At 63.5% G+C, this 82,627-nt stretch carries 76 protein-coding genes and 2 tRNA genes; 35 read left to right on the top strand and 43 right to left on the bottom strand.

Annotation, left to right across the window (positions count from 1 at the left end):
* Positions 1-138: 138 nt before the first annotated feature.
* The 10 genes from U5805_RS20435 to U5805_RS20390 all read right to left on the bottom strand — a co-directional run bounded on the left by U5805_RS20435 (position 139) and on the right by U5805_RS20390 (position 12,527).
* On the bottom strand, positions 139-2,376 hold the full coding sequence (locus tag U5805_RS20435; RefSeq protein WP_322105309.1) for an ABC transporter ATP-binding protein: 2,238 nt from the start codon (positions 2,374-2,376) through the stop codon (positions 139-141).
* On the bottom strand, positions 2,373-3,266 hold the full coding sequence (locus U5805_RS20430) for an ABC transporter permease (RefSeq protein WP_322105308.1): 894 nt from the start codon (positions 3,264-3,266) through the stop codon (positions 2,373-2,375). The genes U5805_RS20435 and U5805_RS20430 overlap by 4 nt, the downstream gene beginning before the upstream one ends.
* Positions 3,263-4,273: an ABC transporter permease gene (locus U5805_RS20425; RefSeq protein WP_322105307.1), complete on the bottom strand. Its 1,011-nt coding sequence runs from the start codon at positions 4,271-4,273 to the stop codon at positions 3,263-3,265. The genes U5805_RS20430 and U5805_RS20425 overlap by 4 nt, the downstream gene beginning before the upstream one ends.
* Before the next feature lie 143 nt (positions 4,274-4,416).
* The gene (locus U5805_RS20420) at positions 4,417-6,147 is read right to left on the bottom strand and encodes an ABC transporter substrate-binding protein (protein ID WP_322105306.1); all 1,731 of its coding nucleotides are present in this window, start codon (positions 6,145-6,147) and stop codon (positions 4,417-4,419) included.
* A 287-nt stretch (positions 6,148-6,434) separates the two neighbouring features.
* Positions 6,435-7,454: a HoxN/HupN/NixA family nickel/cobalt transporter gene (locus U5805_RS20415; RefSeq protein ID WP_322105305.1), complete on the bottom strand. Its 1,020-nt coding sequence runs from the start codon at positions 7,452-7,454 to the stop codon at positions 6,435-6,437.
* A 34-nt stretch (positions 7,455-7,488) separates the two neighbouring features.
* On the bottom strand, positions 7,489-8,004 hold the full coding sequence (locus tag U5805_RS20410) for a cupin domain-containing protein (protein WP_322105304.1): 516 nt from the start codon (positions 8,002-8,004) through the stop codon (positions 7,489-7,491).
* 183 nt (positions 8,005-8,187) lie between these two features.
* Positions 8,188-10,296, bottom strand: coding sequence for an elongation factor G (gene fusA, locus U5805_RS20405; protein WP_322105303.1), 2,109 nt, complete (start codon positions 10,294-10,296; stop codon positions 8,188-8,190).
* Between the two features lie 357 nt (positions 10,297-10,653).
* Positions 10,654-11,172 carry a DUF192 domain-containing protein gene (locus tag U5805_RS20400; RefSeq protein ID WP_322105302.1) on the bottom strand — a complete coding sequence of 173 codons (519 nt, stop codon included), beginning with the start codon at positions 11,170-11,172 and terminating at the stop codon, positions 10,654-10,656.
* A 192-nt stretch (positions 11,173-11,364) separates the two neighbouring features.
* Entirely contained in the window at positions 11,365-11,574 is a 210-nt protein-coding gene (locus tag U5805_RS20395) for a hypothetical protein (RefSeq protein WP_322105301.1), read from the bottom strand.
* A gap of 371 nt (positions 11,575-11,945) precedes the next feature.
* On the bottom strand, positions 11,946-12,527 hold the full coding sequence (locus U5805_RS20390) for a pseudouridine synthase (protein ID WP_322105300.1): 582 nt from the start codon (positions 12,525-12,527) through the stop codon (positions 11,946-11,948).
* 497 nt (positions 12,528-13,024) lie between these two features.
* Here U5805_RS20390 and icd point away from each other — a divergent pair, with 497 nt between their 5' ends.
* The 3 genes from icd (at position 13,025) to U5805_RS20375 (ending at position 16,619) form a co-directional block, all read left to right on the top strand.
* Complete coding sequence (gene icd / locus U5805_RS20385; RefSeq protein WP_322105299.1) at positions 13,025-14,278, top strand: NADP-dependent isocitrate dehydrogenase; 1,254 nt, start codon at positions 13,025-13,027, stop codon at positions 14,276-14,278.
* A gap of 124 nt (positions 14,279-14,402) precedes the next feature.
* Positions 14,403-14,810 carry a hypothetical protein gene (locus U5805_RS20380; protein ID WP_322105298.1) on the top strand — a complete coding sequence of 136 codons (408 nt, stop codon included), beginning with the start codon at positions 14,403-14,405 and terminating at the stop codon, positions 14,808-14,810.
* Positions 14,811-14,945: 135 nt separating this feature from the next.
* A complete protein-coding gene (locus tag U5805_RS20375; protein ID WP_322105297.1) occupies positions 14,946-16,619 on the top strand; it encodes a multicopper oxidase family protein in 1,674 nt (557 codons plus the stop codon).
* Positions 16,620-16,779: 160 nt separating this feature from the next.
* On the opposite strand, the gene cspD is transcribed toward U5805_RS20375, so the two are convergent.
* A complete protein-coding gene (gene cspD, locus U5805_RS20370) occupies positions 16,780-16,986 on the bottom strand; it encodes a cold shock domain-containing protein CspD (RefSeq protein WP_017776809.1) in 207 nt (68 codons plus the stop codon).
* 78 nt (positions 16,987-17,064) lie between these two features.
* Positions 17,065-17,310, bottom strand: a complete 246-nt coding sequence (locus U5805_RS20365) for a hypothetical protein (protein ID WP_322105296.1) — start codon at positions 17,308-17,310, stop codon at positions 17,065-17,067.
* Between the two features lie 281 nt (positions 17,311-17,591).
* Between U5805_RS20365 and clpS the strand changes: the two genes are divergently transcribed.
* The 3 genes from clpS to U5805_RS20350 all read left to right on the top strand — a co-directional run bounded on the left by clpS (position 17,592) and on the right by U5805_RS20350 (position 21,867).
* Entirely contained in the window at positions 17,592-17,906 is a 315-nt protein-coding gene (gene clpS, locus U5805_RS20360) for an ATP-dependent Clp protease adapter ClpS (RefSeq protein ID WP_027817520.1), read from the top strand.
* The gene (gene clpA, locus U5805_RS20355; protein WP_322105295.1) at positions 17,903-20,203 is read left to right on the top strand and encodes an ATP-dependent Clp protease ATP-binding subunit ClpA; all 2,301 of its coding nucleotides are present in this window, start codon (positions 17,903-17,905) and stop codon (positions 20,201-20,203) included. The genes clpS and clpA overlap by 4 nt, the downstream gene beginning before the upstream one ends.
* A gap of 239 nt (positions 20,204-20,442) precedes the next feature.
* On the top strand, positions 20,443-21,867 hold the full coding sequence (locus tag U5805_RS20350; protein WP_322105294.1) for an amino acid permease: 1,425 nt from the start codon (positions 20,443-20,445) through the stop codon (positions 21,865-21,867).
* A 95-nt stretch (positions 21,868-21,962) separates the two neighbouring features.
* On the opposite strand, the gene dut is transcribed toward U5805_RS20350, so the two are convergent.
* From dut to U5805_RS20320, 6 genes are all read right to left on the bottom strand, one after another.
* Positions 21,963-22,409 (bottom strand): dUTP diphosphatase, encoded by a 447-nt coding sequence (gene dut, locus U5805_RS20345; RefSeq protein WP_322105293.1) that lies wholly within the window; start codon positions 22,407-22,409, stop codon positions 21,963-21,965.
* A 13-nt stretch (positions 22,410-22,422) separates the two neighbouring features.
* On the bottom strand, positions 22,423-23,430 hold the full coding sequence (locus tag U5805_RS20340; RefSeq protein WP_322105292.1) for an LLM class flavin-dependent oxidoreductase: 1,008 nt from the start codon (positions 23,428-23,430) through the stop codon (positions 22,423-22,425).
* Positions 23,431-23,487: 57 nt separating this feature from the next.
* Positions 23,488-24,711 (bottom strand): bifunctional phosphopantothenoylcysteine decarboxylase/phosphopantothenate--cysteine ligase CoaBC, encoded by a 1,224-nt coding sequence (gene coaBC / locus U5805_RS20335; RefSeq protein ID WP_322105313.1) that lies wholly within the window; start codon positions 24,709-24,711, stop codon positions 23,488-23,490.
* A gap of 242 nt (positions 24,712-24,953) precedes the next feature.
* The gene (gene lspA, locus U5805_RS20330) at positions 24,954-25,478 is read right to left on the bottom strand and encodes a signal peptidase II (RefSeq protein ID WP_322105291.1); all 525 of its coding nucleotides are present in this window, start codon (positions 25,476-25,478) and stop codon (positions 24,954-24,956) included.
* Positions 25,478-28,339 (bottom strand): isoleucine--tRNA ligase, encoded by a 2,862-nt coding sequence (ileS, locus tag U5805_RS20325; RefSeq protein ID WP_322105290.1) that lies wholly within the window; start codon positions 28,337-28,339, stop codon positions 25,478-25,480. Before ileS ends, lspA begins: the two co-directional genes overlap by 1 nt.
* A 136-nt stretch (positions 28,340-28,475) precedes the next feature.
* Positions 28,476-29,471, bottom strand: coding sequence for a bifunctional riboflavin kinase/FAD synthetase (locus tag U5805_RS20320; protein WP_322105289.1), 996 nt, complete (start codon positions 29,469-29,471; stop codon positions 28,476-28,478).
* A gap of 151 nt (positions 29,472-29,622) precedes the next feature.
* Between U5805_RS20320 and purN the strand changes: the two genes are divergently transcribed.
* The 5 genes from purN to nadC all read left to right on the top strand — a co-directional run bounded on the left by purN (position 29,623) and on the right by nadC (position 35,565).
* Complete coding sequence (purN, locus tag U5805_RS20315; RefSeq protein ID WP_322105288.1) at positions 29,623-30,282, top strand: phosphoribosylglycinamide formyltransferase; 660 nt, start codon at positions 29,623-29,625, stop codon at positions 30,280-30,282.
* Positions 30,279-31,718, top strand: coding sequence for an RsmB/NOP family class I SAM-dependent RNA methyltransferase (locus U5805_RS20310; protein WP_322105287.1), 1,440 nt, complete (start codon positions 30,279-30,281; stop codon positions 31,716-31,718). The genes purN and U5805_RS20310 overlap by 4 nt, the downstream gene beginning before the upstream one ends.
* 448 nt (positions 31,719-32,166) lie before the next feature.
* A complete protein-coding gene (locus U5805_RS20305) occupies positions 32,167-33,363 on the top strand; it encodes an acyl-CoA desaturase (protein WP_322105286.1) in 1,197 nt (398 codons plus the stop codon).
* A gap of 172 nt (positions 33,364-33,535) precedes the next feature.
* On the top strand, positions 33,536-34,666 hold the full coding sequence (gene nadA / locus U5805_RS20300) for a quinolinate synthase NadA (protein ID WP_322105285.1): 1,131 nt from the start codon (positions 33,536-33,538) through the stop codon (positions 34,664-34,666).
* On the top strand, positions 34,666-35,565 hold the full coding sequence (gene nadC / locus U5805_RS20295; RefSeq protein WP_322105312.1) for a carboxylating nicotinate-nucleotide diphosphorylase: 900 nt from the start codon (positions 34,666-34,668) through the stop codon (positions 35,563-35,565). Before nadA ends, nadC begins: the two co-directional genes overlap by 1 nt.
* Before the next feature lie 87 nt (positions 35,566-35,652).
* On the opposite strand, the gene nadB is transcribed toward nadC, so the two are convergent.
* The 4 genes from nadB to radC all read right to left on the bottom strand — a co-directional run bounded on the left by nadB (position 35,653) and on the right by radC (position 39,178).
* The gene (gene nadB / locus U5805_RS20290) at positions 35,653-37,254 is read right to left on the bottom strand and encodes an L-aspartate oxidase (RefSeq protein WP_322105284.1); all 1,602 of its coding nucleotides are present in this window, start codon (positions 37,252-37,254) and stop codon (positions 35,653-35,655) included.
* A 285-nt stretch (positions 37,255-37,539) separates the two neighbouring features.
* Entirely contained in the window at positions 37,540-37,707 is a 168-nt protein-coding gene (rpmG, locus tag U5805_RS20285; protein WP_158951172.1) for a 50S ribosomal protein L33, read from the bottom strand.
* Between the two features lie 10 nt (positions 37,708-37,717).
* Complete coding sequence (gene rpmB, locus U5805_RS20280) at positions 37,718-37,951, bottom strand: 50S ribosomal protein L28 (protein ID WP_027794135.1); 234 nt, start codon at positions 37,949-37,951, stop codon at positions 37,718-37,720.
* 336 nt (positions 37,952-38,287) lie between these two features.
* Entirely contained in the window at positions 38,288-39,178 is an 891-nt protein-coding gene (gene radC, locus U5805_RS20275) for a RadC family protein (protein WP_322105283.1), read from the bottom strand.
* A 228-nt stretch (positions 39,179-39,406) separates the two neighbouring features.
* Here radC and U5805_RS20270 point away from each other — a divergent pair, with 228 nt between their 5' ends.
* From U5805_RS20270 to U5805_RS20235, 8 genes are all read left to right on the top strand, one after another.
* Positions 39,407-39,862, top strand: a complete 456-nt coding sequence (locus U5805_RS20270; protein ID WP_322105282.1) for a peptidylprolyl isomerase — start codon at positions 39,407-39,409, stop codon at positions 39,860-39,862.
* 5 nt (positions 39,863-39,867) lie between these two features.
* Positions 39,868-40,839, top strand: coding sequence for a 4-hydroxy-3-methylbut-2-enyl diphosphate reductase (ispH, locus tag U5805_RS20265; RefSeq protein WP_322105281.1), 972 nt, complete (start codon positions 39,868-39,870; stop codon positions 40,837-40,839).
* A gap of 553 nt (positions 40,840-41,392) precedes the next feature.
* Positions 41,393-41,839: a hypothetical protein gene (locus U5805_RS20260; RefSeq protein WP_322105280.1), complete on the top strand. Its 447-nt coding sequence runs from the start codon at positions 41,393-41,395 to the stop codon at positions 41,837-41,839.
* 211 nt (positions 41,840-42,050) lie between these two features.
* Positions 42,051-43,001: a branched-chain amino acid ABC transporter permease gene (locus U5805_RS20255; RefSeq protein WP_322105279.1), complete on the top strand. Its 951-nt coding sequence runs from the start codon at positions 42,051-42,053 to the stop codon at positions 42,999-43,001.
* A gap of 14 nt (positions 43,002-43,015) precedes the next feature.
* Positions 43,016-44,185, top strand: coding sequence for an ABC transporter permease subunit (locus U5805_RS20250; protein ID WP_322105278.1), 1,170 nt, complete (start codon positions 43,016-43,018; stop codon positions 44,183-44,185).
* Between the two features lie 21 nt (positions 44,186-44,206).
* On the top strand, positions 44,207-44,983 hold the full coding sequence (locus tag U5805_RS20245) for an ABC transporter ATP-binding protein (protein ID WP_322105277.1): 777 nt from the start codon (positions 44,207-44,209) through the stop codon (positions 44,981-44,983).
* Entirely contained in the window at positions 44,983-45,699 is a 717-nt protein-coding gene (locus U5805_RS20240) for an ABC transporter ATP-binding protein (protein WP_322105276.1), read from the top strand. Before U5805_RS20245 ends, U5805_RS20240 begins: the two co-directional genes overlap by 1 nt.
* A 224-nt stretch (positions 45,700-45,923) precedes the next feature.
* Complete coding sequence (locus tag U5805_RS20235) at positions 45,924-46,823, top strand: SMP-30/gluconolactonase/LRE family protein (RefSeq protein WP_322105275.1); 900 nt, start codon at positions 45,924-45,926, stop codon at positions 46,821-46,823.
* A gap of 228 nt (positions 46,824-47,051) precedes the next feature.
* Here U5805_RS20235 and U5805_RS20230 read toward each other — a convergent pair whose 3' ends face one another.
* The 3 genes from U5805_RS20230 to U5805_RS20220 all read right to left on the bottom strand — a co-directional run bounded on the left by U5805_RS20230 (position 47,052) and on the right by U5805_RS20220 (position 50,157).
* The gene (locus tag U5805_RS20230) at positions 47,052-47,546 is read right to left on the bottom strand and encodes a GNAT family acetyltransferase (RefSeq protein WP_322105274.1); all 495 of its coding nucleotides are present in this window, start codon (positions 47,544-47,546) and stop codon (positions 47,052-47,054) included.
* Between the two features lie 41 nt (positions 47,547-47,587).
* Positions 47,588-48,772: an acetylornithine transaminase gene (locus tag U5805_RS20225; protein WP_322105273.1), complete on the bottom strand. Its 1,185-nt coding sequence runs from the start codon at positions 48,770-48,772 to the stop codon at positions 47,588-47,590.
* Positions 48,773-49,125: 353 nt separating this feature from the next.
* Positions 49,126-50,157 (bottom strand): CDP-6-deoxy-delta-3,4-glucoseen reductase, encoded by a 1,032-nt coding sequence (locus tag U5805_RS20220; RefSeq protein ID WP_322105272.1) that lies wholly within the window; start codon positions 50,155-50,157, stop codon positions 49,126-49,128.
* Positions 50,158-50,271: 114 nt separating this feature from the next.
* Here U5805_RS20220 and U5805_RS20215 point away from each other — a divergent pair, with 114 nt between their 5' ends.
* Complete coding sequence (locus tag U5805_RS20215; protein ID WP_322105271.1) at positions 50,272-51,327, top strand: NAD-dependent epimerase/dehydratase family protein; 1,056 nt, start codon at positions 50,272-50,274, stop codon at positions 51,325-51,327.
* Between the two features lie 37 nt (positions 51,328-51,364).
* Here the strand turns inward: U5805_RS20215 and U5805_RS20210 are convergent, their stop codons facing one another.
* Both U5805_RS20210 and U5805_RS20205 read right to left on the bottom strand, forming a co-directional pair.
* Positions 51,365-51,553, bottom strand: a complete 189-nt coding sequence (locus tag U5805_RS20210) for a hypothetical protein (protein ID WP_322105270.1) — start codon at positions 51,551-51,553, stop codon at positions 51,365-51,367.
* A gap of 154 nt (positions 51,554-51,707) precedes the next feature.
* The gene (locus U5805_RS20205) at positions 51,708-52,415 is read right to left on the bottom strand and encodes a 16S rRNA pseudouridine(516) synthase (RefSeq protein ID WP_322105269.1); all 708 of its coding nucleotides are present in this window, start codon (positions 52,413-52,415) and stop codon (positions 51,708-51,710) included.
* 370 nt (positions 52,416-52,785) lie between these two features.
* On the opposite strand from U5805_RS20205, the gene poxB reads away from it, so the two are divergent.
* From poxB to U5805_RS20190, 3 genes are all read left to right on the top strand, one after another.
* Positions 52,786-54,504 carry a ubiquinone-dependent pyruvate dehydrogenase gene (gene poxB, locus U5805_RS20200; protein WP_322105268.1) on the top strand — a complete coding sequence of 573 codons (1,719 nt, stop codon included), beginning with the start codon at positions 52,786-52,788 and terminating at the stop codon, positions 54,502-54,504.
* A 400-nt stretch (positions 54,505-54,904) separates the two neighbouring features.
* On the top strand, positions 54,905-55,921 hold the full coding sequence (locus U5805_RS20195) for a hypothetical protein (RefSeq protein ID WP_322105267.1): 1,017 nt from the start codon (positions 54,905-54,907) through the stop codon (positions 55,919-55,921).
* Between the two features lie 10 nt (positions 55,922-55,931).
* Positions 55,932-56,162 carry a hypothetical protein gene (locus U5805_RS20190; protein ID WP_322105266.1) on the top strand — a complete coding sequence of 77 codons (231 nt, stop codon included), beginning with the start codon at positions 55,932-55,934 and terminating at the stop codon, positions 56,160-56,162.
* A 357-nt stretch (positions 56,163-56,519) separates the two neighbouring features.
* Here U5805_RS20190 and U5805_RS20185 read toward each other — a convergent pair.
* Both U5805_RS20185 and hemN read right to left on the bottom strand, forming a co-directional pair.
* Positions 56,520-56,604, bottom strand: a tRNA-Leu gene (locus tag U5805_RS20185).
* Between the two features lie 79 nt (positions 56,605-56,683).
* Positions 56,684-58,069: an oxygen-independent coproporphyrinogen III oxidase gene (hemN, locus tag U5805_RS20180; protein WP_322105265.1), complete on the bottom strand. Its 1,386-nt coding sequence runs from the start codon at positions 58,067-58,069 to the stop codon at positions 56,684-56,686.
* Positions 58,070-58,286: 217 nt separating this feature from the next.
* Here hemN and U5805_RS20175 point away from each other — a divergent pair, with 217 nt between their 5' ends.
* From U5805_RS20175 to U5805_RS20165, 3 genes are all read left to right on the top strand, one after another.
* Positions 58,287-58,580: a YkgJ family cysteine cluster protein gene (locus tag U5805_RS20175; protein ID WP_322105264.1), complete on the top strand. Its 294-nt coding sequence runs from the start codon at positions 58,287-58,289 to the stop codon at positions 58,578-58,580.
* 111 nt (positions 58,581-58,691) lie between these two features.
* Positions 58,692-59,279, top strand: a complete 588-nt coding sequence (locus U5805_RS20170) for a DUF1439 domain-containing protein (protein WP_322105263.1) — start codon at positions 58,692-58,694, stop codon at positions 59,277-59,279.
* Positions 59,280-59,347: 68 nt separating this feature from the next.
* Positions 59,348-60,232 carry an undecaprenyl-diphosphate phosphatase gene (locus U5805_RS20165; RefSeq protein ID WP_322105262.1) on the top strand — a complete coding sequence of 295 codons (885 nt, stop codon included), beginning with the start codon at positions 59,348-59,350 and terminating at the stop codon, positions 60,230-60,232.
* Between the two features lie 125 nt (positions 60,233-60,357).
* Here the strand turns inward: U5805_RS20165 and trmB are convergent, their stop codons facing one another.
* The 3 genes from trmB to U5805_RS20150 all read right to left on the bottom strand — a co-directional run bounded on the left by trmB (position 60,358) and on the right by U5805_RS20150 (position 62,057).
* Positions 60,358-61,143, bottom strand: coding sequence for a tRNA (guanosine(46)-N7)-methyltransferase TrmB (gene trmB / locus U5805_RS20160; RefSeq protein ID WP_322105261.1), 786 nt, complete (start codon positions 61,141-61,143; stop codon positions 60,358-60,360).
* A 318-nt stretch (positions 61,144-61,461) separates the two neighbouring features.
* A complete protein-coding gene (locus tag U5805_RS20155) occupies positions 61,462-61,671 on the bottom strand; it encodes a hypothetical protein (protein WP_322105260.1) in 210 nt (69 codons plus the stop codon).
* Positions 61,672-61,982: 311 nt separating this feature from the next.
* A tRNA-Gly gene (locus tag U5805_RS20150) sits at positions 61,983-62,057 on the bottom strand.
* 490 nt (positions 62,058-62,547) lie between these two features.
* Here U5805_RS20150 and U5805_RS20145 point away from each other — a divergent pair.
* On the top strand, positions 62,548-63,582 hold the full coding sequence (locus U5805_RS20145; RefSeq protein WP_322105259.1) for a methyl-accepting chemotaxis protein: 1,035 nt from the start codon (positions 62,548-62,550) through the stop codon (positions 63,580-63,582).
* Between the two features lie 109 nt (positions 63,583-63,691).
* Here U5805_RS20145 and U5805_RS20140 read toward each other — a convergent pair whose 3' ends face one another.
* A complete protein-coding gene (locus U5805_RS20140) occupies positions 63,692-64,003 on the bottom strand; it encodes a winged helix-turn-helix domain-containing protein (RefSeq protein ID WP_322105258.1) in 312 nt (103 codons plus the stop codon).
* A 95-nt stretch (positions 64,004-64,098) separates the two neighbouring features.
* On the bottom strand, positions 64,099-64,323 hold the full coding sequence (locus tag U5805_RS20135) for a helix-turn-helix transcriptional regulator (RefSeq protein WP_322105311.1): 225 nt from the start codon (positions 64,321-64,323) through the stop codon (positions 64,099-64,101).
* Positions 64,324-64,479: 156 nt separating this feature from the next.
* On the opposite strand from U5805_RS20135, the gene U5805_RS20130 reads away from it, so the two are divergent.
* The 3 genes from U5805_RS20130 to U5805_RS20120 all read left to right on the top strand — a co-directional run bounded on the left by U5805_RS20130 (position 64,480) and on the right by U5805_RS20120 (position 66,437).
* On the top strand, positions 64,480-64,956 hold the full coding sequence (locus U5805_RS20130; RefSeq protein ID WP_322105257.1) for a hypothetical protein: 477 nt from the start codon (positions 64,480-64,482) through the stop codon (positions 64,954-64,956).
* Positions 64,957-64,980: 24 nt separating this feature from the next.
* Positions 64,981-65,505: a hypothetical protein gene (locus U5805_RS20125; RefSeq protein WP_322105256.1), complete on the top strand. Its 525-nt coding sequence runs from the start codon at positions 64,981-64,983 to the stop codon at positions 65,503-65,505.
* A 566-nt stretch (positions 65,506-66,071) separates the two neighbouring features.
* A complete protein-coding gene (locus U5805_RS20120; RefSeq protein WP_322105255.1) occupies positions 66,072-66,437 on the top strand; it encodes a hypothetical protein in 366 nt (121 codons plus the stop codon).
* Positions 66,438-66,551: 114 nt separating this feature from the next.
* Here U5805_RS20120 and U5805_RS20115 read toward each other — a convergent pair whose 3' ends face one another.
* From U5805_RS20115 to U5805_RS20100, 4 genes are all read right to left on the bottom strand, one after another.
* Positions 66,552-67,700 (bottom strand): site-specific integrase, encoded by a 1,149-nt coding sequence (locus tag U5805_RS20115; protein WP_322105254.1) that lies wholly within the window; start codon positions 67,698-67,700, stop codon positions 66,552-66,554.
* Between the two features lie 218 nt (positions 67,701-67,918).
* A complete protein-coding gene (locus U5805_RS20110) occupies positions 67,919-69,436 on the bottom strand; it encodes a plasmid replication protein, CyRepA1 family (protein WP_322105253.1) in 1,518 nt (505 codons plus the stop codon).
* 68 nt (positions 69,437-69,504) lie between these two features.
* A complete protein-coding gene (locus U5805_RS20105) occupies positions 69,505-71,055 on the bottom strand; it encodes a signal recognition particle (RefSeq protein ID WP_322105252.1) in 1,551 nt (516 codons plus the stop codon).
* Positions 71,056-71,172: 117 nt separating this feature from the next.
* Positions 71,173-71,589: a hypothetical protein gene (locus U5805_RS20100; protein ID WP_322105251.1), complete on the bottom strand. Its 417-nt coding sequence runs from the start codon at positions 71,587-71,589 to the stop codon at positions 71,173-71,175.
* 676 nt (positions 71,590-72,265) lie between these two features.
* On the opposite strand from U5805_RS20100, the gene U5805_RS20095 reads away from it, so the two are divergent.
* Positions 72,266-72,580, top strand: a complete 315-nt coding sequence (locus U5805_RS20095; protein ID WP_322105310.1) for a hypothetical protein — start codon at positions 72,266-72,268, stop codon at positions 72,578-72,580.
* A gap of 380 nt (positions 72,581-72,960) precedes the next feature.
* Positions 72,961-73,704, top strand: a complete 744-nt coding sequence (locus tag U5805_RS20090) for a hypothetical protein (protein ID WP_322105250.1) — start codon at positions 72,961-72,963, stop codon at positions 73,702-73,704.
* 905 nt (positions 73,705-74,609) lie between these two features.
* Here the strand turns inward: U5805_RS20090 and U5805_RS20085 are convergent.
* Entirely contained in the window at positions 74,610-76,091 is a 1,482-nt protein-coding gene (locus tag U5805_RS20085; protein ID WP_322105249.1) for an ATP-dependent nuclease, read from the bottom strand.
* A gap of 386 nt (positions 76,092-76,477) precedes the next feature.
* Here U5805_RS20085 and U5805_RS20080 point away from each other — a divergent pair, with 386 nt between their 5' ends.
* Positions 76,478-76,639 carry a hypothetical protein gene (locus tag U5805_RS20080; protein WP_322105248.1) on the top strand — a complete coding sequence of 54 codons (162 nt, stop codon included), beginning with the start codon at positions 76,478-76,480 and terminating at the stop codon, positions 76,637-76,639.
* A gap of 211 nt (positions 76,640-76,850) precedes the next feature.
* Here U5805_RS20080 and U5805_RS20075 read toward each other — a convergent pair whose 3' ends face one another.
* Together U5805_RS20075 and U5805_RS20070 are read right to left on the bottom strand one after the other, a co-directional pair.
* Complete coding sequence (locus U5805_RS20075; RefSeq protein ID WP_322105247.1) at positions 76,851-77,414, bottom strand: YggT family protein; 564 nt, start codon at positions 77,412-77,414, stop codon at positions 76,851-76,853.
* A 127-nt stretch (positions 77,415-77,541) separates the two neighbouring features.
* The gene (locus U5805_RS20070; protein ID WP_322105246.1) at positions 77,542-77,862 is read right to left on the bottom strand and encodes an EthD family reductase; all 321 of its coding nucleotides are present in this window, start codon (positions 77,860-77,862) and stop codon (positions 77,542-77,544) included.
* A gap of 633 nt (positions 77,863-78,495) precedes the next feature.
* Between U5805_RS20070 and U5805_RS20065 the strand changes: the two genes are divergently transcribed.
* Together U5805_RS20065 and U5805_RS20060 are read left to right on the top strand one after the other, a co-directional pair.
* The gene (locus U5805_RS20065; protein ID WP_322105245.1) at positions 78,496-78,657 is read left to right on the top strand and encodes a hypothetical protein; all 162 of its coding nucleotides are present in this window, start codon (positions 78,496-78,498) and stop codon (positions 78,655-78,657) included.
* A 430-nt stretch (positions 78,658-79,087) separates the two neighbouring features.
* Positions 79,088-79,378: a hypothetical protein gene (locus U5805_RS20060; RefSeq protein ID WP_322105244.1), complete on the top strand. Its 291-nt coding sequence runs from the start codon at positions 79,088-79,090 to the stop codon at positions 79,376-79,378.
* A gap of 190 nt (positions 79,379-79,568) precedes the next feature.
* Here the strand turns inward: U5805_RS20060 and U5805_RS20055 are convergent, their stop codons facing one another.
* Together U5805_RS20055 and U5805_RS20050 are read right to left on the bottom strand one after the other, a co-directional pair.
* Positions 79,569-80,243: a LysE family translocator gene (locus U5805_RS20055; RefSeq protein ID WP_322105243.1), complete on the bottom strand. Its 675-nt coding sequence runs from the start codon at positions 80,241-80,243 to the stop codon at positions 79,569-79,571.
* Positions 80,244-80,394: 151 nt separating this feature from the next.
* The gene (locus U5805_RS20050) at positions 80,395-81,975 is read right to left on the bottom strand and encodes a UbiD family decarboxylase (protein ID WP_322105242.1); all 1,581 of its coding nucleotides are present in this window, start codon (positions 81,973-81,975) and stop codon (positions 80,395-80,397) included.
* Positions 81,976-82,627 lie beyond the last annotated feature (652 nt).

Here is an 82,627-nt window from a genome sequence, read left to right as displayed (position 1 = left end):
AACACCGAACTGCAACACCGAACTGCAACACCGAACTGCAACACCGAACCGCAACAACGAACCGCAACAACGAACCGCAACAACGAATTGCGCCGATGCAGCGACAAACACAACAAACACAACACCCCCGCCAACCTCTCAATCGTCCCGTGACGCAGCCTCTCCCGCGCGTTGTTCGGCGCGCAGGGTTTCGACGGGGATATGGCAAAGGATGCGATGGCCGTCGCCCGCGTCGGCGAGCGGCGGTGCTTCGTCGTCGCAGATCGCGCCCAGCTTGCGCGGGCAGCGCGCGCTGAAGATGCAGCCGCGGGTCGTGCGCGGCGCAGGCGTCGCATTGCCGATGTCGATGTCGATGTCGATGTCGATGTCGGCGTCGGCGTTCGCGCCTCCCGCACGCGCCGCGAGCAGCGTTTCCGTGTACGGATGCCACGGACCCTCGAACACGGCGGCCGCCGGCCCGCTTTCGACCACGCGTCCCGCGTAAAGCACCGCGATGCGGTCGGCGAGATAACGCACGACGTCGAGATCGTGCGAGATGAAGAGATAGCTCACGTCGCGCTCGCGTTGCAGGCGCGCGAGCAGGTTGAGAATGGCCGCTTGCACCGAAACGTCGAGCGCCGAAGTCGGTTCGTCGCAGATCACCACGCGCGGCGCGCCCGCGAACGCCTGCGCGATCGCCACGCGCTGCTTGAGGCCGCCCGATAGCTGACGCGCGCGCGCCGCCAGATAGCGCGCGGGCACGCGAACGGCTTCCAGAAGCGCGCCGATACGCGTGTCCTCGCTGGGCGCGTCATGCGCTGCATCGTGCGCCGCCTCATGTGTCGCGTCGCGGGCGTCGTTGGCCGCGGCGCGCGGGCGCGTTGCGGCGTTCGGCGCGAGCGCGCGCGAGACGAGGCGCCTCACGCTGAGCGCGCGGTTCAGCGACGCGTCGGGATGCTGAAACACCACGCGCAGGGCGGCGCGCTGGCTGGCCTCGCGGCGCGCGACGCGCGCATGCAGAAGCTGGCCGTCGAGTTCGATTTCGCCGCCCGCGTCGGGCTGCTGCAAGCCGAGCAGCAGGCGCGCGAGCGTGGTCTTGCCGCTGCCCGATTCGCCGACGAGGCCGAGCGTTTCGCCCGCATGCAATTCGATCGACACGCCGTCGAGCGCGCGCACGGCCTGCGCGCCGCGCCCGAAGGTGCGCGAGACGTCGACGGCGCGCAGCACCACGCGCGCCGCCTTTTCTTGCGGCGCGCCTCGCGCATCGGCGTGCGCATCGGCATCGGCATCGGCATCGGCATCGGCATCGGCGGCCGAAGCGGCCGAAGCGGCCAACGGCAATTCGATCGCGCGCTCGTGATAGTGGCAGCGCGCCATCTGCTCGCCGTGCGCCGACATCATGCGATGCGGCGGCGGCGCTTGCTCGCGGCAGCGCGCGTCGGCGAGACGGCAGCGCGGCGCGTACACGCAGCCGTGCAGATGCGCGCCCGGCGCGGGCAGTTCGCCGGGAATCGTGTCGAGCGCGCCCGCATGCTTGTTGCGCCCGTTGGCGGGCAGGCAGCGCAGCAGGCCGACCGTGTACGGATGCCGCGCGCGCTCGAACACGTCGCGCGTCGCGCCTTCCTCCACGAGCCGCCCGGCGTAAAGCACGCCCACGCGGTCGCACATGCGGCCGATCACGGCGAGATCGTGGCTGATGAGCAGCACCGCCATGCCGAGTTCGGCGCGCAGCTTCGCGATCAGGTCGAGCACTTCGGCTTCCACGGTGACGTCGAGGCCCGTGGTCGGCTCGTCCAGGATCAGCAGCGCGGGATTCGAGGCGAGCGCCATCGCGATCACCACGCGCTGCTGCATGCCGCCCGACAACTGATGCGGATAGCTCCCGAGCACGCGGCCCGGATCGGCGATGCGCACGCGTTCCAGCATCGCGTGCGAGCGCGCGCGCGCCTCGCTTTCGCTCGCGCCGGCCGCTTCGAACGCTTCGTCGAGCTGGCGCGCGATCGTGAGCGTGGGGTTGAGTGCGCCCGCCGGGTCCTGATAGACCATCGAAACGGCATGCGCGCGCAGCGTGCGCAAGCCGTCGGCGTCGAGCGCGAGCACGTCGTCGCCGGCGATCTGGATGCGCCCGGCTTTCACGCGGCCGTTGCGCGCGAGGTAGCGCAGCGCCGCGAGCGCGACCGTCGACTTGCCGCAGCCCGATTCGCCCACCAGCCCGTACGATTCGCCGCGCCGGATGCGCAGCGACACGTCGGTGAGTACGTCGCGGTCGCGGCCGCGCACGCGGTACGCCACGGTGAGCCCGACGAGCGCGAGCGCGTCGTCGTCGCGCGGCGCGGCAAAGGTCGCGAGGGCGGGGCGCGAGGAAGGCGCGGCGTGGGAGTGCGGCGATGCGTTCACGTCTGGAGTACCTCGCGCAAGCTGTCGGCGATCAGATTCACGGCCACCACGAGCGAGGCGATGGCGAGTGCGTCGAACGCCACGGTCCACCACGCGCCGCCCGCGAGCAGCGTGTACGACTCGGCGAGCGCGAGGCCCCAGTCGGCAGAAGGCGGCTGGATGCCGAAGCCGAGAAACGAGAGCGTCGCCACCGCGAAGATCGCGTAGCCGAGCCGCACGGTCGCTTCGACGATGATCGGCGGCCACACGTTCGGCAGGATTTCCGCGAACATCACCGTGAGCGCGTTCGCGCCGCGCAACTGCGCCGCCGCCACGTAGTCGAGGTGGCGCTCGGCGAGCACGGCCGCGCGCACGGTGCGCGCGATCAGCGGCGCGAAGGTGATGCCGATCACGAGGATCACCGCGAGATTCGACGCGCCCACGGCCGCGAGCACGAGCAGCGCGACGATCACGAGCGGCAGCGCGAGCACGGCGTCGAGCGTGCGCGCGACCAGCGTGCCGAAAAAGCCCTCGAAATAGCCGGTGACGAGGCCGAGCGCCGCGCCCGCGACGGTGCCCACGAGCGTGGCGAGCGGCGCGATCGTGAGAATGTCGCGCGCGCCCACGATCACGCGCGAACAGATGTCGCGGCCCAACTGGTCGGTGCCGAACCAGTGCGCGCGGTCGGGCGGCAGGAGCGAGCCGAGCGGGTCGGACGCGTAGGCGTCTTGCGGCGCGAGCCACGTTCCGGCGAGCGCGCAGACGATCCAGCCGAGCACGATGAGCGCGCCCACGACGAACGAGGGCGAGCGCAGCAGCAAATGCAGCGCGTCGCGCACGCGCGTGTCGGCGGGCGCTTCGGCATCGGCGGCGAGGGGCGCGGTTGCGGTGTCGGTTGCGGTGTCGCTCATGCGCCTCCCGGGTTGCGCAGGCGCGGATCGAGCAGCGCATGCAGCGCGTCGGCGGCGAGATTGGCGAGCGTGTACACCGCGCCCACGGTCAGCACGCCCGCTTCGAGCAGCGGAAAATCCTTCGCCTTCGCCGCGTTGTAGATGAGCGAGCCGACGCCCGGATAACGGAACAGCGACTCCACCACCACGAGCCCGCCGATCAGATAGCCGAGCTGCGTGGCCGCGACCGTCACGCTCGGCAGCAACGCATTGCGCAGCACGTGACGCCAGATCACCACGCGGCGCGGCAAGCCCTTGAGAATCGCGGTGCGCGTGTAGTCGGCGTCGAGCGCGACGATGGTGCCCGCGCGCGCGATGCGCGCGAGATAGCCGAAGAACACGAGCACGAGCGGCAGCACGGGCAGTGCGAGATGCCGCAGCGTTTGCAGCGCGCCCGCGCCGGGCGGCGCGACGGCTTCGATCGGCAGCCAGCGCAGCCACACGCCGAAGATCAGGATCAGCACGATCGACGAAACGAATTCGGGCACCGCGCTCGCGCACAATCCGCCCGTGCTGATCGCGCGATCGAGCGCGCGGCCTTCGTGCAGCGCGGCCCACACGCCGCCCGCGATGCCGAGCGGCACCACGATCACGAACGCGAGCACGCCCAGTTTCGCCGATTGCAGGAGCGCGTCGCCCACGAACGCGGCGACGGGCTGCTTGTAGGTCCACGAGATGCCGAAGTCGCCGCGCAGCGCGTGCGCGATCCACGAAACGTATTGGTCGGCGAGCGGTCGGTCGGCGCCCAGTTGATGATTGAGCGCGGCAACCGCGCGCGCGTCGGCGAGCGGCCCGAGCACCGCGCGGCCGATGTCGCCGGGCAGCAACTGGCCGCCCGCGAACACCAGCACGGAAAGCAGCCAGAGCGTGAAGATCGCCCACGCGGCGCGCACGCCGAGAAAGCGCGCGATGCCGGCATAGGCGCCGGCGCGGCCGCCGTCGGGCGCGGCGTCGGGTGCCTTCGGCATATTCGGCACGTTCGGCGCATTTTGCGCATTCGGCGCGGCGCGGGTTCGCGGGATCGGCGTGGCCATCGGACTCGGACCTCCGTTTTGCTTCGCGTCGTCGTGTTTCGTTTCGCTGCGATGTCGTGCTGGCTCGCGCGCCCGGATCAGGCGGCGAGCGTCGCGCGATCGAAATAGAGCTGGGCGAGCGCCGTGAAGCGCACGCCCGAAAGCACGGCGCGCTGCGCGATCAACTGGTCGTAGAAGTACGGGATGATCACGGGCGTTTCGTCGAGCAGCAGCGTCTCTATCTGCGCCGCCACCTGTTTTTGCGCGGCCACGTCGAGCGTGGCCGCGAACTGCGCGACCAGCTTGTCGTACTGCGGGTTGCGAAAGTGCGCAGCATTCCACGTGCCGCCCGAGGTGAGCGGCGCGTTGAGGAACGGATTGGGCACGCCGCGATGCCCGTAGTCGGTGATGCCGAGCGGCGAATCGAGCCAGTCCGACTTGCCGAAGGTGCCCGCGCCGTAGTATTGCGACTGGCTTTCCACCTTGAGCGTGATGCGCACGCCGATCGCCTTCGCCGCGTTTTGCACGACCACGGCGAGATCGGGCAGCTCCATGAACTTTTCGGTGGTGAGCGTGACGTCGAAGCCGTTCGCCACACCGGCCTGCGCGAGCAGTTGGCGCGCCTTCGCGACGTCGATCCTGCGTTGCGGCACGGTGGTCGCCGTCGACGGGAAAATGGGCGCGAACGGGCTGTCGTTGCCCACCACGGCGCGGCCCTTGAACAGACCGCGCACCAGCACGTCGCGGTCGAGCGAGAGCGCCAGCGCCTGGCGCACGCGCTTGTCCCTGAACGCGGGCACGTCGTTGCGCATGTGGATCTGCCGATGCGCGGCCGAGCGCACGCCGATCACCTTGAAGTCGGGATTGTTGAGCACGCCGATGCCGCCCTGCACGGTGAAGGTGCCCATCACGTCGGCCTGATGGCCTTGCAGCGCGAGCAATTGCGCTTGTTCGTCGGCGTAGAACGCGAATTCGAGCCGCGCGGGCAGGGCCTTGTCGCCCCAGTAGTCGGGATTGCGCACGAAGCTCGCGCCGCGCCGCGTTTCGTAGCGCTCCAGCTTGAACGCGCCGGTGCCGATAAAGCTCTTTTCGTAGTTGCCCGCGTAGTTCGCGGGCAGGATCACGGCGTTGTAGTTGTCCGAGGAAACGTAGTACGGGAAGTTGCCGTTGGGCGCGTCCAGATGGAACGCGACGGTGCGATCGTCCACGGCCTTCGCGCCGCCTTTCGAAAGCACGCCCTTGAGCACCGAGAGCGCCGCCGAGCCGCTCGCGGGATCGGCGAGGCGATCGAACGTGGCCACCACGTCCTTCGCGCCGAACGGCTGGCCGTCGTGGAATTTCACGTTGGGGCGCAGCTTGAACGTCCAGACGTCCGCTTTCGCGTTGGGCTGCCACGAGAGCGCGAGCGCGGGCTGAAGCCGGCCGTGCTCGTCGTCGTTGGCGAGGAATTCGCCGGTCTGGTTCAGCAGGCAGAGCGCGCCCGCGTCGGTGACGGTGAGCGGATCGACGGCGGCCGCCGGCATCAGATGCGCGATGCGGATCGTCTGGTTGCCGGGCTTCGCGGCGCTTTGCGCCCGCGCGGCGCGCGGCAATGCGAGGCCCGCGACGGCGGCCATGCCGGGCAGCGCGGCGCCGAGGCCGAGCACGCTCGCGTAGCGCAGCAGCTCGCGGCGCGAGAGGCGTCCGGCGGCGAATTCGTCGATGGCGTGATGGCCGGCTTCATGGGCCGCGCGGTCCTGCGGGCGCGGCGTATCGGCGAAACAAGCGGGAGAAGAGGCGCGCGCGCGTGACGACTGGAAAAGTTGCTGCGTGAACTGCGAACGTTTCATCGGTGCGGATTTCCGTGCGTTTTTCCGTGTTGGGGACGCGCGGTTCCGGCGAGGAAAGCGCGCGACGGCGGCGTGCGGCGCCGCGAACGAACAAGGCGGCGAAGTTGGGACGATCCGCCTAGTTTATGCGCTTTCGCCCGCGCAAGGCTTGCTGCCGGTGAGGCTCAGGGTTTCGCAGGGTTGTGCGCGGGCGCTCATGGTGCGCAGGTGCGTGGGCGCGAGACATATCGGAAGTCGCGCCGCCCGAGAAAAACGGCGATGAATTCGTCCGCGAAAAACGGCGCCGCTCAGCGCGCCAGCGCGGGCCGCTTCCAGCGATGGAACAGCACCGAGCCGATCCAGCACGCGATGAACAGGGCGACCACGCCGTAGCCGATCTCGCCGAAGCGCGCGTTCGCGGCCGCCACGAGCGTCCACGCGCCGCCGCTCGCGCCGAGCCTGTCGGCGACGAGGCCGAGCGCTTCCACGCCGCCGATCACGATCGCCACGAGCGCCGAGACGAACGTGATGCTCGCGTTGTAGTAGAGCTTGCGCTTGGGGTCGTCCATGGCCCAGCCGTAGGCGTGGACCATCAGCACGTTGTCGGTGGAATCGACGAGCGTCATGCCCGCCGTGAACAGCGCGGGAAACACGAGAATCGAATAGATCGGCAAGCCCTTGCCCGCTTCGGCCGCGGCGATGGCGAGCAGGCCGATTTCCGTGGCCGTGTCGAAGCCGAGTCCGAACAGCACGCCCACGGGGTACATGTGCCAGCTTTTCGTGACGAGCGAAAAGAGCGGCCGCAGCGCGCGCGAGAACAGGCCGGCGGGCGCGCTCGCGTGGGCCGCGGCGGCGAGCGCCGCGTCGTCGCCGTGTTGGGCGCGGCGGTAGCGCGCCCACACGTCGCGCAGGATCACGAGATTCACGCCCGCGAGCACGAGCAGAAACGTGGACGACACCAGCGTGCCGAGCGTCGAGCCGATCGCATGAAACTGCTCGAAGCGGCCGTGCAGCGAGAGCGCCGTGAGCGCGATGCCGAGCGTCGCCACGATCACGATGGTGGAATGCCCGAGCGAGAACGCGAGCCCCACGCCGAGCGGCCGCTCGCCTTGCTGCATGAGCTTGCGCGTGACGGCGTCGATGGCGGCGATGTGATCGGCGTCCACGGCGTGGCGCAGGCCGAAGCCGTACGCGAGCAGCGCGGTGCCGAGCAGGAGCGGGTAGTGGCGAAACGCGATCAGCGCCCACGCCCACGCGCCGAGATTGGCGGCAATGAGTGCGGCGTACAGCGGAATCAGGCGGGCGCGCAGCGGGGCGGGTGTCGTCATGGATGAAGCGTGGCGGTAGCGCGGGAAAAGAGACTCAGTGATCGTGAGGATGATGGTGGATCGGATCGACCCAGTACACGGTTTCGGGCGCTTCCACGGCGTCGATGTTGAGATTCACCACGACGGCCTCGTTGTCGCTGCGCACGAGCACGCATTCGAGCGGGTCGTCGGTGCTTGCGTTGATCTCCTGGTGCGGCACGTAGGGCGGCACGAAGATGAAGTCGCCGGGCCCGGCTTCGGCCGTGAACTCCAGATGCTCGCCCCAGCGCATGCGCGCGTGGCCGCGCACGACGTAGATCACGCTTTCGAGCGCGCCGTGATGATGCGCGCCCGTTTTGGCATTCGGATGGATCGTCACGGTGCCGGCCCAGATTTTCTGGGCGCCCACGCGGGCCGCGTTGATGGCGGCCGCGCGATTCATGCCCGGCGTTTGCGCGGTGTTCGCGTCGAGCTGGTCGCCGCGTATGACCTTCACGCCGTTTTCGCGCCAGTCCGGCGTATCACCGTGACCGTGGCCGTGGTCGTGGTCGTGGTCGTGGTCGTCGCTCATCGTCGTGTCTCCTTCGTGTTTCCGGCGCATTGTGACATGGCCAAAAATCGTGCTGCATCGCGGTTGCGGCTGCACCTCGCGGCGTGCGCGCATGAAAAAGCCCGTCCCCGGGGCGCATCGCGCGAGGACGGGCTTCGTGCCGCGCCATGCCGATCGTCATGACTTTCGTCACGACGTCCGGCGTTACTTCGTCTTGGCGTTGATGACCGCTTCGGCCACGTTCTGCGGCGTTTCCGCGTAGTGCTTGAACTCCATCGTGTAGGTCGCGCGCCCTTGCGTGAGCGAGCGCAGCGAAGTGGAGTAGCCGAACATCTCCGAAAGCGGCACTTCGGCGCGCACGAGCTTGCCGCCGCCGCCAGCGATGTCCTCCATGCCCTGCACGATGCCGCGTCGGCTCGACAGGTCGCCCATCACGTTGCCCATGAAGTCCTCGGGCGTTTCCACTTCCACCGCCATCATCGGTTCGAGCAGGATCGGCCTCGCCTTGCGCATCGCTTCCTTGAAGGCCATCGAGCCGGCCATGCGGAAGGCGTTTTCGTTCGAGTCGACGTCGTGGTACGAGCCGAACGTGAGCGTGACCTTCGTGTCGACCACGGGATAGCCCGCGAGCACGCCGGCCTTCAGCGTTTCCTGGATGCCCTTGTCGACGGCGGGAATGAATTCGCGCGGAATCACGCCGCCCTTGATCGCGTCGACGAACTCGTAGCCCTTGCCCGGCGTCTGCGGTTCGAGCGTGATGACCGCGTGACCGTACTGGCCGCGCCCGCCCGACTGCTTGACGAACTTGCCTTCCACGTCCTCGACCTTGTTGCGCACGGTTTCGCGATACGCGACCTGCGGCTTGCCGACGGTCGCTTCCACGCCGAACTCGCGCTTCATGCGGTCCACGAGAATTTCGAGGTGCAGCTCGCCCATGCCCGAGATGATGGTCTGGCCGGATTCCTCGTCCGTCTGCACGCGGAACGACGGATCTTCCTGCGCAAGCCGGTTGAGCGCGATGCCCATCTTTTCCTGGTCGGCCTTGGTCTTGGGCTCGACGGCCTGCGAGATCACCGGTTCCGGGAAGATCATGCGTTCGAGCACGATCGGGTTCGCGGGGTCGCACAGCGTGTCGCCCGTCGTGGCTTCCTTCAGCCCCACGGCGGCGGCGATGTCGCCCGCGCGCACTTCCTTGATTTCCTTGCGCTCGTTCGCGTGCATCTGGAGGATGCGGCCGAGGCGCTCGCGCTTTTCCTTGATCGCGTTGAGCACCGTGTCGCCCGACTCCACCACGCCCGAATAAACGCGGAAGAAGATCAACTGGCCGACGAACGGATCCGTCATGATCTTGAAGGCGAGCGCCGAGAACGGCTCCTCGTCGCTCGGGTGGCGCTCGATTTCCTTGTCGTCGAGGTCGTGGCCAAGAATGGCGGGCACGTCGACCGGCGAGGGCAGATAGTCGATCACGGCGTCGAGCATCGCCTGCACGCCCTTGTTCTTGAACGCGCTGCCGCACAGCATCGGCACGATTTCATTGGCGATGGTGCGCTTGCGCAGCGCGCCCTTGATGTCTTCTTCGGTCAGGCTTTCGTGATCGTCGAGGTATTTTTCGAGCAGCGTTTCGTCGGCTTCGGCGGCGGCTTCGACCATCTTTTCGCGCCACTCCTTCGCGGTTTCGACGAGATTCGCGGGAATCTCGGCGTATTCGAACTTCACGCCCTGGCTCTCGTCGTCCCAGACGATCGCCTTCATCTTCACGAGATCGACCACGCCCTGGAAGTGATCCTCGGCGCCCACGGGAATCTGGATCGGCACCGCCACGCCCTTCAGGCGCTCGCCGATCTGCCGCTGCACGCGGAAGAAGTCCGCGCCGACGCGGTCCATCTTGTTGACGAACGCGATGCGCGGCACCTTGTACTTGTTCGCCTGGCGCCATACGGTTTCCGACTGCGGCTGCACGCCGCCGACCGAGTCGTACACCATGCACGCGCCGTCGAGCACGCGCATCGAGCGTTCGACTTCGATCGTGAAGTCGACGTGCCCCGGCGTGTCGATGATGTTGATGCGATGTTCGGGATAATTGCCGGCCATGCCTTTCCAGAACGCGGTAGTGGCCGCCGACGTGATCGTGATGCCGCGTTCCTGCTCCTGCTCCATCCAGTCCATGGTCGCCGCGCCGTCGTGTACTTCACCGAGCTTGTGGTTCACGCCGGTGTAGAACAGGATGCGTTCGGTCGTGGTGGTTTTGCCGGCATCGATGTGAGCGCTGATCCCGATGTTTCGATAGCGCTCGATGGGGGTTTTGCGAGGCACGGTGATCTCCTTGGAATGACGCGCCATGGAAGCTGACGGGCGGCGCGGCCAGCGCGCGACCCGCGATGCGCCGCACGACGCGAGCCCGTTCGCCCGAACCGGTCCGGTTCGGGCGAGCCGGGTCGGAGTCGAGCGGGCGTACGGGCGCCGCGCCGTGCGAGACTTAATAGGATAGCGCTTGCGCGCGGCTTTTGCTGGCGCGCCGCCGCCGCGGGCCTTGCAGGAAGGCGCGCGCGCTGTGCGTCTGCCCGCGTGCGCGGCGCGCGCATGAAAAAAGCCGGCGCCGCGTGAAAGCGGGGCCGGCCGGGCGTAGGGCTCGATGCGTCGCGCGGCGCGCGCGCCGTCGTGGCGATTGCGCTATTGCAGCGGCGGCAAGCCTTGAATCTTCGTGCCGGGCTTGATGCCCTTCGACGTGAACCAGCCCTTGCTCATTTCGAGCGCGTAGGTGCCGTTGTTGCGCGGGCAGTGGTTGTTGGTCGTTTCGGCGTCCATCTCGTCGATGTCGGTCACGGTGCCGTCGGCGCGCATGAAGGCGATCGACAGCGGGATCAGCGTGTTCTTCATCCAGAAGCAATGCACGGCGTTCTCGCCGAACACGAACAACATGCCTTCGTTCGGCGCGAGTTGCGTGCGGTACATCAGACCTTGTTCGCGGTCGGCGTCGTTGGCGGCCACGGCCGCGTCGATCACGAACATGCCGGCCGTGAGCTTCACGCGCGGAAATTCGCCGGGCTGTTTCGCGCCGGGCGGCATTTGCTGTGCATGGGCGACGCCCGACGTCGCGGCGGTGGCGAACGTGAAGGCCGCGCAAGCGGCAAGCGGCATCGCGACGGCGAGCGCGCAGCGCACGATGAACGGGCGCAGTGAAAATCGCACGAGAGACTCCTTGCTTGAGAGTAATGCGCGCATGTTACGCGACCAGGATGACGCAGGTCAAAATGCGCGAAATCGAATCAACCGCAAAAAGAGCGCATAAACAAAAAGGCAGAACGCCTTGCAGCGTTCTGCCTTTTATCGCGCAACAGAAGCGGCAGTGAATGCCGTTTCCCGAAGCGTCTTACAGCGAGCTTACTCCGAAGCTGCCGAAGCGGCTTCAGCCTTGGCTGCCTTCTTGTGCGACTTCTTATGCGACTTCTTGTGCGACGACTTGTGTGCCGTCGAATGTGCCGTCGATGCAGCAGCAGCCGGAGCAGCCGAAGCCGCTTCCGGTGCCGAAGCTTGTGCGAAAGCAGCCGATGCGAAGAGGCCAGCGACCAGAGCAGCGATCAGTTTGTTCATGTTTTGAATCCTCAGCTTGAGTAAATTAACCAAGTGACCCGGTTATTGGAGTCAGGTCGGTAAACGTGCCATCCACCTTTCGGTTGACAGTCGCGAACGTCAAATTCGGTCAATTCGACAAGAACGGCTCGAAGTGGCGAATCGCATCTGCCAGCGGTCGGGACCGTGCATTACTGCGAGGACCCTGAAGGCTGAATGCCGGATAGCTTCTGCGGCATCTGCGTCGAATAACGCATGGTCCCGTAAGACGGTTGACGCGAATTTCTCATTTGCTTTTCAATGGCGCGCCGCTGAAAGCTTTCGCGCCGCGCACGCCGCCGAAAAGGCGTCGGCAGAAGTCGCGAAGAAAATAAAAAGTGCTTCTGCGACAGTCACTTGTGTCGACGAGGCGCGCGTTGCCACGGTGCTTCGGCGGGCACGTCCAGGCTTTCGCCGGGCGCGAGACCCAACGAAAAAATATCGAGCGCGCCGATCGAAACCCGCACGAGACGCAGCGTGGGATAGCCGATGGCGGCGGTCATGCGCCGCACCTGGCGGTTCTTGCCTTCGCTGATGGCGATCTCGACCCACGCGGTCGGAATCGAAGCGCGATAGCGAATCGGCGGATTGCGCGGCCACAAGTTTTCCGGCGCGGCGATGACCTGCGCGCGACACGGTTGTGTCACGAAATCGCCGAGATCGACGCCGCGTTCGAGCGCCGCGAGTGCGGCGGCATCGGGTTCGCCTTCGACTTGCGCCCAATAGCGTTTCACGAGCTTGCGGCGCGGTTCGGCGATGCGCGCCTGCAAGGCGCCGTCGTCGGTGAGCAGCAGCAGGCCTTCGCTGTCGGAATCGAGCCGCCCCGCCGGATAAACGCCCGGCACGCTCACGAAGTCCGCGAGCGACTGCCGCGTTTCGTGCGGCGAGAACTGGCAGATCGTGCCGAACGGTTTGTTGAGGGCGATCAAGCGCATGGCGGAATCCGGGGCGTGCGTGAAACGGGATGGAGGCGAGGGCGTGATCTTAAAGCATGGAGCCGGCGCGAAATCCCGCGCGAATCGCGCGTTGTTCGTCGTCGGCTCAACGCTTGTCCATGACATATGAGATGTTTTAGCCGGCATCGCGCGGCGGCGGCGATGCCGCAACGCAGCATTTTCGGCCGATGCCACCGAGAGCGGGCGCGCGAGGTTCGGGCAGTGGCGAAACGTGGCGCGGACATAGGACATGAGCAGGACAGAAGCGGGACAAAAGCGGGATAAACGCGGCAGAAGGGTGGCATAAGGGCGACACAAAAGCGGCACAAAAGCGGGGACGGCTCGCGCGGAGGCCCGCCACGCGGCGCGGAAAGCGTGGTTAGAATAGCGGCCAGATCACACGCGGACGGCCCGTCGCGCGCGCCCAAGACCGCCGAGCAGCGCCGACCTGCCTCTTCAGTCCGCCTTCGCAGCCTTTGCCCTTATTGGAGTCGATCATGCCGTATCAGCACATCAAGGTTCCGACCGGCGGTGAAAAGATCACCGTCAACGCGGATTTTTCGCTCAACGTCTCCGATCAGCCAATCATCCCGTTTATCGAAGGCGACGGCACGGGCGTCGACATCACGCCGGTCATGATCAAGGTGGTCGATGCGTCGGTGGCGAAGGCCTACGGCGGCAAGCGCAAGATTCACTGGATGGAAATCTTCGCGGGCGAGAAGGCCACGCGCGTGTACGGACCGAGCGTGTGGATGCCCGAGGAAACGCTCGATGCGGTGAAGGAATACGTGGTCTCGATCAAGGGGCCGCTCACGACGCCGGTGGGCGGCGGCATCCGCTCGCTCAACGTGACGCTGCGCCAGACGCTCGATCTCTACGTGTGCCTGCGCCCGGTGCGTTACTTCAAGGGCGTGCCTTCGCCGCTGCGCGAGCCGGAAAAGACCGACATGGTGATCTTCCGCGAGAACTCCGAGGACATCTACGCGGGTGTCGAATGGCCCGCCGGGTCGGAAGGCGCGAAGAAGCTCATCACGTTTCTGCGCGAGGAAATGGGCGCGAAAATCCGCTTCCCGGGAACCTCGGGCATCGGCGTGAAGCCGGTGTCGCGCGAAGGCTCGGAGCGGCTCGTGCGCAAGGCGATCCAGTACGCGATCGACAACGAGCGCCGCTCGGTCACGCTCGTCCACAAGGGCAACATCATGAAGTTCACGGAAGGCGCGTTCCGCGACTACGGCTACGCGCTGGCGCAGAAGGAATTCGCGGCGGAACTCATCGACGACGGCCCGTGGATGAAGATCAAGAACCCCAGGACGGGCGCCGATATCGTCGTGAAGGACGTGATCGCCGATGCGTTCCTTCAGCAGATCCTGCAACGCCCGGCGGAGTACGACGTGATCGCCACGCTGAACCTCAACGGCGACTACATCTCCGACGCGGCGGCGGCGCAAGTGGGCGGCATGGGTATCGCACCGGGCGCGAATCTTTCGGATTCCGTAGCGATTTTCGAGGCAACGCACGGCACGGCGCCCAAATATGCGGGCAAGGACTATGTGAATCCGGGCTCGGAAATTCTTTCGGCGGAAATGATGCTGCGCCATCTCGGCTGGACGGAAGCGGCGGACCTCATCATCGAGTCGATGGAAAAGTCGATTCAGCAAAAACGCGTGACCTACGACTTCGCGCGCTTGATGGAAGGCGCGACGCAGGTTTCGTGTTCCGGCTTCGGTCAGACCATGATCGACAATATGTAATTTCGTTGCCTGAAAACCCGGCGGCTCGACGGTCGCCGGGTTTTTGTTTTTGGCAGTTATTCAGGATGCCGAATCAGTTAATTTTCTCGCGGCGCAAATTGGCCGTTACGATTCATGTACCGTTGTGCGCTATCATCAGGCACTTTCGCTGCCCGCGCTTTTTCTCCGCCGCATGACGCTCCTGTGCCGCTTCTTCGTCGTTTGCCTGTTCGCGCTCTTTGCGGTGCGCGGCGCGTCGGCGTGCGAGTCGATGCCGCATCGGCAGACTGCGGGCGCGCACGTCATGCCGATGACAAGCGCGCCGTGCGCGATGGCGGGCGATGCCGGTCACGGCTCGCACGGCGGCAACTGCTCGCACAGCGGCAACTGCCATGCAAGTTGCTGCGCCGCCGGTTGCGGCCATTGCGGCGCGTTGCCGGCTACCCTCGGGTTCGACATGCGCATGCCGGGCCGCGCGGCATCGGGCAGCCTGGACGTCGCGCTGCGCGCCGGCATCACGCACGCGCCGCCTCTCCCTCCTCCTATCGTCTGATCGCGGCCGCGTCTTGCGGCGCGGCCCGGTTTATCCCCAGCACTTCGCGCGCGAGAACACGCGGCGAAGCGAGGGATCGCATGCGCATCGTGCGATCTGGCGGATCAGGCAGAAAGAGAATCGAGGAATCCAGCAATGAAACGAAGAGAATTTTTGGCGCGCGCCATGAGTGCCGCGGCGGCGTCGTGGTTCGCGCGCGAGGCGTTCGCGCAATCGCCGCGAGAAACCATGCACGGCATGCAAGCGATGCCGGGCATGTCCCCGGCGCCGGCGGCCGCGATGCCGGCGCAGGCGCCGTTAGCCGCCGTCGACGCGTTGCCCGCCGAAGCGCCGCTCGCCGCGCTGCGCACGCTCGCCAACGAAAGCCGCGAGCCGGGCCGGTTTCGCGCAACGCTGGTCGCGCAACCCGTCGCGCGTGCGCTGCTCGCGGGCGCGGCGCCGACCACGTTCTGGCAATACGACGCGGCAGCGGGGCCGGGCGATACGTCCGGTCCCGTCATCGGTCCGATGATCGACGTGCGCGAAGGCGATACGGTCGAGATCACGTTTGCGAACCGGCTCGCGCAGCCGTCGACGATTCACTGGCACGGCCTGCCCGTGCCGCCCGATCAGGACGGCAATCCGTCGAACATGGTCGCGCCCGGCGAGCAGCGCGTGTACCGGTTCACCTTGCCGGCCGGCAGCGCGGGCACTTACTGGTATCACCCGCATCCGCACATGCTGAGCGCCGAGCAGGTGTTTCGCGGGCTGGCGGGGCCGATCGTCGTGCGCGCCGCGGACGATCCGCTTGCCGCGTGGTCCGAGCGTCATCTGTTCGTGAGCGATCTGAAGCTTGCCGCCGACGGCACGATTCCCGCCAACAGCATGATGGACTGGATGAACGGCCGCGAAGGTCAGTTCGTGCTCCTGAACGGTGCGCGCGAGCCGCTGATCGAAGTCGCGGGTGACGAACGCTGGCGAGTGTGGAACGGCTGCAACGCGCGCTATCTGCAACTCGCGTTCGACGACGGCCGCGCGTTCGCGCAGGTCGGCACGGACGGCGGTCTGCTCGGTGCGCCGCGCGAGAACATCACGTCGCTGCTGCTTGCGCCGGGCGAGCGCGCCGAGCTGATCGTGCGTGCGCAACCGGCCGGCGCGCCGGCGTCGCAGGTGTCGCTCGTGGCCGCGCAATACGATCGCCGCAAGATGGCGATGTCGCACGGCAGCCTGCCCGCCACGCCCACGCAAAAGCTGGCGACCGTGCGATTCGCGCGCACGACGGAAGCAATGAACGATGCCAGCGGTGCGAGCGGCGCGAAAGCGGAACCTCTAGCGTTGCCATTGCGTTTGCGTACGATCGCGCCCCTTGTTTCGACGGCGCAAACGACGGCTGACGCGCCGGCGAAAACCGCGCGCAAAACCGTGGTATTCAGCGAGGCGATGGATATGCATGCGATGCACCAGCCGGGTGCGTCCGCACTGCCGATGCCCCGCGGCATGCAGTTCATGGTGAACGGCGCGACCTTCGATCCGGCGCGCGTGACGTTCGCGAGCCGGCGCGGCGAAGTGGAACGATGGGCGATCGAGAATCGCACGGACATGGATCATCCGTTCCATCTGCACGGCACGCAGTTTCAGGTGCTGGCGCGCGAGGAGGGCGGCAGCGTGAGCGAGGAGCCGCTATTGGCGTGGCGCGACACGGTCAACGTGCGGCCCGGCGAGACGGTTCACATCGCGACCGTTCAGCGCGATGCCGGCGAGCGCATGTTCCATTGCCATATTCTCGAACACGAGGATCTCGGCATGATGGGCATCGTGCGCGTGACGTGAACTCGCGGCATGGTGGCGCAAGCGAGCGCCGGCAACGCACAAGCGAGACGCGCAAACCGCTACCGCGCCGGCAATGAAAAGCCGATGAAAGCGCGGATGCCGCGCACAAAAAAAGAAACCCGGCCGGAGCCGGGTTTCCAAGGTACGGGTACCGAACGGATCAGGCGGCAGCCTGAATGTTCGATGCCTGTTTACCCTTCGGGCCTTGCACGACCTCGAAGCTCACCTTCTGACCTTCTTTGAGGGTCTTGAAACCATTCATCTGAATGGCCGAAAAGTGAGCGAACAGGTCCTCACCGCCTTCGTCCGGCGTAATGAACCCGAAACCCTTCGCGTCGTTGAACCACTTGACCGTACCGGTTGCCATACCTACTTCCCCTGTAACTCATGTCACTACCACGAGCAGTTCGAAAAGCTAAACGATCGCGGCGCGATCGCCCCCTCCTCACAAGCTCACCAACGGCATTTTTTCGAATTTGAGGCGGTTGAAAAAAGTGCCAGCTTGATTGTTGAGGCTCTTTATTCCGCTGTCAAGAATATTTTGAGACGCCTTCCGACGCGTTGTAAAGAGCGCATTTCCAGGGTTTTTCCCGCTTTTCGCAGCGGCTGGCCGCAGGTGCGCGATGGATTTCATTCCGATGCCCGCGCCAATGAGCGAGGTATCTTGAAAAGTCGCATAATCGACGCACATGGGATGCACCGCAGCACGAAATCTGAGATGGAGCGTGCGGACGCCTACAGTCGCTTTCCACGGCGACGCCAAGGTTGTGCGATACTCGATTCAACGGTGGCGTGAAAGCTGCTCAGAGCATGATGCGAACCGGCCCCGCAGCCGGTCGGCAGGACCGGAACGGTTGGGAGGCGCGTGAATTGCTTAGGCAACGACGCAGCGCGAAAAGCGCCGGACTCGCCGGCTGTCCGGTCGGGTTTCGGCAGGATTGCGGGCCTGTCCGAGTTGTTTAGAATGGGTGTATGGCGATTATCCCGGACAAGCAGGATTCAACCGTACTGGAGCGGCAGGAGCACAAGGTCAAACCGCCCTCCATGTACAAGGTCGTGCTGATGAACGACGACTACACGCCGATGGAATTCGTCGTGATGGTCGTGCAGGAGTATTTCAATAAGGACCGCGAAACCGCAACGCAGATCATGTTGAAGGTGCATCGCGAGGGCAGGGGAGTTTGTGGGGTCTATACGCGGGACATCGCGTCGACCAAGGTTGAGCAAGTCGTTACCCACGCACGGCAGGCCGGGCATCCGCTGCAGTGTGTGATGGAGGAAGCATGATTGCCCAGGAACTGGAAGTCAGCCTGCACATGGCGTTCATGGAAGCACGTCAGGCGCGGCACGAGTTCATCACAGTAGAGCATCTGCTCCTGGCGCTGTTGGACAATCCAACGGCGGCGGAAGTGCTGCGCGCGTGTGCCGCCAATATCGAAGACCTGCGTCAGAACTTGCGCAACTTCATTCACGACAACACCCCCACGGTCCCCGGCACGGATGACGTCGATACCCAACCGACGCTCGGGTTCCAGCGTGTGATCCAGCGCGCGATCATGCATGTGCAGTCCACGTCGAATGGCAAGAAGGAAGTCACGGGCGCGAACGTGCTCGTCGCCATCTTCGGCGAGAAGGATTCGCATGCGGTCTACTACCTGCAACAGCAGGGCGTGACGCGTCTGGACGTGGTGAATTTCATTTCGCACGGCATCGCGAAGACGAGCAGCGGCGAAGCCGCCAAGGCCAGCGACGCGAACGCCGAGGCGGAAGACGCGGCAGGCCAGAAGGAAACGCCGCTCGCGCAGTTCACGCAGAACCTGAACCAGATGGCGAAGGACGGCCGCATCGACCCGCTCATCGGCCGGGAGATGGAAGTCGAGCGTGTCGTGCAGGTGCTGTGCCGCCGCCGCAAGAACAATCCGCTGCTCGTGGGCGAAGCCGGCGTGGGCAAGACCGCGATCGCGGAAGGGCTCGCCTGGCGCATCACGCGCGGCGAAGTGCCGGACATTCTGGCCGACGCGCAGGTGTATTCGCTCGACATGGGCGCGCTGCTCGCGGGCACGAAATACCGCGGCGACTTCGAGCAGCGTCTCAAGACGGTGCTGAAGGAGCTGAAGGAGCGTCCGCACGCCATTCTGTTCATCGACGAAATCCATACGCTGATCGGCGCGGGCGCCGCTTCGGGCGGCACGCTCGACGCGTCCAACCTGCTGAAGCCGGCGCTTTCGTCGGGCACGCTCAAGTGCATCGGCGCGACCACGTTCACGGAGTATCGCGGCATCTTCGAGAAAGACGCGGCGCTGTCGCGGCGTTTCCAGAAGGTCGACGTGATCGAGCCGACGGTCGAGCAGACCGTGGCGATCCTGCGCGGTCTCAAGTCGCGCTTCGAGGAGCATCACGGCGTGAAGTATTCGTCGGGCGCGCTCAACGCGGCGGCTGAACTCTCGGCGCGTTTCATCACGGATCGCCACTTGCCGGACAAGGCCATCGACGTGATCGACGAAGCGGGCGCGGCGCAGCGCATTCTGCCGAAGTCGAAGCAGAAGAAAACCATCGGCAAGAGCGAGATCGAAGAGATCATTTCGAAGATCGCGCGCGTGCCGGCGCAAAGCGTCTCGCAGGACGACCGCAGCAAGCTGCAAACGCTGGACCGCGACCTCAAGGCCGTCGTGTTCGGCCAGGACCCCGCCATCGACGCGCTTTCCGCTTCGATCAAGATGGCGCGCGCGGGTCTCGGCAAAACCGACAAGCCGATCGGCGCGTTCCTGTTCTCCGGCCCGACGGGCGTCGGCAAGACCGAAGTGGCGCGGCAACTCGCGTTCACGCTCGGCATCGAGCTGATCCGCTTCGACATGTCCGAGTACATGGAGCGTCACGCGGTGAGCCGTTTGATCGGCGCGCCGCCGGGTTATGTCGGGTTCGATCAGGGCGGCCTCCTCACCGAAGCCGTCACGAAGAAGCCGCACTGCGTGCTGCTGCTCGACGAAATCGAGAAGGCGCATCCGGACATCTTCAACGTGCTGCTGCAAGTGATGGACCATGGCACGCTGACCGACAACAACGGCCGCAAGGCGGATTTTCGCAACGTCATCATCATCATGACGACGAACGCGGGCGCCGAGGCAATGAACAAGTCGACGATCGGTTTCACCACGCGCCGCGAGCAAGGCGACGAAATGGCCGACATCAAGCGCCTGTTCACGCCGGAGTTCCGCAACCGGCTCGATTCGACGATCAGCTTCCGTGCGCTCGATGAGGAAATCATCATGCGCGTGGTCGACAAGTTCCTCATGCAGCTCGAGGATCAACTGCACGAGAAGAAGGTCGACGCGCTTTTCACCGACGCGCTGCGCAAGCATCTCGCGAAGCACGGCTTCGACCCGCTCATGGGCGCGCGACCGATGCAACGCCTGATCCAGGACACGATCCGCCGTGCGCTCGCCGACGAACTGCTGTTCGGCAAGCTCATGAGCGGCGGCCGCGTGACCGTGGACGTCGATGCGGAGGACAAGATCCAGCTCACGTTCGACGAGAACTCGGCGCCGCCGCGCAATCCGAATCCGGAAGCGGTGGAAGTGGATTGAGTCTGCCGGCCTGATCGGCACGCAAACGGCGCAGTCTTTCGGGACTGCGCCGTTTTTCTTTGCGTGCGGGCTTCGCGTGCTAATCGCGCCGCGCGTCACCTGCGGGGGCGAGTCGCCCGGCGTTCGTCTGCGCCTCGCGGGGAAGTTAAAATGCGCGTTTGTCTCGCGAGTCGTGGATGCTTCGCGCGCGAATCCGCGCGCGCCGCGGGACCGTATTCGCATGAAGCAGGGGTGGAATCGTGGTACGACGTGAATCGGGCAACCTTCAGGCGGGAAACTTCGAAGCCGGCGCATTCGAGACGATAGTCGAGCGTGAAAGAGGATTGCGCCGCGGGCTGTCCGCCGGGCAAATGACGATGATCGCCATTGGCGGCGCGGTCGGCACCGGTTTGTTTCTGGGCAGCGGGTTTGCCATCGGTTTCGCGGGGCCGGGCGTGCTGGTCTCGTATGCCATCGGCGCGCTGATCGCCTTGCTGCTGATGGGCGCGCTCGCCGAGATGACGGTGGCGCATCCCACCTCGGGCTCGTTCGGCGCGTACGCGGAGCACTACATCGGGCCGCTCGCGGGGTTTCTCGTGCGCTATGCGTACTGGTCGGCCTATGTGCTGGCCGTGGGCACCGAAGTCGCGGCCATCGCCGTCTACATGAAGTTCTGGTTTCCGCAGGTGCCGGGGCTGTACTGGATCGTCGGTTTTTCGGCGGCGCTCATTGCCGTGAACGCGATGAGCGTGCGCGCGTACGGCACGATCGAATATCTCTTTTCGAGCCTGAAGATCGCGGCCATCGTCGCGTTCATCGTGCTCGGCGCGTGGTTCGTGTGGCGCGCTCCGGCAAGCTCGGGCGTGGGCGTCGCCAACTACAGCGCGCACGGCGGCTTCTTCCCGAAAGGCTGGTGGGGCGTTTGGGTGGGCACGATCGTTTCGCTGTTCAGCTACCTCGGCGTGGAAACCATTGCCGTGGCCGCTGCGGAAGCGCAGGACCCGGCGCGCGCCGTCACGCGCGCGTTTCGCGCGACCGTGCTGCGCCTCGTGCTCTTTTACCTGCTGACGCTCGCGCTCATGCTCGCGATCGTGCCGTGGACCGAAGCGGGCGGCAACGAGAGCCCGTTCGTCAAGGTGATGGCCGAAACCGGCGTGCCGTACGCGGCAGGCGCGATCAATTTCATCGTGCTGGTGGCCGCGCTTTCCGCGATGAACAGCCAGCTCTATATCACCACGCGCATGATGTTCAGCCTCTCGCGCGCGGGTTACGCGCCCGCCGTGTTCGGCCGCCTCACGCGCCAGGGCGTGCCCACGGCGGCGCTCTCGCTTTCGACCATCGGTATTGCCGTGTCGGCGGTGCTCAACGCGCTCTGGCCGCAAGCGGCGTTCACGCTGATGATGTCGATCGCCATGTTCGGCGCGATGTTCACCTGGCTCATGATTTTCGTCACGCAGATTTTCTTCCGCGTGCGCCAGCAGCGCGAAGGCCGCGAGCCGCTGACGTTCCGCATGTGGGGTTTTCCGTTCACGAGCGTGCTGGGCGCCACCCTGATGCTGGGCATTCTGGCGGGGACGGCGTTCACGCGCGAGTTTCGCACGACGCTTGCCTACGGCGTCGCGTTTCTCGTGCTGCTCGTGATTGCGTACGCGCTTTGGTATCGCAAACGCGTGGCGTCGGAGTGAGGTCGGAGTGAGGTCGGCGTGAGAAGCGCGCTACGTCAGAAGCAAAAAAGCCTGCTTTTCAGCAGGCTTTTTCGTTCAGGCAAAGGATCGGCGAATCAATGCTTGCCCGTGCTGCCGAAGCCGCCCGCGCCGCGAACGCTTGCCGGAAATTCGTCGACGATATTGAACTGCGCCTGCACGACCGGCACGATCACCAGTTGCGCGAGCCGTTCGAGCGGATTGAGCGTGAACGTCGTCGCGCCGCGATTCCACGTGGAAATCATCAGTTCTCCCTGGTAATCGGAGTCGATCAGGCCGACCAGATTGCCGAGCACGATGCCGTGCTTGTGGCCGAGTCCCGAACGCGGCAGGATCAGCGCGGCGTAGCCCGGATCGGCAACGTGGATCGCGAGGCCCGTCGGGATCAGCTTCGTTTCGCCCGGTTCGAGGGTGAGCGGCGCTTCGAGGCACGCGCGCAGGTCGAGGCCGGCGCTGCCCGGCGTGGCGTAATGGGGCAACTGGTCGCGCATGCGCTCGTTGAGGATCTTGATGTCGATTTTCATGGGAAGTGTGGGTTTAGATTGAGCGAGGCAACTGGAAGGCCTCGGCGAGAAGTTCGTAGGAGCGCAGCCGCGCCCGGTAGCTGCCCGCGACGCTCAGCACGATCAGCTCGTCGGCCTGAAAGCGTTCCTGCAAGTCGAGCAGGCGTTCGGCCACGCTTTCCGGCGTGCCGATCACGCTGCGCGGTTTTTCGCGGTCGATGACGATTTGCTCGCGTTCGCCGTATTCCTGCGCGCGGCCTTGCTCGAGGCTGGGCACCGGCGCGTTGAGGCCGTAAGCCATTTGCACGCGGCGCAGGTCGACGGCCTTTTCGAGGTCGGCGGCTTCGGCTTCGGTATCGGCGCAAATCGCGAACACGGCGCACGCGAGATACGGCTTCGCTTCGCGCGTGGGCTGAAAGCGCTCGCGATACGCGTTGGCGACGAGATGGCCGAAATGCGCGTTGATGAAATGCGCGAACGCGAAGCGCAGCCCGAGTTGCGCCGCGAGCAGGCCGCCGAAGTCGCTGGAGCCGAGCACCCAAAGCTCGGGCCGCGTGGCGATTTGCGGCTGGAGCACGACGCCGCTGGCGAGATGATCGGCGGGCAGCGTGCCGTCCATCAAGCCGACGAGATCCTGCACCTGCTGCGCGAACTGGTCGCCGCGATTGTATTCGCCTTGCGCGACCGCTTGCGCCGTGCGCATGTCGCCGCCGGGGGCGCGCCCGACGCCCAGATCGACGCGTCCCGGAAACAGCGCTTCGAGCATCATGAATTGCTCGGCCACCTTGAACGGGCTGTAGTAGGGCAGCATGACGCCGCCCGAGCCGATGCGGATGCGTTTGGTCACGCTGCCGAGGCGCGCGAGCATGACTTCGGGGCAGGGATTGCAGACGCCGAGCAGGCCGTGGTGCTCCGCGCACCAGTAGCGCGTGTAGCCGAGGTCGTCGGCGAGCTGGGCGAGCTCGACGGTGGCGGCGACGGCGTCAGCCGCCGTGTGCCCGTCGATCACGGGCGACTGGTCCAGCACGGATAGCAGTGTCATGGCGGCGGCTCCGGGGAGGCGTGCGCGTCGCCCGGCGCGTTCAGGCGCCGGACGACGTCACGAAATGATGCTCGTGTCGGGCAGGCGTCGCGCGATCTCGGCGATGAGCGTTTGCGCGAGCGCCGCCTTGGGCGCGCGCGGCAGCGGCGTGCGGCCGCCGGCTTCGAACAGCACGACTTCGTTGTCGTCGCGGCCGAACGTGAGCGGTCCGAGATTGCCGATCAGAAGCGGCACCTTCTTGCGCGCGCGCTTTTCTTCGCCGTGCACGTCGAGGTCGCCGCTTTCGGCCGCGAACCCCACGCAGTACGGCGGGTTCGGCATGGCCGCGACCGAGGCGAGAATGTCGGGGTTTTCGACGAAGGCGAAGGCGGGCATGCGCTGCTCCGCCGTCTTCTTGATCTTGTGCTCGGCCACGTGATCCACGCGCCAGTCGGCCACGGCCGCCACGCCGATGAACACGTCGGCGTCGGCGGCGCCGCGCATCACCGCGTCGTACATCTGCTGTGCCGTTTGCACGTCCTCGCGGTACACGCCCCAGGGCGTGGCGAGCGCGACCGGCCCGGCGACCAGATGCACTTCGGCGCCGGCCTGCTGCGCGGCGCGCGCGAGCGCGAAACCCATCTTGCCGCTCGAACGGTTGGTGATGCCGCGCACGGGGTCGAGCGGCTCGAAGGTGGGGCCGGCGGTGATGAGCAGGCGGCGGCCCGCGAGCAGCTTGGGCGCGAAGAACGCGACGATGGCTTCGTAGATCGCTTCGGGTTCGAGCATACGTCCGTCGCCGATCTCGCCGCACGCCTGCGGGCCGGAATCGGGGCCGAGCGTTTCGACGCCGTCCGCGCGCAGTTGCGCGACGTTGCGCTGCGTGGCGGGGTTTTGCCACATTTGGCGGTTCATCGCGGGCACGACGAGCAGCGGACAGTCGCGCGCGACGCATAGCGTGGAGAGCAGGTCGTCGGCGAATCCGTGCGCCAGCTTGGCGAGAAAGTCGGTGGAGGCGGGCGCGATGAGGATGGCATCTGCTTCGCGCGAGAGGTCGATGTGCGCCATGTTGTTGGGCACGCGGCCGTCCCACTGGCTTGTGTAGACGGGGCGGCCGGAGAGCGCCTGCATGGTCACGGGTGTGATGAATTGCGCGGCGGCTTCGGTCATGACGACCTGCACGGTGGCGCCGGCCTTGGTCAGAAGGCGAGTGAGTTCGGCGATCTTGTAGCAGGCGATGCCGCCGGTCATGCCGAGCACGAGATGCCGGCCGGCGAGTTCGCCTTCGTTTGCAGCGGACATATTCACGACTCTCTCCTTGTCGACCCGAGTTAGCGCTTCAGCGCTTACTCGGGTCCCATGCAAAGCTGTCGACCTGAGTTCGCGCTTCAGCGCTTACTCGGGTCCCATGCACAGCTGTCGACCTGAGTCAGCGCTTTAGCGCTTGGTCGGCTTCCACGCAAAGCTGTCGACCCGAGTTAGCGCTTCAGCGCTTGGTCGGCTTCCACGCAAAACTATCGCCCCGACTTAACGCCTCAGCACAATCAACGCGTGCCGCGCACGCGCCGCAATTCGTCGATCACGAGCAACGCCGCACCAATACAGATCGCGCTGTCGGCGACGTTGAACGCGGGCCAGTGCCATCCGCCCACGTGAAAGTCGAGAAAGTCGATCACGTGGCCGTACATCACGCGGTCGAGCACGTTGCCGAGCGCGCCGCCCATGATGAACGCGAGCGCCGTGCAGAACATGCGCTGCGCCGCATGGCGCTTGAGCAGATAGCCGATGACGAGCGCGGCGACCACGCCGAGCAGCGTGAACGCCCAGCGCTGCCAGCCGCCCGCCGCGGCGAGAAAGCTGAACGCCGCGCCCTTGTTGTAGACGAGCACGAGGTTGAAGAACGACGTGATCTCGCGGCCTTGACCGTAGGCGAACAGCTTGGCGATGGTGATCTTCGTCAGCTGGTCGGCGAGGATCACGATCACGGCCACGCCCAGCCACGGCGCGAGCGTGCCGCCGGTGCCGCCCGCGCGGCCCGAACGCGATTGCTTGGGCAGGGTCTTGGCCATTATGCGGCGCTCCGTTGTTCGCCGTTGCCGAATAGATTCGCCACGCAGCGTCCGCACAGGCCCGGATGCTCCGCGTTCGCGCCCACGTCCTCGCGGTAGTGCCAGCAGCGTTCGCACTTGAGGTACTTCGACGTGACCACTTCCACGGCTTCTTCCGCTTCGCTTGCCACCTTCACGACTTCGGCGTCCGAGGTGATGAGCACGAACTTGAGGTCGTCGCCGAGACTTTGCAGCGCGTCGTAACGCGCGCCGCTCGCAAGAATGCGCACTTCGGCTTGCAGCGACGAACCGATCTGGTTCGCCACACGCGCCTCTTCGAGCGCCTTCGTCACGTTGCCGCGCACTTCGCGCAGGAGCGTCCATTTGGCGATCAGCGCGCCGGCGGCCGCTTCGTCGGCGGCGACGTCGGGGAACGCATGGAACGTTTCCGTGAAGAGGGTTTCGCTGTTCGGCTGGAACACCTTCCACGCCTCCTCGGCCGTGAACGAGAGGAACGGCGCGAGAATGCGCAGCAGGCTGTGCGTGATGTGATGCAGCGCGGTTTGCGCGGCGCGGCGTGCCTTCGAGTCGGGCGCGCTCGTGTAGAGGCGGTCCTTGAGCACGTCGAGATAGAAGCCGCCCATGTCTTCCGAGCAGAACGTTTGCAGCTTCGCCACGACCGGGTGGAACTCGTAGCGGTCGTAGTGCGAGAGCACGTCGTTTTGCAGCGTGTGCGTGAGCGCCACGGCGTAGCGGTCGATTTCCAGCCATTCGCTCGCGGGCAGCGCGTGCTTCTCGAAGTCGAAGTCGGAAAGATTCGCGAGCAAGAAGCGCAGCGTGTTGCGGATACGGCGATAGCCTTCGGTCACGCGCTTGAGAATTTCTTCCGAGATCGCGAGTTCGCCCGAATAGTCGGTCGAGGCGATCCACAAGCGGATGATTTCCGCGCCCAGGCGGTTCGCCACTTCATGCGGATCGACGCCGTTGCCGAGCGACTTCGACATCTTGCGGCCTTCGCCGTCGACGGTGAAGCCGTGCGTGAGCAGCGCGTTGTAGGGCGGGCGGCCGTCCAGCATCGAAGCCGTGAGCAGCGACGAGTGGAACCAGCCGCGATGCTGGTCCGAGCCTTCGAGGTACAGGTCGGCCGGGAATTGCAGTTCGTCCTTGTGCGAGCCGCGCAGCACGTGCCAGTGCGTCGTGCCCGAGTCGAACCAGACGTCGAGCGTGTCGCGGTTCTTCTCGTACAGGTTTGCGTCGTCGCCGATCAGTTCGCGCGCATCGAGCGTTTGCCACGCTTCGATACCGGCCTTCTCCACGCGCTGCGCGACCTCTTCGAGCAATTCGAGCGTGCGCGGATGCAGCTCGCCCGTTTCCTTGTGTACGAAGAACGCCATCGGCACGCCCCATTGGCGCTGCCGCGAGAGCGTCCAGTCCGGGCGGTTGGCGATCATCGAATAGAGGCGCTGCTTGCCCCACGACGGATAGAACGCCGTGGCCTCGATGCCTTCGAGGGCCGTTTCGCGCAGCGTCTTGCCGCCGTCCTTCGGCGTGATGTCCATGCCCGCGAACCACTGCGACGTGGCGCGGTAGATGATCGGCGTCTTGTGGCGCCAGCAGTGCATGTAGCTATGCAGATATTTTTCGCTGCGCAGCAGGGTGCCGGCGGCGTCGAGCGCATCGACGATCTTCGGGTTCGCCGCCCAGATCGACAGGCCGCCGAACAGCGGCAGCGATTCGATGTAGCGGCCGTCGCCCATGACCGGGCTGATGATGTCCGAGTCCGGCATGTTGTGCGCCTTGCACGAGACGAAGTCCTCCACGCCGTAGGCGGGCGCCGAGTGGACGATGCCCGTGCCCGTGTCGATCGTCACGTAGTCGCCGAGATAGATCGGCGAGGTGCGCTGGTAGCCCGGATGCGCCGAGGCGAGCGGATGATGGAATCGCAGGAGCGAGAGCTTTTCGCCCTTCGCCGTGGCGATGACGCTGCCTTGAAGGCCGAAGTCCTTGAGGCAGGCCTCCACGCGCTCGGTCGCGAGAATCAGCAGGCCGCGCGGCGTATCGACGAGCGCATACTCGATTTCCGGATGCACGTTGAGCGCCTGGTTCGACGGAATCGTCCAGGGCGTGGTGGTCCAGATGACGACGCCGCCTTCCTCGCGCGGCAGCGCGGGCAGGCCGAACGCGGCCGCGGTTTCGGCGGGCTGCGCGAACGGGAACAGCACGTCGATGGTCGGATCGGTCTTGTCCTTGTACTCGACTTCGGCTTCCGCCAATGCCGAGCCGCAGTCGAAGCACCAGTTCACCGGCTTGAGGCCGCGGAACACGTAGCCCTTCTCGATGATCTTCGCGAGCGCGCGAATCTCGTTCGCCTCGTTCACGAAATTCATCGTCTTGTACGGGTTGTTCCAGTCGCCGAGCACGCCCAGGCGCTTGAAGCCGACCTTCTGCGTCTCGATCTGGCCGGCCGCGTATTCGCGCGCTTTCTGCATCACTTCCTGGGCGGGCAGCGACTTGCCGAACTGCTTTTCGATCTGGATTTCGATCGGCATGCCGTGGCAGTCCCAGCCCGGCACGTACACGGCGTCGTAGCCCGCGAGATTGCGCGCCTTGACGATCATGTCCTTGAGAATCTTGTTCACCGCGTGGCCGAGGTGGATGTCGCCGTTCGCATACGGCGGGCCGTCGTGCAGGATGAACTTCTTGCGGCCCTTCGAAGCGGCGCGGATCTTCTCGTAGATCTGCTTGTCCTCCCATTCCTTGACCCATTGCGGCTCGCGCTTCGGCAAATCGCCGCGCATGGGGAACGGGGTGTCCAGCAGGTTGACGGGATATTTCGATTCGGACTTCTGCGGCTTGCCGGAAGATGCTTTCTTGTCGCTCATGGTGGGATCACGGTGAATTCGGAGGATGCACGGCGTCAGCGTTGCGGCGATGCCGCGCAACCGTCGCCTCGGGCGCCGCTCGCGTGAAACGCACGCAGCGCCTTTGGGCGGGCGGCCCGCTCGCGCGGGCCGCGGGTCACCTAATTCGGTCGGTGGCCGAGGTGGCGAAGCCGGTGGAGGCGCCGCCGGCCACGTTCGCACCCGCGGCGGCGAACCACGCGCGCGTGTTGGCCACGTCGCGGGCGATCGCGGCGGTGAGCGTTTCGAGGTCGGGATACTTCTCCTCGTCGCGCAGCTTCTTGAGGAACTCCACGCGCACGAGCTTGCCGTAGGCGTCGCCGTGCCAGTCGAGCAGATGCACTTCGAGCAGCACGCGGCCGGAGTCGTCCACGGTCGGGCGCAGGCCGAGGCTCGCCACGCCCGGCAGCGGGCGATCGGCGATGCCATGCACCTGCACGACGAAAATGCCGCTGAGCGCCGGGCGCTTGTGGCCGATCGGCAGGTTCAGCGTGGGAAAGCCGAGGTCGCGGCCGAGCTTCAAACCGTGCGCCACGTGGCCGCTGATCTGGTAGCCGCGCCCGAGCGAGGCGCGCGCGGCGTCCAGGTCGCCCGCCTGCAACTGCGTGCGCACCGCCGAGCTGGAAATGCGCGCGCCCGACGGGTCGGCCACCGTCGCCATCTGCTCGACTTCGAAGCCGTGCTGCTCGCCGGCCGCCTTGAGCGAGGCGAAGTCGCCCGCGCGCTTCGCGCCATAGCGGAAGTCGTCGCCGATCATCATCCAGCGCGCGTGCAGGCCGCCCACGATGATGCGCTCGACGAAGTCGGCCGGCGACTGGCTCGCGAACGTGTGATTGAAATGCTCGACCACCACGCGGTCCACGCCGTTTTCCCGCAGCGCCTCGAGCTTGTCGCGCAGCATGGCGATGCGCGGCGGCGCGCCGGCGGGATTGAAGAACTCGCGCGGGTGCGGCTCGAAGGTCATGACGCAGACGGGCAGCCCGCGCGCGTTCGCGGCTTCGCGCACGCGCGCGAGCAATGCCTGATGGCCGCGGTGGACACCGTCGAAATTGCCGATGGTGAGCGCGCAGGGCGCCCGGCTTTCGGCGTTGGGAAGACCGCGGAAGACTCTCACGATAGCGGAACCTGGAGGAACCTCGAATGGCGCTGGGCCGGGCCGGTCGGTCAGGCGACCGGCGGCGGCGAAACAGAAGATTATAAACGCACGGAACGACGATCGCCGCCGCCGGCGCGTGGCGCGGTGTGCCCGATGATAAAATCCGCGGATGAAAAATCTCGTCATCCTGATTTCAGGACGGGGCAGCAACATGGAAGCCATCGTGCGCGCGTGCGCACAGGAAGCCTGGCCGGCGCGCGTAGCGGCCGTGATTGCGAACCGTCCCGACGCCGCGGGGCTCGAATTCGCGGCGTCGCACGGCATTGCCACGGCGGTCGTGGATCACCGCCAGTTTCCCGAGCGCGCCGCATTCGACGCGGCGCTCGCGCAAACCATCGACGGCTTCGCGCCCGATCTCGTCGTGCTGGCGGGCTTCATGCGCGTTTTGACCGACGGCTTCGTCGACCGTTATTCGGGCCGGATGATCAACATCCACCCGTCGCTGCTGCCGAGCTTTCCGGGCCTCAAGACGCACCAGCAGGCGCTGGACGCGGGCTGCCGCGTACACGGCGCCACCGTGCATTTCGTCACGCCCGCGCTCGATCACGGGCCGATCGTCGCGCAGGCGGCGGTGCCGGTGCGCGAAGGCGACGACGCCGCGGCGCTCGCCCGGCGCGTGCTGCAAACCGAACACGTAATCTATCCGCGCGCGGTGCGCTGGTTCGTCGAAGGGCGCGTGTCGCTCGACGGCGAGCGCGTGCGCCTCGCGCCGGCCGAGCCGCAGTGGCTCTTCTTTGACGACTCGCAAGCCGCCGGGGAGGGCGCATGAGACTGCATGGTTTTCTGATTGGACAGACCGAAACGTTGCTCGCCGACGTTCTCAAATTCACGGGCCCGGCCGACGCGGTAACGAGCCGCTTCTTCCGCGAGCATCCGAAGCTCGGTCACGCCGAGCGCGGCGTGATCGCCGAGGCCGTGTTCGCCGTGCTGCGCCGGCGCATGGAGTTCGCGCATCTGGCCGAAAGCGGCACCGGCAGCCCCACGCGCCGCTTGACGCTGCTCGGCCTGATGGCCACGGCGGGGCGCTCGGCGATCCGCCCGTTCGTGTCCGACGCCGAGGCAAGCTGGCTCGAGCACGTGTCGCGTATCGACCCGGCGAGCCTGCCCGTGCGCGTGCAGCTCAATCTGCCCGAATGGATCATGAAGGCGCTCGAAACGCGTTTCGATGCCGCCGAGCTTGCGCAGCTCGCCGCCGCGCTGAACTACCCGGCGCCGCTCGACTTGCGCTCGAACCCGATCAAGGCGAGCCGCGAGGAACTCCAGCGCGCGCTGGCCGAAGCCGGCATCGAGGCGGGTGAAACGCCGTTCGCGCCCAACGGCGTGCGCGTGACGGGCAAACCGGCGCTCACGAAGCTCGACGCGTTCAAGAACGGCTGGTTCGAGGTGCAGGACGAAGGCAGCCAGTTGCTGTGCTCGCTCGTCGCGCCGCGCCGCGGCGAGATGGTGGTGGACTTCTGCGCGGGCGCGGGCGGCAAGACCTTGGCGCTTGGTGCGATGATGCGTTCCACGGGCCGTCTGTATGCGTTCGACGTGTCGGACCGGCGCCTCGCGAAGCTCAAGCCGCGCCTTGCGCGCAGCGGCCTCTCGAACGTCAATCCGGTGCTCATCGACAGCGAACACGACGCGAAGATCAAGCGCCTCGTCGGCAAGATCGACCGCGTGCTGGTGGACGCGCCGTGCTCGGGCCTCGGTACGCTGCGCCGCAATCCCGACCTCAAGTGGCGCCAGACGCCGGAATCGGTCGCGGAACTCGCGCCCAAGCAATTGTCGATTCTGACGAGCGCCGCGCGCCTGCTCAAGCGCGGCGGCCGGCTCGTCTACGCCACGTGCAGCATTCTCGAAGCCGAAAACGAAGCGGTCGTGAAGCAGTTCCTCGACGCGCATCCCGATTTCGAACTCGTGAGCGCGCGCGACGTGCTGGCGGAGCAGCGCATCGGCCTCGATACCGGCGATTACCTTTCGCTTTGGCCGCATCGCCACGCCACCGACGGCTTCTTTGCCGCCGTGCTGGAGCGTCGCGGCGACGTCAAGCCCAAAACCCGGGCCGCGGGTGCGCAAACCACGCCCGAGGAAGCCGCCGCCGCCGAGGAAGCCGCCGACGCGATCGCCCGCGCGAAGTCCGTGGACGAAACGCCGGCAGCGGCCGAGCCGGACGCCGAACCGACGGCGGAGTCGAAGCAGCCCGAGGCGAAGCCGAAGCCGTAATCGAAGCTTGGGCTCTAGGCAAGCACGGCGCGGGGCCGTCCGGCGAATACCGGGCGGCCCCGCGCCGCTTCATGGAGCGCGTGTTTGCTGATTCTTACCCGACCCCATATCTCGCGAGTTCGGCGCCAATTCGCCGGGCGCGCCAAATGCGCGCGTTAAGACATGGGAGAAAGCGCGTCCGAAGTGCGGCGCAGGTGTAACAAAGAGCAAAGGCGGGGCAACGGCTTCCGGCCCGCAAAGCGGGACGGCAGAGCGGTGCGGCAAAGCGCCTCGCCGTGACATCAAAAGGTTGACTCGGCCATCGTTTCAGAAAAAAATCTTCATTTGTTACAAACACTTGGAACGGTTCGCGTAGAATGCCGTCCAACCGCTTCAGACCGCTTTCACTTTCTTGACACCCGCGCATTGGCTGAAAGGCCGCCGCGCTCCGCTTCACAGGTAAATTGCCTTGTTGAACTCCCTGCTTGATTTCCTTGCCCACGGAACGCTGCATTTCTCGTGGTGGCAAATCGTGCTGTTTGCCGTCGTGGTCACGCATATCACGATCGTCGGCGTCACGGTGTATCTGCACCGTTGCCAGGCGCACCGCGCGCTGGATCTGCATCCCATCGCGGCTCACTTCTTCCGTTTCTGGCTGTGGATGACCACGGGCATGCTCACGGGCCAGTGGGCGGCCATTCACCGCAAGCACCACGCCAAGTGCGAAACCGAGGAAGATCCGCACAGCCCGCAAACGCGCGGCATCTGGAAGGTGCTGCTCCAGGGCGCGGAACTCTATCGCACCGAAGCGAAGAACGAGGAAACGCTGCGCCGTTTCAGCCACGGCACGCCCAACGACTGGATGGAGCGCAACGTCTACACGCGCTATCCCATCCTGGGCGTGAGCATCATGATGGTGATCGACGTCGCGCTGTTCGGCGCGGTCGGCCTGACCGTGTGGGCCGTGCAGATGGCGTGGATTCCGTTCTGGGCCGCCGGCGTCGTGAACGGCCTCGGCCACTTCTGGGGCTACCGTAACTTCAATTCGTCGGATGCGAGCACGAACCTGTTCCCGCTCGGCATCATCATCGGCGGCGAGGAACTGCACAACAATCACCACACGTTCGCGACCTCCGCGAAGCTTTCGAGCAAGTGGTACGAGTTCGACATCGGCTGGATGTATATCCGTCTGATGTCGGCGGTGGGTCTTGCCAAGGTGAAGAAGGTCGCGCCCACGCCGCGCCTTGCCAAGGACAAGCTCGTGGCCGACCACGAAACGCTCCAGGCCGTGCTCTCGAACCGCTATGAAGTGATGGCGCGTTACGCGAAGGCCGTGAAGCAGGCGTATCGCCAGGAACTCGCGCATTTGAAGGAAGTGGGCGAGCGCGAGAAGTACAAGGTCATGCGCGGCGCGCGCAAGTGGTTCGACAAGGAAGAAGCGAGCCTCGACGAACCGCAGAAGCGCCAACTGCCGCAAATCTTCGCGAACAGCCAGAAGCTGCGCACGTACATCGAGTTGCGCAACGAACTGACTGCCATCTGGGAACGTTCGAGCGCCTCGCGCGAGCAGCTCCTCGCGCAGCTCCAGGACTGGTGCCATCGCGCCGAGCAAAGCGGCATCAAGGCGCTCCAGGAATTCGCCTCGCGCCTGCGCCGCTACGCTTGAGCTGATTTATCGGCCTCCGGTGGGGCGCGTAAAAATCCTTTAAAATGACGGAACGTCACAAAACCCCGCGCTGGCGGGGTTTTTCTTTTTGGGCCGCGAAACAGTCGATTCAGCCAGGGTTCCCACAGGTGCCCGGGCTGGGCCGGCGCGGCGATCGGTAGGGGCAGGAGATATGAGTCAGGCGATCAGAAAGGTCGAATACGACCGCCCGCAAGGCGCCGTTTGCAGTGTCGGTCAGGCGTGGGCCCGCGTGCCCGACGCGCCCTCGCAGGCGGAGCGCGCCGTGTTGAAAGAGCGCGTGCGCGCCTTGCTCAAGCGCGAGAAAGCGGTGCTCGTCGCGCATTATTACGTCGATCCCGAATTGCAGGAACTCGCCGACGAAACCGGCGGCTGCGTGGCCGATTCGCTCGAAATGGCGCGCTTCGGCCGCGATCATGAGGCGCAAACGCTCGTCGTGGCGGGTGTGCGCTTCATGGGCGAGACCGCGAAAATCCTGAGCCCGGCCAAACGCATTCTCATGCCCGATCTCGACGCGACCTGCTCGCTCGACCTCGGCTGCCCGATCGACGAATTCTCGGCTTTCTGCGACGCGCATCCCGACCGCACCGTGGTCGTCTACGCGAACACCAGCGCCGCCGTGAAAGCGCGCGCGGACTGGATGGTCACGTCGTCGATCGGGCTGGAGATCGTCGCCGATCTGCACGCGAAAGGCGAAAAGATCATCTGGGCGCCGGACCGCCATCTCGGCAGCTACATCCAGAAGAAAACCGGCGCCGACATGCTGATGTGGCAGGGCTCCTGCCTCGTACACGACGAATTCAAGGGCATCGAGCTGGATTTGCTGCGCGCCGAATATCCCGACGCGAAAGTGCTCGTCCACCCGGAATCGCCGGAAGGCGTGGTCGCGCTCGCCGACGTCGTGGGCTCGACCACCCAGCTGATCGACGCGGCCGTGAAGCTCGACGCGCAGCGCTTTATCGTCGCGACCGACCTCGGCATTCTGCACAAGATGCGGCTCGCCGCGCCCGGCAAGACCTTCATCGAAGCGCCCACGGCCGGCAACAGCGCCACCTGCAAGAGCTGCGCGCATTGCCCGTGGATGGCGATGAACGGTCTCGCGAATCTCGGCGACGTGCTGGAGCGCGGCCACAACGAGATTTTCGTCGATGCCGCGATTGCCGAGCGCGCGCGTCTGCCGATCGACCGCATGCTCGCGTTCGCGGCCGAACACAAGCGCCGCGTGCGGGCGAGCGGCGATCTCGCGCGCGACACCGCGCTGTTCTCGCAAGTGGGAGCCGCATGATGGGCGCGCTGGAACTGCTCGCGGTGAATGCGCTGTCGCCCGTGCTGGCCGAGGTGCGTGCGCAGTACGGCGCCGCCTTCGACGCCGCGATCGAGCGCAACGTGCGCGACGCGCTCGCGGAGGACGTGGGCGCGGGCGACCAGACCGGCCGTCTCGTGCCTGCCGACGAAATGCGCGACGCGCGCATCATCGTGCGCGAAGACGCGGTGTTGTGCGGCGTGGCGTGGTTCGACGGCGTGGTGAAGCAGGTCGATCCGCGCATCGACGTGCGCTGGCATTACCGCGAAGGCGAGCGCATGGCCGCCGGCACGCCGGTGTGCTCGCTGCGCGGCCCGGCGCGTTCGCTGCTCACGGCCGAGCGCAACGCGATGAACTTCCTGCAACTGCTCTCGGGCGTGGCAAGCGTCACGCGCCGTTATGTCGACATGATCGCGCACACGCGGGCGCGCATTCTCGACACGCGCAAGACCTTGCCCGGCTTGCGCCTCGCGCAGAAGTACGCGGTGCGCGTGGGCGGCGGTGCGAACCAGCGCCTCGCGCTCTACGACGGCATTCTGATCAAGGAAAACCACATCGCGGCGGCGGGCGGCGTGGGCGCGGCCGTGGACGCGGCGCTCGCGCTGAACGCGGGCGTGCCCATCCAGATCGAGGTGGAAACGCTCGAACAGCTCGAAACGGCGCTCGCGCACGGCGCGAAGTCGGTGCTGCTCGACAACTTTTCGTTTGCGATGATGCGCGACGCGGTGACGCTCACGGCGGGGCGCGCGGTGCTCGAAGTCTCGGGCGGCGTGAATGCGGACACCGTAATCACGATCGCCGAAACGGGCGTCGACCGCATTTCGATCGGCGCGCTCACGAAGGACGTGCGGGCCACGGATTTTTCGATGCGGATCGTCTGACGCGCGCGCGATTCTCGCGCCATCGACGTAAAAAAGGCCGCTTCACGACGAAGCGGCCTTTTGTTTTCAGGCGGTTTCCGGCCGCGCTCAGGACATCGTGCGATTGCGCACGCGCTCGGGCGAAAGCACCGTCGGCAGCGCTTTGGGCAGCGTGTTCGGCCAGTCGCGGCTGTAGTGCAGGCCGCGGCTTTCGCGGCGCGAGCGCGCGCTTTCGACGATCAGCGATGCGACATCGACGAGATTGCGCAGCTCCAGCAAGTCGCGCGTGACACGGAAATTCGCGTAGTACTCGAGAATTTCGTCGCGCAGCAGCGAGATGCGATGTTGCGCGCGCTCCAGACGCTTGTCGGTGCGCACGATGCCGACGTAATTCCACATCAGGCGGCGCAGCTCGTCCCAATTGTGCGCGACCACGACTTCCTCGTCGGAATCGGAAACGCGGCTCTCGTCCCAGTCGGGCAGCGGCGCGTGGGCGCCCGCGCCGAAACCTTCCGCTTCGATGGCCTCCGCCGCCGCGCGGCCGATCACGAGACATTCGAGCAGCGAGTTGCTGGCGAGCCGGTTCGCGCCGTGCAGGCCCGTGTACGAGGTTTCGCCGACGGCGTAGAGGCCCGCGAGATCGGTGCGGCCCGAGAGGTCGGTGACCACGCCGCCGCAGGTGTAGTGCGCGGCGGGCACGACGGGAATCGGCTCCTTCGTGATGTCGATGCCGAATTCGCGGCAGCGCGCGAGGATGGTCGGGAAATGTTCTTCGAGGAACGCGGCCGGCTGATGGCTGATGTCGAGATGCACGCAGTCGATGCCGTGCTTCTTGATTTCGAAGTCGATCGCGCGGGCCACGATGTCGCGCGGCGCGAGTTCGGCGCGTGCGTCGTGGTCCGGCATGAAGCGCGTGCCGTCGGGCAGGCGCAGCACGCCGCCTTCGCCGCGCACGGCCTCGGAAATCAGGAACGACTTGGCATGCGGGTGGAAGAGGCAGGTCGGGTGGAACTGGATGAATTCCATGTTCGCCACGCGGCAGCCCGCGCGCCACGCCATCGCGATGCCGTCGCCGGTGGAGGTGTCGGGGTTCGTCGTGTAGAGATAGACCTTGCCCGCGCCGCCCGTGGCCAGCACCGTGTGCGGCGCCTGGATCGTGACCGTGCGGTCGTTGACGAGGTCGAGCGCGTAGAGGCCGTGGCAGCGCCGGCCCGGCAGGCCGAGACGGTCGGACGTGATGACGTCGATCGCCTGATGGTCCTCGAGAATCGTGATGTTCGGATGCTGGCGCGCGCGTTCGAGCAGCGTTTGCACGACGGCGTGGCCGGTGGCGTCGGCCGCGTGGATAATGCGGCGATGGCTGTGGCCGCCTTCGCGCGTGAGATGGAAGCCGAGTTCCGCGGCGGCGTCCTTCGTGAACGGCACGTCCTGCGCGATCAGCCATTCGATGGCTTCGCGGCCGTGCTCGACGATGTAGCGCGTTGCGCCTTCGTCGCACAGGCCGCCGCCTGCGACGAGCGTGTCGTCGACGTGGTTTTCCACGCTGTCGGCCGAATCCAGCACTGCGGCAATGCCGCCTTGCGCGCGGTCGCTCGCGCCTTCGGTCATGGCCCGCTTGGCAATGACGACGACGCGCCGCGAGCCGGCGAGATTCAACGCGACGCTCAGGCCCGCCAGGCCGCTGCCGACGATCGCTACATCGAAATTCATGATCCTGCTTCTCCGTCTCTTTGTTCTGCCGCGGTTCCGATGGCGTTCCGCCGTTTTTCCGCTTCGGGCGGTAATGTTTGCCGTCAGACTGGTGAATCGGCAAGCATACTCCGAGTGTGGAGCGAACGGAAATACGCGCGACGGCCGCGGGCGTCAAAACACCTTTGCGCCGTGCAGAGGCGAGAAAAGCCGGGGATCGTGACGGAGAAAAACGGCGCGCAAAAAACAAAACCCCGCTGCGGGAGCGGGGTTCTGGTGTCTTCGTCAGACTCGCAAACCGATCAATTACTTGATCTTGGTTTCCTTGTACTCGACGTGCTTGCGAATAACCGGGTCGAACTTCTTGATCGACATTTTTTCCGGCATGTTGCGCTTGTTCTTCGTGGTCGTGTAGAAGTGACCCGTGCCTGCGGTCGACTCGAGCTTGATCTTGTCGCGGATGCCCTTGGCCATGATTTACTCCTTACAGTTCGCCGCGTGCGCGCAGGTCTGCGAGCACGGAATCGATGCCGTTCTTGTCGATCAGGCGCAGGCCTGCGTTCGAGATGCGCAGACGCACCCAACGGTTCTCGCTTTCAACCCAGAAACGGCGATTTTGCAGATTCGGGAGAAAACGACGCTTGGTCTTGTTGTTCGCGTGGGAAACGTTGTTGCCGCTCATCGGCGCTTTCCCAGTGACTTGGCATACGCGTGCCATGAGAGCACTCCTACGTATTCTGAGTTCGAGAGCCGCTGAAGTTTTCCTGGGCGAGATATGGCCGGAAAAGGAGCGCTCACGTATGGATGAGAGACAACCTCGAACCCAGCGCATATTTCCCCCGGAAGGCCGTGACAGGCTTCGGAACAGGGTTGGAAATAGGCAAACCGCAATTCTAGCAGAAAAATCCCAGGAAAATCAAACCCGATTTGCGCGCCGTGCCGGCTCGTGCCGTCTTGTCCCGGCTCGTGCCGTCTCGTGCGGCGTGGGCGCGACTTCGATGCTATGCCGCAACGCGCTTGCGGGCGCGGCGGCCGTTTTGGCCTGCTCGCGCATTCAGTTCCAGCCGTGGCGCGCGAACGAGAACGTTTCCCGTACGCCGATCACCAAATGGTCGATGAGCTGGACCTCCACCAGCGCCAGCGTTTCGCGCAGCACACGCGTGAGGCGCCGGTCGCTCGCGCTTGGCTGCACCGCGCCCGAGGGATGATTGTGCGCGACGATCAGGCTCGCGGCGTTGAGCGCGAGCGCGCGCCGCACGATTTCGCGCGGATAGACCGCCATGCGCGTGAGCGAGCCGCGCGAGCTTTCCTCGGAGCGGATCAGCCGGTGGCGCGCGTCGAGAAAGAGGCACACGAACACTTCCTGCGGGCGGCCGCCGATCAGAAGCCGCAAATAATCCTCCACGGCGCCCGGCGAGTCGACGAGCGGTTTGTCGTCGAGCGCCTCGGCCAGCGCGCGACGCGCCAGTTCGGTGACGGCCTGAAGCAGCGCCGTTTTCGCCGGGCCGATGCCGCGCAGGTCGTCGAAGTCCTCTGCCTGTGCGTCGAGCAACGCGCGCAACGAGCCGAAGCGAGCGAGCAGCGAGTGCGCAACCTCGAACACGCCGTGACCCGGCAAGCCGGAGCCGAGCAGGATGGCGATCAGCTCGACGTCCGAGAGCGCGGCGGCGCCGGCCGTGCGCAGGCGCTCGCGCGGCATGTCGCGGCGACGTGCTGCGCGCGGCTTGCTCGTGCGGGCTTCGGCGGCAGTTGCGGCGCTGCCTGCCGCTTTTGCAGCATCCTCCGCGACGGGTGCAGTGGGCGCGATTCGTGCGGGGGTTGCGACCGGGGCGGCACTGGCGCGCTGCGGCTTGCGCCCGGCGCACGCCACGGCCGGCGCCGGTACGCCCGCGGCCTCGCTGCGAGCGGCTTGCGCCACGGGGCGCGCGCACGCGGATTCCGTCATCGCGTGGCTCCTTCGGGCAGCGGCTTGCGGGCATGCCGCAGCGTCGCGGCCACGCGCCGCGAACACCGCAAGTTCATGGAAGCGGCGCACGATCCGGCAAGGCGCGCGTCGCGTTTGCCTTGGCCAAGTGGCTTACAATGGATGTTTTCCGGTCGCCCGACGGGGGCCGGACCGGCGCCTCGCGGCGCGCACGCGCGAACTGCGCGTCTCGACGAGAATGAGTAACGCATGAGCATCATCGACATCTCCGAAGTGAAACCGGGTTCCCACGTGACGCTGCACTACCGGCTTTCGCTCGCCGATGGCACCGAGATCGTCAACACCTTTGTCGACCGGCCGGCCACGCTGCTGCTGGGCGCGGGGCAACTGGCGCCGCCGCTGGAAAACATTTTGCAGGGCCTGAAGGTCGGCCACCACTCTACCTTTCAGCTAGAACCGGGCGTGGCGTTCGGCCCGCGCAATCCCGAACTGATTCAGCGCGTCTCGCTCAAAACGCTGCGCGACAACGCCATGATCGGCGAGTCGTTCAATCCGGGCGATCTCGTCGAATTCAATGCGCCCAACGGCGACCGCTATGCGGGCGTGCTCAAGGAAGTCAACGAGACTTCCGCCCTGTTCGATTTCAACCATCCGCTTGCAGGCCAGGCGGTTGCGTTCGAAGTGCAAATCATCGGAATCCTGTAAAGCCCATGACCACCACGGACACGTCTGTTCTCGCCGAACTCACCGACGCGGAAATCCTGCTCGCCCAGCCGCGCGGCTTTTGCGCCGGCGTCGACCGGGCGATCGAGATCGTCGAGCGCGCCATCCAGTTGCACGGCGCGCCGATCTACGTGCGCCACGAGATCGTTCACAACGCCTATGTCGTCGAGGATTTGCGCAAGAAAGGCGCGATCTTCATCGAGCAGCTCGAGGAAGTGCCTGCCGGCAACACGGTGATCTTCAGCGCGCACGGCGTGTCGAAGGCCGTGCGCGCCGACGCCGCGGCGCGCGGCCTGCGGATTTACGATGCAACGTGTCCGCTCGTCACCAAGGTACACGTCGAAGTCGCGAAAATGCGCGACGAGGGCCTCGACATCGTGATGATCGGCCACAAGGGCCACCCGGAAGTGGAAGGCACGATGGGCCAGGTGGGAGAGGGCATGTTCCTCGTCGAGGACATCGCGGACGTCGAGGCGCTGAACTTGCGCAATCCGGCGCGCGTGGCGTTCGTCACGCAGACCACGCTCTCCGTGGACGACGCGGCCGAGATCATCGCGGCGCTCAAGACGCGCTTTCCCGCCATTCGCGAGCCGAAGAAGCAGGACATCTGCTACGCCACGCAAAATCGCCAGGACGCCGTGAAGTTCATGGCGCCGCAGTGCGACGTGGTGATCGTGGTGGGCAGCCCGAACAGCTCCAATTCGAACCGCCTGCGCGAAGTGGCCGAGAAGCGCGGCATTCCCGCCTATATGGTGGACGCGCCCGAGCAGATCGATCCGAAGTGGCTCGCGGGCAAACGCCGCATCGGTTTGACGGCGGGCGCTTCGGCGCCCGAGGCGCTCGCGCAGAAAATCATCCAGCGTCTGCACGAACTCGGTGCGCGCAACGTGCGCGCGCTCGAAGGCATCGAGGAAAACATCGCGTTCCCCTTGCCGCGCGGACTGGGGCAACTTGCCTGACGGCGGTCGATGCCGGCCTGCAAAAGCGCGCCTCGAGCGCGCTTTTTTTGTGCGTGCCGATACCGATAAACGGCAAAAAATGGGGATCTATCATCGAAAACACCGGGTTAACCGGTCGACCGATGCGATGCGGCCTCAGTATTTTCGCTAGATTGGGGCATCTAATTTCCCGGTATGGCCCCGTTTAAATCGAGGCATCGAGCCGGTTTTTTCGCTCCTGCACCAACAGCGCGCATTTTCCCAATTCCGCCAAACGATTGGCGCTCACGCGCACCGATGCCCGCCCCGTAAGGGCTTGCGCCAGACGCTTGCAACACATGATGCAACGCTCGCCGGTTTTTGGTGCAACTGGTGCACGAAAATGCGGCGCAACCTGCGGTGCAACCCTCGCCCTGCCGTTATCTCAGTTAGTGGTTGCAATGCAGGAAAACCCTGCCGGTTCAACATTATTGCCCGTCGCATAATTGGCGTTACAATGCGCGCGTTCTGAGGGCTGGGCGTTGTTGGCAAGGCTCTCGGGCAAGCATTTCGGAAGGCGCAGGAGACCTGATTCATGCACGTCGAATTTGCTTTTGCCACGCCTTCGGCGGCGGCGGTTGCGCCACGCGACGCGTGGTTCGGCCGTGAAGCCGAAGGCCGCAGCGGCAGCGACATATCGACGACCGTTGCGCGCACCGGGGAGATCGAGGTGCGTTCTGGATACGACGATGAAAACGGCCGTGCCGGGCTCGCGAACGCGAGTCTCGCGAGGCCCGCAAAGACGTCCGGAACCGCTTTCGCCCGTGTCGTCATGAAAACTGGCATGCACCTTGCTTTTGCATGCACCGGCGCAAGCGCTGTTGTTGTGCCGGTTCGTCGCCCCGCCGGCGGCACGCTCGCAGGCGAGGGTGCCAGGCGCGCGGGCGGCCCGGATCAGGGAGTCATGACGTTCGACGCATTCACGGCGCACGGCCGCAAGGCCCGCCGCGACGGCGCCGCCGCGAACGTGACAGGTAGTTGAACCCGACGGCACCGAACCATCCGACGGTGCCGTTTTTGCATCCGCGTCCGGCGAGCCTGCCGCTGCAACACAGCGGCAACGCGAACCGGCTGCGGCCAACCGTTACCGGTCTTTTACTTCAGTACCCGAGAGTGTCGTTGCGGTTCCGTAAAACATCGCCCACCGGCCGATGACAAGCGCGAATCCGGTCGCACGGGCTAAGGAGCATTAAATGGATATTTTCATCCAGCAGATCCTGAATGGGCTGGTGCTAGGCAGCATCTACGCCATCATTGCACTGGGCTACACCATGGTGTACGGGATTCTGGGCATCATCAACTTCGCGCACGGCGACGTGCTCATGGTCGGCGCGATGGTCGCGCTTTCCGCGATCACCGTGTTGCAGAACCACTTCCCGGGCCTCGGCCACATTCCCACGCTGATCATCGCGCTCGTGGTCGCCGCCGCCGTGTGCGCGGTCGTCGGGTACACCATCGAGAAGGTCGCCTACCGGCCGCTGCGCCGCGCGCCGCGCCTCGCGCCGCTCATCACCGCCATCGGCGTGTCGATCCTGCTCCAGACGCTCGCCATGATGATCTGGGGCCGCAACCCGCTCGCATTCCCGCAGCTCATCTCGACCGACCCGATCAACGTCATCAAGCCGACCGAAACCGGCGTGGGCGCCGTGATCTCGCCGACTGAAATCGTCATCATCGTCGTGGCGTTCCTCGTGATGGCCGGCCTGCTGCTGCTCGTACACCGCACCAAGCTCGGCCGTGCGATGCGCGCGATCGCCGAAAACCCCAACAACGCCTCACTGATGGGCGTGAACCCGAACTTCGTGATCTCGGCCACGTTCATGATCGGCTCGGCGCTCGCGGCGCTGGCCGGCGTGATGATCGCCTCGGAATACGGCAACGCGCACTTCTACATGGGCTTCATCCCCGGCATGAAGGCGTTCACGGCCGCGGTGCTGGGCGGTATCGGCAACCTGGGCGGCGCGATGGTGGGCGGCGTCGTTCTCGGTCTCATCGAACAGCTCGGCGCGGGTTACATCGGCAACCTGACCGGCGGCGTGTTCGGCAGTAACTATCAGGACGTGTTCGCATTCGTCGTGCTGATCGTCGTGCTCGTGTTCCGTCCGTCGGGGCTGCTGGGCGAACGTGTCGCGGACCGCGCATAAGGGAGTAGCACAACATGACTTCAATTCAACCGATCGAGCCGTCGACGACGCTCATCCCCGAAAAGAACCGCACGAAGACGCTGACGGTGGGCATCGCCACGGCGATCATCGTCGCGATCCTGCCGTTCATCGTGGGCGCGACGGGCGGCAACTACTGGGTGCGCGTGCTCGACTTCGCGATGCTCTACGTGATGCTCGCGCTGGGCCTGAACGTGGTGGTGGGCTTCGCGGGCCTGCTGGACCTGGGCTACATCGCGTTCTACGCGGTGGGCGCCTACGTGGCCGCGCTGCTCACCTCGCCGCACCTCACGACGCAGTTCGCGTGGATCGCCAACATGCTGCCGGGCGGCATGCATACGCCTTACTGGATCGTGATTCCGGTGGCGATGGCGCTCGCGGCGATCGCCGGCATCTGTCTGGGCGCGCCGACGTTGCGCCTGCGCGGCGACTATCTCGCGATCGTGACGCTGGGCTTCGGGGAAATCGTCCGTATCTTCATGAACAACCTCGACCGTCCGGTCAACATCACCAACGGCCCGCAGGGCATCACGGGCGTGGCGCCGCTGGAAATCGCGGGCTTCAATCTCGCGCAGCCGCACGAGATTCTCGGCTTCACGTTCACCTCGGTGTACATGTACTACTACGCGTTCGTGGTGTGCGCGCTGCTCGTGATCTGGGTATGCACGCGCTTGCAGCACTCGCGTATCGGCCGCGCGTGGGCAGCGATCCGCGAGGACGAAATCGCCGCCAAGGCAATGGGCATCAACACGCGTAACGTCAAGCTGCTCGCGTTCGCGATGGGCGCGTCGTTCGGCGGCCTTTCGGGCGCGATGTTCGGCGCGTTCCAGGGCTTCGTGTCGCCGGAATCGTTCACGTTCTGGGAGTCGGTCGTGGTGCTCGCCTGCGTGGTGCTGGGCGGCATGGGCCACATTCCGGGCGTGATTCTCGGCGCCGTGCTGCTCGCGATCTTCCCCGAGTTCCTGCGCTCGACCATGGGCCCGCTCCAGCACTGGATGTTCGGCCATGAAATCGTCGATACGGAAGTGATCCGCCAGTTGCTCTACGGTCTCGCCATGGTCGTCATCATGCTGTATCGCTCGGAAGGCCTCTGGCCCGCGCCGAAGCACGAGGACAAGATCGCGAAGATCGCCAGGCGCGGCAACAAGAAGCCGGTGCGCGCGTAAAAGACAGGTCAGGAGAATTCCATGAGCAACAAATCCATCCGCCTGTCCGTGAAGGGTGTGAACAAGCGCTTCGGCGGCTTGCAGGCGCTGTCCGACGTGGGCCTTCAGATCGAGGAAGGCACGATCTACGGCCTGATCGGCCCGAACGGCGCCGGCAAGACCACGTTCTTCAACGTGATCACGGGCCTCTACACGCCGGATTCGGGCGAATTCAAGCTCGACGGCACGGAATACAAGCCGGAAGCGGTGTATCAGGTGGCGAAGGCGGGCATTGCGCGCACGTTCCAGAACATTCGCCTCTTCGGCGGCATGACGGCGCTCGAAAACGTGATGGTCGGCCGTCACGTGCGCACGAAGCACGGCCTGATCGGCGCGGTGCTGCAAACGCCTTCGGAGCGCAAGGAGGAGCGCGAGATCAAGGAGCGCGCGATCGAGCTGCTCGAATACGTGGGCATTTCGCAGTACGCGGATTACACGTCGCGCAATCTCTCGTACGGCCACCAGCGCCGCCTGGAGATCGCCCGCGCGCTCGCGACCGATCCGAAGCTGCTCGCGCTCGACGAGCCGGCGGCCGGCATGAACGCGACCGAGAAGGTCGAACTCACGCGCCTGCTCGACAAGATCCGCGCCGATGGCAAGACCATCCTGCTGATCGAGCACGACGTGAAACTGGTGATGGGCCTGTGCAACCGCATGACAGTGCTCGACTATGGCAAGGTGATCGCCGAGGGGCTGCCGCAGGACGTGCAGAAGGACCCGAAGGTGATCGAGGCATATCTGGGCGCGGGGGTTCACTGATGGCAACGCCGGTACTGAAAATCAAGGGTCTGCAAGTCAATTACGGCGGCATTCAGGCGGTCAAGGGCGTGGACATGGAAGTTCGCGCAGGCGAGCTGGTCACGCTGATCGGCGCGAACGGCGCGGGCAAGACCACGACGATGAAGGCCATCACGGGTCTGAAGGCGTACTCCGCCGGCGACATCGAATACATGGGCCAGTCGATCAAGGGCGTGCCCGCGCACGAGCTGCTCAAGCGCGGCCTCGCGATGGTGCCGGAAGGCCGCGGCATCTTCGCGCGCATGTCGATCGTCGAGAACATGCAGATGGGCGCGTACCTGCGCAACGACAAGGACGGCATCCAGAAGGACGTCGATCGCATGTTCGGCTTCTTCCCGCGCCTGAAGGAACGCGCCACGCAGCTCGCGGGCACGCTCTCGGGCGGCGAGCAGCAGATGCTGGCGATGGCGCGCGCGATCATCTCGCGCCCGAAGCTGCTGTTGCTCGACGAACCGTCGATGGGGCTTTCGCCGATCATGGTGGAGAAGATCTTCGAAGTGGTGCGCACGATTTCGTCGGAAGGCATCACGGTGCTGCTGGTCGAGCAGAACGCGCGTCTGGCGTTGCAGGCGGCGAACCGCGGCTACGTGATGGATTCGGGTCTCGTGACGATGGAAGGCGAGGCGAAGCAGATGCTCGACGATCCGAAGGTGCGCGCGGCGTATCTGGGCGAGTAAGCGTTTTCGCTTTAACGGTGTTGCCGGAAACCGGGTTCCGCAGGGTGCGGAGCCCGGTTTTTTTTCGCCGATACGCGCGCGCCGAACGCTGGCGCACCGCTTGCGCATACCGCTCGAAGCGCCCGTCGCGCGTCAGGCGCATCATCGTTGACGACGCGGCGACGCAATCGAACTCGAGAGGAATTCCGGCGTCTGAGAAGTTCGCACCGAACGGAGAAATTGCCATGTCGAAGCTTGAATGTGTGCTGCCCGCCGCCGCGGCGCTCGGCGAATGCCCGCGCTGGGACGAACGTCGCGGCAAGCTCTGGTGGGTCGATATCCAGGCGCCCGCGCTGCACGGCTTCGATCCGAAAACCGGCGAGGACGTGAAGATCGACATGCCCGAGAACATCGGCTGTTTTTCGCTCACGGAAAACGGCGGCTTTATCGCCGGCATGCGCACCGGCATTTTTCTGCTCGACGAACACGGCAAGGTCGTGCGCAAGCTTTGCGACAACCCGGAAAATCCGGCTACGAGCCGCTTCAACGACGGCCGCTGCGACGCGCGCGGCCGCTTCTGGCTCGGCACGCTCGACGAACCGAAAGCGGGCAACAACGCCGGGCTGTATCGCTACGACAGTCGCGCCGTCAGCGGCAAGGACGCGCTAGTGCGCGTCGACGCGGGCCTGCTCACGTCGAACGGCATGGCGTTCAGCCCCGACAATCGCTATTGCTATCACTCGGACACGCCGCGCTTCACGATCTATCGCCACACGCTCGACATCGAAACCGGCGAAGTCGGCCCGCGCGAAGACTGGGTCAAGTTCACGCCGAGCGACACCGATCGCGGCCGCCCCGACGGCGCATCGGTCGACAGCGAAGGCTATTACTGGGCAGCGTTGTACGAAGGCGGGCGCATCGCGCGCATTTCGCCCGAGGGCAAGGTGGTGGAGGAGCACGCGCTGGCGGCGCGCTGCCCGACGATGTGCGCGTTCGGCGGCGACGACCTGCGCACGCTCTACGTGACCACCGCGCGCAAGGGCCGCCCCGACGACGAGATCGCGCGGTATCCGCAGTCGGGCGGCGTGTTCGCGATGCGCGTGCCCGTGCCGGGACTCGTCGAGCCGCGCAGCAACGCCGCCTAGGAAGGCGTTTGGGATGCCGCCTGGGAGCCGCGCGAGACGCAGCTCAAGCGCTTGCAGCCAATGGACCGCGCCGCGCGGCGCCGCTTGTATCGCTTGTACCGCTTGTATCGCTTGTGCGGCGTCCCGTAATCGCCAGCGTCGATATGTGGAGCGGTCTCCGGCATGGAAATCGCGCCGGGCGCCGATGTTTCGGCATCCTACGCAAATATCCGCGACGCGCCGCCCGCGTCAGCTTGCGACGGGTTCCGCCGCGGCGAGCCGCTTGCCGAGGCTGACCACGGCGTCGGCGCGATAGCCGAGCGCGTCGTAGAACGCGAGCACGTCGGGTTTGTCGCTGAGCACTTGCAGGTTGAGCTTGAGGCAGCCCATCGCGGCGAGCGCGGTTTCGGCATGACGCACGAGGCGCGTGCCGAGACCGTGCCGCCGCGCGTGCGGCGCGACCGCGAGGGAATAGAGCCAGCCGCGATGCCCGTCGTAGCCCGCCATCACCGTGCCGACGAGCGTGGCGCTTTCATCGCCGCTTTCATCGCCGCTTTCATCGCCGCCATCGTGGCGAACGGCGACGAAAAACAGCTCCGGCTGTGTGCCGAGCTTGTTCGCAATCGACAGGCGCGGATTGCGGTGCGGCCGGCTCGTGTCGTTGTACTCGGGAAACGCTTCGAGCCAGAGTGCGAGCACGGCCTCGGTATCGGCTTCGGTGAACGTGCGGATCGTGATGGACATTGCAGGCTGCCTGGTTCTGCTTGCGGTTGCGCGAGCGCGGCTTAGAGCGAGTCGAGGATGTTGCGCAGCATCGCCATCATCTGGTCGATTTCCTCGTTCGTTACGTTGAGCGCGGGCATGAAGCGCAGCAGATTCGGGCGCGCGGCGTTGAGCAGCAGGCCGTCCGGCTGCATCAGGCGCGCCTTTTCGACGATCTGGGGGCCGATGTCCTTGCCGAGCAGCAGCGCGCGCAGCAAGCCTTCGCCGCGCTCGCCCTGGAAGCCGCGTTCCGCCGACAGTTCGAGCAGCTTCTCGCGCAGATATTCGCCGCGCGCGCGCACGCCTTCGAGAAAACCGGGGGCGACGAGCTGCGAGATCACCGAATAGCCCACGGCCGTCATGAGCGGATTGCCGTTGTAGGTGCCGCCCTGGTCGCCCGCCTCGAACACCTCGATTTCCTTCTTGCACAGCAGCGCCGCGAGCGGCACGCCGCCGCCGATGCCCTTGCCGAGCGTCATGATGTCGGGCTCGACGCCCGAAAGCTCGTAGGCGAAGAGGGTGCCCGCGCGGCCGCAACCGCTCTGCACTTCGTCGACGATCAGGAGGATGCCGTGCTGCTGCGTGAGCGCGCGCAGTTGCTGCATGAATTCGCGCGTGGCGGGAATCACGCCGCCTTCGCCCTGGATCGGCTCGAGCATCACGGCGACGGTTTTCGCGTTGATGAGCTTCTCGACCGAGGCGATGTCGTTGAGGTCGGCCTTCGGAAAGCCCGGCACCTGCGGCGCGTAGATCGTGTCCCAGCCCGGCTTGCCGCTCGCCGACATGGTGGCGAGCGTGCGGCCGTGGAAGCTGTGATCGAACGTGATGATCTCGAACGCGCCGTCGCGATGCTTCTTGCCCCACTTGCGCGCGAGCTTGATCGCGCCTTCGTTGGCTTCGGCGCCGCTGTTCGCGAAGAACACCTTGTCGAAGCAGCTATGCTGCGTGAGCAGGCCGGCGAGCTGCGCCATCGGCGCGTTGTAGAAAGCCGGCGACGGGTTGATGAGCAGGCGCGCCTGTTTTTCGAGCGCCTCGATCATGCCTTCGTTGCAGTGGCCGAGGCTGTTGACGGCCCAACCCTGGATGAAGTCGAGATATCGCTTGCCTTCGTTGTCGTAGAGCCACGACCCCTTGCCATGCGTGAAAACGATTTCGGGCCGGTTGGTGATGTACATCAGCGACTCGATCGGGTACTCGGAAAAATTCATGGCAACGGCTCCGCGCTGGGGACTGCAAAGGTTGAGAGAGAGCTGCAAAAACGGCTGCAAAAACAAAAAGCCACGGGCTGGCCGTGGCTTTCGTGATTCGAACTTTCCTGTGCGTTGTGGCGAAACCCTTGGGGGTACCACCCTGTGCAACGCGCGTCCGCGACTAGCCAGGCCCTAGAGGTGGGGCAAGCGGCGACGTCGAAGCTCGGACAGGATGCGGTTCATGGGCGCAAGAATACGACAAGCGCAACGGCGATGTAAACCATCAATGTACGCACGCTCCAGGAAATTTTCTTGACGGGCGCTTCGGGCATTGCGCGCGGGCATCCCGCGCACGTGCCTCGAAACCCCGGTCAGACCGGATTCGCGAGGTCGGCGGCGCTCGTGAAGGAGTCCGCATAGAACTCGTCCTCGGGCAGCCCGTGATGCTGCGAGAAGTCGCGCTGCGCCGACTCGACCATGACCGGCGCGCCGCACGCGTACACCTGATACGCCGAAAGATCGGGCAAATCCTCGATCACGGCGCGGTGCACGAAGCCCGTGCGGCCCGTCCACGCGTCGCTCGCGGCAGGCTCGGAGAGCACCGGCACGAAGCGGAAGTTCGGAATTTCGCGCGCCCAACGTTCGGCGAGATCGAGCAGATACAGATCCTTCTTCTGGCGCGCGCCCCAGTACAGCGTCATCGGGCGATTGAGGCTCTTGTGAACCGCATGCTCGACGATGGCCTTGAGCGGCGCGAAGCCGGTGCCCGACGCGAGCAGCACGATGGGCTTGTCCGAATCTTCGCGCAGGAAAAAGGTGCCGAGCGGCGCCTCGAAGCGCAGAATGTCGCGCTCCTTCATCTGCGTGAAAACGTGGTCGGTGAACTTGCCGCCCGGCATGTGGCGAATGTGCAACTCCAGCGGGCCTTCCTCGTGCGGCGCGTTCGCCATCGAGTAGCTGCGGCGCGTGCCGTCCTTGAGGATGAACTCGAGATACTGGCCGGCGAGATATTGCAGGCGCTCGTTGGCGGGCAGTTGCAGCTTGAGCACGACGACGTCGTCGGCCACGCGTTCGATCGCCGAGATGCGGGTAGGCAGCTTGCGCACCTGCATGTCGCCGACGCCCGCGATTTCGCGAATGTCGATTTCGATGTCGGTTTGCGCCGTCGCGCAGCAGAACAGCGCCATGCCGCGCGTTTTCTCGTCGTTCGAAAGCGCCGAGGCCGCGTGCGCGCGCTGCTCGACCTCGCCGCCGCAGACCGTGCCCTTGCACGATCCGCACGCGCCGTTCTTGCAGCCGTACGGCAGGCCGATGCCCTGGCGCAGGGCCGCGTTGAGGATGAATTCGTCGGGCTCGACCTGGAACTGGCGGCCGCTTTGCTTGAGCGTTACGTTGAAAGCCATGTCGGGGAAAGCGAAAGTCTCAAATTCGAAAGGTTGAAAGGACCGCGCGCCGGTGCGCTCGCGTTGCCGGCGCGGACGGCGCCTTGCGGGTTCCGGCGGCTAAAATGGTTGACCATGATCGCCATGAGAAACCTGCGCCGAGCGCGCATCCTGATAGTGGGCGCCGGCGACGTCGGCCTGCGCTGCATCGACCGGTTGCACGGGCGGGCGGACCGCGCGCGCGTTTTCGCGCTGACGCGCCGCGCCGAACGCGCCGCCGAACTGCGCGAGGCGGGCGCCGTGCCCGTCGCGGGCGACCTCGACGCGCGCGCGAGTCTCGCGCGGCTCGCCGGTCTTGCGAACGTCGTGCTGCACCTCGCGCCGCCGCAGAAAACCGGCGACGAGGATGGGCGCACGCGCCGCCTGATCGCCGCGCTTTGCGCACGCCGCCGTTCGCGCGCGCGACCCGCGCTGGCGGGCATGACGCGCACCGCGTTCGGCGCTTCTCGCGCTTTCCGCACTCCCCGGCTCGCCGCTTCGGCCGCTTTAAAGCCGACTATTGTACCCGAGCGCACCCGGCGCTCCCGTCGCGCCCCAGAGCCTGGCAAGCGGCTTGTCTACGCCAGCACGACGGGCGTTTATGGCGATTGCGGCGGCGCGCGCATCGACGAAACACGCACCGTGCAGCCCGCGAACGCGCGCGCGATCCGGCGCGTGTCGGCCGAGCGGCAATTGCGCCGGGCCACCGCGCGCGGCGCGCTTTCGGCCACCATCGCGCGCATTCCTGGCATCTATGCGGCCAACCGCCTGCCGCTCGCGCGGCTGGAAAAGGGCACGCCCGCGCTCGTCGAAGCCGACGACGTCTACACGAGCCACATCCACGCCGACGATCTCGCCGCCATCCTGCTGCGCATGGCCACGCACGGCCGCCCGGCGCGCACGATCCACGCGGCCGACGACAGCGAACTCAGGATGGGCGACTATTTCGACCGCGTGGCCGATGCGTTCGGCATGGCGCGCGCGCCGCGCGTGAGCCGCGCGCAAGCCGAGCGTGCGCTCGACCCCGTGCTGCTTTCGTTCATGCGCGAGTCCCGCCGTCTCGCGAATACGCGCTTGAAGCGCGAGCTGCGCGCGCGCCTGCGTTATCCGGATGTCGACACGTTCCTGCGCACGCTGCCGCCGCGTTCGTGAAACAGCAGGCGCGGCGGCGCGGCGCAAGGCGAGCCGTTCACGTGATGGCCGGCAGCGCCTCGATCAGGAGAAAGCACAGCAGCGCGCCGATGAGCGCGCCGATCAGGTTCGGGTGGTATTGATGCCGCAGATGCATCGACGCCAGCAGCCCGCCGATCAGAATCGCCCCAAGCGCCACGAATGCCATCAACACGTATGAGAACTGGAATGTGCCGTGGATGCCCATGATGCCCCTCCTTGCTACTTGTAATCGTTGTTTAACCAAGTATAGGGCGGCGTGTCAGGAAGGGCATGCTGCACCGCCGCGAAAATAGGGGCAGTTGGCAATCCCCGGTGCGGCAACGCACGCAGGGGCCGGCATTGGCGCGCGCGGCCGTGGTTTACCCGTTGTTGCACAGCGCGTCGAGGGCGGCGCGGTCGAGCCATTGCCACTGACCCGGCGCGAGCGAAGCCGGCAGCGCGTAGCCGCCGATGCGCTCGCGGTGCAGCGCTTCCACGCGGTTGCCCGCCGCCGCCACCATCCGCTTGACCTGGTGGTACTTGCCTTCGAGCACCGTGAGTTCGAGTTCGTGCGTGCCACGCGCCAGGGCCGCGACGGCGGCGCTCGGTGCGCGCTCGCCGTGCAGCAGAACGCCGTCGCGCAGCGCGTTCAACTGCGTTTCGTCGATGGGATGACGCGTGGTCGCGAGATAGACCTTCGGCACCTTGCGTTTGGGCGAGGTGAAGGCGTGGACGAACTGGCCGTCGTCGGAAAGCAGCAGCAGGCCGGTGGTGTCCTGGTCGAGCCGGCCGACGCACTGCACGTTGCGCTCGCCGAACTGCGGCGGCAGCAGATGAAACACGCTCAGGTGATGCTGCGGATCGCGCGAGCACTCGTAGCCCGCGGGCTTGTTGAGCGCGATGTAGGCGCGCTCGTGAAACGGCCATGCAACGCCGTCGACGCTGAAAACGAGACCGGCGGTGTCGAAGTCGGCGAGCGGGTCGGTGCAGATTGCGCCCGCAACGGCGACTCGAGCGTCGGCGACGAGCCCGCGGCATTGGCGGCGCGTGCCGAAACCCTGGCTGAAGAGAAGGCTTTCGAGATTCATGACAAACGCAAAACGGCGTGTGAACTCCAGGGCGGCCACGTGGGGCCGCTACGTCGCGACCGCTACGTGGCGACGGAGTGAAGGCCGTATTCTAGCGGTCGCGCGGCCGCCGCCCGGCCCGCGCTTCTCTTTTCAGGCGCCTTTCACCCGCGCACGGTCAGACCGCGTATTTCGCGCGGATGGCGTAACGTATCGCGAGGCATCGGCGAAACCCCGCTCACGGCGGCGCACGCGCGGCACGCAACGCGCGGCACGCAACGCGCGGCACGCAACGCGCCAGCCGGTGTTCCTTCCCATTCCCTTGCGCGCAGCGCCACGGCCGCGAAGCCGCCCGCGCGCGCTGCGCCTGACCGTTCACGTGGAGAACAGCATGGCGAAGACGATCGCGGATCATTTGGCGAAAACGCTCGAGGCAGTCGGCATCGAGCGTATCTGGGGCGTGACGGGCGACAGCCTCAACGGCCTTTCGGCAAGCTTGCGCAAGCTCGGCACGATCCGCTGGATGCACACGCGCCACGAGGAAGTCGCGGCGTTCGCGGCGGGCGCCGAAGCGGCGGCGACGGGCCGGCTGGCCGTGTGCGCGGGCAGTTGCGGCCCCGGCAATCTGCATCTCATCAACGGACTCTACGACGCGCATCGCAACCGCTCGCCGGTGCTCGCGATCGCGGCGCACATTCCGTCGACGGAAATCGGCCTCGGTTATTTCCAGGAAACGCATCCGACCGAACTCTTTCGCGAATGCAGCCATTACGTCGAACTGGTAACGAACCCCGCGCAGTTTCCGCGCGTGCTCGACACGGCGCTGCGCACGGCGATCGACCAGCGGGGCGTGGCCGTGATCGTGCTGCCCGGCGACGTCGCGCTGCTCGACGCGCCCGACGAGGACGCGACGTGGGCGCAGGCCGCGCGCCCGGCCACGCTGCCTTCGTCGGCGGACATCGACCGGCTCGCGGAACTGCTCAATCGCTCGGAAGCGGTGACGCTCCTGTGCGGCAGCGGCTGCAAGAGCGCCCACGACGAAGTAGTGGCGCTCGCGGACGCGCTCGGCGCGCCGACCGTGCATGCGCTGCGCGGCAAGCAATATGTCGAATGGGATAACCCGTTCGACGTGGGCATGACCGGTTTGATCGGCTTCAGCTCGGGCTATCACGCGATGATGTCGTGCGACACGCTCGTGATGCTCGGCACCGACTTTCCGTATCGCAACTTTTATCCGCAGAACGTGAACATCGTGCAGATCGACCGCGACGCCGCCGCGCTCGGCAAGCGCGCGCCGCTCTCGCTCGGGCTGATCGGCGACGTGCGCGAAACGCTGCGCGCGCTCACGCCCAAGCTCACGCGCAAGACCGGGCGGCGCTTTCTCGAGCGCGCGCGCGAGCATTACGCGAATGCGCGCAAGGGACTGGACGAACTCGCGCGCCCGGCCGCCGCGGGCAAGCCGTTGCATCCGCAATACGTGGTGGCGCGTCTGAACGAACTCGCCGACGACGACGCGATCTTCGCGGTGGACGTGGGCACGCCCACGCTGTGGGCCGCGCGCTATCTGACGATGAACGGCCGGCGCCGCCTGCACGGCTCGTTCAACCACGGTTCGATGGCGAACGCGATGCCGCAGGCGCTGGGCGCGCAGGCCGCGCACGCCGGCCGGCAGGTGGTGTCGCTTTCGGGCGACGGCGGCTTGTCGATGCTGCTCGGCGACATTCTCACGGCGCGCCAGCTCGACCTGCCGATCAAGATCGTAGTCCTGAATAATGGCTCGCTCGGCTTTGTCGCGATGGAGATGAAGGCAGGCGGCTACGTGGAAACGGGCACCGATCTCGCGGCTACGAATTTCGCCGATATCGCGAAGGGCGCGGGCTTGTTCAGCGTGCGCGTGGAGACGTCGGAGGCGCTCGACGACGCGTTGCGCGCGGCGTTCGCGCATCCTGGGCCGGCGCTGGTGGACGTGGTCACGACGAAGCATGAACTCGCGATGCCGCCGAAGCTGCAATGGGCGCAGGCGAAGGGCTTCAGCCTTTATATGCTGCGCGCGGTGCTGAGCGGGCGCGGGGACGAGGTGGTGGAGTTGGCGCAGACGAATTTGCGCTGAAAAGCAAAAAGCCCATCGGGTTAGGGATGGGTTTTTTGCCGGGATTTTTTTGTGTCGGGTCGGAATGGAACAGTGCTGGCAATAGCTTGCCGGGCAAGGGTTCTGCAATTTTCTGGCTTGAGAAAACTTAAAAGCAACCCCCGGGTATCGTTCGCTGTGTGGTTTGCTGTCCACGTCGCAAGCGCAAGACGGTGAATATGTTCCGGCTGTCAACCTGAACAATCCCCAACATCGCCGCGATCGCGCTTTCAATATTGCAGGCGGCGTTGTAATCGGCAGCAGTGCGGGCGACAGCCCACAGGTCATGCACATCGCATCAACCGATGCGACAGTCCAGATAGCGCAAGGTCGGCCGCTTGGTGACGTGCTAGTAAACACGCCACAACCAGGTGGAGGTGACATGTCGTTACCCGAATGGGGCAATTCGTATAACGCGCTCTATGTGCCGCTGAAGGGCGGCTGGCAATGCGCATTAGTGCCCGCTCACGATATCGAAGACGTAGACCGTGGCTGGCGGCTCTCTTACGAGGAGAGCCAAAAAGCGCGCAAGGCGCGCGAAGAACAGATGGCCCAGGACAGGCGGGATTTCGACCAGTTATTCCGGGTTAGCATTGGCCGGAAAGCGTCGCGTGCCTCTGTCGATTTCAGCGCCTACGCGGGCTTCATCGGCAAGCATGTACGTGGGCGATGGCACACGCCGACCGACGGCGAAGACATCACGCGCATTCTGTGCGAAGCGGTGCGCGATGGCCTGATCGTCCCCGCCATTGATCGCGACTGGCGCGGCAGTGTCGGCGTATCGAAGCGCTACGCACCGCAAGCCTGGAGCGAAACATATCGAAGCGGCGGAGGTGGAGCGGTCGCCAGTACGCCGCGCGCGAAGACTTTTCGCCAGTCGATGATGGAATCGATGGGCCTCGATGCCGACGGCGCGACGGCCTACATCGAAAAGTACAACGCGATGGTCGAGCGCATCGAAGCTATACAGGCCGTGAACGCTGCAAGGCGTGCAGCCGCTGCCCTGGAGAGCAACGGCGACGACTTGCTTGGCGTGGTGGTGGCGGCCGGGGCCGTGCTCGGTGGTGACGATTCAGGCGATGGTGATGATGCGGGCGGAGACGGTGCGATGTTCAGTGACGCCACGAGCGACGCCTCTACGCCGCTCGGCGACGCGCAGGCATTCGAATACACGCCCGATGCTTTGGGCGGGGATGCTGTCGGGCTAGCGGCCAACGATCGCGGGAGCATGTACGCGTGCGACATCATCTCGTCCGAGTGCAAAGGCTCAGTGTTGCGCGAATTTCCGGGGCAATATCTGAATTCGACGCTCGACGATATCCAGGGCGATGCTCAGGACGGTATCAAAGACGCTCGGAAGGCGCTCAAACTACTTAATGATGGCCGCTTCAAAAAATAGGAGCCAAGGCATGAACCACACGCTGTTTACCCTGCTCGACAAGCTCGACGCGCAGAACATCCACTACACCCTTGCGCGGCACCGGTCGGATAGTGTTCTCGTGGCTATTACGGTCGTGGGGCAGCGGATAGAGATCGATGTATTCCGGGACGGGCACATGGAGGTCTCGCGTTTCGTCGGCCATGAGGATATCGAAGGCGGCGCCGAGCTGATTGACTCCATCGTTGAACTCGGGCGTTGAGCGTGCGCGGCACGGTCGAGATTGCCGAGTACCGGTAAAGGCAGCGAGGCCACTCCCGAAAATCAGAGATGCGACTATGACAGACGGCGAAGACGAATTGGCGCCGAAGGACATTTTTCTGAGCAACTTGCCGCCTGCGGTAAATGCCATGGGGTGCACCGAGTGGTGATCGCGGGAGTGTTTTCGTCGGTCTTTTTTGTCGCCAGTTCGCACCGGTGGTGAACAACCCCGAAAGAACCCCCGCTTGAGGGTTGTTGATGCGGGTGAAACTTGGGAGTGGTTTGCAATAAAAAAACCCCGCGAGACTATATCTGGCGGGGTTTTCTGGTCAAACGTGGTGGACGTTTGGAAGGTATCTGGTGCCTCGGGCCGGAATCGAACCGGCACTCCTTTCGGAACCGGATTTTGAGTCCGGCGCGTCTACCAATTTCACCACCGAGGCAGGTAGCCGGCAATTATGACGCAAATTGCCACGCTCGGCAACACACTTGCAGCGACGAACCCGGCGCGCGGCCAGACTCTCAAATCGTCCGCGAAAACCGCTCGGGCCGCTGCACGCCCAGATACCGGTCGAACACCATCGCAATGTTGCGCACGAACAGGCGCCCGGCCGGCAGCACCTCCAATCGGTCCGCGCCGCGCGCCACGAGGCCGTCGCGCTCGAATCCGGCGAGGCGCGCGAGTTCGTCCGCGAATGCCGCCGGGAAGCGCACGCCGTAGGCCGCTTCGAATTCGTCGTAACGCAGTTCCAGATTGCACATCAGCTCGGTGATGATGTCGCGGCGCAGACGGTCGTCGGCGGTGAGGCGCACGCCGCGCGCGATCGCGAGCCGTCCTTCGCCGATCGCCGCGCCATAGCCGGGCAGGTCTTTCGCGTTCTGCGCGTAGACGTCGCCGACCTTGCCGATCGACGAGGCGCCGAAGCCGATCAAATCGCAATCGGCGCGCGTGCTGTAACCCTGGAAATTGCGATGCAGCGTGCGCGTCGCCTGCGCGCGCGCGAGTTCGTCGGTGGGCAGCGCGAAGTGATCCATGCCGATGTACACGTAGCCCGCGTCGGTCAGTTGCTCGATCACGAGTTGCAGCAGCGCGAGGCGCGCGGCCGGCGTCGGCAACGCGGCTTCGTCCATTTGGCGCTGCATCTTGAACAGTTTCGGCATGTGCGCGTAGCCGAACACGGAAATGCGCTCGGGCGCGAGCAGCAGCATCGTGTCGAGCGTGCGCCGGAAGCTTTTCACGTTCTGGTGCGGCAAGCCGTAGATCAAATCGACGCTGATCGACTCGAAGCCGTTCGCGCGCGCGGCGTTCATGACGTCGACGGTGAGTTCGAGCGGCTGGACGCGGTTGATCGCCTTCTGAACCACCGGATCGAAGTCCTGCACGCCGAGGCTCAGCCGGTTGAAGCCGAGGCTGCGCAGGTGCGCGATGGTCAGCGCCGACGCCTCGCGCGGATCGATCTCGATCGAATACTCGCCTTCGTCGTCGGGGCGCAGCGTGAAGCGCTCGCGCGTCGCGCTCATGAGCGCGCTCATTTCGTCGAGCGAGAGGAACGTGGGCGTGCCGCCGCCCCAATGCAACTGCGAAACCGGACGCCGGGTGTCGAACAGCGCGGCCTGGAGATCCAGCTCGCGGATCATCTGGTCGAGATACGGCTTCGCGCGGGCGCGGTTTTTTGTCGCGATCTTGTTGCAGCCGCAATAAAAGCAGACCGTGTCGCAAAACGGCACGTGAAAGTAGAGCGAGAGGTCGGTGTCGCTCGCGCCCGGATCGGCGGCGGCGCGCCGGTAATCGGCTAGGTCGAAGTCGTCGCGAAATTGCAGCGCGGTGGGATACGACGTGTAGCGCGGGCCGTTGGCGCCATATTTGGCGAGCAGATCGGGGCGAAAGAGCAGGTCGGCGTCGCTCATGCGGGACTCTTGAAGATGGGCGGCGCGCGTGGGGGATTTCTTGCAGCGCCTGTGGCAATCAGTGTAAGAGCGAGTCGGAAACCGCGATTGCGTAAAAAGGTCGCAGACGCGCCGGTGGCACAATACGGCTCCCGGCGCGCTCGTCTCGCATGCCGAACCCGTCGTCGCGCATCGACACGTTTTGTCAGAATCGCCGCGCGTTTTTAGGAAAGCCGTTGTGAATGCCGTTGTTTCCGCCGATGTCCACGCGCACGCCTGTCGCCCCGGCTGCGGCGCGTGCTGCATCGCGCCGTCCATTTCCAGTCCGATTCCGGGCATGCCCGGCGGCAAGCCGGCCGGCGTGCGCTGCGTGCAGCTCGACGACGATCTGCGCTGCCGGATCTTCGGTTCGCCGCTGCGGCCCGCGTGTTGCTCCGGTCTGCAACCGCAAGCCGAGATGTGCGGCGAGTCGCGCGACGCGGCCTTCGCGTGGCTCACGCGCCTCGAAGCCGCGACCCGGCCCGCGTCCTGATCGCGGCCGGCGTGCCGCGAGTCCTGCAATGCGCCCGCGCATTCGGCCAGAATGTCGGCTGCGCGTGACCGCGATCCGGCGTGTGCGCCCATTCAATCGAGGAGATTCCGCATGATCCACACCGCAACGCGCGTATCCCGGCGCGCCTTCCTGCTCTCCGCGTGCGCCGCGGCGAGCGCGGCGATGTCGCTCGGCGCGTGTGCGACGGGGATTTTCCCGTTCATTCCCGACCACTACACGTTCTCGCAGCAGCAGGTGCAGGAGGCCGTGCAGCGCAAGTTCCCCTATCACCGCTCGATGCAGCAGATTTTCGACGTTTCGCTCGCGAATCCCGTCGTGACGCTGCTGCCCGATCGCAATCGCGTAGCCGTGCGTCTCGACGTACACCTCGAAAGTCCGCTGGCGCAGGAACCCGTGAACGGCGCCTTCACGATGTCGAGCGAACTTGCCTACGACGCCCAGCGTCGCGCCGTCGTGCTGCGCTCGCCTTCCGTCGACGGCGTGGACATGGCCGGCAATGCCGCCGCCTACGCGGCGCAGGTCAACGCCGTGGCCGCGCTCGTCGCCACGCAATTGCTCAACGACTACCCCGTCTACACCTTCAAGCCGGAACAGCTTCAATTTGCCGGCGTGAATTACGAACCCGGTACAATCACTATCCTTACAAACGGCATACGCGTGCAGATCGTCGAGAAATAGGCGAGCGGCGGCGCGCCGACGCGCGTCGCGGCTTCCGGCGTGCGTCCTCACGAAGAAAAGGAAAAGGGATGGACTGGATTTTGACCTGCAAGGCGCTGATTCTGGGCATCGTGGAAGGGCTCACGGAGTTTTTGCCGGTGTCGAGCACGGGGCACCTGATCATCGCGGGCAGCGTGCTCAAGTTCAACGGCGAGTACGCCAAGACCTTCGACGTGGTGATCCAGTTCGGCGCGATCCTCGCGGTCTGCTGGGAGTTCCGCCGCAAGATCGGCGACGTCGTGAGCGGTTTGCCCGCGCGTGCCGACGCGCGGCGGTTCGCGCTCAACGTGATCGTCGCCACCATCCCGGCCGTCGTGCTCGGCCTGCTGTTCGAGAAGGCGATCAAGTCGGTGCTGTTCGCGCCCGTGCCCGTGGCGCTCGCGCTGGTCGTGGGCGGCCTCGTCATTCTGTGGGTCGAAGGGCGTTTGCGCGGCGGCGCCAAGGCTCACGCGGCGTCGCTCGTGCAGGTGCAGCCGCAGGCTTTGCCGCCTTCGCGCGCGCGCGTGAATTCGCTCGACGAGATCACGCCGCTCGACGCGCTCAAGGTCGGTTTCGCGCAGTGTTGCGCGCTGATTCCGGGCATGTCGCGCTCGGGCTCGACGATCATCGGCGCGATGCTGTTCGGCATCGAGCGGCGCGTGGCCACCGAGTTCTCGTTCTTTCTGGCGATTCCCGTGATTTTCGGCGCGACCGTCTACGAGCTGCACAAGACGTGGCATGCGCTTTCGGCCGACTGGCTCGGCTTGTTCGGCGTGGGTTTCGTGGCGGCGTTCGTGAGCGCGTTCGCCTGCGTGCGCTGGCTGCTGCGCTTTGTCGCCTCGCACGATTTCACGGCGTTCGCGTGGTATCGCATCGCGTTCGGGCTCGTGATCTTGCTGCTCGGCTACAACGGCGGAATCGGCTGGGAGGAGTGAAGCGCCGATTCGGGCGCGGTTTGAAGTGCGGTTCGAAATCCGGTTTGAGTCCGGTTAAAGCGAAAAGGCGCCGACTGTCGGCGCCCTTTTTTCATGTGTGCGTGCGGCGGATGTGGCGCACGGCGTCAACCGGCGCGGCGGCGGAACACGAGATCCCACACGCCGTGACCGAGACGCAAGCCGCGGCGCTCGAACTTCGTCACCGGACGATAGTCGGGGCGCGGCGCGTAGCCGGGGGCGGTGTTTTCCAGCGCGGGTTCGGCGCTCAGCACTTCGAGCATCTGCTCCGCGTAGTTCTGCCAGTCGGTCGCGCAATGCAGATACGCGCCCGGTTTCATGCGCGCGACGAGTTGCGCGACGAACTTCGGCTGAATCAGGCGGCGCTTGTGATGGCGCGCCTTGTGCCACGGATCGGGGAAAAAGATGTGTACGCCGTCGAGGCTCGCGGGCGCGATCATGTGCTCGAGCACTTCCACGGCGTCGTGCTGGACGATGCGGATGTTCGTGAGTTCGTGCTCGCCGATCAGCTTAAGCAGCGCGCCCACGCCCGGCTCGTGCACTTCGACGCCGAGAAAGTCGTCCTGCGGGCGCAACGCGGCGATTTCGGCCGCGCTTGCGCCCATGCCGAACCCGATCTCCAGCACGCGCGGCGCCTCGCGGCCGAACACCGCGTTCCAGTCGGCGGCTTCGGGCGAATAGGGCACGACGAAGCGCGGGCCGAGATCGTCGAGCGCGCGGCGCTGGCCGGTGGACACGCGGCCAGCGCGCGTCACGAAACTGCGGATGCGGCGATGGTGCAGCGCTTCGGGGCCGGCTTCGCCGCGGGTTTCGGCGGGCGTTTCGTCGGCGGCGTTGGGAGCGTCGGACGGCGGGCAGTCGGGCTGGACTGCGTCGTTGGGATCGTGATTCATCTTCGCGAACGGGTGATGAGAGCAGCGGATTTTCGCGGCTTTCGGTAACGGAGCGTGCTGTGGTCTGGAGCGCGGGCGGTTTGGGTCGCCGGGATCGCTGGAGCTGGCGCGGCGGCGTTTGCGCCGGGCGATGCGCGAGCCGCTGCTTCAATCGCCTTGCCGCGTCTCGCGTGACGGCGTTCGCTCGCGGCGAGCGGCAGCAGCGCCAAATTCGACGCGCATTATATCAGCGCTCCGAAAGGCGCTTTTCGGCGCGACGGCGCGTTTCGGAGCGAATGACGGGGATCGGTCGCGCAGCAATACCGTATCGGTTGCGCATCAATCGGCGGAAATCACGACGCGCATGGGCGTCGGCTCGGTCAATTCGAACGCGTTGATGCGCCCCGCGCGGACGTCGAGCAGCAGGCTTGCGAGCGCGTCGGCGGCGCTGTGCAGACGCGTGGCGTCGGCGGGCAGGCGCTCGCTGGCATCGGCAAGAAGCGTCTTGCGCGATCTCACGATCAACGCAATGGCGCTCGGGCGGGACATGAAGAATTGTTCCATCGTTGACTGCGCCCACAGGCGCGGCGAGTCGTCTGGCGTGGGGGCTTGCGAAAGGCGGATCGGCGGATTGTCGGATCGGCGCTGGCGGGGAAACCGATGCGCGCCGGACTACATGGTAGGGCAACGGTGGAATTCAGGTCGTCGGGCGTGCGCCGGGAAAGCCGCTGAACGCTACCGACGGCGCGTTCGGCGCTTCGGCGATTGACGACGCTGAGTCGCGAAGCAGGCTGCCGGCCAAGGCTATGAATGCGCTGCGAAATCATGAACGGCGCCGACCAACCGCACAGGAGCCGACGTGGAGCGGGCGATGGGAATCGAACCCACGTCTCCAGCTTGGGAAGCTGGGGTAATGACCATTATACGACGCCCGCAGAGCCGGTGATTTTACAGGGATTTTGGGGGTTTGGGGAGTGGCGGGGTTTGGACGCTGGCAGCGAAACTGGCATTGCCGCTCGGTGGAGCGGTGGCATCGCTGGCGCTGACCGTCGGCAATCGGCCAGGTTATTGCTAGTGACAATACGCACGGGAACGCGAGGTATTAGCCTGCATGATATAGCCTCAGTCGAGTTCAAGGCAGAGCAAGAGGCGGCCCCGAAGGGCCGCGAGTCAAATGAATCACCCGATCCAATGAGGCCATTGCCGTCTAGACAGACCCCACCGAGCCGAGCGCTGGATTCGCCCTAGGATTCCCCAAATCCGTGCGGCCTCGACCACGGTTGGTGCGTGCTGACAGGCATGCAGGTGACAAATTTGCCGCTGGCTCCGGTCAAACGTTTGCGCGGCCATGTTATGTACTTACATAAACGGGCTCGATATTTGCATTAATGGCTTGTAGAACATGTCGACCTTATGGGGAATCTGATGTCCAATCCGCAAGCAATCGTCGATCTGACGCATGAGGTCAAGCGCCTCGCATTCGGCAAAATTGGCGACATCAACGATATCAACCGCGAGACTACCTTCCTTGCATTGAATGCGTTGATCGAAGCTGCCCGTGCCGGCGATGCGGGTAAAGGCTTTGCTGTTGTGGCTAACCAGGTAAAGCACGTATCGACACGCATCTCCGATATTACGACTGGTCTTAATAAAGAGCTCGCAGGCTCTCTATCGAAGCTTACAGAGCTTGGCGACAGCATGATCGAGCGGATGCGTTCTCAAGATGGTCAGCGCTATACAGACCTCGCCCTGAATATGATCGATATCGTTGATCGCAACCTGTATGAACGCTCGTGCGACGTGCGGTGGTGGGCAACAGATTCCGCAGTGGTCGGATGTCTCGTGAATGGGACAGCAGCGGCAGCCGAGCATGCGTGCAGTCGTCTTAAAGTCATACTGGATAGCTACACGGTTTATCGCGACCTTTGGGTAGTCGATGCGGACGGCGTGGTCGTGGCCAACGGCCGTCACACGACCTATGCGGTGCGGGGGCAGAACGTGGCGGGCGCCGAGTGGTACAAGTCCGCTATGAAGACCGCTTCAGGCTCGCACTATGTTGCCTCGGATGTCCAGACCTTCGCGCTGCTGCGCAACGCACAGGTCGCGACCTATTCAACGGCGATTCGCGAGGGCGGCGCGGTCAACGGTCGGGTGCTCGGCGCGCTAGTCATTTTTTTCGATTGGGCTCCGCAGGCCGAGGCGGTGGTGAAAGGCGTTCGCCTAAGCGAGCAGGAGTGGGGACGCTCGCGTTGCATGATCGTGGACTCGTCCTTTCGGGTGATCGCTGCTTCGGACGGAGCCGGAATTTTGAGCGACCGTTTCCCATTGTTAACCGGCGGGCAGTCGTCGGGGTTCTACCATGGCGTAGACGGTGCAATGGTAGCGTTCGCAGCAACGCCAGGCTACGAGACTTATCAGGGCCTTGGTTGGTACGGCGTAATCTCCCAGAAGCCCGCTTGAGAAAATCGAAATGAGCGGATCGCGAATGTCCGGCAACCCTCGTTGTCGGGTCGAGCCGACGGATCAGGATTGAGCTGCACCGGGAATTGTGCAGACTGTTTGGTTTATGTTAATGCTGGCGCGTCAGCGGGATTTGTGAGCTGCCTGTGGCCCCATCACTCGTCCCCGGTCTGGATCTTGAGGGGTGGCGTTGAAGATTCGTCTCGAGTAGACCAGCCTGCTTCAAGTAGGTGCGAGCCCAGCCAACCCGATTGCCGAAAACGGGAGTGGTGCCGCTCGGGAGGAGGGTATTGCGCTCCTCGTCTGTCAGCTGGAGTTGGTTGGCGAGGGCTTCGATCATGTCCCGAAACCGATGTTCTCGTCCGTCTGCGGTCATGCGCAGGACCGGCAACAGGAGGGACTGATAATCTGGAATAGGCATAGCGCATGTGGTCTGGTGTTGGCTTCGATAATGATACCAAGGCCAAGCCCAACGACTTCCCTCCCGGCTATGAGCACGAGGGGCAACTGCACCAGTTATTCATCCGCTCTGAACTCCAGCATCGCGCTCGGAGCGACGCCCAACGTTTCCGCAAGCACGCAGATGTTGTAGAGCGCGAGGTTCCGCTTGCCGCGCTCAATACCGCCGACATACGACCTTGCGAGGCCCGACTCAAGGGCAAGTACTTCCTGCGACCAGCCCTTCGCCTTCCGCAGTTCCACTACTCGTTTTCCGAACAATTCTAGCGGGTCGTAATCCATCATTGGCGTCCAAAAACAACCAATGAAGGGTATGGATTTGACCTCTATGAATCCACGCTCTATAGTAGCACGCACTATAAGTAACAATTTGAACAGTCATTTACCGAACTGGCTAGATGACAGGGCGATGACGGGCGAGCAAACGGGGCCAAAAAGATGACGAGTATCTGTATCGCAGGCGTAGGGCGTATTGCCGCTGCTGCTATTACAGCGATCACGTTGACCGCTGGATCTTGCAGGGCCGATGAACTGGGCCCGAGTTGCAAGCAATACCTTCAGTTGAAGATGCAATGTATGGGCGCGACAGCGAACAGGATCGAATCGAACGGGAATGCGCAGAGGGCTCAGGAAATCCGGCGCAGCATTCCGTTCGAAATGCATCAGGCGATCTACACGCTTGCGAAGAACAGGCAATTCAAGACTGCGGAGCGCCTAGAGCAGGGGTGCGCGGAGGATGCTTGGTATATCCAGAATGCCGACAGTCCAAAAAATTATCGACCAGAAACAAGCATGCGGCTGTGCAGTGTAACGACAAGTTGGCCGGAAAATTACAAAATCACGCCAGATAGCAACCCTACTATCGAGGCACGCATTCGGCAGATGGAAGCAGAAGTCGGTATTTCAAAAAAATAAGCAAACGCATTTTTTGGGATTTTGATGAATAAGTTTAAACTAATTCTCTCCAGTATTGGTGTGGGCGTAGTTGCAATGGCTATCTCTCATACATCTATGGCGAAAACTCCTATTGACCAGACGTTAGATTTTCTGGTGGGTCCTCATCTTGGAGGGTCGAGAAGTTTTCAATGTAGGGAAGCCGTCAATGAAAAGGTGACGGACGAGCATGCTTACTACAGTTTCCGTGATGATGGATATTACGTCCGTTCGAATTCAATTCCGGATCCGCGCACTGGATATCGAAATACGGCAGCTGTGAAAGGAAGGTTCAAGTTAAAAATAGAAAATGGAGTGATGAAGATAGCGTTCTTGGACGAATTCATTGACTCCGCTTTCTTGGGTAACAAAGCGCCATACGATGCCGTGTTAATCGGGACGGACGGCAATGACACAATGGCGATGATGATGGACCGCCCTGTGCCCCGTAGACCTGACATCAGGGATCATCTTCGTGTGGTGTGCATTGGAGACAGGCCGTCAGGCGACGGTCCCCAGAGAAGCTACTGAGCGATGACCGACATGTTTAGCGGGCAAATACCGGATGTTTAGCGCGCGACGTTGATTGGATAGATCGCGTCACAGACCTTCTTAAAGGAACGTTTCTCATATGCTCACTGATTGCCCACATTGCTACAAAAAAATGCATGACGAAGCAGAATATTGTCCGCACTGCCGAGAGTATGTTCCGAACGCGATGCAACTGTCGAGTTCCAGAGGATTTGACGACTTAGCGGAATTTATAGTTAAGGGTGGATTCTATGGTGCAGTCTTTCTCTTCACATTGGGTGGGACGCTGGATTACTTGGGATGGTGGCGCGATTGGGAGATGATTCCCTGTATAGTCGCGTCGCTCATACTAGTGTTAGGTTTTTATCGGAAGCTTCCGACCTTCTAGAGCTGATTATCAGGAGAATCGTCCATATTGATTTGTACTAGTCGGACGTAAAATTTAAACCCCAACGAAAGAAGCCTGCTGACGATAGGGGAGATAGGTTCTTGTTCTCGAGAACCTACCTGCGTCCCTGTCGGCTTGTTTAGATATTTGTGGCAGATATGGAGTGTTGATTCTCCGCTTGAGAGCTTCGACTTACTGGAAAGGGGAAGGCGGCGATATGGGGTTTGAAAGTCTATACGAAGGGAACACTTGGCCGAAAATTGAGGGGCGGCTAGGCGTCATGTCGGTCGATACTCTCAACCGTATATGGGAGTTCGTTCTTGAAGAGGACGGATACCTGATTGCCATTGCGAAGAACGGCGAGGATGCATTGTTCGGTCGCATGGGCAAGCGTGACGATGGGAAATTTTGTATCGAACTCGTTGTGAAGGCGGTGGTTGAAAATAATACGCTTGGCCGTTATCAGTACTGGTTCGTCGATCCAGCCGACCGGAAGCGTCAGGCGCAACGGCTTAGTGATGTGATTCGGAGTCATCTCGCTTGATGTGAACAGGGCGGAAGCGATTGCCCTGTCCACAATGCCGATTCTGTACGCCTTTAATAACAGCTGGAAAGTGTACTATTTTCAGGTGTCCCCAAATCGCGGTACGCCCTGATTTCATGCGAGGTTAAGCAGCAGCGAGTCGATGACTTTTACAGCCTTGCGACTTGCATCGTTCGGGCTCAGGTGAGCATACCGCTGCGTCATCTTCGGATCGCTGTGGCCGAGCAACACCGATACCTCATACAGGCTGACACCGGCCTTGACCAGCTTGCTCGCAAACGTGTGTCGGAGCGTGTGCAACGTAACGCGCCCACCGCGCTCTCTGACGAGCGCGGCGTCATTCAAGCCGGCACGTTCGATCGCCTTCTTGATCGACTTCGTGCTGTAGCCGCGTTCGTTGCCGGTGCGATCTTCGAACACATAGCGCTGCCCCGTTCGGCGTTCTTCCCATCGGCGACGCAGGATCGTTTCGAGGCGAGAGGTCATGTGCAGCACATCCTCGTTCCGAACCTTGCTCCGATAGAGGCTGATCGTGCTGGCGTCGATGTTGATCGCCGACCACGGAATATTCGCGACCTCCGAGTAGCGACACCCCGTATCGAGCAGGAAAACCGTGATGTCGTAGTTATCCTGCATATTCCGCGTCATTTCGGGTGTTAGCGGTTTAGACGCGTTTATACGCGCTCTAAGCCGTTCCGGATCGAGTTCGCGCAATAACGCCGACTCGTCGTTAGAATCCAGATATCGAAGCCTATACGAAGTCCTAAGCTCGGGAAAAACGATTTCACGACTGACTTTGAAGCCGAGCTTCGCCATCTCGTTGATGGCAGCACGTAACACGCCGATCTCGTGCTTGATCGTCGCGGGCTTGTCACCCTCGGCCTTGCGCTTCGCGACGAGGACATCGACATCGCGGGTCGTGAACGTGTGCAGCTCCTGCTTCGGGTCCAGGCCGTAGCACGGAATCTTGGCCTTCGTTCTCGCATGCAACTTGTAGCCCTGCATCTTTCGGGCGATCTGCTGCATGCCGCGATGATAGGCGGTGCCCTCACGGGAGTCGGTGTATTTCGAGAGGGCGTCTTCAAGCGTGATAACTTCCGCTTCGCCGAGATATTGTTCGGCGTGTGCGCGGTTGCGCATCTCGCGTTCGACCTGAGCGGCCTTTGTCTTGTTAGGTGTCCCGGTCGAGCCGAAGAACTTCTTGCCCTGAATCTGGAACTGGTAGTACCAGTTCTTGCTGTTGTTTCGACGGATGAGCGTCATGTGGTTCCTTACGAAAAGTAATCAATAAGGAACACCATCCGGGCTGAGCACGGGTATGACAACAGCTTTCGCGCATGCCAGCGGTAGAAATATCCACGAATTCCGACAAGTGCGCAGATTCTCAACTTCAAAAACCAAATGTCCGGACACTTGTCGGCGGGCGAGGGTCTCGTGTGGAACGTAAATTCCGCGCCGGTCATATCGCCACCCCAGTCCTATCATTCCTCAAAGGTGGGTACAGAGAGATAGACCTTCTCACCCTCTGCGTTCAGTACATATGGGGTTCCGATGTACGACTGAACGGCGGGACGAGCCCGTGTCTTCAGCCGGTATTTCGCAAACCCCATAGTGCGTTCAAGAAGGTTGGGGTCGAGCCGGTAAAAATGGGTGCGTTTGCCTCCTGCATCACTTTTCCCGTCCGTCGCGGTGTCGAGACCAATCAGGTCGAGGAACTCTTTGAACTGGAACATCGGCTTGTCCTCGATGTCTTTGCGCAGAGCCATGTCGAACAAGTGAGCGAGCTGCGCCCTGTAGTCCAGGCAGCAATCCACGAAGCCCCGCATGTTGTCCTTATGCAGCTTGTGGGACGTGTCGAACGCGCGTTTCCCGTCGTAGATTGCGGATGCCATCAGCACATCCTTAAGCACCGTTTGCCGTTTGGCTGCCATGTCCTTATCAAGAGCATGGGCCTTCACATTGCCGTATGTCCGAGTAAGGGCTACTGCCTCGGATTCCAGCAGTTCGCACATGGCGTTGATCTGAGTGCGATAGCGCCCGCGGTTATCCATCAGCACGAGTTTCAGGGTGATCTCCTGACCATAGAATTTCTCAATGGCGTAACGATCTCGCCGAAGCTGCTCATCGGACGTTAGCATCATTGCGTCGTTCAGTGCCTTATATTCTTCCTCGGTGAGCGGTTCCGCATCGCAGATCTCCTTCGCATGCATTTCTTCGAGCCGTTTCCGTGCTTCTGCTGCCTGCATGGCGACGTTCACCCCCGATTCCCCCGATGAGCCGCGGTCGGCTTTGGGCGGAGCGACGTGCTTGATCTCCCATCCATTGCGCTCTTTGAGCTTGATGAAATTGCCGCGCAGATCGTTTTTTGACGCGTTTTGCATGGAAACCGCGTAGGCGTAGACGTGCAGCAGGGGATCATCGTCATCGATGACGGGCATCCCGTGAGGGCCATATCCCCGAATCGCGGCTGGAAGTTCATCGAGATCCACGATTACCCGCTTGATGGCGGAAGGCTCGGTTTCATACTGCAGGCTCGATTCGGCGACCCACGCCTTGACCTGCTTGGGATGCCGCACGCGACAGAGCTGCTGATCCATATCGAAATGCGTGTTGATCTTGTCGGAGAAGTAGCCCCACACGCAGTCGATCCACTGCTCATCTTTGGAAAAGGTGATGTCGATACCGGTGCCGAGAGAGGGGGAGGCGACGAGCACATCGTAGTCGCGGACGCGATCGACGATGTTGTTGATGAAGTCCTTGATCTCGGGATCTTGGGAATTGGTCGAGGTGATGCACATCACATGCAATCCAGTCTCCACGCGAATCATCTCGGCGAAGTTTTCTGCATCGGCTTTCGAGTTACAGGCGACGTAGTGCTTTCCTCCGTTGCCGCGCATCGTGTCTAGCATGTCTTTAGTCAGATGATTTTTGGACTGGTAGATCTCGATTGAACGCCCGGTTGGCGTATAGTTGTTCACGTAAAAATAGTAGTTGTCCATAACAAATTAAAAGATTAAATCTATTGTTTTAGGCGAGAGACCGCGCCTATGGGAGAAAATTGGGGCGTTTAGTCGTGCTGTTCAGGTTTCGTCTCGGGCCAGATGTAAGCCTTGATTCCCATGCCGTCACGGAAGCACTTGATTGCCTCGAAGGACAGGCGACCGAGATCTGCGTCGCAGACGATGACGGTTGTCGCCCGACGCACAAAGAAACTCAGCGTGTGGAATATCGATTCGCGCTTTCCGTTGAGGGTCGAAGACAGGAAGTGCGAGAACAATTGCTCCGACTCGTCGATGATGACGTGATCGAACGAGTGAACACCCGGCTTCAGTTTTTTACGCAAGCTGTCCAGGCAAACGGCATAGGCCATATACCGATCGCCTCCGATTTCACGATCGTACTTGTCCAGATAGCAGAACATGCCGAGACCGTGCGCGCTGGCCGAGGCCAGGCTGATCCGGTGAGAGACGAGCAGGACGGATTCCCCCACATCGGCGCAGTGCTGGACAAACGGACGCAGGAGATGGGTTTTTCCACTACCTTTCGGGCTCTTGATAAAATTCACTCCCGGACGAAAGGGGACCAACTCAGGCGAAAGATACTGAGTGTTCAGTTCCTTGACGACGACGCTATGCGTGGCGTCCGACAGCTCGCCAGCAAAAAGTACGCGGTCGAATTGCTCGAAGTCGTGACTCTTGAGGTCGCCGCGGCGCATGGTTTCCGGCCAGAACGTTTGCTGACACTTGCTGCAGTGAACTCCCCGAATGCCTTGGGCTGACATCGTTACGAACGCGCTCGCGTTCCGATCGGTATGGAACGGGCAATGCACGGGTGTTCCGCTCGTGAGGGCCGAGAGAACAGCTTGTTTCCCTTCGCGAGTGCGCAGCGATTGATCTTCCGTGACATGCAGGGATGAGCGGACGTAGTTGTTTGCGTTCTGATTGCCGCCGTCTTGTTTCTCATCGCTGCCTTGGGTCGCACCGAGTTCCTTAAGGTGATCGATGTGTTCGGCCGTCAGCGTCTTGTCGATGATGTATGGCTTACATCCCTCGTTGCCGTAGTACCCCCGGCAAGGATCGACGCATGACTCGTCCGCATCGAGCAAACGCACAAGCCCACGAAGGATCTTGCGCATGTCCTCGGCGTTGATGATCGTGTATGGGCTGCGGAACATAACCCGATAACGAGGGCGCTCGGGTGTAGAACTATAGGTTTCGTAGATCAGAAGGCCGTGGTTCACCACGAGATCATGGGCCAGCAGAGAATCAAGAGTCCAACCTTCGTCCAGATCGACGCCGAGGACATCGGTGCAGACGAAATTCGCGGCATTCCGACGATTGGTGTGTTGCGCGCACCAACTGTAGCCTTTTGCAACGGCAGCAGCGATTTCATGCAGAGAAAGGGTGAGGTTTTCGAATCCCGCTGCAAAATTTTCGAAATCAGCGCTGCCCGGACGCGCCTTGTTCTTGACCAGGCAGTTGATGGAGATTTTTATTGTGCCTGGTGACTGAGGCATTGCGGGATCGATACACTTGTCGATTGCCTCGCCGTTAACCGCATTGCACGTATCAACGGTGTTAGAGGAAATATATTCCGTTGAAAATTCGTTATGCTTCATATTCAAATATTGTCTTTGATTTAGGAATGCAAAATATATAATCGGGAGTGTCTTGTGGGTTGAGACCGTCTCCCGACTCAGTTCAGCTAGTGAAGTTCGTGATAGGAGAGGTCGATATCACGAAGATGTGGCTGGCTGATCTTGCCCTTGAGGCGCAATGTAGTAAATGTGCTTGCAGCTAGGGCAGAGAATGCCTTCAGCGGAACCGCCCTCGTAGCCGACGGTATTGCCGACGCCATGCCGATTGCGATGTTTGGGGCACAGCACAAGCGCGCCCGCGGCGACGATGGAGAGCGGGTAGGGCGCACCTTCGGCGATACCTCCCTTGGCAACCGGCCAAACGGGGTGTTCAGGGTCAAGCGTGTATGAAACGCTATATTCCGAGACAGGAATTGGAGGCTTGCGCTTGTACTGTTTGCGCGGACGAGGCTGGCCATCGATGCGCTTGGCAACGGCAGCGGAAACGGATGAGGTGTGATCCGAGCCTGAGAGCTGGGCCGGGTCGGCAGCGTGGAGAGTGGTGTTTTCTTGCATATCGATCCTTTAATAACAAATAAAAAATTTGCTATACGGATCGGCAGGTAGCCTCTACCTTTCCTGTATAGCTGGTTCAAACAATTGCAACATCAAAGGTTTGAACCAAGGTTATACAGGTCAGGCAACTGATCGAAATCAGCTAGTCGCGGCTACTAACGACGTCTACCTTGCAATCGGTAGCTTGCATGACCCCAATAGTCCACTTGCGTGGAATCGGAGCTTGCGTCCTCGGTACTACGTTGAGTCTGTGTTCCTCAACAGGGCGAATTATTCAATGAATCATGGCCGGGTGTCAAATTGCGCCCGGGCGCGGACGTGAGTTCGCGATGCGCCAAAACAACAACAAAACATGTTCGTTTTTCTATTTTTTGGGGCGCTCGTTCTTGGCGACAAGCGACGACTGTTGAGATTGTTTTTGTAAATTGAAAAGAGCGCACTTGTCGGATTGAACCGCGAGTTGGCCCCATGGCAGAATCTAGGAAAGCTGATGATCTGGCTCCAAAATCCCCGTTAGATTAAGGGGATAGGAGAGGGGCGAGGGAGGCTGACGTGAAAACGGTCACTGTTGCTCGTCGAAACTCGCTGTGGTCGCAGTCGTGATTGCTCGCGTGCCGTTGTCCTGAAGGGCAATTTGCTGGACCCTGGACGCACTTTCAACGAACGGAGTGCGATGATGGTCGATCAGAAGCAGGGTGCAACGAGCAAGGACGAGAAGGCGGGCAAGATGGATGCCGCTGACCAGAAACCGGGCGCGGTCCCCCCGACTGCGAACGCCGCTGGGAACGATACGGCAACGAAAGCGGCCCCGGCGACGCCGACGAAGATGGAACTGGCGACTGAAATCTACAAGCGGATGCGAACCGTCAAGGACGTGACTCGGAAGGACATCATCGAGAAGTTCATCGCGGAGGTGAAGCTAACCAAGGCTGGAGCGAGTACTTACTACCAAATGATCAAGGACAAGCATGAGCCAGTTGGGAAGAAATGATGGCGCTTGTTCGGTTTGCTTGACCTTGGAGGCCCCATTGGGGCTTCTTTTTTTGGATGGTCTCCCGGATGGAGTCCTAGAGGCACCGCCTTTTTGGTAGTCTAGACCCCGACATGTACGCAAGTTTCTAGATATGCTGATTTCGGTTTGAGTTTTTGGGGTATAAAAATATCCATAAAAATCAATGTGTTATGTGTTTTTTTCAAAATATCTCATCTAAGCATGGGTTTCGTGAAAATAATGAGTATGTGTCGGGGTTAGTTTATTGAGGCTGGGCTCTTGCGTTAACTTCCGCCATGTGTAAAATCGGGTCTGTGCGATTTTGGAAGGGGCGGTCGATGGACGTTAGTGTGCGAAAGAAGAGCCCGCGGGCGCCCTCGATGCCGCTCGATGATGCTATTGAGCGAACCGCGAAGCTATACGAAAAAGAAGGGCGGCATCCTACGTCGGCGGACGTGGTTGCTCAGGGTCTTGGATATAAGGACTCAAACAATGGCCGCGCTGCTCAGACGCTCGCTTCGCTGAGGTACTACGGGTTGGTTGAGCGTCCCAAAGAAGGCTACCTTGCCATCAGCAAAGACTTCGAGTCCTATCACTTTGCCCCTGATCCACGCGTCAAACGCGAATTTCTGGTGAAGCTGCTGCAGACGCCGCCGGTCTTCGCTGAACTATTGGAGAAGTACGAATCGCGTCTTCCGTCTGATGCCACCATAAAATTCGACCTTATTCAGAAAGGCTTTGCGTCGGCGACCGCAGATAACTGCGTGGCACTCTTCCGTCGATCCGTCGAATACGTCAAATACTACGACGGGCCGGAAGATTCCCCTAGTATGGTAGAAGAAGCAGAAGTTGACGAGGTGGGAGGGGAGTCGACCAATTACTCGCTCCCGTCGGTGCCAAAGGTGGGTGTTCCGCAGGTGTCTCCCGGCGAACTTGAGCAGTCGCAGCCGCCGGCTCGAGAAGCCCGCAGCGAGATGGTCCGAATTCCGGTCCGATTGCCAAAGAATCGGCAAGCATGGCTTGAGATTCCCATCCCTTTTTTTGAGGCTGACAAAAAGCGACTCAAGGCATACATCGATCTTCAACTTACCGACGACGAGGGCGACACGGAACCGGACGAGTAAAAAATAAAAGGCCCCGTAGCGCGCCAACGCTACGGGGCCTTCGGCAAGGTGGTGAAGGCACCCCTCTACCACCTACAACCTAGTCTGAGTAGACGTCTTGAGTTTAAACGCTCAAGGGGTTGTGGGCAACTATTGCCTTCGATTCTCTATGAGGATTGATATGCTTCGCGCATCCGACCCCAAGAGTGTATTTGTGCGGCCGTACACGCGAGTAAGGTTTGGCCGCACCGAGCATGTGCGCATGCACTGGCGCTCGTATCCCAACCAATTATCGCTCTTCTAGTTCGACTGTGACGCCGCGTCGCCATTTTGGGGCGCGGCATTTCCCGAATGCCCTCGGCAAGCAGCTTTTTGCTTTCGACGCTGGCATCGAAACTGGCATCGCCGTGAACCCCGCATGAACTGTGGTTCTTTGTGAAGCCGGAAGGACGAGCGGCGTGAGAACGCGCGTAAATAGTGGTTCTGATTAACGCGTTGGGGCTTGGGAAGCTGGGGTAATGGCCATTATACGACGCCCGCAGAGCCGGTGATTTTACAGGGATTTTTGGGGTTTGGGGAGGGGTGCGGTTTGGGCGCTGGCGGCGAAGCTGGGGTGGGTTGATGGTGGGGCGGTGGCATCGCTGGTTTGGGGGGGGCGGAGATCGGCCAGAAGCGGCACTCGCCTGACGGTGTCGTTTGGCTGAAGCTCAACCCGTTTCGGTCCTTCGACCGATTTGTTGTTGGCTATCGACCTCGCCTGTGGAATGTGTCACACGCAGGAGCCAAATTGAATGTCGGAAGCTCGAAGCACGGGAAGGCTTCGTAGAAGGTCGGGAATGGGTCGGAAGAAACGATAAAGCCCGCTAGAGGCGGGCTTGAATACACGAATGGGGTTGTTTTTCAACAAATTTTTTCGAAAATTAAGTTCAAACGCCAATCGGCAAGGTCTGCTGTATTTCGGTCACAATCCTGTCGCAAACATCTTCCGTGAGGCAAATGCGACACCACTCCGTCGCCATTGTTTCCCACACACTAGTAGCACTCTTGAGGATTCGGTCGCCTACCAAATTGGGCCAGCGATGAAAGTCGGGATTCAGTAAGGTATCCTCAAAATAAGTATGTAAGTCTCCGGCGCCGATACCGAACCTCTCATGTAAGTTTCCCCAATTGTGCTCTTGAAGGCCCTTAAATACAACGCGTTCCGGCGCATCATCCCCTGGCAGTCGAACGCATCCTATTGAGTCTTGCTGATCGCCATCGAGGACACCGATACCTGGCTGAGGCAATTTGTTTTCCATCGCAAGTTTTCCCATCATCGCAACCACGTTTGCCGGGCCGACAGGCGAGACCTTAATGCGGGAAAGGAGTGCTTGTCCGTCGGCATGCCGCGCGATAATTTCTCGGACCCAGACTTCTCCTGATCGGTCTTCAACGTACACAAACGATTCGGGGTGAATCGCGTCGTCGAGCTTTGTAAGTGCAAATTCTGGACTGGCTCCGTATATAACGGTAGGCCCTTCCGCAGTCGGCAGGAGGAGCACCCTTGCCTCAGGGGGGAGTTCCTCAAGGACATACGGACTATGGGTTGAAACGATGACCTGAACTCGGCGAAGACGACTCAGTTTTATGAGGAAATTGATAAGCCGTCGTTGGGCTCGCGGGTGAAGCGACGCTTCGACTTCGTCGATGATAACCAATGAATTATTGGGGACCTCTTGGAGCGCCAGCATTAAGTCCAAGGACGTGTCTTCCCCGGCACCTTGATGGAACTGAGAAATCTCGCCAAAGTCCCGCTGGAGCAGGCCAACTTTACGGTTCACATTTACGTCTGGTGCGGCAAATCGCGCATTTTTGTATTCCCGGCCTAGGATGTACGAAAGATGGCCTCGATACTCTTCCGATAGTGCTTCAGTTGAAATTTCTCCCGCTGCTAGGCGGGCGACGCGCGCGTACCCAGCGGTGGCATCCAGCGGCAAGGTTCGGGCTACATCGAACCAATAAATACGCCTGCTGTGGCGCTTCTCAGGAAAACTCCACCGCTTACTAGGTTTGCGGATCTTGAAGTTTTGAGTTACATCACCGGTTTTAATCTGATATCCGAGGTCGATTGCGGAAAGTGTGTCCCAGTGCGTATCCAGAAAGAAGTCGGAAGGATAATATCCGCCGTCCTTGGTCTTGTCATATGCGGCGGCAGCAACTTTGAGAACCGTGCTTTTGCCCGCGCCATTCTCTCCGACGATCGCAACTACGGGGAACTTAAATTGTATTACCTGGCCTTGCCAGCCTCTCAAGCCAGCAATATCAATGCGCTCCAAGAACTGCGGCCACTGGCCACCCTGAAACTGGTCCCGAATACGAGTAATTTCACCTACGTCCATGTTTTCACCGTTGCGCGTTTTTTCGAGCATGATAGCGGAATCCACCGAGGAAGAATCACCCCGAGTCACCGGACGATATCGGCGGCCGGTAATGGCACGTGGGCCCCACGCGCTATCAAGCCGCGCCCTCCTGCTACACGATCCGTACCGATGCTAGTGAGCGGCAAATGTCTTATATCGGCGAAAAAGCGGACCGGCGGCCGTACTGGTTGAGTGACTCGTACGGGGTCGCTTCGCGTCAGTCTCCAAGCTCCATCGACCTTCCGCCGTTGTGCAATCGCGGCGCTTTCGGAATAGTCGTCGCATGGACGACACTCAACATTCCAATGATTCCCGGCCGCTGACCATCGAAGATTCAGGGATTGGTGGAATCCGATCAAGACGCGTTCCGCAATGATTTTTCGCGGGCGTCGCCCATGTCGAACATCACGGCATCGCCGTTGCTCCATACCTCGGGCCAAATAGCCACCGCGATCGGAGAGTGTGCCCGCCGAGAACACGAAGGCAAATTACCTGGCTATCGGCTCATCCTGTCGAACTACAACATTGCGGGCAAACGTAGCGCAGCAGCCGTCTGATTCTTGGGGATTCGCGCTGGTATGAAAACTGGCATCGCTGTGAGCCCCGCATGAAGAGTGGGGGCTCAGCGAATTCGGGAGAAAGCCGACGTAAGAATGCGCGCGAAGAGTGGCAATGACGCGGCCTCGTTGTCCATCCCGATCGACCGCATCAGCACAGAATCAGCACGGAAATAGAAGAAGCCGCGCCCCGCCAACCACGACAAAACCCTCAAATGCCGAACAGCGTGAGCGACACCGCCGCGCGCGTTACCACCATCAGCAGCACCTGCACGATCACGAACAACAGGATCGGCGAAAGATCGAGGCCGCCGAGATTCGGCAAAATGCGGCGCAGCGGATTCAGGAACGGCGCCGTGAGCTGGAACAGCGCGGGCATTGCGGGCGAACGCGGGTTGAGCCACGAAAGCAGCGCCATCAGGATCGTGAGCCAGATGAGCAGATTGAGCGCCCACTTCACGAGCGTGAGCACGGCGACGAGCAGCAGCGTCGGCAGCAGGCCGAGCGGGTCGACGCCCGCAAGCCAGACCATCAGCAGCACGAAAACGATGGCCGCGATAAGCGCCCCGACCACGCTCGCCCAGTCGACGCCGCGTTTGCCGGGAATGACGTGCCGCAGTGGCAGCACGAGCCAGTTGGTGATCTGCTGGATCGCGTGAGTCACCGGGTTATACGGCGGCACGCGCACGTATTGCAGCCAGGCGCGCAGCAGCAGCGCGGCGCCGAACAGCGTGAAGACCGTATTGAGCAGAAAGCGGGCGATATCGCCGAACATCGGTGTTGTTTCCTTCGTATGTTGGGTAGCCAGTGGATTCAACGCGACGCCGGCGCGAAGCGGCCGGCGAGTTGTTGTCGTCGTCCGTACGGCCCCGTTCCGTCCGGACGATTCCTGCGAAGAAAATTCAGACAGATACCTTGATCTCGCTGATCAGGATCTGGCCGTTTCCGCCGTCGGTGTAATTCGGAATATCGTCGATGAGCGTGTCGGCGTGCGGCTTGAAGACCGCGTAGAACGCGTCCATCGTTTCGAACAGGAAATGGCCGGCTGCGACGTAGGGCGGCGGCGTGCCCGGTGGCCCGGCATTGATGCCGACATCGACCGACCAGCCCTTGAGCGCACTGCCAAAGAGCTTCGCCGCGAGCGGCATATGGTGCGTGCAGTAATACTCAGTGTCAAAACGCCCATTTTCGCGATACGGATAGAGGATGCTGACCTTGATCATTGTGCGTGCTCGTCGGTGACAGGAGGCGCGTGGACATGCCTTATCGCGCCGTCGCCACATTACCACGGCTTACGTCCGCCCAGTATTGCCTCATTATCCGAGCCAGGCGCGGGTGCGCGGTGCCGCACGCTGGCGCTGCCGGACGCCGCCAGCCCGAGCCGGATTTGCCCGCAGCGGCCGGCTGGCATCCGGCGTTTTTTCCGGCGTTTTCCCGGCACGTTACCGCGGTTTCGGACGTCCCTTATCGCATTCCGCACGCGCAGCCGCGAATGTTCGCTGTCGTACCGAGGCGCAACGTCCCCGAATTTTACAATCTCTCTACTGCGGCGTCTCCGTGGAGATTCGAGCCTTTTCGCGAGCCGCGCGCGCCAAGCCGAACGGCCGGTAAATCGGGACGCGGCACGCTTTGTGCGGATGGCGAAGCAGGCGCCTTGGCGCGCCACAGCCCGAACCCAGCATGACGAAGCCCCGGCGAACAGCGCTTTCCGGTTATGGGCGGCGATTGCGGCTATCTCGCAACACCGCAATCCTGCCGTCTCATAATTGCGCACAATATCTTTCACGTTCGGTTTCGTTGTTGCAGTCGTGTACCTGGGTTTGTTCCTGTCGGTTGTCCGATTCGGGGAGTTCACCATGAGCATCTTCGCGTACCGAAAGCATCTGCGTTTTCTCACGCCCGTTCAACGCCGCCGCTGGTGGGATCAAAAGAAGCGCCTCACGCCGCGCGTGCGCATCAGCGTGGCTTACGTGCCGCCCAACGTGACGCGCGAATTCACCTACGTGAAGGTCGGCTAGCGATATCCGCTGGTGTCATCGGCGCGCGACAGGCTTCAGCGCCGCTCATTCCGAGCAGTTCGTCCCGCGATGCCCGGTTTCCTGACCGGGCATCGTCGTTTGCGGCGAGCCGCTTCCACCCCGCGCGCCAGCGCTTTCGTCCAATTTGTAATCAAACATTACCGGAAAACGCACGTCGATTCCGAGCGGCGCCGGTAAAAGTGACAGTGCGGGGGTTTATCCGCGCAATTGCGGCTCGATGCGGCGCGCGTACGGGCTTTCACGGTGTCGTTTTTCGCTTCGAAACTTGATCCAGCGCCAGTCAGCCCGCAAATCGAATTGCAATTCGAAACAAATGGCTACCATTGCGTGCCGCCATTTTCGATACATTGAATACGTGAGTTGTGCCCGTCATGTGAGCGAGCCGCTGTCGGCCGCCAGGAGAAGAGAAGTGAAAAAGACCATTCCGTTCATCGTTGCCGCTGCGCTGGGTGTGGGGTTTGTCGGCGCGGCTCAGGCGCACGTTTCGGTGGGTATCGGCATTGGTGTGCCGGTCGCGCCGGCTTATCCGGTCTATGCCGCGCCGGTCTACGCACCGCCGCCGCCCGTCGTATACGCGCCGCCGCCGCCGGTGGTCTATGCGCCGCCGCCCGCCGTGGTTGTGGGCGGCTACTATGGCCGCCCGTACTGGCATCACGGCTACTATCGTGGCTATTACGGCCACGGTTACTACCGTCGCTAATTGAAGTGATGGCTGCACGCGGCTTCACGGCCGCGCGCAGCACGCAAGACGAAAACGGCGCAACGCCGGCAGATGCCGCGTTGCGCCGTTTGTTTTGTGCTTCTTGCTTCGCGCCTCTCGTTTGGCGGCTTTCGTTTGGTGCCCGCCGTTTGGTGCATTGCGCTTTGGGCGCGTTCCGTCGCGACGCGCCTTACGCCGTGGCCGCGCCTTGCAGGATGAGATCGCGGTAGCCATGCACGATCACGCTGTACGAGAAATACGCGAACAGCAGCGCCGACAATACGTGGCACGCGCGCAGCAAACTTGCGCCCGCGCGCTTGCGGCCGTGGCTTGCGAGACCGCAGAGAAACAGTGTCCAGCCCAGTCCGCCCGCGAAAAAGCCGAGCAAAAACAGCGACGCCGCGCCTGCGTTCGTGGCGCCCGATTTGGCGATCAGCGCGCCGCCCACGGCCGCGAACCAGAGGATCGCGCTCGGCGACGAGAGCGCCAGCACCACGCCGCGCACGAAGCTGCGCCATGGCTGCGGTAGCGGCGCGGCGTTATCGGCTTCGCCTTCGACGGGCGGCGCGGCGGCCGGATTGAGCGCCTCGCGCGCCATCTTCCAGGTGAGCCACAAGAGCAGCGCCGATCCGCCGATCCAGACGATCCAGCGCGCCGCCGAAAATTGCAGCAGCGCGGCCATGCCCGCGAGCGCGAGCGCCGCATAGATCAGATCGCCGAAACACGAGCCCAGCCCGAGCCAGAAGCCGGGCCGGAAACCGTGTGTCAACGTGAGCGAGAGGATGGCGACGTTGACGAGACCGATGTCGAGGCACAACGAAAGCGACAGGAAAAAACCGTCGGAAAGCAAGGAAGCGTGAGGCATCGAAGCGTGCGGAAAAACGTGTTCTTGTAATGGTTCGCGACATTCGCCATTCGCGAGATGGGTCGATTCGTGCTGCCGATTCGTACGCCGATTCGCGAGGTCGATCTTGCAAGGTCGATGCCGCGCGGCCCGAGGTCGATTCGCTCGGCGATCATAAGCCGAGTTCGCGATAGAGCGCATCGACGCGCGTTTTCACGGCGGCGTCCATCTCGATCGCGCGGCCCCATTCGCGGTTCGTTTCGCCGGGCCACTTGTTGGTCGCGTCGAGCCCCATCTTCGAGCCGAGTCCCGCCACCGGCGAAGCGAAATCGAGGTAGTCGATCGGCGTGTTCTCGACCAGCACGGTGTCGCGCGCCGGGTCGATGCGCGTCGTGATTGCCCAGATCACTTCCTTCCAGTCGCGAATGTTCACGTCTTCGTCGACCACGACGATGAACTTCGTATACATGAACTGCCGCAGGAAGCTCCACACGCCGAACATCACGCGCTTCGCGTGGCCGGGGTAACTCTTCTTCATCTGCACGATCGCCATGCGATAGCTGCATCCTTCCGGCGGCAGATAGAAGTCGGTGATTTCGGTGAATTGCTTCTGCAAGAGCGGCACGAACACTTCGTTGAGCGCGACGCCCAGTACGGCCGGCTCGTCGGGCGGTTTGCCCGTGTAAGTGGAGTGGTAGATCGCGTCGCGGCGCAGGGTGATGCGCTCGACCGTGAACACGGGAAACCACTCCTGCTCGTTGTAATAGCCGGTGTGATCGCCGTACGGGCCTTCGAGCGCGTGCTCGTACGCCGCGCTCGCGCCTTTCGCAGGGCGCGGCGGCGCACCGGCGGGCGCCGGGCCGGGCTGGCCTTCCTGCGGATAGATAAAGCCTTCGAGCACGATCTCGGCGCGCGCGGGCACCTGGAGCGTGTCGACGCCCGGCGTGAGGCACTTCGCGAGTTCGGTGCGGCCGCCGCGCAGCAGACCCGCAAACTGGTATTCGGAAAGCGTGTCGGGCACCGGCGTCACCGCGCCGAGAATGGTCGCCGGGTCGGCGCCGAGCACGACCGCCACCGGATACGGCTTGCCGGGATTCTGGAGCGCGAATTCGCGAAAATCGAGCGCGCCGCCGCGGTGGGCGAGCCAGCGCATGATGAGTTTGTTGCGCCCGATCAGTTGCTGGCGGTAGATGCCGAGATTTTGTCGGCTCTTGTTCGGGCCGCGCGTGACGGTCAGTCCCCATGTAATCAGCGGACCGGCGTCGCCGGGCCAGCAGGTCTGAATGGGCAGCCTGGCGAGATCGACATCGTTGCCTTCCCAGACGATTTCCTGGCAGGGCGGGGCGCTCACCGTTTTCGGCGCCATGTCCCACACGGCCTTCGCCAGCGTGAGCAGCTTGCCCGCGTCCTTGAGGCCGCGCGGCGGTTCCGGCTCCTTGAGCGCCGACAGCAGCCGGCCGACGTCGCGCAGCGACTCGAGCGCGATAGTGTCGCCTTCGGCGCCTTCGCGGGCCCCGGCGGCTTCGATACCCATGCCGAGCGCCACGCGCCGGGGCGTGCCGAACAGATTGCCGAGCACGGGGAACGCGTGCGCCGAACGGTTCTCGAACAGCAGGGCGGGACCGCCCGCGCGCAGAACGCGATCGCATAGCTCGGTCATCTCCAGCACCGGGGAAACGGCTTGCGGGACGCGGCGCAGTTCGCCGAGCGTCTCCAGGCGACCAACGAAGTCGCGCAGGTCTTTGTATTTCATCGGGAGCGGCGGTTGGATCGATGTCTGCCCGAAGCGAGGCGGGACATCGAACAGGTCGGGCCAATCTGGCGAAATCGGCGAACAAGGCGAGACCCCGCAAGGTCAGGCCGGCTTGCCGCCGTGTGCCGCGCAGTGTGCCGCGCAGTGTGCCGTAAACCCGGCTGCGCGAGCGGGTTTCGAGGGCGGCACGGCGCATGCTCAAGCGCATCGGCGTCAAAATAGTGCGCGCTATACAGCGATTGTCGATTTTACCTGTGTTGGCTAGCGCACGCTGGCATTCAACGGGCATAACCGGCTCAAGACGCGCGTGGAGAGCGGGTCTCCACTGATTTGGCCGGTTTTATCATTACAATTAGTTATAACTTTCACTTTCTATAGTATTGACGATCTATTAAACGCTGCTAGAATCCGTCCACACTGGTTGCAGGGCTTGAAATTTTTAACCACTTCCCGGTCCTTCAGACGCAACGCGTCGCCGTTTAGCCGACTCCCTGCCCGGCTTGATCGGTATAGATTGATTGTCTTCGCCAGCGCTCGCTTGCGCTGGCTGTTCGCGTGAGAGCTTCCACGGGCGCCCAAGGCGTGCCACGTTGTTCAGGAAGCTCCACCCACGGCGTACCTTGCCGTTTTCCCGACGCCGCTGCCGCACCAG

This window comes from Paraburkholderia sp. J41 (assembly GCF_905220235.1).
In the GTDB taxonomy this organism is placed as follows: Bacteria; Pseudomonadota; Gammaproteobacteria; order Burkholderiales; family Burkholderiaceae; genus Paraburkholderia.
Note: the sequence above shows the minus strand (reverse complement) of the source record. Positions and strands in the feature narration are given on the sequence as shown.

What these genes read in the sequence shown, in the direction of transcription:
- U5805_RS20430 (WP_322105308.1), bottom strand. Translation starts at nt 3,266, where the DNA reads ATGAGCGACACCGCAACCGACACCGCAACCGCGCCCCTCGCCGCCGAT.
- U5805_RS20425 (WP_322105307.1), bottom strand. Translation starts at nt 4,273, where the DNA reads ATGCCGAAGGCACCCGACGCCGCGCCCGACGGCGGCCGCGCCGGCGCC.
- U5805_RS20420 (WP_322105306.1), bottom strand. Translation starts at nt 6,147, where the DNA reads ATGAAACGTTCGCAGTTCACGCAGCAACTTTTCCAGTCGTCACGCGCG.
- U5805_RS20415 (WP_322105305.1), bottom strand. Translation starts at nt 7,454, where the DNA reads ATGACGACACCCGCCCCGCTGCGCGCCCGCCTGATTCCGCTGTACGCC.
- U5805_RS20410 (WP_322105304.1), bottom strand. Translation starts at nt 8,004, where the DNA reads ATGAGCGACGACCACGACCACGACCACGACCACGGCCACGGTCACGGT.
- U5805_RS20395 (WP_322105301.1), bottom strand. Translation starts at nt 11,574, where the DNA reads ATGAACAAACTGATCGCTGCTCTGGTCGCTGGCCTCTTCGCATCGGCT.
- U5805_RS20390 (WP_322105300.1), bottom strand. Translation starts at nt 12,527, where the DNA reads ATGCGCTTGATCGCCCTCAACAAACCGTTCGGCACGATCTGCCAGTTC.
- icd (WP_322105299.1), top strand. Translation starts at nt 13,025, where the DNA reads ATGCCGTATCAGCACATCAAGGTTCCGACCGGCGGTGAAAAGATCACC.
- U5805_RS20375 (WP_322105297.1), top strand. Translation starts at nt 14,946, where the DNA reads ATGAAACGAAGAGAATTTTTGGCGCGCGCCATGAGTGCCGCGGCGGCG.
- cspD (WP_017776809.1), bottom strand. Translation starts at nt 16,986, where the DNA reads ATGGCAACCGGTACGGTCAAGTGGTTCAACGACGCGAAGGGTTTCGGG.
- U5805_RS20365 (WP_322105296.1), bottom strand. Translation starts at nt 17,310, where the DNA reads ATGTGCGTCGATTATGCGACTTTTCAAGATACCTCGCTCATTGGCGCG.
- clpS (WP_027817520.1), top strand. Translation starts at nt 17,592, where the DNA reads ATGGCGATTATCCCGGACAAGCAGGATTCAACCGTACTGGAGCGGCAG.
- clpA (WP_322105295.1), top strand. Translation starts at nt 17,903, where the DNA reads ATGATTGCCCAGGAACTGGAAGTCAGCCTGCACATGGCGTTCATGGAA.
- dut (WP_322105293.1), bottom strand. Translation starts at nt 22,409, where the DNA reads ATGAAAATCGACATCAAGATCCTCAACGAGCGCATGCGCGACCAGTTG.
- U5805_RS20340 (WP_322105292.1), bottom strand. Translation starts at nt 23,430, where the DNA reads ATGACACTGCTATCCGTGCTGGACCAGTCGCCCGTGATCGACGGGCAC.
- coaBC (WP_322105313.1), bottom strand. Translation starts at nt 24,711, where the DNA reads ATGTCCGCTGCAAACGAAGGCGAACTCGCCGGCCGGCATCTCGTGCTC.
- lspA (WP_322105291.1), bottom strand. Translation starts at nt 25,478, where the DNA reads ATGGCCAAGACCCTGCCCAAGCAATCGCGTTCGGGCCGCGCGGGCGGC.
- ileS (WP_322105290.1), bottom strand. Translation starts at nt 28,339, where the DNA reads ATGAGCGACAAGAAAGCATCTTCCGGCAAGCCGCAGAAGTCCGAATCG.
- purN (WP_322105288.1), top strand. Translation starts at nt 29,623, where the DNA reads ATGAAAAATCTCGTCATCCTGATTTCAGGACGGGGCAGCAACATGGAA.
- U5805_RS20310 (WP_322105287.1), top strand. Translation starts at nt 30,279, where the DNA reads ATGAGACTGCATGGTTTTCTGATTGGACAGACCGAAACGTTGCTCGCC.
- nadA (WP_322105285.1), top strand. Translation starts at nt 33,536, where the DNA reads ATGAGTCAGGCGATCAGAAAGGTCGAATACGACCGCCCGCAAGGCGCC.
- nadC (WP_322105312.1), top strand. Translation starts at nt 34,666, where the DNA reads ATGGGCGCGCTGGAACTGCTCGCGGTGAATGCGCTGTCGCCCGTGCTG.
- nadB (WP_322105284.1), bottom strand. Translation starts at nt 37,254, where the DNA reads ATGAATTTCGATGTAGCGATCGTCGGCAGCGGCCTGGCGGGCCTGAGC.
- rpmG (WP_158951172.1), bottom strand. Translation starts at nt 37,707, where the DNA reads ATGGCCAAGGGCATCCGCGACAAGATCAAGCTCGAGTCGACCGCAGGC.
- rpmB (WP_027794135.1), bottom strand. Translation starts at nt 37,951, where the DNA reads ATGGCACGCGTATGCCAAGTCACTGGGAAAGCGCCGATGAGCGGCAAC.
- radC (WP_322105283.1), bottom strand. Translation starts at nt 39,178, where the DNA reads ATGACGGAATCCGCGTGCGCGCGCCCCGTGGCGCAAGCCGCTCGCAGC.
- U5805_RS20270 (WP_322105282.1), top strand. Translation starts at nt 39,407, where the DNA reads ATGAGCATCATCGACATCTCCGAAGTGAAACCGGGTTCCCACGTGACG.
- ispH (WP_322105281.1), top strand. Translation starts at nt 39,868, where the DNA reads ATGACCACCACGGACACGTCTGTTCTCGCCGAACTCACCGACGCGGAA.
- U5805_RS20260 (WP_322105280.1), top strand. Translation starts at nt 41,393, where the DNA reads ATGCACGTCGAATTTGCTTTTGCCACGCCTTCGGCGGCGGCGGTTGCG.
- U5805_RS20255 (WP_322105279.1), top strand. Translation starts at nt 42,051, where the DNA reads ATGGATATTTTCATCCAGCAGATCCTGAATGGGCTGGTGCTAGGCAGC.
- U5805_RS20250 (WP_322105278.1), top strand. Translation starts at nt 43,016, where the DNA reads ATGACTTCAATTCAACCGATCGAGCCGTCGACGACGCTCATCCCCGAA.
- U5805_RS20245 (WP_322105277.1), top strand. Translation starts at nt 44,207, where the DNA reads ATGAGCAACAAATCCATCCGCCTGTCCGTGAAGGGTGTGAACAAGCGC.
- U5805_RS20240 (WP_322105276.1), top strand. Translation starts at nt 44,983, where the DNA reads ATGGCAACGCCGGTACTGAAAATCAAGGGTCTGCAAGTCAATTACGGC.
- U5805_RS20235 (WP_322105275.1), top strand. Translation starts at nt 45,924, where the DNA reads ATGTCGAAGCTTGAATGTGTGCTGCCCGCCGCCGCGGCGCTCGGCGAA.
- U5805_RS20230 (WP_322105274.1), bottom strand. Translation starts at nt 47,546, where the DNA reads ATGTCCATCACGATCCGCACGTTCACCGAAGCCGATACCGAGGCCGTG.
- U5805_RS20225 (WP_322105273.1), bottom strand. Translation starts at nt 48,772, where the DNA reads ATGAATTTTTCCGAGTACCCGATCGAGTCGCTGATGTACATCACCAAC.
- U5805_RS20220 (WP_322105272.1), bottom strand. Translation starts at nt 50,157, where the DNA reads ATGGCTTTCAACGTAACGCTCAAGCAAAGCGGCCGCCAGTTCCAGGTC.
- U5805_RS20215 (WP_322105271.1), top strand. Translation starts at nt 50,272, where the DNA reads ATGATCGCCATGAGAAACCTGCGCCGAGCGCGCATCCTGATAGTGGGC.
- U5805_RS20210 (WP_322105270.1), bottom strand. Translation starts at nt 51,553, where the DNA reads ATGGGCATCCACGGCACATTCCAGTTCTCATACGTGTTGATGGCATTC.
- U5805_RS20205 (WP_322105269.1), bottom strand. Translation starts at nt 52,415, where the DNA reads ATGAATCTCGAAAGCCTTCTCTTCAGCCAGGGTTTCGGCACGCGCCGC.
- poxB (WP_322105268.1), top strand. Translation starts at nt 52,786, where the DNA reads ATGGCGAAGACGATCGCGGATCATTTGGCGAAAACGCTCGAGGCAGTC.
- U5805_RS20195 (WP_322105267.1), top strand. Translation starts at nt 54,905, where the DNA reads ATGTCGTTACCCGAATGGGGCAATTCGTATAACGCGCTCTATGTGCCG.
- U5805_RS20190 (WP_322105266.1), top strand. Translation starts at nt 55,932, where the DNA reads ATGAACCACACGCTGTTTACCCTGCTCGACAAGCTCGACGCGCAGAAC.
- hemN (WP_322105265.1), bottom strand. Translation starts at nt 58,069, where the DNA reads ATGAGCGACGCCGACCTGCTCTTTCGCCCCGATCTGCTCGCCAAATAT.
- U5805_RS20170 (WP_322105263.1), top strand. Translation starts at nt 58,692, where the DNA reads ATGATCCACACCGCAACGCGCGTATCCCGGCGCGCCTTCCTGCTCTCC.
- U5805_RS20165 (WP_322105262.1), top strand. Translation starts at nt 59,348, where the DNA reads ATGGACTGGATTTTGACCTGCAAGGCGCTGATTCTGGGCATCGTGGAA.
- trmB (WP_322105261.1), bottom strand. Translation starts at nt 61,143, where the DNA reads ATGAATCACGATCCCAACGACGCAGTCCAGCCCGACTGCCCGCCGTCC.
- U5805_RS20155 (WP_322105260.1), bottom strand. Translation starts at nt 61,671, where the DNA reads ATGTCCCGCCCGAGCGCCATTGCGTTGATCGTGAGATCGCGCAAGACG.
- U5805_RS20145 (WP_322105259.1), top strand. Translation starts at nt 62,548, where the DNA reads ATGTCCAATCCGCAAGCAATCGTCGATCTGACGCATGAGGTCAAGCGC.
- U5805_RS20140 (WP_322105258.1), bottom strand. Translation starts at nt 64,003, where the DNA reads ATGCCTATTCCAGATTATCAGTCCCTCCTGTTGCCGGTCCTGCGCATG.
- U5805_RS20135 (WP_322105311.1), bottom strand. Translation starts at nt 64,323, where the DNA reads ATGGATTACGACCCGCTAGAATTGTTCGGAAAACGAGTAGTGGAACTG.
- U5805_RS20130 (WP_322105257.1), top strand. Translation starts at nt 64,480, where the DNA reads ATGACGAGTATCTGTATCGCAGGCGTAGGGCGTATTGCCGCTGCTGCT.
- U5805_RS20125 (WP_322105256.1), top strand. Translation starts at nt 64,981, where the DNA reads ATGAATAAGTTTAAACTAATTCTCTCCAGTATTGGTGTGGGCGTAGTT.
- U5805_RS20115 (WP_322105254.1), bottom strand. Translation starts at nt 67,700, where the DNA reads ATGACGCTCATCCGTCGAAACAACAGCAAGAACTGGTACTACCAGTTC.
- U5805_RS20110 (WP_322105253.1), bottom strand. Translation starts at nt 69,436, where the DNA reads ATGGACAACTACTATTTTTACGTGAACAACTATACGCCAACCGGGCGT.
- U5805_RS20105 (WP_322105252.1), bottom strand. Translation starts at nt 71,055, where the DNA reads ATGAAGCATAACGAATTTTCAACGGAATATATTTCCTCTAACACCGTT.
- U5805_RS20100 (WP_322105251.1), bottom strand. Translation starts at nt 71,589, where the DNA reads ATGCAAGAAAACACCACTCTCCACGCTGCCGACCCGGCCCAGCTCTCA.
- U5805_RS20095 (WP_322105310.1), top strand. Translation starts at nt 72,266, where the DNA reads ATGGTCGATCAGAAGCAGGGTGCAACGAGCAAGGACGAGAAGGCGGGC.
- U5805_RS20090 (WP_322105250.1), top strand. Translation starts at nt 72,961, where the DNA reads ATGCCGCTCGATGATGCTATTGAGCGAACCGCGAAGCTATACGAAAAA.
- U5805_RS20085 (WP_322105249.1), bottom strand. Translation starts at nt 76,091, where the DNA reads ATGCTCGAAAAAACGCGCAACGGTGAAAACATGGACGTAGGTGAAATT.
- U5805_RS20080 (WP_322105248.1), top strand. Translation starts at nt 76,478, where the DNA reads ATGTCGAACATCACGGCATCGCCGTTGCTCCATACCTCGGGCCAAATA.
- U5805_RS20075 (WP_322105247.1), bottom strand. Translation starts at nt 77,414, where the DNA reads ATGTTCGGCGATATCGCCCGCTTTCTGCTCAATACGGTCTTCACGCTG.
- U5805_RS20070 (WP_322105246.1), bottom strand. Translation starts at nt 77,862, where the DNA reads ATGATCAAGGTCAGCATCCTCTATCCGTATCGCGAAAATGGGCGTTTT.
- U5805_RS20065 (WP_322105245.1), top strand. Translation starts at nt 78,496, where the DNA reads ATGAGCATCTTCGCGTACCGAAAGCATCTGCGTTTTCTCACGCCCGTT.
- U5805_RS20055 (WP_322105243.1), bottom strand. Translation starts at nt 80,243, where the DNA reads ATGCCTCACGCTTCCTTGCTTTCCGACGGTTTTTTCCTGTCGCTTTCG.
- U5805_RS20050 (WP_322105242.1), bottom strand. Translation starts at nt 81,975, where the DNA reads ATGAAATACAAAGACCTGCGCGACTTCGTTGGTCGCCTGGAGACGCTC.